Genomic DNA, 108,421 nt, shown 5'->3' with positions numbered 1-108,421 from the left:
TCTTAGGACAAAAGAGAGGGGGTGGTTTCTGTTTGTGGTGCGGCTGCGGAGTTAAAGAAGGAGCCGCTTCGCGGCGCGTTCTTGGGGCGGCGGTCGCCGAACAGCAAGAGGAGCACCAGGTCAGCGGGTGCTCCTCTTGCTTGTCGTGCGGCTGAACACGCGCTGTCAGTGCAGGGAGCCCTGTTGGTGCAGGGGCTCGGGCACGGGGCGGGTCATGGCGATGTAGCGAGCGCTGCGGGTGCGTCCCCAGTCGATGACGACGCCACGGGCGGCGAACGTGGGCTGGAGGCGCTTGAGCCGGTCGGAGAGGACTTTGCCGGTGGTGGGCCAGCCCTTGGGCAGGGGACGGCAGTCCTCGCCACTGTGGAGGCGGCTGAGGCAGTCCAGCCACTCGGAAGAGGTCATGCGCTGCTCTGCACCCGGTTCCAGTCCGGCGGCGTGGTGCAGGACGGTCTGTGCCAACAGGTCGCCCTCGATCACGTCGTCGTTGAGTTCATCAAGGCTGGCCCGGTAGGCGGGCAGGGAGGCAAGGCCGGTCGCCGTGTCGAACTGCGCGCACAGGTGGGCGAAGTCGGCCATGCGCAGGTCGGTGGGCGTGGGGGCGGTTGCGGCGCGGACCTTGACGGTGAGGTCAAGGAGCGAGCCGAGGATGACGGGCAGGGCGGCGGTGAAGTCGGCCCACAGTTCCGCTTCGGTGCGCCGCACCTTCGGGCGCTCCAGACGCAGGGGCAGGAGCCGTTCCGCGAGGTCAGGCCGGATGACGCCCACGTCGATACCGGTCAGGAGCAGGGGGCGGCGGTAGCGGGAACGGTACACGTCGCCGTCGCTGAACAGGGCGCGCTTGATGGACTCGGCTCCGGTGACGATGCAGCACATGAGGTCGGACAGGTCCGGGGCCAGGTGGGAGAGGTTGTCCAGGGCGGTGATCCAGCCTGCCGCCACGGCGGTGATCAGGCTTTCCTCGTCCTTGGGCGCGCGGCGCAGGTCTCCGCTCATGCCCTCGATGATGCGCACCAGCATGCGGCCCGCGGTGGACTTGCCGGCGCCCTGCGGACCGGTGAGGAACGGCGCGGGGACGGGAACGCCCGGTTCCAGGCAGCCGACGAGCCAGGCCAGCGCCAGGCATTCGGTGTCCGGGGTGGCGAAGTTGGTCAGCCTCAGCAGGGCGTCGATGCCCTGCCCGCCCGTGTCCTTGGCGGGTAGGGGCAGTTCGCCGGTGAGCTGGGTGCGGCGCCAGCAGACCTCTGCGGGGTCGGGAATGGCGATGGTCCAGCCGGTGGGGTGGATGCGCACGGACTGGCCGTCGTCGCGGCCGAGGTCGAGCCAGGTGGCCCCGTCCGAGCCGGGTGCCACGCGGATATGGGTGGCCTGCACGTCCTGAGAGAGAGCGAGTGCTTCGATCAAGTCCAGTGCCTCCTTCAAGGCGGTGCCGTTGAATACGCCGATCCCGTCCCGGAAGAGGCCGACCATGAGTTCCTGGCGGTGGCTCCCGGTGGTGCCTTGAGAGCGGATGGGCCGGGCTACGGGGTGGCCGTTGCGCTGGGCGTAGACGGTGCCGTCGACAGTGCGGAAGTAGCGGAAATGGGCCTGCGCGTAGTCGGTGATGACCTCGCGACCCGTCTTCTCGTCCTCGGACACGGTTCACATCCCCAAAGCGGTCAGGGCGTTGGCCCACGCGTCCGTGCAGTGCCGGGCCGTCTCGCCCTTGGCCTGCGCGGCGGTGAACAGTCGGGCAACGTGGGTGTCGGTGAGGCAGCCGCACCGGCCGTGCCGGGACAGCACCGCGAGGAACGTGCGGTACACGGTCGCGTGAACCGCGCTGGACGCCTCGGTGATGCGCTGCTCGGCCATGGCGATGCCACGGTCCAGGTAGGCGGGCGTGCGGTGCGGGCACTCCCCGCCCCCGGCAACCGCAGGCACGATGACGGACGCCGGGCGGAGCGGGGAGGGCTTCTTGACGGCCAGGGCGCAGACGGCGTCGGGCAGGTCTGCCATCGTGCCGGTGCCAGGGCCGAGGTAGCGGGCATAGGCCATGGTCGACTTGATGTCCACGCCGGACCGCACCGCGTTGCGGGAGGTCATTGCGCCCCGGTAGATCCAGTGCTGGCCGCGCGTAGTCGGCACGGTCCGTGTGGCGGGCAGGGCGGTGCGGGCCCACGCGATGGCTTCCGCGTCGTCCAGGTCGACCACGGTCAGGCCGGCGCCGCCGGGGTGGTAGCCGACGCACACCGCCCGGCGCCACGCCGCCGCCCATGCGGGCGAGACGATGACGGCCGGGTCGGTGGTGGCGGCGGCCCACCCGTGGCACGGGGCCGCGCACCGGCACGGGCCGGGTGCCTTCATGTTCGGCCGGCCGCCGCACGCGTTGTTCGCGCACGCGGGGCAGTTGCCGAACGGGACCTTTCCCCGGCGCAGGGGCAGCACGGGCACGCCGGACGCTGCGAGGCTCAGCGCCGTGTGCTGCGGATGGAGCGTGGGTTGCGTCATGCTGGGGTATCTCCAGTTCCTTTGTTGGGTGCTGGTTGGCAAGGGCGGCCCCGCGTTCTTGGCGGAAGGTGGGGGCCGCCCTTTGCTGTGCCCCGGTAAATGGGGCGGCAGGTTGTCAGTGGGCGTGGTTAGGGTCGCGGCATGACGACGACCGTTGATCTTGTGCCGGGCATGGTGACGACGCGTGAGGCCATTGCCGCGGCCTACGGGTGTGGGACGTTCCAGGGCATCGAGCCGGCCGACGATGCGGGCAAGGTGTTCGTGTACTCCGATCCGTCCGTGGGTGAGGAGTACGGCTACACCTTCGATGGCCGCGCGGAAGACGATGAGTACGGGCCGCTGTATCTCTACACCGGCGCCGGCACCAAGGGAGATCAGAAGCCGTCCGGCCGCAATGGGTCATTGCTGACCGCGGCCGAGAAGAACCGTGAGATCCACCTGTTCGTCGAGAACGGCAAGGTGCCCGGCAGCGGCGCGAAGCAGCAGCGCTACATCGGTCAGATGGTGGTCGACCTGGTCAAGCCCTACGAGGTGCGGCGCGCACCGGGCAAGGACAAGGTCATGCGGAATGTGCTGGTGTTCCGCTTCCGGCCGGCCCCGGGAACGACGCCGGCGTGGACTGAGGCAGATCGCCTGCCGGATGCTCTGAAGACGGACGTTGAGATCACCGAACCGGGACAGGCCGCGGGTACCCCTGCGCCTGTCGTCTTGCCGCAGCAGAGCGGAGCGAAGGCCAAGAAGACCGAGCAGCACGGCACCGCCGAAACGGTCGCGGACATTCCCGCCGGGCAGCGCAAGGTCCTGCGCCGCGAGGGTGAACTGGTCACCGCGTTCGTGGCTCACCTGACTGCGGCTGGCCACGAGACCCACAGCTTCCAGATCACCATCAAGGGCGAGCCCGGCGCGCTCACCCCCGACCTGTACGACGCGACGGATCACGTGCTGTACGAGGCGAAGGGCCAGACGACACGCGCCAACGTGCGCATGGCGATCGGGCAGTTGGCCGACTATCGCCGGCACATCCCCAACAAGGAGGGCCTGCGTGTTGCGGTGCTGCTTCCCAAGGAACCCACCGTAGACGTCCAGGACCTCCTTGCCGAGGAAGGCGTGTCGCTGGTCTACCAGACCGAGGATGGCTTTGTTGGTTGGCCGCTCGCCTAGCCTCAGCCGCGGAAGTTGCTCCGCTTGATCACGGCCTTGCGAATGTTCACCGTCGTTCCTGCCCCGCCCTGGTGGCCGCTCGCGCTGAAGAGCTGTACGGCGATCCATCCGCCGAAGATCACGGCTGCGAGGGTGATCAGTTGGGTGATGAACGCGGTGAGCGCGGCGATGAACGAGGTGAGCAGGATCAGCCCGCCGCACACCGCGAGGAACCCGACGCCCCCGAGGGCGACGTTCACCGCCGTCCGGGAGACGGCCGGCTTGGGCGCGACCGGCTCGGGCTGGGCGGGGTTGATGGCGTAGCCGGTGACGACGCGGCCGTCGGGCAGGACGATGCTCGCCACCGCCGGAACGGCGTTCGGCTGCACCGGCACGACCGGCGCCGACACCGGCACAGCGGGCGGGAGCGGGGTCGGGTGGTGGACCTCCACGGCCCGCTGGGCGGGCACGTGCGGTGTGTTCTCGGGGTACATGCGGAATCCCTTCCGAACGTGGGTCAGGGAGGCAGAGACACCCCCTGCCGGGGGCGTTGTGGAGGGGTGATTCAGGGGTCTGACCTGCGTGCCTCCCTGACTCCCTGGACGATCATTTACGCAGGTCAGGGCGAGGGAGGCGGGGTAGGGAGGCGGTCAGGGAGTTCTCCCTGCCTCCCTGCCCCGCCGGCGGTCGGCTCCCTGCCGTCATTCGGCGGAAGCGGAACCCTCAGCGTCGCGGTCGGCAAGGGCGCGGGCGACGCGGTCGCGGGCCACGCACATGACGCCGTCGGACTTGTACGGGCTGGCGCCGGCGTCGTCCAGGACGCGCTTGAGGTCGAGGAACGACCAGCCGCCGTAAGCGGCCGTGTTGAGCGCGGCGAGCCGGGCGAGCACGTCCTTGGTCCGCACGCGCGTCGCGTCGCCGATGACAGCGGCGATGTCGGTCAGCGGGTCGTGCTCCTCTTCATGCTCGATGGCGCGCAGAGTCGTGACGCCGTCGCGCAGTGCCTTGGCCCGGTCGGCGATGGCCTGCGCCGCGTCGTCGTCGATGAAGTGCGTCCGCACGGTGATGGACGCCTGCCCGGCGGGAATGGCGATGCCGTCGGAGGCAACGACCAGCGTGCCCTTGTCCAGGCCCTGCCGGAGCAGGTGCGGGGCGGCGCCGCCGTTGACGGCCTTGTCCCCCAGCGCCATCCGGGACTGCTGCTCGGTGCCCAGCGCGAGGGACGCGCGGGTGTGGGCGCCCTCGCGGACCAGCTTGGGCAGGTTCTGGTCGGTGGGGTCCTGCGTGCCCTGCCACATCAGCACGTCCACGGCACGGCCCTGGTTGTGAATCTTGCGGACCGCCATGAAGTACCGGGACGTGGCCTTGCTGCCGCCATAGGGGCGGCCCTCGTCGTCCTTGGCCGGGCACATGAACGCCACCTGCGCTTCGTCCACCAGGACGATGAGCGGCGGGAACTTCGCGTTCGGGTCCTTCTGCCGGATCTCCAGGCGGCGGTTCATCTCGGTGACCGCGTCCTCTGCCATCTCGGTGGCCTGGATGACGTGGTCATCGGTCGGCCCCTGGATGAGCACGGACGCGATGCCGTCAAACGGCCGCCAGTCGCCGGCACCCTTGAGGTCGGCAAGCCAGAACTGCACCGACCGGTCCAGCGACAACCACAGGGCCAGCGCCCGCAGCGCGGCCGTCTTCCCCTGGTTCGACAACCCCGTGACCAACAGGTGGCGCTGGTAGACGCTCATGCTGGCCGCGTCACCGCGCAAGTCCTGGCCCCACGGCGCCTTTCCCTTGGCGTAGTCGGCGGTCAACGTCTCGTCAGTGACCAGCGGGGACGGACCGATCGGCTCGTCCAGCGCCCCCGAGTCGGCGATCCACAGCCGCACCGTACGCGCGGCCTGCGGGATCGTGATGAACACCTCGTGCTCGTGCCGGGTCAGGTTCTCGGCGAGCTTGCGCCGCTTGTGCTGCACCTCCACCGTCGACACCCCAGAGGGCAGAGTCACGTCCACCTCGACACCGCATCCGGCGATCCGGATCGGCCCGAGCATGGAGGCGCCGGCGTCGCCCATCTCCTTGATGGCGTTGCGCAGGGCGGGCACGCCGAGATCGCGCAGGGCTTTGACCACGATGGACGGGGTGATCAGCTCCCCCTCACCGCCCCGGACGTTCGCGGGCAGGACCCAGGCGGGGGCGGCTTGCTGCTTACGGCCGACCGACCACAGCGCCAGCAACGCCAGGAACGGGCCGATCGTGAGCGCTGGACCCCATACGACCTGCACGATGCGGATGAGCAGGGCGATGAAGTCGATCGTGGCCGACAGCGGGGTGATGACGTCCCCTACCTGGCCAGTGTTGATGGCCATCACGACGCCGAGGGCGACCAGCACGCCGATGCTCATGCCGGCGCCGACGGCCACGCCCTTGGCCGCTTCCACCGGGGAGTGGAGGAGGTCCATGCGGCGGTGGTGGCGGGCGGCGCGGAAGCGCTGCAACCGCTCCTCCCACTCCTCGGCCGCTTCCAGGTTCCCCGCGGCTTCCGCCGCCCGGATCATCCGCTCGTACCGCGAGCCGGTACGGCCGTCCCACGCTCGACGGGCCACGATCCGCCCGCCGTTGAAGGTGTAGAGGCCGTGCCGCGCCGTCGCCCGCACCGTGGCCCGGGTCGTCTCGTGCGTGGCCACGGTCTTCACTGCGCGGCGGGAGCGCACCCACAGCGGCACCGGCCGCGCGGGCGGCGCGTCCGGCACGACGGTGAGCACGGTCGGGGTCGTGTCCGGGGGCGGGGGGTCGGTGGGCTTGTGGAGGTGAACGACGTTCTCAGACATGCTGGGACTGCTCCTGACTGCCCCTTCGGGGCGGGAGTAAGGGAGTGAGCCGGGGTGGCCGGGTCCGTGGAAAGAGCGGCCACCCCGGTACTGAAACGGCTGGTCAGAACCAGCCCGGCGACTTCTTGGCCGCCTTGCTGCGGGCGGCCTCGGTCATGAGGCGCTGCCGTTCGGCGTGCAGGGCGGTCAGCTCTGCGTTCAGCCGCATTTCGGCGCTGTTGCCGGTGGTGTCCATCCGGCGTTCCTCACGGCCGGCGCTACGGCCCCGGGCGACCTTGTAGCCACCGACGGCCAGCGCGCGGGCCATGGCCCGGCGTTCACTGCCGGTCAGCGGCCACCACTCACCCCGGCGGACCGCTTCCAACTTCTTCTCCGTCGTCTGGATCGCACGATCCAACCGGCGGATATCGGCGTTGCGCATGGTCAGACGCTCCTCGGGCCCTGGTTGAAGTCGGCGGCGGCCTGGCGGGCGGTGTCCCTGATGCCGGTCACCAGCTCCTCAAGCCGGTCGAGGGGGACGTAGATCAGCCGACTCTGCCCGCCGCCGCTGATCCGCACGGCTACGGCGGGCTCGGCGCGGTCGGTACCGGCCCGCAGGATGACCGCCTCGGCGGTCAGCGTCGCGAAGTCGCCTCCACGGTTGAAGGTGAAGCGGTTGGCCATCGGTGTCCTCTCAGGTCAGGTGGTGTCGTGGCAGGGCACGCAGGTTCCGAGCGAGGCAGGGATGACGTAGCCCGCATCCCGGTGGCACTGCGGGCAGGTGCGGCGGGCCCGGTTCGCCGCCGCGAGCGCGGCCCACCGGCCCGGCGTCATCGGCCGTACGGGCTTGGCGAGGTCGACGCGGTAGAGGTAGGCGACCAGCGGTTCCCGTCGGCGGCGCGGCCGTTCGAGCTGCGCGGCCACCCCCTGGCCACCGGGCCGCAGCCCGCGGGCGCGGAGTTGGCGGCGGGTGGCGTAGCCGTCGGGGGCCAGGCGCCACCGGAACACCGGCAGCGCCCCCATCACGCGACCTCAGCCGCCGTAGCGGCCCGCTCGGCGAGCAGGGTGTCCCGCAGCATCCGGGCGTTCGCCGGCGACGTGCGCACCTCCCGGCGGATGCCCTCGGCGGTCACCTTCGCGTCGGGCCAGTCGGCCGTCGCCTTGCGTGCTTCGGCGAGCAACTGTTCCGGCGTGCGCTTCGGTCGGGTCGGCTTGGCCGCGTCCGGCACACGGCCGGTGGCGCGGCGCGGTCGGGTCGACTCCGCCGGCGCGGTGCGCGGCTCGATCGAGGCGACCGGCGTGGGGTCGACCGGCGGGAGCGGCTTGAGGAGCGGAGTCGACTTGCCCAGGTCGACTGCGACCGGATCGGGCACGGTCAGCCGGGTCAGCGTCACCACTGGGGCCGGCGTCGATTCCGGCAGGTCAGCCATAGACCGTTTCATATCGGTCTTGGTGGTTTTATCCGCATTCGTGACCGGGGTGGGATCGAGCACGGTGCCGCCGAACATCGAGGCGAGGGCGGTGTCCGCGCCGGCGGTGACGCGGTCGCGCTGCACGTCCAGCAGCCTCGATCCGAGCGCGGTGTCCCCGACTCCGACCTTGCGGGCCAGGCGCCACGACTTCCGCTCGGACCACTTCTTGACGCGGTCGCTGGGGTGCTGGGTGGCGCGGGCACGGTGGTAGGCCAGGGCCTGCACCAGGTCGGCGGTGCGACGCTCGTTCTCCGCGTCGCGGCCGTCGGTGTGCACCACGATCCGCCGGGCGAGGAACGCCATGCCCTCGGCCGAGACGGACATGCCCATCGGGGTCAGGGCGTAGATCACGGTCCGCCCCGGATCGGGGGCGGCCATCGCGCCCATCACGGCGGCGGCGGCCGGCAGCGCCCACAGCCCGAGCCGGACGATGCGCGGGGAGGACTGGCCCAGCATGGTCAGCCCGAGCAGGACCAGGGCGAGCACGGCGGTGGCCCCCTCACCGGCGGCGAGCGCCCCGAGCGCGGTGCCCTTGCCGTAGGCGTGGCCAATGTTGCTGTACGTGCCGATCCCGCCGAACACGCCCGTGGCCAGCATCGGCACGAACGCGGCGGCCAGCACCCCGACCTGTACACGGGTGAGCTTCGCCCCGGTCGTCTCGGTGGCGCTCATGCCGCACCGTCCTTGCGCCGGACGTCCACGGACGCCAGCAGTTCCACGCGATCCATGACCCCGGTGGAGCACTCCTGCCACTCCCACACGGCGCCGTCCGCGAGGACGTAACCGAGCTGGGCCAGAGCATCCACCCGCTCCTGCACCGTGGGGACTGGCCCGGTCCGCCCGAACGAGTGCTCGGGCCAGTCCAGGCTCATCCGGTCGGTGACGACGTACAGCTCCCACTCACCGTGGAAGCTGTTGGACAACCGCGCGCCGTACGTCATGCCGCACCCCCCGCCCGGCCGGCCGCGCGGTTGACCAGCGAAACCCGGGCGGCCAGCGCCCGGCGGCGGGCCCGGCGGATGCGCCGGTCGTCCAGCTCGGTCGGCGTGCGGTCGAGGGTGACGATGTGCGCGTCCAGCAGGTCGACGTCCGCCAGGATGACGGGCATCTCCTGCTCGATCGCGTCCAGCTCGGCGTCCGTCGGCTCCATGAAGTCGGCGAACGCGGTAACAGCGTCCTGAACAGTGACGATGTGGTTCATGGGTCGTGGTCTCCCTAGCAGGTGAAACGGCCCGAACAGCGCCCCCGGTGTTCCAGCACCGGGGGCGCGCGCCGTCTATGGGGTGTGGGGCAGGCGGGATGCCTACATCCGGGTGATCGTGATGGTGCCGGTCGTGGGGTCGTAACCCCTGCTACGCAGGCTGCGCTCGACCGCCTTCTTGGCGGCCTGCTGCGATGACGCGGTCAACGTTCCGTGCGCGTTCCTGACGTACCCGGGGGCCAGGTGGTCTGCGAGCTTTACGGCGGTGAAGTGGTACTTCGGCATGGCGGTCTCCCCTCGGTATGGGGCCGGCCCGTTCCGGCTCCCCTCAGCGCTGCACGTACGAGACGTGCAGCGGAGGCAACCGGCCGCAGTCAGTGCTGCGGCTGGGTGAGGCAGTGCGGTGTCTCCTTCGGGAACACGGGCTCCCGTTTCAGGCGTATGGAGACGTGACCTTTCGGTCTAAGCCCTCCCGAATGACCAGGGTCGGGTGCGCCCTCGGCCCGCTCTGTCCCGGGCCCCTTGGCGTCGCATCTGGAGATTCGACGCCCGTTCATGCAGGTCACGCAGTGATCCACACGACAGCACCTGCACTTATGTACTCATGTGCAGGAGTGACATGTAAGAGAGTGCCCAACTCCTCTACATGAGTCAACCCGCCGCGCGAATATCGTGCGGCGGGTTGGGGGCCTAGGAGGTGGGCGATCAGTCCCCCGCAGGGATGCGGTACTCCAAAACGAACTGGTCAGCGGCCATGAACGTGTCACAGACCTCGATGACTCGACCCGCCTCAGATTCGGCGTTCCGCGTCAGATGAATGATGGGCGATCCCGGGCTCAGGCTCAGCGCACCGATCTCGTGCTTGGTCGCGAGGCGAACGCGAACCGTCTCGGACAGCTCCTTCAGGGTGTGCCCGTGCTCCTCAAGCCGGGCGTAGATTCCACCGCCGCCAGGGTTCTCCTCGAACAGCTCAGGGATGTCCTTTGCGATGTCCCAGGGAAGGTAGGAAGTGGCTTCCTCGGTGGGGATGCCGTCGCTGAAGTACAGGCGACGCCGTGATAGCACCTTCGCGCCGACCGGGACGGACAAGCGCTCCGCAATCTCGTCCGGGGCCTCGGTCGGCCCGACATAGAGCACACTCACGCTGGGCGTGCTGCCCGCCTGCTCTGCCTCTGCCAGGTAGGCCGCCTTGCCCGCCGTCCGGTGGGACCGGCGGAAGCGGTCCGAGGACTTTCGCCGCACAGGAGGGCGCCGCTTCACATACGAGCCCTTGCCGTGACGTGTCTCGATGAGCCCTGTGGCGCGCAGCTCAGCGAACGCCTTGCGGACCGTCCCTTGGGACGCCCCGTACTTCTTCATGAGATCGGACTCGCTGGGCACCTGCTCACCTGGAGCGAGGACCTGTTCCTTGATCTGTTGAACCAGGTCGTCTGCGATCTGTAGGTACTTCGGCTTTCCTGAGTCTCGGGAAGGCGTGGGCATGTCCTACTGTTCCTCCTAGGCTCATGTACATAAGCAACGCTACCCGGAGGGTGCGTCAATGCCGCTTCACTCAGTCTCGGTCGCTGGCGTAGTAGTGCGGGATGACGGGCGCGTCCTGGTCATCCGGCGTGCGGACAACGGCACCTGGGAACCGCCCGGTGGTGTCCTCGAACTGGATGAGCGCCCCGAGGACGGGGCGGTCCGGGAAGTGCTCGAAGAGACTGGCATCCGCGTCTCAGTCGAGCGGCTGACCGGGGTCTACAAGAACATCAGCCGGGGTGTGGTGGCCCTCGTCTTCCTGTGCCGGCCGATCGATGGTGCAGAGCGGACGTCGAGCGAGTCGACCGCTGTGGAGTGGCTGACCGCCGAGGAAGTCGAGAACGTGATGGGGGAGGTCTACGCCGTGCGCGTGCTCGATGCTCTGGATGCCGCGTGCACCCCCCACGTCCGCTCGCACGACGGCTGCCACCTGCTCAAATCCGCCTGAGCTGACATCAGTCCCTCACAACGGCGGAATCACGGGTGTTCACCTGATCAACGGCATGAACCCCTGCGACCATGGAGTCATGCCAACGCCTGGAACGCCTCTCCAAGCTGCCCTCATCCCCGACTGCACTGAGCTGGAAGCCCACCGCGCTGCGTACAAGAAAGCCAAGACCGACGATGCGATCTTTGTGTGCATCGCTCGCCATGGGCAGGGCTGGAAGGTGGAGCTTGACGCCATGGCCAGCCGCAAGCCCTACCTTCCGGACCAGGCGATGACCGTCCTGCAGTCCGCAGCTGAAGCGTTGGTCTTGGATGGCACTGTGGCGCAGGCCAACATTGGATCTGAATACATCTCGATGTGGCCGATCGATACCGAGGAGAGGGCACGCGAAATCGCGGCTGCGTTTCACGCTGCGATGCACGGCCTCCAGCAGCTACACATCGCCGTTCCCCGATCGCGTGAGAAGTCGTAGCCTCCAGGCATTTTGCGGAGTAGACGGCTCATCACGTTTGGTCTTCCGATGTCAGAGGCAGCCAGACACGGACTCAGATCTGATATTGCCCCGACCTGAGTCCGTGCGCAGTCATCCAGCAATTGATCGAGCCCGGGGCCTAAGTCCCGGGCTCATTATCCTTGCTTCGAAATAGAGGGATAACTCCGTCTGTGCTCTCGATTTCTTGAGTCGCAAGAAATAGCTCCTCGCGCACGGGGGCCCTGGCCGTCACTGTTCGGAATAGCCCTGGAGTAACCCGAGATTCCTTGGCCAATGAAAGTTCATCCATTCCTACGCTCGAAAGAATCTCTACCGCCTTTGGGTAAAGTGACGGCTGCTCCACGGCAGGCATCTCGCCTGGTTCTCGGCGACGCCATCCCTTCGATGACAAATAAGCGACTGCATTACGATACGTAACGTCACTCATGACGCCCAGGGCTCGGGATCGGTACAGCAAAGCCTGAAGACTTACGCCGTAAGTCTCCTTTAGTCTTGCCAGGACTCTCCAGTCTGCCTTGCTGGGCAGGAGATCTCCCAACTCGTCTTCTGGGAGCAGGAGTTCTGCTGCGAATCGGTGAGCCTGGTTCTCGACTACCTTGCTTCCCGGTTCGGCGTCCACGTGCATTACGAGGTGTCCAATTTCATGGGCAACATCGAAACGCTGGCGGTAGTAATCCTCCTTGGCCGGGTTGAGTACCACCGTGGGCCTATAGCCATCGTCAAAGGAGTAGGCGTCCACGGCAGCGGTCTGTGCAGGGCTGAAAACCACCACTACCCCATGGTTTTCCGCCAGACGCACCAGGTGACCAACTGGCCCAGAGCCGATGTCCCAGTGCTTCCGGAGGAGGCGGGCCGCCTCCTCCGGAAGGGTGCTGGACTCATCTTCCACATCGACGCTCAGGCGCGGCAGATTAGGTTCTGGAAACTCGACGTGCCGTTCGAGGGCTGCGCCTACGTCTCCAGAAATCACCCCGTAAGCGAAGGCTTGGTCACGCGCCAACTGTGTCGTTGAACGCAAGGAACGGAAGTGAGGTACAGAGTCACTGGCTGCCTGATGTGGGCCGGGAAGGAAGAAACCTGGATCCACCCCAAGCGTCAGGCATAGCTGCGCAACCGTCGCGGGAGCTGGACGTTTCGTGTTATTTTCGTACGCAGCGACAGCGGTGGGGCTTTTGTCGATCTTTGCTGCGAGAGCGTTCTTCCTCAAGCCGATAAGCTGTCGCGCGAGCGTCAAACGTCGTCCGTCGAAAAGGCGAGAGACGTCACCAACCTGCACATCTGTGCGGCGTGAGGAATTCATGACCATCCACTCGTTTCATTACTTGTCGTTCTTTCCCGACGCCTGGTGACGCTCTCCGCTCCCTTCCGACGGCTGCCGGCGAAGGCGAACGGGTGCGTCCTGGACGCCGGGCGCCCCAGGAAGAGGGCCGGGCGAAGTGGGAATCGGCTCGACAGTGGGAGTTCCCGGGTTGGTGGCAAGTAGATCATGCTTCCAGTACCAGGCATCTCCGCCCCCACGATTCAAACGAGAGCGCCCCAAGTAAAGTTCTCGGATGCCGAGCTCTCGTTCAATACTGTGGGCGACGATGAGCGTTGTCGCGTTGAGTTCCGCATCCTCTTCCCTCAGTGCCTCGATGGCAGCGGCGAGAGAATCGGTCTCCTCGTCGAACAGGGTGGGGTAAGGGTCCAGCCACCCGGTCGGCTGCCCCTGCGACGCAACGCGCTGCTTGGTGGGGCTCTTCTGCGGCCAGGGGATGCGGTTGCTCTCTCCGTACGGAAACGAGGTGAGCAGGAAACGCCAATCCCCACAGCGCCAACCCGGCGACTGGTTGAGGTGAGACCAGACGACCACGCCCGGGGTGATGAGCGGCATCTTGCGGTGCTCGCCCGGGGCCAGTCCGGCGGCCACTAGATCCAAGCCGGCGGATGCGGACTCAGGTGAATCCACGCTGTGCCTGCCCGTGGAGAACGCCCGGTGCAGTCGGTCAACGAAGAGCTTGTGGGCGGTAGAGCCAACCCAGCCCTGATCATGCCCCGTGTCGGGGTCGTAGTCCTCCATGGTGCGCCGGTAAGCCGACGCGTTGGCCCATGCCAGGGCCGCGAGAACACCACTGGACTCAAGGTCCTCAAGCGCATCCTGCTGTTCGCTCATGCTGCGTGACTCTACCCCATCTCAGTAAGTCGCGCGTGAAACTGAACCACACACCGACGGTAGTGCACCCAGGTAAACCGAACAGTTGAGCTATTACGGAGAGGAACTTACCGTCCTGCGGGCTGGCTCACCAGTGCATCAGCGCTTCTCGCGCCCGGGAGCCTGATGCAGTCGTACAACGACGCATCACGGCGATGGCCCTAAGGGGCTGATCTCGACCTCGTTGTCCTGGTTGTTGTCCAGTCCGCCGACGGACACCCCTGGCCACCGACGTTCACGCACGCGCTCTGACCTGCCGCGCAAACGTCTATGAACAGCCCCGTACAGCTATGCGCACAGTTGGAAAGCGTGTTGGGGGCAACCCCTCACGAGTTCGAATCTCGTATCCTCCGCCAGTGCCTCACCGGGCACGATGTCGAAGGGCCCCGCAGTTCGCTGCGGGGCCCTTCGGCGTGTGAGGGCGTCGGCCCGGCGGTGGCTGTGCGGCGTTGCTCCATGGAGGGGAATCTCGCGCGCCGTCAGGGTGTACTCACCCGGTTGATCGTCCGGGCGGTCGTTTTTCGGGTATGGAGCGGTTTGGTCTGTTCCATTCCAGTGAAGGAGGGCCGGTGGCCGAACGCATGGTTCATCGACGCGGTTATCGAAAGGGCCTCGGCGGTGAGATGTGTGCCGAGTTCCTGGGGACGTTCGTCCTGATCCTGTTCGGCGTCGGTTCGGTGGCCGTCGCGGTCGCGGGACTGCCGGGTTCGGGACGGCAGACCGCCGACTTCGGGCCCGCCAACTGGCTCATCATCTCGTGGGGATGGGGCCTGGCCGTCGTGTTCGGCGTCTACGTGGCCGGCGGCATCAGCGGGGCGCACCTCAACCCCGCGGTGACCCTGGGCTTCGCGGTCCGGCGGGACTTCCCGTGGCGGAAGGTCCTGCCCTACTGGCTCGCCCAGGTCGTGGGCGCCTTCGTCGCCGCCGCGCTCGTGTACGCCTGCTACCGGTGGGCGATCGACGCGTCCATCGCCAAGGCGGGCGAGACACGGGAGACCTCGCTGAACACGTACTCGATCTTCGCCACGTTCCCCGCCGAGTACTTCGGAGACTCCTGGTGGGGTCCGCTGCTCGACCAGATCGTGGGCACCGGGATCCTGCTCCTGTTGATCTGCGCGCTCATCGACACCCGCAACACGGCTCCGATGTCCAACCTCCACCCGTTCCTCATCGGACTGGTGGTGGTCGCCATCGGCCTCACCTTCGGCACCAACGCCGGGTACGCGATCAATCCGGCCCGCGACTTCGGCCCCCGGCTGTTCACCTTCTTCGAAGGGTGGGGCGACATCGCCCTGCCGGGCACCTTCGAGTGGTTCAGCGGCTACTGGTGGATCCCGATCGTCGGCCCCCTCATCGGCGGGGTGGTCGGGGTCCTCGTGTACGACCTGCTCATCAGCCCCGTACTCAAGGCCAGGCTGAGCGAGGCCGAGGAAGGACCGGCCACCGAGGAGCCGTCCTGACCGAGGAGCCCCGAGGGTGCCGTGCCGGATCCGGCCGGGCGTCAGCGGTCGGCGATGTCCTCACGCAGTCCGTCGGAGAACTCCCACCACGACAGAGGGAGCCAGTCCCCGTTGACGAAGGCGTCGACGGTCGCACCCCGGCCACGGACGGTCACCGTCGTCCCGGGCGGGTAGGTGGTGCCGGACAGGCCCGGCACGGGAACCAGCAGAGTTCCCAGTCGTTGCGCTGACACCCGGTGGCCTCCTTCTCAGTGCACTGCACGGCGTCTCAATCATCCCGAGATTACCGACTTGCCCCATCACATCGACCGGAGAACCATGAGAGATGGGTCACGGGTGATTCGACGGGCAAACGGAGGTCGAGATCATGAAGGCCGTCGTGTACAAGGGGCCGTTCACCGTTGCGGTCGAGGATGTGGAGAAGCCACGCGTCCAGCATCCGAACGACGTGGTCGTGCGCGTCACCTCGACCGCGATCTGCGGGTCCGACCTGCACATGTACGAGGGACGCACCGCCGCCGAGCCCGGCATCGTCTTCGGTCACGAGAACATGGGGATCGTCGACCAGGTCGGTGAGGGCGTCACCGGGCTGAAGAAGGGCGACCGCGTGGTCATGCCCTTCAACGTCGCCTGCGGCTTCTGCACCAACTGCACCGAGGGGTACACGGGTTACTGCACGACCGTCAATCCCGGCTTCGCCGGCGGTGCGTACGGCTATGTGTCCATGGGGCCCTGGCAGGGCGGCCAGGCCGAGTACCTGCGCGTCCCGTACGCCGACTTCAACTGCCTGAAGCTGCCCGAGGGCGACGCGCACGAGACCGACTTCATCCTGCTCGCCGACATCTTCCCCACCGGCTACCACGGTTGCGAACTCGCCGGTGTCCGGCCCGGCGAGAGCGTCGCGGTGTACGGGGCGGGACCGGTCGGGCTCATGGCCGCCTACTCGGCGCTGCTGCGCGGCGCGAAGAAGGTGTTCGTCGTCGACCGCGTCCCGGAGCGGCTGCGGAAGGCCGAGGAGATCGGAGCGGTGCCCATCGACTTCTCCGCGGGGGACCCGGTCGAGCAGATCAAGGAGCAGACCGAGGGCGCCGGTACGGACAAGGGCGTGGACGCCGTCGGCTACCAGGCGACGGCGGGCGGGACGGGCAAGGAGGAACCGGCGACCGTCCTGAACTCGCTGGTCAACACGGTCCGGCCGACCGGAGCCCTGGGTGTGCCCGGGCTCTACGTCCCGGCCGACCCGGGCGGTCCGGACGAGCAGGCCAAGCAGGGCATGCTCCTCGTCGCGATCGGCAAGCTCTTCGAGAAGGGGCTGCGGGTGGGGACGGGGCAGTGCAACGTCAAGCGCTACAACCGCTACCTGCGGGACATGATCATCGAGGGCAGGGCCACGCCCAGCTTCGTCGTCTCCCACGAACTGCCGCTGGACCAGGCGCCGGCCGGCTACGACAAGTTCGACAAGCGGATCGAGGGCTACACGAAGGTGGTCCTTCACCCCTAGTCACGCGACAGCGGGGTGAGTAGTACGCCCGGTCCCGCCCGGACGCGGTGGACGCGGTGACCGGTTTCTAACGTTCCACCCGTATCCGTCGGGTCTCGCTCACCTGGTCGATCTCCGACACGCGGACCGTCGTCTTCATCGTCCAGGTGCCCGGGAGGGGCAGGGTGACGGTGTTGGCGCTCCAGTACCCGCCCCGGTCGACCAGGTCCGCCTCGATGGGGCCGACGTCCTGGTCGGGGAGGGTGAAGGAGAGGCGCAGCTCTGGTACGGCGGCCAGGCTGCCGTCGGGGCCGAAGACGACGGCCTGGACGGCGTTGTCGCCGGTGCGGCCGGGATCCAGGGTGATCTGGACCGTGCCGCGGCCGGCCGTGCCGATCTCGAACGGGATCGTGGTGACGGACGCGGGCAGCACACCGCCCGCCGGTACGGCCGCCCGCGCCGCCTCCTCCGCGGAGCGGCCGGGCGGGGTGGCGGTGAGCACGGTGGTGACCCCCAGCACGACGGCGGCGACGACGGCCTCCACGAGGACGGAGCGGTACAGGCCGCGCCGGAGGGCGGATTCCGTTCCGGTGTTGCCGGTTGCGCTGTCGCCCGTCCCGCTGTCGCCGGTTCCGGTGTCGCCGGTTGCGGTGTCGCCGCGAGGTGGCTGCGGGGCCTCCGGTGGTGGGCCGCCGCCCGCCGGTTGCGGTACCCGCTCGTGCGCGCGGTCCGACTCGCGTACGGCGGCCGGTGCCGTCGGCAGCGCCGCCGTCCACCTCCGGGACACCGCCGCCGCTGCCAGCAGGACGGCCACCAGGACCACCTTCGCCAGCAGCAGCCTGCCGTACGCCGACCCGGTGAGCGCCTCCCAGGAGCCGAGACCGCGCCATGACTGGTAGACGCCGGTGACGACCAGGACGGTCACGGCGGCGAAGGCCGTCCGCGAGAAGCGGGCGACCGTGCCGGCGTCCGGGGCGGGACGCGAGGCGCGCAGGGTGGTGAGCAGGGCGACGAGACCGCCCAGCCAGACCGCGGTGGCCAGCAGATGCAGTACGGAGGACGTCATCGCCACCGGCACCTGTATGCCGGCCGAGGCGTGCTCGGCGGCGGCCCAGGTCAGGGCGAGGCCGACGGCCAGGGCGACGCCCGCAGCGGCGACGAGGGGGCTGTGCGGCGGGTGCCGGTCCCTGCGGGGCTCACTGGACTCGCGGGATACCTGGGGCTCACGGAACACCCGGACGACGAACAGCGCGGCCGGGGCCAGGAGCGCGAGCCTGATCAGCAGCAGCACGCCGGGGCGCGCCGTGAGGGTGTCGGCGAGCGCGTCGGCGTCCAGGGCCGAGGACGGGCCCGTCCCCGCCTCGTACGGGGCGCGCAGCACCAGTAGTGCGACGGTGGCCGCCAGCAGGGTCCACCAGCCCGCCACCAGTGGGCGGCGCAGCGGGGCGGGGTCCGGCGGGCGGCACAGGGCGACGAAGGCGGCGGTGCCGATGAGCAGGGCGGCGGAGAGGTAGGCGAGGTAGCGGGCGAGCTTGTGGAGGGTCGCGGTCAGCGGGTCCTCGGCGGGGCCGGTGTCCACGGGCGCGGTCGTCTGCGACGGCTTGCCCACGGAGAAGGTGAAGGCGCCCGACACGGGATGGCTGTCGGCGGACACCACCCGCCAGGCCACGGTGTACGTACCCTCCCCCAGCCCGGCCGGCAGCGCGACCCTGGCCGTGTCGGACCGGCCTTCCGCGTGCCCGGTCGCCCCGGTACGGACGCGGTGACCGCCCGGGTCCAGGACGCGGAACGAGTCGTCGCGCAGGCCGACGGACTCGCTGAAGGTCAGGGTGACGTGGCCGGGGGCCCGCTGGAGGACGGCTCCGTCCCCGGGGTCGGTGGAGCTGAGGGCGGCGTGGGCCGACGCCGGTCCGGCGCCGCCGAGGAGGAGCAGGACCAGCACGGCTCCCAGCAGCACCAGCCGCCGGATTCCCCGGCGGTGCCGGCGCCCCGGGAGGAGGTCTGGGAGGTCTGGGAGGTCTGGGAGGTTCGGGAGATCCGGGTGGTGTCGGCGCCCCGGGAGGGTCGGGCTGTGCCGGCGTTCGGCTGCTTCTGGCCGATCCCACCGGCCCCGCCGATCCCAGCGATCCCGGCGTCGGGACGAGCCGCCGCAACCTTGATGCCCGGTTGTAGCCCGCGGGCCCCGCCGGTTGCGGTGGCTTCGCCGCTGTTTCCCGTTCCGTCCGACCCCTCGTCCCCGGTATCCAGCGTGCGCACCGTCACCACACCTCACGTCGCATCTCCGTCGTCGGGGCCCACTGCCTCGGGGATACGTACGGACGCGGAGGCCGCCGCGCTCAGTGGCTCGCCCGGCGGCTCCTCACCAGGACGGGCGTGCCGTCACCCCGCCGTCCACCACCAGGTCGTGGCCGGTCACCCAGGACGCCAGCCGCGAGGCGAGGAACACACACGCGTCGCCCACGTCCTCCGGGCGCCCGAGCCGTCCCGTCGGCGCCGCCCGCCGCCATCGCCGTACGCCCTCCGGCCAGGCGTCGGTGAGTCCCTCGCGGTCGATGAGGCCGGGGGACACAGAGTTCACCCGGACGCCCCACGGGCCGTACTCCAGCGCCGCCGACCGGGCGTGCATCACGACCGCCGCCTTGGAGGCGCTGTAGTGCGCGTGCGCGGGGGCGGGGGCGCCCGCCTCGATGGAGGCGATGTGGGTGACCGTGCCGCCGCCGTCCTGGGCCCGCATGACCTCGGCGGCGGCCTGCGTGCAGGCGAAGACGCCGGTGACGTTGGTGTCCACCACCGCCCGCCACTCGGCCGCCGTCATACCGGGCAGTTCCCGCAGCGGCTGCACGCCCGCGTTGTTGACCAGCGCGGTGAGTCGTCCGCCGCCCCAGTCGGCGGCCTCCCCGACCAGGCGACGGCAGGCGTCCTCGTCGGTGAGGTCGGCGCGCAGGACGGTGGCGCGTCCGCCCCGGCCGCGGATGCGTTCCGCCACCTCCCGCGCCGACTCCACCGCCGTACGGCAGTGCACCGCCACCGCGGCGCCCTCCTCGGCGAGGCGCAGCGCGATACCCCGGCCGATGCCGCCGCCCGCGCCGGTGACCAGGGCGACCTGGCCGTCGAGGAGACGTGGGGAGGGGTGCGGGGGCGGGGTCATGGGCGGCACAGTGCCATGATGCGCGCGGCCTCCGTCGGGTAGCGCGCCGTGAGGTCGGCGGCGTCGCCGTGCTCGTAGTCCCCGTAGGTGAACCCCGGCGCCATCGTGCAGCCGAAGAGCGACCACGCGCCGCCCGCCACCACCCGGCCGCCCATCCAGGTACCGGCGGGGACCGTGAACTGGACGTACTGCCCGCCGAGGACGTCCGGCCCCAGCACCGCCGTACGGGCGCTGCCGTCCGGGGCGAGGAGCAGCAGCTCCAGCGGGTCGCCGAGGTAGGAGTGCCAGACCTCGTCGGTGGGCAGGCGGTGCAGCGCCGAGAAGTCGCCCGGGCGGGCGGTGAGCAGGGCGACGATGGCGGTCCCGGCGGGGCGGCCGTCCGGGCGCTCGGGTCCGGCCCAGGTGCGCCGGAACAGGCCGCCCTCGCGGGGGATCGGCTCCAGTCCGTAGTGCGCGATCAGGTCCTCGGCGGTCGGCGCGGAAGTCACCCCGCGAACGCTACCTCCCGGCGGAGGAAAGCCAGTTGCGCCTTCTTCTCCGGCAGGTACACGTCCGGCAGGTCGACCTCGGGCAGCACGACCGCGGGACCGGCGGTGAAGCCCTGCTTGAGGAAACGGGCGATCGCCTTCTCGTTGTCCACGTCCGGGTCGACCACGATCCGCGTCCGGCCCAGGCCCAGCAGGACGTACGCCATGAGGGCGCCGGACAGCGCGGCGGTCCAGCCGGGGCGCGCGCCCTCGGTTCCGGCGGGCGCGAGGAGCAGGTGGACGCCGATGTCGCCCGGCTCGGTGTCGTAGCACTCGCTCACCCGGTCGGCCGCGGGGTCGTAGGTCTGGAGCAGGGCGACCGGGTCGCCGTCCTTGACGACCAGGAAGGCGTGGTGGGTGTCGAGCGTGGCCATGTGCGCGTAGATGGTGGTGACCTGGTCGCGCGTCAGGCCGGTCATGCCCCAGAAGGCGGCCCGCTCCTCGCTCACCCAGCCGTGGACCACCGCGGCGTCCGCGGCCGGGTCCAGGGGGAGGATGCGGACGGTGCCGAAGCCGTCCAGGTGCTGTTCGTGGACGGGGGTGCGGGAGGCGTACGGGTCAGTCATCGGATTCCTTCGTGAGCCGGTCGAAGTCGGTGACCACCGGGGCGAGTTCCCCGTCGAGCCACAGGGGCTGCTGGTCGCGGTGGTGGGGTGACCCCGGGACGCCCGAGGCACCGTGCGGCACCACCCAGCGGCTGTTCTCGCGGTCGGCCAGGTCCCAGACGTACCGGGCGGCCGGGCCACGTGCGGCGCGGTCGGTGAGACCGGGGACGGGGGACGTGCACAGGACGCACTCGTGGTCGCCGGAGAGGCCGGGTTCGTCCCCGTGGGCGGTGGCGGCGGTCGGCAGCGCGCGCCACGGGGCCAGGCGGTGGGTGTCGCCCCACGGACCGGCTGGCGGGCGCCCGGCGATCTCCTCCAGAGCCGCGCGTACGGTCGCCGCGCGGTCGATGCCGTACAGGTCGTCCGCGCGCAGGAGGTGTTCGAGGGCGTACGCGACGCGCGGCACCAGCGCGAGCCACGGTTGCAGCACCTCGGGGTACGCGGGCGCGACGGCGGCGGGCGCCAGGGCCGGGTGCGCCGCCAGCCGCCGTACGACCGCCGAGCGCACTGCCGCGTACGCCGCCGCGTCGGCGCTGTCGGCGTCCATGCGTCGGTCCCAGGCGAGGAGGCGGTCGCGGAGGGCGGCGGCCTCCGGAGTCAGGGCGGTCGGGCCGGTCAGGGCGGCGAGGTGGTCCAGGAGGGGGCCGGCCGAAGCCAGGTGGGTGTCCGTGTGGATCGCCGGCATGTCCGCCGCCGACCAGCGCTCCCTGCCCGCGAGGAGGGCGGCGATGCGGTCGGCGCGGTGCGGTGCGGCGAACTCGACGCCCAGGGGGGTGGACGGGCCGCGCTGGTTGGCCATCACGGCGACGCCCTCGGTGAGTCCGGCGCGGGGCGGGGTGTGCCAGCCGGTCCACTCGTGGCCGGGTTCCCATGCGGGCACCGGACGAAGGCCGTTCGCGGCGGGGCGCACCGGGACGCGGCCCGCGACCCGGTGCAGCAGGCCGCCCTCCGTGTCGGCGGCCTGCACCACGTTGACCGGCTCCGCCCACGCGTCCAGGGCGCGGTCCACGTCGGCGACCCGGCGGGCCCGCAGCAGCGGCAGCAGGGCGCCGAAGCCGAGGTCGGCGGTGACGCGGGGCGGGTAGCGCAGGCTGAGGGCGGCCGGGGTGCCGTCGTCGAGGCCCTCGGGGCCGCCCGCGATCACGGGGCCGCGGTCGGTCTCGATGATCTCGACCTCCACCGTGTCCTCCCCGGCGACGTGGATCGTCTCCGTGTGGCGGGCGGCGCGGTGCCAGGCGCCGTCCGGGCCGAGCGCCTCGACGCCCGCGCCGGTGCGGCGCAGGCGTTCACGGTACAAATCCTGGTAGTCGGCCATCGCGTTGGTGATGGCCCAGGCGACCGTGCCGGTGTGACCGAAGTGGGCGATCCCGGGGACGCCGGGCACGGCGAGGCCGACGACGTCGAACTCCGGGCAGGACAGGTGGATCTGCTGGTAGACGCCGGGGTCCTCGATGAAGCGGTGCGGGTCACCCGCGATCAGTGCGTGTCCGGTCGTGGTCCGCTCGCCGCTCACCAGCCAGCCGTTGCTGCCCGCGGTGCCGGGGCCGTCGGCGGCGAAGAGGGCCACGGCTTCCGGGCCGAGGTGCGTGGCGATGTGCTCCCGCCACAGCTTGGTGGGGAAGCCCGCGAAGAGGATGTGCGTGGCGAGCCAGACGCCGAGCGGGGTCCAGGGTTCCCAGTGGCCCGGGGCGAGGCCGGTGCGGGCGAACTCGGGGGCCGGGTGCGTGGAGGCCGGGTGCGTGGTCTCGGTTAGTCCCTCGTTCACTCCGTCGGCGTACGCCCGCACCCAGGCCGCCGTCTCCGGGTCCTTCTGTTCCAGGGCGGTGAAGCAGCGGCGGGCGGTGTCCGCGAGGCGGGCGCGGCGGGCGAGGCGGTCCCAGGAGAGGGCCTCGGGGCCGAGGAAGGACGCGGAGGTGCCCTGGGCCCGGTGCCGCTCGACCTCCAGTTGCCAGGCGCGGTCACGGGCGGTCACCCGGCCCTGGGCGCGGGCGAGTTCCCGCGGGGTGTCCGCGCGCAGGTGCGGGATTCCCCAGGCGTCGCGGTAGGTCTCGGCGCTCACCCCTGTGCCCCTACTTTCCTTTAGGTTAGGCTCACCTAAGTTTCGAGTGTCGTGGCCGAATAGTACGTGAAGGGTGAAGGAATCATGGGGCAGGGGCGGGGCTGGGAGGGCGCGGTCCTCAAGCTGATGCGCGCGAAGGACTTCGAGTTCACCGTGACGGACGCCGAGGACGTGACCCCGCACTACCGGCGGCTGCGGCTGAGCGACGGCGGCATGCTGGCGGTGACCGGCGTCCACCCCACGATGTGGGTGCGGCTCTGGTTCGACAACGCGGGCAAGCCGCACCAGCGGGGGTACACGCTGGTCGATCCGGACCCGGCGGCCGGCACCTTCGCGATGGAGTTCGCCCTGCACGACGGGTGCGCGAGCGACTGGGCGCGGGCGGCGAAGCCGGGTGACACGATCGAGGCGACGGTCCAGGGCACCGGGTTCGAGGTGCCGCAGCCCCTGCCCTCCCGTGTCTTCGCGGTCGCGGACCCGGCGTCCCTGCCCGCGCTCAACTCCCTCTTGGGCGCGGAGGCGCTGGGGTCGGTGCCCGCGACCGTCTGGTTCGAGGGCGGCACGGATGAGGGGCTGCCCTTCCGGGCCGACCCCGGACGGCACGAGGTCCGCGCGGTTGCGCGCCGGGACGCGGGGGCGCAACTGGTGGCGCGGGTGAAGGAGGAGCTGCCCGAGCTGCTGCGGGACGTCTCGGAGCCGTTCGTGTGGATCGCCTGCGACACGGCGACTACGCGGGCGCTGTCTTCGTACGTCCGCAAGGAGCTGGGGGTGCCGAAGCAGCGGGTGAACGCGCTGGGGTACTGGCGCGCGACCTGAGCCCGTACGCGCGATCATCGGGACCATGGACGTCACACTTCACCTCGCCCAGGACCCCGAGGCCGACGAACTCCTCGGGCGCAGCCCGCTCGCCGCGCTGGTCGGCATGCTGCTGGACCAGCAAGTGCCGATGGAGTGGGCGTTCAAGGGCCCCTCGACCATCGCCCGGCGCATGGGGGCGGAGGATCTGGACGCGCACGACATCGCCGCGTACGACCCCGAGGGGTTCGCCGCGCTGCTGTCCGACAAGCCGGCCGTCCATCGCTACCCCGGCTCGATGGCGGGGCGGGTGCAGCAGCTGTGCCGGTACCTCGTCGAGACGTACGACGGTGACGCCGAGGCCGTCTGGCGGGGGGTGTCCACCGGGAAGGAGCTGCTGAAGCGGCTGCAGGAACTGCCGGGGTTCGGCAAGCAGAAGGCCCAGATCTTCCTCGCGCTGCTCGGCAAGCAGCTCGGCGTCCGTCCCGAGGGGTGGCGCGAGGCTGCGGGGGCGTACGGGGAGCCGGACTCGTTCCGGTCGGTCGCGGACATCAGGGGGCCGGAGTCGCTGACCAAGGTGCGGGCGCACAAGCAGGAGATGAAGGCGGCGGCCAAGGCGGCGAAGGCCTCCGGCAAGTAGTCGAGTGCCTGCGGCGCCGCTGCGGGTTCGGTGGGGGTGCGCGTAGCGCGATACGTCCGGTGGGTGGGTCGGGGCCGCGCCGGGGGGTGTCCGTCCTCGGAACGGCGCGGAATCGGTTGGCTACGGGGGCTCGGGGCGTTGACGCGCCAACCGCTGCGGGCGAACACCCCCCGACACGTCCCCTTCCCGCCGTACCTAGCCGCGGGCCGTCGCCCCGTAGCTGCGGGCAGTCGTGCCGCTGGGGCGGCACGGGTGGGCGCGGCGGCACCCCGGCAGCGCCGGGCCACGCGACCCACCCCCGCGCCCGCGCCGGGTGCCGAGGGCAATGCCGGGCCACGTCAGCCCCGTGGCCCAACCCAGCTGGCACCCGGGTCCCCCCTGCTCGGAGCATGGGGCATGACCGAACCACCCAGTGGCTCCCCCGGCGGGACCCCGTACGACGACCGCGGGGTGCACGCCCGGCACGGGACGCCGCACGGGACCGCCCCCGGACGGCAGGAGCCGGAGCCCGAGCCCGCCTTCGAGGGGCCGCTGCACCTCCTGTCCCGCGCCGCCTGGCAGACCGTGCTGTTCACCGGTGTCGCCTCCCTGATCCTCGGCGTGCTGGTGCTGGTCTGGCCGGGCGCCTCACTGCTCGCCGCCGGTGTCCTCTTCGGCCTGTACCTCGTCATCAGCGGCGTCCTCCAACTGGCCGCCGCCTTCGGTACACACCGGCGGACCTCGCTGCGGGTGCTGGCCTTCATCAGCGGCGCGGTGTCGATCCTGCTGGGCCTGTTCTGCTTCCGCGGCCCCCTGCAGTCGGTGCTGCTGCTCGCGCTCTGGATCGGCATCGGCTGGCTGTTCCGCGGCGTCACGCAGATCGTGGCCGCCGCACACGACCCGGCGATGCCGGCCCGCGGCTGGCAGATCTTCCTCGGCGCCGTCACCGTCGTCGCCGGCATCGTGCTGATCGACTCGCCGGTCGAGTCGGCCACCGTCCTCATGCTGGTCGGAGGGTGGTGGCTGGTCGTCGTCGGCGTCGTGGAGATCGTCACGGCGGTGCGGCTGCGGGGGCGGGCGCGTCAGGTCCCGCACGCCCTGTGAGCGGCCCCGCCTACGCCGAGCGGGCGGTTCTCGTCCCCGGTGCGATGGACGGCGTACGCCGGGCGGGGACACGACTGGGATGAGACCCGCACCGCGCGCCGCCGTACGCCACGACGCCTGGCTGCGGGTCCTGGTGCTGGTGCTCGTCCTGCTCGTGCCCTGCACGCACGCGACGGTCCAGGCCGCACCGGCGACGGTGGCGGCCGCGGCGGGTGAGTACGACCATCTCGACTCCGCACTGCGTGTCGCCCCCCGGAGCGGCCGCCGTGCCGCCGTGGTGCGGCCTGCGCCGCCGTCCTTCGTGGCGGCCCGCCGGGCACCCCTTCGATTCGACGGCCGTACCGGGCGGGCCGCCCCTCTTCCCGGCGGCCCTCGCTCCGTCGTTCTGCGCTGCTGACCGTGCCGGACCGGCCCGACCGCCGGTCCCCCGCGGACAGGAACGACACGCGAGGAACGAGGAACCGTCATGCCCAACGACCCCTACGCCGTCCTGCGCGCCCTCCTGCGCGCCGAGGCCGCCCGCCGAACGCCCAAGCCGGTCACCGCACCGCAGGGAGCCGAGGAACGACGGCTGCCCACGCGGGAACGGAGGCGCGGCTGACGTGAGTGTCCGGGCGGCGGGGGCGGTCACGCACCGTCTCCGCCGTCGGCGGAGGGCCGATTGATCCGGTTTACGGCGTCTTTTCCGGCGCCGTACTCCGCCGCCATGGCTGCGCCCGCAACGTCCGGGCCGGTAGGCTTTCCGTGTGATCTTCAAGCGCATCGGAAACGGCCGGCCGTACCCCGACCACGGCCGGGAAAGCACCCGGCAGTGGGCGGACGTCGCTCCGCGCCCGGTCCGCCTCGATCAGCTCGTGACGACCAAGGGCCAGCTCGACCTGGAAACGCTCCTGGCCGAGGACTCCACCTTCTACGGCGACCTCTTCGCGCACGTCGTGAAGTGGCAGGGCGATCTGTACCTGGAGGACGGTCTGCACCGGGCGGTGCGGGCCGCGCTGCAGCAGCGCCAGGTGCTGCACGCCCGGGTCCTCGAACTCGACTGACGACGCCGGCGGCGCTTTCGGTTGACCCTTTCGGGTTGCCTTGCGCCGAACCTCGGAACGTCGACTGATCATCTAATAGGCATCACCGCCCCGGCGCACTACGCTGCGCCCATGAGCATGCTGACTCCTCCCGGCATGGGTGGCCAGTACAAGATCACGGGGGACAAGTACCCGCGGATGCGCCCGGCCCGGCGACGTGGCCGGCTCGCGTTCGTCGCCGTCGCCTGCGTCACCGTTCTCGGAGTGCTGGGCTGGGGCACGCTGCAGCTCATCGATGTCTTCACCGGCGGCGACAAGGCCTCGGCGGCCGGTGCCGCGGGCTGTGTCACCACCGCGCGGGCGAGCGCCTCGCCGGCTGCCGCGGTGCTGCCGAAGCCCGGTCAGGTCACCGTCAACGTGCTCAACGCCACGACGCGCGGCGGGCTGGCGCAGAAGACCGCCGACGAGCTGAAGAAGCGCGGCTTCCGGGTGGGCGAAGTGAGCAACGCGCCCAAGGAGTACGACAAGAAGGTCGCCGGCACGGGGCTGCTGCTCGGGCCGGCCGCTTCGGCGAAGGGTGCGCTGCCCGTGCTCGGCACGCAGCTTCCCGGCGCAGAGCACCGCACCGACGCGGCCCGCAAGGGCGCCGCCGTCGACCTCATCATCGGCAACGCCTTCAAGGGGCTCGCGAAGCGTGCGGACGCCGACACGGCGCTGGCCAAGCTGACCGCGCCGCGGTCGACGCCCGCCGCGGAGAAGAAGAGCTGCTGATCGGGGGGCGGGGTACTACTCGGCCGCGCCGTACATGCGGTCGCCCGCGTCGCCGAGGCCCGGGACGATGTAGCCCTGCTCGTTGAGCCGCTCGTCGACCGAGGCCGTCACGACCGTCACCGGGGTGCCGGCCAGCTCGCGCTCCATGAGTTCGACGCCCTCGGGGGCGGCCAGCAGCACGACCGCCGTCACGTCGTCGGCGCCGCGCTTGATCAGCTCCCGGATGGACGCGACCAGGGTGCCGCCGGTGGCCAGCATCGGGTCCAGCACGTACACCTGGCGTCCGGACAGGTCGTCCGGCATGCGCGTGGCGTAGGTGGACGCCTGGAGCGTCTCCTCGTTGCGCACCATGCCGAGGAAGCCCACCTCGGCGGTCGGCAGCAGCCGGACCATGCCGTCGAGCATGCCGAGACCGGCGCGCAGGATCGGCACCACCAGCGGGCGCGGGTGGGAGAGCTTGACGCCGGTGGTCCTCGAGACCGGCGTGTGGATGTCGACCTGTTCGGTGCGCACGTCGCGCGTGGCCTCGTAGGCGAGCAGGGTGACCAGCTCGTCGGCGAGACGGCGGAAGGTCGCGGAGTCGGTGCGCTGGTCGCGCAGCGTGGTGAGCTTGTGGGCGACCAGGGGGTGGTCGACGACGTGGAGACGCATGCTCACCACAGTAACCGGGCCCCGTGGGGGCGGCGTCCCCGCGGCGGTGGCAAGGCCCCGGGCGCGGGCTCCACTCGTTCGCGGGCGTCAAACCGCCCGGTCGGGGGAAGGTGGGAGGGACGGACGCTGGGTGGTGAGACTGTGGCTGACCGGGACTTCCACGACACGCCGTCCCCCGGCACGGACCGGGGTGCGGGACGCGGGGCCGCGCCGGGTGCGCAGCCGGAGGGGGAGCTGGAGCGTGAGGCCGAGCGGCGGCGGCGCCGGGCGCAGTTCCTGCGCGATCTGGCGGAGGCCCGGCAGTTGCGGGACCGCGTGCAGCCGCGCCGCGCCAAGACCGCCCGGCTGCGGCACGCGATGCGCATGCGCACCTTCCGCTGGTAGGTCCTCGGTCCCGCCGCCCGGGAGAACTTCCTGACCCGGCCGGGGAAGATCGTGCGCCGCGCCGACGTTGGTGGTGACGGACGTACGCGGGGACGGCGAGAATCCGCGTACGATCCGCACGTGGCGGCGACGAGAGCGCTGCTGGGCGGCTGCCCGGATACGCACCTTCCGGGACGCCGGTCAAAACAGCCGGACACAGGGCGCCGAAGACGTCCCCTGAGTGCCTTGTTTCTGCCACGATTCCGAGTGGGTGGGGCTCGGAGCACCGCTCCCCCGCCCGTAGCCTCCGCCGGGGGGATCCCCAACCGGCACGCCTAGGACCAGTGGGAGAGTCACGGTGTACTTCGCCGCACTGCTCGCGCGCACCGAAGACGGGTGGGAAGCGAGCGACACGGAGCTCGACGATGTGGAAACCCTGTCGGATCTTGCCGACCTGGCCCGGGAGGCATCTCCCGACGAGGACACGGTGCTCGTGCTGATCGAGCAGGAGGACGCGTGGTTCGGAGTCGTCCGGGTGGACGGTGAGGAGGACCCCCGTATCTACGTCTCGGACGCCGCCGCGGCCGCGCGCAGCAGCTACGGCGAGATCCTGCTCACCGACGAACTGCTCGGCCGGGAACCGGGTGACGAGGGCGACGACCTCGACGCCCTCGACCTCGACGGCACGGAGGACGGCGAGTCCGACGACGACGAGGACGGCGGCGACGGCGCCGACGCGGCCGCCGGCTCGGGCGAGGCCGTGCCGCACGGACCCGTCGGCGACGCCGAGGTCCTCGACGACCTCGGCGTGAGCGAGAAGGAACTGCGCTCGATGTCCGGGGACGCGGTCGGCGAGATCGCCGAGGCCCTCGGTGCCCTGGACGTCCTGGAGACGGTCCGCTGACCGCGCCGGCCGGGGAGGATCCCGAGGGGGCACCGCCCGATCCGGTGCGCGACCGGTGGCGGGCCGCGATGCGGCTCGCCCTCGTCGAGGCCGGGCGGGCGGCGGGGGACGTGCCCGTCGGCGCCGTCGTACTGGCGCCGGACGGCCGCACCGTGCTCTCCGCCGGGCACAACGAACGCGAGGCCACCGGGGACCCGACGGCCCACGCGGAGGTCCTCGCGATCCGGCGGGCCGCGGGGGAGTTGGGCGAGTGGCGGCTGTCCGGGTGCACGCTCGTCGTCACCCTGGAGCCCTGCACGATGTGCGCGGGCGCGCTCGTGCAGTCCCGGGTGGACCGCGTGGTCTACGGCGCCCGCGACGACAAGGCGGGCGCGGCCGGGTCGCTGTGGGACGTGGTGCGCGACCGGCGCCTCAACCACCGTCCCGAGGTGATCGAGGGCGTGCTCGCGGACGACTGCGCCCGGCTGCTCACGGACTTCTTCCGCGACCGCTGACCCGGCGTCCGGACGGCTGTTCGTCGGCCGCAATACCGATTTCTGAGCATGCCGCTCCGTGCTGTAAGGTCTTTCTCGGTAGCGTGTCCGAGCGGCCGAAGGAGCTCGCCTCGAAAGCGAGTGTGGCGCAAGTCACCGAGGGTTCAAATCCCTCCGCTACCGCTTTGCAAGGGCCCCGTCGAAAGACGGGGCCCTTCGTGCGATCATGAGCGGTCGAAGGCGTGAGTCGAAAGGGACAGGGGAGGCCGCGGTGGCGGTGAACTCGAAGAAGATCGCCGTCTATGTGCTCGTGGTCTTCGTGCTGTACGTGATCATCACTGATCCGGCCAAGGCAGCCGACTACGTGCAGATAGGTTTCCAGGGCATATCCGACGCGGCGGGCGCCGTGGGCGACTTCATGACCTGGGCCGCCAACGGAGGAGAGTGATGATCCGCCACCTCGTGCTGTTCAAGCTGAACGACGGCGTCGGGCGGGACGACCCGCGCGTCGTGGCCGGTGTCGAGGCATTCCGGGCGCTCGGCGGCCAGATCGACGACCTGCGCTTCTGGGAGTGCGCCTGGAACATCAGCGACCGGCCCATCGCCTACGACTTCGCCATCAACTCGGCGGTGGACGACGCGGACGCGCTCAAGCGCTACCTCGAGCACCCGGCGCACCAGGCGGGCGTCGCGCTGTGGCGGGAGTTCGCCACCTGGGTGATCGCCGACTACGAGTTCTAGGGTCTGTCCGCGCCTTCCGGCTTCCGGGCTTCGCCGCCCTCGGCCCCGCACCTGCCCGGTGCGGGGCCTTTTCGCGTTCACTCAACACGACGTTATGCGGTGCTTGCACACAGTGGACATGTCTTGTGATGCTATGACCGCTTTTGACGGATGAGTTGACGGAAGAGTTGACAGATCACGAGGTGGAGTTGACCGTGCCGGCCAGTACTGCGCCTCAAGCACCGCCCGCGCCGCCCGCCCAGGCCCAGGAGGCTCCCGCGCCGCAGCGCAGCCGGGGCGCCGACACCCGGGCCCTGACCCAGGTGCTGTTCGGCGAGCTGAAGGGCCTCACCCCGGGCACGCCGGAGCACGACCGGGTGCGTGCGGCGCTCATCGAGGCCAACCTCCCGCTGGTGCGCTACGCCGCCGCCCGGTTCCGCTCCCGCAACGAGCCGATGGAGGACGTCGTCCAGGTCGGCACCATCGGGCTCATCAACGCCATCGACCGCTTCGACCCGGAACGGGGCGTGCAGTTCCCGACGTTCGCGATGCCCACGGTGGTCGGCGAGATCAAGCGGTACTTCCGCGACAACGTCCGCACCGTGCACGTACCGCGCCGGCTGCACGAGCTGTGGGTACAGGTCAACAGCGCCACCGAGGACCTCACCACCGCCTTCGGGCGCTCCCCGACCACCGCCGAGATCGCCGAGCGGCTGCGCATCACCGAGGAGGAGGTGCTGTCCTGCATCGAGGCGGGACGGTCGTACCACGCCACCTCGCTGGAGGCCGCCCAGGAGGGCGACGGGCTACCCGGACTGCTCGACCGGCTCGGCTACGAGGACCCGGCGCTGGACGGCGTCGAGCACCGGGACCTGGTGCGCCATCTGCTCGTCCAGCTCCCCGAGCGGGAGCAGCGGATCCTGCTGCTGCGCTACTACAGCAACCTCACGCAGTCCCAGATCAGCGCCGAACTCGGTGTCTCCCAGATGCACGTGTCGCGGCTACTGGCGCGTAGTTTCCAGCGGTTGAGGTCCGCGAACCGGATCGACGCGTAAGCTCGGGCGGGACTCCGGGCGGAGTCGAAAGCGCGAGCGAGGGGTCACCGGGGAGAGCGAATCGCTCACCAGGGCCGTTGCGGCCGGAATCGGGCTGAAAGCCCATCAGACCCCCTGTTTCCAGGGGGTATTCGCATCTCGGATGTCGACATGTCACTACAGCGCGTTGCCGACATGTGACATTCTGCCGGAGACGCGTTTGCCGGGGCTTCGGCTCCGGTATTCAGGTGAAGGCTGCGTTCCCGGCGTGGGAGCGTGTGCCGCGACCGTCCCGCGACCCAAAGGGGGTGGCATGTCCGCAGAACAGGGCAGCTCGAAGGTGCTCGCGCTCGCGGAGAGCGAGACCGCGCCCGACTCGATCGAGGCGTTCGGCCCCGTCGAGCCCGTCGGCCCCATCGACTCCGTCGGCCCGGCCGGCTCCGTCGACGACGCTCGGGCCGGCGACGCCGTGCCCGGCCTCGACGCCGTGCCGGCCCAGACCCTCCCGGCCACGGAGGCCATCGACACCCGCACCCTGTCCCGCTCCCTGTTCCTGCGGCTCGCCGCCCTCGACGAGGACAGCCCCGAGCGTGCCTACGTCCGGGACACCCTGATCGAGCTGAACCTCCCGCTGGTGCGCTACGCCGCCGCGCGCTTCCGCTCCCGCAACGAGCCGATGGAGGACATCGTCCAGGTCGGCACCATCGGCCTGATCAAGGCGATCGACCGCTTCGACTGCGAGCGTGGGGTCGAGTTCCCGACGTTCGCCATGCCGACCGTCGTCGGCGAGATCAAGCGGTTCTTCCGCGACACCTCGTGGTCGGTGCGCGTCCCGCGCCGTCTGCAGGAGCTGCGGCTGGCCCTGACGAAGGCCAGCGACGAGCTGTCCCAGAAGCTGGACCGCTCCCCGACCGTGGGCGAGCTGGCCGCCGTCCTCGGCGTGTCCGAGGAGGACGTCGTCGACGGCCTGGCCGTGGGCAACGCCTACACCGCCTCCTCACTGGACTCCCCGGCCCCGGAGGACGACGGCGGCGAGGGCTCGCTGGCCGACCGCCTGGGCTACGAGGACACGGCGCTGGAGGGCGTGGAGTACCGCGAGTCCCTCAAGCCGCTGCTGGCCAAGCTGCCGCCCCGGGAGCGGCGGATCATCATGCTGCGCTTCTTCGCCAACATGACCCAGTCGCAGATCGGCGAGGAGGTCGGCATCTCGCAGATGCACGTCTCCCGGCTGCTCACCCGGACCCTGTCGCAGCTGCGCGAGGGGCTCATCTCCGACTGAGCCCGCGCCGCGGGAGAGCCCGTACGACAGCACGGCGACCGCCGTGGCACCTCGGGGGTGCCACGGCGGTCGCCTTCGTATGTCCCGGTACCGGCCGCCGCAGCGGACCGGGGCCCGTGCCGGTCCTAGCCGAGCGCCAGCCAGGCCACGGCCGCGACGACGATCACGGCGGCCACGATGCCGACGATCAGGCCGACGCGGGGCCCGGAGGAGGCGGCGGGGGCCGCCTGCCGGCCCTGCGGGGCGTCGTCGACGAACGCGCGGAACATCTGGGTGCTGCCTGCGGGGTCGTTATTGCCCTGGGGGCCCTGGGTGTTAGCCATGGGCCGAGACACTAGCGAATCCGCGAGTGCGGCCCAAGTGCGGGGCCACCGAGTGCTCTTGACCCGGCCCACCCCTTACCACCTGCGCATTTACTTTCGCAATACTTGCCTTTGCCAACTTTTTATGCCGCACCGACCGTTTTTGTTTGCCTGTAGCAACTAACGGATCTTATGGTTGCCCTAAGCAACGAATCGGGAGGTGCGCATGGCCGAGAAGGCGCAGTACGAGGAGCTGATCCGCCAGTTCAGCGCCTTCGGCGCCGTGAAACGGGAGATGGGACGGCTGCTGCCGTCCGACTGTCCCGGCGGATCCGTCGCCGTACTGACTCTGCTCGGCCGCCACGGGGACATGCGCATGAGCAAGCTCGCGGAGCTGCTCGCGGTGGACATGTCGGTCACCAGCCGCCACGTCGCCCACGGCGCCGAGCGGGGCTGGATCGAACGCCTACCCGACCCCGCGGACAAGCGCTCGCGCATCCTGCGCCTGACGCCCGCCGGGCAGGACCAGCTCGACGAGATCGCCGAGCGCACCACCCAGCTGCTCTCCCACCGCCTGAGCGACTGGTCCGACGACGAGGTCGGCCAGCTCTCCCGGCTCATGGCCCGCCTCAGGGCCAGCTTCGACGACTGCCGGGCCCCCGCGGCCCGGCCTCCCGCACTGTCCGGGGACGCACAGTCCACCCGTACACCCGCGATCACCACGTAAGTAAAGGAAGTCCATGGCAACGACCACACCAGCCGGTGTGCGGGCTCATGCCAAGCACGGGGGAGGCTCCTCCGGAGACGCTCCGATGACGCACCGGCAGATCATGGAGGCACTGTCCGGGCTGCTGCTCGGCATGTTCTGCGCGATCCTGTCCTCGACCATCGTCACCAACGCCCTGCCCGAGATCATCGGTGACCTCGGCGGCGGCCAGAGCGCCTACACCTGGGTCGTCACGGCCTCGCTGCTGACGATGACCGCCTCCACCCCCCTGTGGGGCAAGCTCGCGGACCTCTTCAGCAAGAAGGCCCTGGTCCAGATAGCCCTGATCGTCTACGTCGTCGGCTCCGTCGTGGCCGGTCTGGCGCAGAACCCCGCGATGCTGATCACCGCGCGGGCCATCCAGGGCCTGGGCGCCGGCGGTCTGTCCGCCCTGGCGCAGATCATCATGGCCGCGATGATCGCCCCGCGTGAGCGCGGGCGCTACTCCGGCTACCTCGGCGCCACCTTCGCGGTCGCCACCGTCGGCGGTCCGCTGCTCGGCGGCGTCATCACCGACACCAGCTGGCTCGGCTGGCGCTGGTGCCTCTACGTCGGCGTGCCCTTCGCGATCCTCGCGCTGATCGTGCTGCAGAAGACGCTGCACCTGCCGGTGCTCAAGCGGAAGGTCAAGGTCGACTGGGCCGGCGCCTTCTTCGTCACCGCGGCCGTCTGCCTGCTGCTCGTCTGGGTCACCTTCGCGGACGACAAGTACTCCTGGATGTCGTGGCAGACCGGTGCCATGGTCGGCGGCGCGATCGTGCTGACGCTGATCTTCCTCTTCGTCGAGTCGAAGGCCAGCGAGCCGATCATCCCGCTGCGCCTGTTCAAGAACCGCACCATCACCCTGGCCTCGCTGGCCTCGCTGTTCGTCGGTATCGCGATGTTCGCGGGCACCGTCTACTTCAGCCAGTACTTCCAGCTGGCCCGGGACAAGTCCCCGACCATGTCGGGCGTCATGACGATCCCGATGATCGGCGGCCTGTTCATCTCGTCCACGGTCTCCGGTCAGATCATCACCAAGACCGGCAAGTGGAAGGGCTGGTTGCTGGCCGGCGGCGTGCTGCTGACCGCGGGCCTGGGCCTGCTCGGCACCATGCGCTACGACACCCCGTACTGGCACATCGGCATCTTCATGGCGCTGATGGGTCTCGGCGTCGGCATGATGATGCAGAACCTGGTGCTCTGCACGCAGAACCAGGTGGCTCCCAGCGACCTGGGTGCCGCGTCCTCCACGGTCACCTTCTTCCGGTCCCTCGGTGGCGCGGTGGGCGTCTCGGTGCTCGGCTCCGTGATGTCGACCCGGATCAGCCACTACGCCTCGGACACCATCGGCTCGCTCAGCCCGCAGGAGCAGGCGGCGGCGGCCAAGGCCTCCGGCGGCGGCGCCATCCCCGACATGGACATGCTGCCCCCCGGCATCCGCGAGTGGCTGGAGAGCGCCTACGGGCACGGCATCGCGGACATCTTCCTGATCGTCGCGCCGATCGCCCTGCTCGCCTTCCTGGTGACGCTGTTCATCAAGGAGGTCCCGCTGCGCACCAAGGGCGCCCTCGCCCAGGCCGCGGAGTCCTCGGCCGAGGCCGCCCCGCCGGTGGCGGGCACCCCCGCGGAGGCCGTCCGCGTCGCCGACGAGCAGGTTCCGGCCGGTGCGCTGGCGTCCGTGTCGGCCGCGCCGTCCGGTGACCCGGTCACCTCGTCCGTCTCGGACACCGCCGCCTCCCCGGTCGCCGCACCGGCGGCCACGCAGCGGCTGGCCGCCGTCGCCACGACGACCGGCTCAGGTGAACCGCAGGCCCCCGTCTCCGGCGGCATCGCGGTGCGCGGCTTCGTCCGCGGCGCCGAGTCCGCGCCGGTCCCGCAGGCCGCGGTCACGCTGATCTCGCTGGCCGGCCGGCAGCTCGGCCGGTCCGTCGCCCAGGCCGACGGCTCCTACGCCGTCGACGCGCCGAGCGCCGGGTCGTACGTGCTGATCGCCTCCGCCGACGGTTTCCAGCCGCAGGCGTCGACGATCGTCGTGAACGACGAGCCGGTCGCCTACGACATCCTGCTCAGCGGCACCAGCGGGCTCACCGGCCTGGTGCGGGCCGTGGAGAGCGGGCTGCCGGTCAAGGACGCCATGGTGATCGTCACCGACGTGCGCGGCGACCTGCTGGCCAGCGCCGCCACCGGTGAGCAGGGCGAGTTCGCCTTCACCGAGCTGGTGCCGGGCACGGTGACCGTCGCGGTCAACGCCGCCGGCTACCGGCCCCGCGCCCTGCCGCTGGAGGTCGGCGGCACCGGCGTCACCCGCGTCGAGGTCGACCTCCAGGCCGGGGCCCAGGTCCAGGGCGTCGTGCGGGCGCCGCACGGTCCGCTGGCCGACGCCCGGGTCACCCTGGTGGACGCGGCGGGCAACGTGGTCGGCACGGCCACCACCGGCGCGGACGGGGCGTACGCCTTCACCGACCTGGACGCCGGTGAGTACACCGTCATCGCGACCGGCTACCCGCCCGTGGCGACGGCCCTGACGGTCGCCGGCCCCGGTGCCGACGGCCACGACATCGAGCTCGCCCACCCCGGCGAGTAGCAGAACCCCGGCCCGTGGTGGCGTGCGCGCTCTGAGCGGAGGTGCGCCCGCCCACCACGGGCCGGTTTCTTTACGACCACTTTCTGAGCCTTTGCAGGGAGAAAACGGGATGGGACTGACCGCGAGGATCCGAACGCGGGACGGATGGGCCGTGTCGCACGCGGTCGTCACGGTGACCGACATGACCGGCACGCAGGTGCTGCGCGCCGAGGCGGACACCGAGGGCGCCGTGCGGGACACCACCGCGCTGACGCCGGGGGCGTACACCGTCATCGTCACCGCGGTCGGCTACGCGCCGGCCGCCTCCAGCGCGATCGTCACCGCGAGCGGCCGGGCCGAGGTCGGCACCGTGACGCTGGCCCGGCAGGGCGGCACCGAACTGCCGCCGCCGGGACCGTGGACGGTCGACCCGGCGCACTCCAGCGTGGCCGCCGTCGCGCAGCACCTGGGCATCTCCAGCGTGCGCGGTCGCTTCACCGACTTCGCCGCCACCGTCGAGATCGCGCCCGACGACGTCACCAAGTCCCGGGTGGAGGCGGTGATCAAGGCGGCCTCCATCGACACCGGCAACGGCATGCGCGACACCCACCTGCGCTCGGCCGACTTCCTGGACGTCGAGCGCCACCCGGAGATCACCTACCGCTCCACCGGCGTGAGCGAGGCCGGCCCGGACCGCTGGACCGTCCACGGCGAGCTGGCCCTGCACGGGGTGGTCCGCGAGGTCGATCTGGACCTGGCCTACCTCGGCACCGGCGCCGACCCCTGGGGCGGCACCCGGGCGGCGTTCCGCGCGACGGCGGAACTGCACCGCGAGGACTTCGCCATGAACTACAACCAGGTCGTCCAGGCCGGCATCGCCGCCATCGGCACCACGCTCAGGGTCGAGCTGGACGTCCAGGCGGTCCAGGGGGAGTCACTGCCCGCCGTGTGAGGCATCGCCGGACGCCCGGGCCACCACCTGGGCGCACAGGTCCCGGAGCTTGACGTTCCGGTCCTGTGAGGCCCGGCGCAGCCGCTCCAGGGCCCGGTGGGCGTCGATGCGCTCCCGGGCCATGAGCATGCCGACCGCCTGGTCTATGACACTGCGGGAGAGCAGAGCGGTGCGCACGTCGGCCGCCGAGGCCTGCCGCCGTTCGATGCGCAGGGCCTCGTTCACCGCGTCCGCGGCCCGCTCCGCGAAGGCGCGGGCCGCGTCCAGCCCGCGGGCCAGGGAGTCGGGCTCGATGCCGTAGAGGTTGAGCGCGGCGCCCGTCTCCCCCTCGACGGGCAGCGGCAGCGCCAGCACGCAGCGGACCCCGGTGGCCAGCGCGTACTCCGTGTACGCGGGCCAGCGGGTCTCGGCGGCCAGGTCGGGGGAGTACTGCGCGTCCCCCGTCTCGGCGGCGTCCACGCAGGGGCCCGAGCCGTTCTCGTACTGGCGCAGGTCCAGGCCGCTGGGCAGGCCGGTGCTGCCCGCCAGGGTCATCAGCCGGTCGGCGCGGCGCACCGTGACCGAGCAGGCCACGGCGCCGGGCACCTGCACGACCGCCCGGTCGGTCAGGTCGCGCAGCAGGGTGTCGAGGCCCTGGATGCGCGCCATGGCGTGATCAAGCGTGTCCGTGTTCGTGCCCGTCCCCGGGCCGGTCGTCTGCGGGGTCATGACCGTACGGATGTCCCGTCACCGCTCGGTCACGCCTCTGCCGCCCGTACCGGAGTTGGCGTCGACGATGCGGCGGGCCAGGTCGCGCAGCTTCACGTTCTCCCGCTGGGACGCCTTCACCAGGGACTCGAAGGCACCGGCCGCGTCGATGTCCAGGCGCTCCATCAGGATGCCGGTGGCCTGGCCGATCAGGTCCCGGGTGCGCATCGCCTCGGTGAGCTGCTCGCGCACGGTCGCCGAGTCCAGCGCGAGGGAGACGTGCGCGGTGAACAGCCGCCCGATGCGGGTGGCGTCCTCGTCGAATGCCTGCGGCTTGCGGGCGTACGCGGTCAGCACGGTCAGCCGGCGCCGGTCGGCGCGCAGCCGCAGGGACAGCGCGGAACGCAGGCCGAGCCCGGACAGGACGTTGCCGCCGCCGTCGGCCTCGCTGTCGTCCGTCCGCACCACGGGCGTGGTCCACAGGCGCTCCCAGTCCGGGTGCGGGGTGTGGCCGCCGTGGCCGCCCTGCCGGGGTTCGGCGGCGAACCGCACGGTCTCGTCGGTCCAGGCCAGGGAGCGCAGCCGGCCGCCGCGCTGGATCTCCGAGATGTCCGCGTGCTCGGCGTCGGGCAGCAGGCGTACCGCCAGGGTGACGGCGGTGTGCATGGTGTCCTCGGGGGTGGCCGTCCCGTGCAGTTCGCGAGCAGCCGCGGTCAGGGCCTCGGCCAGCTCGAAACCCGTCGGAAAACGCGGCAAATCAGTAAATTCGGACGCAGCCACCACGAACCTCTTCGGCAAGCGCGGCCTCACGGCCGTGCGCAGGAGAGCTCCGCAGCACATTCCCGACTGCGAGCACAGGACGAACAGCACTTTAGCTGCTCGGTTGCGTGCCGGTGACGCTCGGTCGACGGCCGCCCGGCCCGGCGGCCGGGCGAGCGGTGCGCCTTCCGTGCCTCTCCGCCGCGTGGTGGAATGGTGGCCGGGTCAGGAAGCGGCCCGGCCGGAAGCCCGACGGACGTCTGTCAGGTGAGTGCTGTGACCTTCCTCCCCCAGCCCTGCGAGCCGTGCGAGCCGTGTGAACCACCCGGCTGCGCCGTGCTCGCGATGCCCAGCGAGATCGACTTCTGCAACGCCTCGGGGCTGCTGCCTCTGATCACGACCGCCGTGGACCAGCGCTCCGACGGACTGCGCCTGCTCGTGCTCGACCTCTCCACGACCCGTTTCATGGACTCCCAGGGCGTCCGCCTGATCGCCTCCGTGCGCCGTCGGCTGCCCGAGCGCACCCTGCTGCGCGTGGTGGCCGCCCCGCAGGGCGTACCGAGCCGCGTCCTGGAGCTCTCCGGACTGCGCCGCGACGTGCCGGTCCACGACAACCTCGCGGAGGCGCTACGGCCGTAGCGCGGGGCGGCGTCCTAGGCTGACGCCATGGCACCGAACATCGCGACGAACACCCGTGTCTCCCTGGACGAGTTGCTGGACTTCGTACGCCCCCGGCACCGGGCGATCCTGCTGACCCGGCGGTCCGACGGCAGCCCGCAGGGGTCGCCGCTGACCTGCGGGGTCGACGACGCCGGGCGGATCGTCGTCTCGACCTACCCCGAGCGGGCCAAGACCCGCAACGCGCGCCGCGACCCCCGGGTCAGCGTCATCGTGCTCAGCGACGAGTGGAACGGCCCGTGGGTCCAGATCGACGGCACCGCGGAGGTCCTCGACGCGCCCGACTCCGTGGAGCCGCTCGTGGAGTACTTCCGCAACATCTCCGGCGAGCACCCCGACTGGGACGAGTACCGGCAGGCCATGGTGAAGCAGGGCAAGTCCATCATCCGGGTCACGCCGGAGAAATGGGGCCCGGTGGCGACGGGCGGCTTCCCGGCACGGCTGTCGGCGGACGAGTAACGAGTAAGGAGTGTCGTGACGCCCCCTAGGACCGAGGCCCACGGCGGACGACTGGCCGACTTCGGCCGGGCTCTGCGGCCGGGCGCCGTCGACCGGCGCCTCCGGCTGAGCGGCGTCGGCCGGGCGGCGTCGGCCGGGCGGCGTACGGCGGGGGGCCGCACGCCGGGCGTCCGCTGAGCACCGTCGGCGGGGGTACGGCCGAGGGGCCGTCGGCCGGGCGGTACGGCTGAGCGGCGGCAGCCGGAGTCGGCCGAGGGCCGTCCGCCGGGTGCGCTGCCGACAGTCGCCTCTGCCGGGGCGTGCGGCTGAGCGCCGGCCCGGTCGGGCGTATGGCCGAGCCCTCGTCGGCCAGGCGAACGGCTGAGCGCCGCCTCGGCCGGGCATACGGCCGACCGCCTCAGCCGGTCGTGCGGCCGGGCGCCGTCGGACGGGCGTGCGGCCTGGCGCCGTCGGGCGGGTGTGGGTCGGTGTCGGGTCAGGTGGGGTCGACCATCGCGTCGATGCCCGCGATGAGCAGGTCGAGGGCGAACTCGAAGTCCCGGTCCAGCATCTCCGCGACGGTGTCGCCGCCCCGGGCCGCCATGATGTCCTGGGCGTCCTCGATGACGCCCGCCGTGTCCGGCACCTCGGTCACCGCGCTCATCGAGTCCTCGTAGTACTCCTCCGGGCTCAGCCCGGTCTCCGCCACCCGCGCGAGGAAGCGGCCCTCGATGGTTCCGTAGCCGTAGACGAACTGGAAGACGGCGGAGATGGCGCCGATCAGGCGATGCGCGGGCAGCCCGCTGCGGCCCACGACGTTCTGCACGGACCGGGAGAACGCCAGCGAGTGCGGCCCGATGTTGAGGTAGGTGCCGACCAGCCGGGACGACCAGGGGTGGCGCACCAGCAGCGCCCGGTTCTCCCGGGCCAGGGCACGCAGCTCCGCGCGCCAGTCGAGGCCGGCGTCCGGGTCCGGGTGGCGCAGCTCGCCGAAGACGGCGTCCAGGGCGAGTTCGAGCAGTTGGTCCTTGGTGTCGACGTACCAGTACACGGACATCGCCGTGACGTTCAGCTCGGCGGCCAGGCGGCGCATGGAGAACCCCGTCAGGCCCTCCGCGTCCAGCAGCCGGACGGTGGTCCAGGTGATCCGGTCCCGGTCGAGCCCGGACGGCTGCCCCCCGCGGCGCCCACCGCGCCGCGACTCCCCCGACAGCCACACGCTGTCCCGCGGCCCCTCCCGCCCTGCCTTCGCCATGCGCACCTCTCCCTCGCCTCATAAATCGCCGGTCGGCGAAGCGCCCCACAAGGGGCGCGGGGCTCTGTCATTGTGCGGCTTCGCCGCGTGGGCGCGAGCAACCACGACCAGACCCGCAGCCGCGTCGCAAGCAGCCCATCCGAGCCCTCAGGCGCTCACAACCCCCGAGTCTGCCCGCTCCGCCCGCCGCAACAACACCGCAGCCACCACTCCGCCCAGCAACACGGCCACCGCCCCCACCAGCTGACTGCTCTCCACTCCGGAGGAGAACGCGTCCAGCACCCGGCCCCGCTCCCCCTCCCCCCGCGCCGAGGCCAACGCCGCCGGCAACGACGTCGCCGCGACCGGTGCCAGCGCCGCGAACCGGAAGTTCAGCACCGCCCCGAGGACGGCCACGCCCAGCCCGTTGCCGAACTCCGCCAGCGTGCCGTTGACGCCGGCGCCGACCCCCGCCTTGGCCGGCGGGATCGCGCTCATCAGGGCATGGGCCATGGCCGGGTTGCCAAGCGCGCACCCCACACCGATCAGCACCAGCCCCAGCAGCGTCCCGGCGTAGCCGTGCCCGGTCAGCGTGGCGATGGACACCAGGCCCGCCGACATCAGCACCATGCTCAGCAGCACCGCCACCGGTGTGCCCAGCCTGGCCAGCCACTTGGCCGACACCCCGGAGAAGTTCAGCAGCACCACCGTCAGGGCCAGCGGCGCGGTCCGCAGCCCCGCCTCCAGGGGGCCGTACCCGAGGACGAACTGCAGGTGCTGGGTGAGCAGGAACAGCGCACCGCCCATGCCGAAGCTGATCAGCACCAGACCGGCCACCGCGCCGGTGAACCGCTGGTCGCGGAAGAAGCTGAGGTCGAGCATCGGGTACGGGATGCGGCTCTCCCAGTAGGCGAAGAGCGCGAGCACCCCCAGGGCGACGGCCGCGGTGGCCAGGACCCGGCCCGACGTCCAGCCGTGCTCCGGGCCGGAGATGATCGCGTAGACGAGCGCGGCCATGCCGACGGTGGAGAGGACGGCGCCGAGCAGGTCGGGGCGGTCGCCCTGTCGGTTCTTCGACTCCGGGACCAGTGTCACGACCGCGACCAGGCCGAGGGCCACCACCGGCAGGTTGATCAGGAAGATGGCGCCCCACCAGAAGTGGTCCAGCATGAACCCGCCGATCAGCGGCCCGCAGGCGAAGCCGAGCGCGCTGACCGCGCTCCAGATGCCGATGGCCTTGGCGTGCTCGGCGGGCGCGAAGATCTGCATGACCACGGCCAGCGTGGTGGTCAGCAGCAGGGCACCGCCGACGCCCATGCCGGCCCGTGCCGCGATCAGCTGGCCGGTGGTGTCCGCGAGTCCGGCCGCCAGTGACCCGATCCCGAACAGGGCGAGGCCGGTGGCCAGCATCTTCTTGCGGCCGTACCGGTCGGCCGCGCTGCCCGCGGTGAGCAGCAGACCTGACTGGACGAGCGAGTAGGCGTTGATCATCCACTGGATGTCCGAGGTGGCCGCGCCCAGCTCGTCGGTGAGCGAGGGGATGGCCACGTTCAGCACGGTGTTGTCCAGGACCACCGTGAGCTGGGCGAGGCTGATGACACCGAGGATCAGCCAGCGCTGCGGGTGACCCTGGACCGGGGGTGCGGGTTCGCGTTCCCGGTCCTTGGCGGACTCCTGGGGCGACGTCGTCATGTTGTACAGCGTATAGGAGAGTCCTATACGCTGTACAACGATTTCGCGTCCGGGACGACGCCCAGGCCGTCGGCGATGTCAGGTCGTCGGCGCTGTCAGGTCGTAGAAGGTGGCCGAGCCGACCGTGACCTCCTCGAAGTTGCCCTCGACCCACGAGGTGATCCGGGACGCCGTACCGGAGTCGCCGCCCATGCCACCCCCCGCGCCGCCTCCGATGAAGTAGTGGATCCGGCCGTCCGCCACGTACTTCTTGAACTGGGCCAGGGTCGGCGACGGGTCGGTGCCGTTGAAGCCGCCGATCGCCATCACCGGGGCACCGGTGCTCAGCTGATAGCTCGCGGCGTTCTGGGAGCCGATGGCCGCGGCGGCCCAGGTGTATGCGTCGGCGTCGGTCTCCAGCAGTTTCTTCGCCTTCGAACTGACTTCGGCGCCGTTGAGCAGGCCGCCCATGCCGCCGCCGCCCGCACCCATGCGGCCGCCTTCGCCGGACGGGCCACCGGCCGGACCGCCGTTCTGCCCGTTCTGGCCGTTCTGCCCGTTCGGCGTCTGGCCGTTCTGGTTGCTGCCACCGGTGCCCGGGGCGGTGCCGCCGCCGGGGAAGCCGCCGACCCCTGGACCGCCCTGGCCCTGCCCCTGCCCCTGTCCCTGTCCGGGTGCGGTCCCGCCGCCCGGGAAGCCGCCCCCACCGGGGCCACCGCCGCGGCCACCGCCACCGCCGGGGCCGCCGCCCATGCTCGCGCCGGCCGGACCGGCCGTGACGATGGAGCCGCTGTGCCCCTCCCGCACGGTGCTCAGCGTGTACGCCGTGGGCGCCGCCAGCGACGCCACCAGACCGAGCCCCGCCGCCGCGAGGGCGGTCCGCCGCCCCAGCCGGCCCGCGAAGACCAGCCCGAGCGCGGCGACCAGGCCGCCGACCAGGACCGGCACCTTCAGCCAGGGGAGGTAGTCGGGCGTGCGGTTGAGCAGGACGTATCCCCAGGCCGCGCTCGCCGTGACGGCGGCGGCGAGGGCGATCGACGCCCAGGGCCGCGCGCGGCGTTCCCACAGCGTCGCGGCGCCCATGCCGATCACGGCCGCCAGGTACGGCGCGAGGGCCACCGTGTAGTACTGGTGGAAGATGCCGGCCATGTAGCTGAAGACGGCCGCGGTCATCAGCAGCGAGCCGCCCCAGACCAGGAGGGACGCCCGTGCGGTGTCCGTGCGGGCCGCGCGGCGCGTGGCGAGGAGGCCCGCGACGAGGAGGATCAGGGCGGCCGGGAGCAGCCAGGAGATCTGGCCGCCGATCTCGGAGTTGAACATCCGGTCCCAGCCGGTCTCGCCCCACTGCCCGCCGCTCCCGCCGCCGGGGCCGCCCCCGCCGCCGACGCTGCCGGTCTCCTCGCCGTTGAGACGGCCGAGGCCGTTGTAGCCGAAGGTCAGCTCCAGGAAACTGTTGTTCTGCGAGCCGCCGATGTACGGGCGGGACGAGGCCGGCCACAGTTCGACGACCGCGACCCACCAGCCGCCGGAGACGACGATCGCGGCGGTCGCCAGCGCGAGCTGCCCGAGGCGCCTCCTGAGCCGCACCGGTGCGCAGACACCGTAGACGAGGGCGAGGGCGGGCAGGATCAGGAATGCCTGGAGGGTCTTCGCCAGGAACGCGAAGCCGATCGCGACGCCCGCCCACACCAGCCACTTGGTCCGGCCGTCCTCCAGCGCTCGTACGACGAGGTAGCAGGCGACGGACATCAGCAGGGCGAGGAGCGCGTCCGGGTTGTTGAAGCGGAACATCAGCGCGGCGACGGGCGTGAGCGCGAGCACGGCGCCCGCGATCAGCCCGGCCGCGGGACTGAACCGGCGGCACACCGCCGCGTACACGACGGCGACCGTGCCCACCCCCATGAGCACCTCGGGCACCAGGATCGACCAGGAGGAGAGGCCGAAGATCCGCACCGCCAGCGCCATCGGCCACAGCGCGGCCGGGGGCTTGTCGACGGTGATGGCGTTGCCCGCGTCGAGCGAGCCGAAGAAGAACGCCTTCCAGGACTGGCTGCCCGCCTGCACGGCCGCCGAGTAGAAGGAGTTGGCCCAGCCGGAGGCGCTCAGGTTGTAGAGGTAGAGGAGGGCGGTGGCCAGCAGGAGGCCGAGGAAGGCCGGGCGCACCCAGCGCGGGTCCTCGGGGCGGCCGCGCCACACCCGGCCGAGCCGGGACCGCAGCCGGCGCCGGGGCTGGCGGTGGGCGGGCGGCGCGGTGGACGGCGGCCTCCCGTCCGCGCCGACCGGGGTGGGGGCGCCGTCGGCGTGCGTGGCCGGGTCGTAGTGCGTCGTCATCGGGCGTCGCTCCAGGTGCGCTGCGGTTCCGGTCGGTGAGGTTCCGGGGAGGGGGCCGCGGGCGGCGTGTCCGGGAACACCCAGGCGCGGAAGAGCAGGAAGCGCAGCACGGTGGCCGCGAGGTTGGCGGCGATCAGCACCGCCAGCTCCGTGGAGTGGTCGGGGTCGGTCGTCGCCGCGCTCAGGGCGGCCAGCGAACCGCTGGTCAGCGCCAGGCCGATGCCGAAGACGACCAGCCCCTGCGCCTGGTGCCGCACGGCGCCGCCCCGGCCCCGCACCCCGAAGGTCAGCCGCCGGTTGGCGGCGGTGTTGGCGACCGCCGAGACCAGCAGCGCGAGCGCGTTGGCGAGCTGGGAGCCGGCGAAGTGCCGGAAGCCGCTGTAGAGGAGCAGGTAGAAGAGGGTGGACAGGGCGCCGACCACGCAGAAGCCGACGAGTTGCCGGGCCAGCCCCTGCGGTACGCCGGTCAGGTCGCGGTCGCGCGGGTCGTCGCCGAAGGGGCGGGCCAGCCGGTCCAGTGGGAGGGAACCGGTGGCCAGGGCCTTGCCGACCCGCCACACGCCCTTGAGGTCCTCGGTCGCCGTCCGCACGATGTGCACGGTGGAGTCCGGGTCGTCGACCCAGTCGACCGGCACCTCGTGGATCCGGCACCCGGCCCGCTCGGCGAGCACCAGCATCTCGGTGTCGAAGAACCAGCCGGTGTCCTCCACCAGCGGCAGCAAGACCTGGGCCACGTCCCGGCGGATCGCCTTGAAGCCGCACTGGGCGTCGGAGAAGCGGGCCTGGAGGGAGCCGCGCAGGATGAGGTTGTAGGTGCGGGAGATGAACTCCCGCTTGGCGCCGCGCACCACGCGCGAACTGCGGGCCAGCCGGGAGCCGATGGCGAGGTCCGAGTGACCGGAGATCAGCGGTGCCACCAGCGGCAGCAGCGCGTTCAGGTCGGTGGAGAGGTCCACGTCCATGTAGGCGAGGACCGGGGCGTCCGAGGCCGACCAGACGGTCCTGAGGGCCCGGCCGCGCCCCTTCTGCTCCAGCCGGACCGACCTGACCGCCGCGAGGTCGGCCGCCAGCCGGGCCGCGACCTGCGGGGTGCCGTCCGTGGAGGCGTTGTCGGCGACCGTGATGCGGAAGGCGTACGGGAACGTCCGGGAGAGGTGCTCGTGCAGTCTCCGGACGCACGGCCCGAGGTCCTTCTCCTCGTTGTAGACGGGGACCACTACGTCCAGGACAGGCGTACCGGCTCCTGCGGCCGGGAGGTGCTCCCGCGCCGGCAGGGAGCCGGGAGAAGAGTCGGTTCGCATGGGACCGACTCTTCTCAACTCCCCTGTCGCACCCGTGTGGTGAGACTGTGCTGTGCCTGTGAGTGCGCCGGCGCGTCCGGCCGGCCGTGCGCGGCGGGTGCATACCGGTCGTGCGCCATGGGCAGGTGCCGGTCGGGCACGGCGGGCAGATGGACGGTGAAGACCGTCCGGCCCGGCGCGCTGTCGACCGTCACGCCACCGCCGTGCGCGGTCGTCACGGCCTGCACGATGGCGAGTCCGAGGCCCGTCGAGCCGGTCGCACGGGACCGCGCGGAGTCCCCGCGCGCGAAGCGTTCGAAGACACGCGGCAGCAACTCGGCCGGGATGCCGGGTCCGTTGTCCGCCACGTCCACGCACAGCCACGGGCCGTCGCGCCGTACGCGGGCGGTGACGGTCGTGCCCGGCGGGGTGTGGCTGCGGGCGTTGCCCAGCAGGTTGACCAGCACCTGCTGGAGCCGTGCCGGGTCCGCCGACACCGGGGCCGGTTCGTCGGGCAGGTCGAGCCGCCAGGTGTGGTCGAGGCCGGCCGCGCGGGCGTCGCTGACGGTGTCCACGACGAGCGGTACGAGGTCGGTCGGCCCGAACTCCAGCGGGCGTCCGGCGTCCAGGCGGGCGAGCAGCAGCAGGTCCTCGACCAGCAGGGTCATGCGGCCGGCCTCGGACTCGATGCGGCCCAGCGCGTGCCGGGTGTCGGGGCCGACCTGCTCGCGCCCCCTGCGGGTGAGTTCGGCGTAGCCGCGGATGGAGGCGAGGGGGGTGCGCAGTTCGTGGCTGGCGTCGGCGACGAACTGCCGTACCCGCGTCTCGCTCTGCTGGCGGGCGTGCAGGGCGCCGTGGACGTGGTTCAGCATGCGGTTGAGCGCGGAGCCGACCCGGCCGACCTCGGTGTGCGGGTCGCACTCGGACTCCGGGACCCGTTCGTCGAGGTTCACCTCGCCCGCGTGCAGCGGGAGTTCGGAGACCCTGGTCGCGGTGGCGGCGACCCGGCGCAGGGGACGGGTGGCGACGCCGACGATGACGGCTCCGGCGAGGGAGGCGGCGACGAGACCGGCGGCGGTGACGCTGGCCTCCACCAGGATCAGGGTGCTGATGGTGCCGTCGGCCTCGGAGGTGGGCAGGGCGGCGTAGTAGCCGTCGTGGTACTCGACGCGGTAGTCGCCGAGGCCGGGGATCTCGACGGTGTGCGCGTCGCCGTCGCGGGGGACGGAGGCGAGCGCGGTGCGCTGGGCCTGGTCGAGGGAGACCGCCGTCGTCCCGCTGGGGTCCGTGCTCTCGTCGTCCTTCTCGCCGTACTTGGCGTCGACGACGGCACCGTCCCTCGTCTCGGCGACGATCGTGTCACGCGGCTGCGGGCCGCCGTGCGTGACGAAGTCGTCGAGGTCCATCCGCTGCTTCACCCCGCCGCCGGGGCCGGGTTCGCCCGGCGGCCCGAAACCGGACACCCGCATCGCGACCTCGCGCACCTGTCCGTCCAGCTGCTCGTACAGGTGCGAGCGCAGCGCCACCGTCGTCACCGTGCCGATCACCGCGCACACCACCGCGATCAGTGCCACGGACGCGACGACGAGCCGCGTCCGCAGGGTCCGCGGCCGCGGTCGTCGCCGCCGGGTCATGACACCGCGGGCTTGATCAGGTATCCGGCGCCGCGCCGGGTGTGGATCATCGGCTCGCGGCCGGCGTCGATCTTCCGGCGCAGGTAGGAAATGTACAGCTCCACCACGTTGGCCTGGCCGCCGAAGTCGTAGGACCACACGCGGTCCAGGATCTGCGCCTTGCTCAGCACCCGCCGCGGATTGCGCATGAGGAAGCGCAGCAGCTCGAACTCGGTGGCGGTGAGGTGGATGCCGTCGCCGCCCCGGGTGACCTCGTGGCTGTCCTCGTCGAGGGTGAGGTCGCCGACGACGAGGACGGAGTCGGAGCGCCGGTCGGCGGCACCGGAGCGGCGGATCAGTCCGCGCAGCCGGGCCACGACCTCCTCCAGGCTGAACGGCTTGGTGACGTAGTCGTCGCCGCCCGCGGTCAGCCCGGCGATCCGGTCCTCCACGGCGTCCTTGGCGGTCAGGAACAGCACCGGCACGTCCGGCAGGTCGCGGCGCAGCCGGCCCAGCACGCTCAGGCCGTCCATGTCGGGCAGCATCATGTCCAGTACGACGGCGTCGGGCCGGAAGTCGCGCGCGGTCTGGACGGCGCCGTGGCCGTCGCCCGCGCTGCGGATCTGCCAGCCCTCGTAGCGCAGGGCCATGGACAGCAGTTCGGTGATGGACTGCTCGTCGTCCACTACAAGCACCCGGACGGGGCTCCCGTCCGGCCTCAGCAGTTCGGTGCGCCCCTGGGGCGAGGTCGTGGTCATGGCGGACACGATGTCGGGGCGCTCTGAGAAGGCCCTTTCCCCAAGCTGTGATTTCTCTGAGAAACGCGCGGGCACCGTTCGGGCACGCCGTTCGGGCCGTCGTTCGGGCCCGTCGTTCGGCCCCGCTCGGGTCCGCTCCTCAGTTCTCCCCGGTCAGGCCCTCCGCCGTGAGGGTGAGGTGCCGGACCAGCACCTGCACCGCGGTGTCGGCGTCGCGGGCCAGCACCGCCTCCTCCAGCCGGCGGTGCTCCTCGACGCCGTCACGGTCGGGATTGCGGTGCGTCGACCAGCGGCGGGCCAGCTCGCTCGCCGTCCACAGCCGGTCGAAGGTCTCCAGCAGTACGCGGTTGCCGCAGCCCTCCATCAGGGAGCGGTGGAAGAGCCGGTGCGCCTCGGACCACGCCTCGCTGTAGTACTCCCCCTCCTCCGGCGTGTACGCGGGCGTGCGGGACAGCCGGTGGTGGGCGGCGCGCACCCGGGCCTCCCAGTCGACGTCGCCGCGCTCGACGGACATGCGCAGCAGGACCGGCTCGATGGTGCGGCGGGCCTCCGCGATCTCCTGCCAGCGGCGGTCGGAGTAGGCCGGGACGGCGAAGCCGCGGTTGGGCAGCCGGTCGGCGAGCCCGTCGCCGACCACCCGTACGAGGGCCTCGCGCACCACGGCCAGGCTCACCCCCTGCTCCTTGGCGAGGTCCTGGGGCTTGAGGGCGGCACCGGGGGCGTGGTCGCCGCGCATGATCGCGTCGCGCAGGTGTGCGTAGACCTGCTCGGAGAGCATCCGCTTGCCCGTGGGCGGGGGCGGCTGGGGCGACGTGGGGCCGGTCTGAGTCATGAGGGAAGCATAGACGATCCCTTAGATAATCGATTATTAGTGTTATGGTCGATTGCAGTGGTCGGTCCACAGGGGCCGGCCCGCCCGAAAGGAACGACGCGATGAGCGCCAACAACCCGTTCGCCCGCCTCCCCGAGGCGGCCTCCTTCACCGTCACCAGCACCACCGTCACCGACGGCTCCCCCTGGCCGGGCGCGCAGCACGCCTCCGGCGTCCCCGGCGGCAAGGACCTCTCCCCGCAGCTGTCGTGGAGCGGCGCACCGGAAGGCACCAGGAGCTACGCCGTCACCGTCTACGACCCCGACGCCCCCACCGGGTCCGGCTTCTGGCACTGGGCGGTCGCCGACATCCCCGCCACCGTCACCGAGCTGCCCGAGGGCGCCGGCGACGACACCGGCTCGGGCCTGCCCGAAGGCGCCTTCCAGCTCCCCAACGACGCCCGCGCCGCCCGCTACATAGGCGCCGCCCCGCCGGCCGGGCACGGCCCGCACCGGTACTTCGTCGTGGTGCACGCCCTCGACGTCGAGTCGATCGGCGTCCCGGCCGACGCCACCCCGGCCGTCCTCGGCTTCACCATGGCCGGGCACATCCTCGGCCGCGCGGTCCTGACCGCCACCGCCGAGACCCCCGCCTGACGCACCGCGTGTCCAGACTCATCGACACCACGGAGATGTACCTCCGCACCGTCCTGGAGCTGGAGGAGGAGGGCGTGGTCCCGTTGCGCGCCCGTATCGCCGAGCACCTGGACCAGAGCGGCCCCACCGTGAGCCAGACCGTCGCCCGCATGGAACGCGACGGACTGCTGCGGATCGCCGCCGACCGGCACCTGGAGCTGACCGACACGGGCAGACGGCTGGCGACGCGCGTGATGCGCAAGCACCGGCTCGCCGAATGCCTGCTCGTCGACGTGATCGGCCTGGAGTGGGAGCAGGTCCACGCCGAGGCATGCCGCTGGGAGCACGTGATGAGCGAGGCCGTCGAACGCCGTCTGCTGCGCCTGCTGAGGCACCCGACCGAGTCGCCCTACGGTAACCCGATCCCGGGCCTGGAGGAGCTGGGCGAGACGACCACCGCCGTCCCGCGCCGGGCGCCCGCCGGGAGCACGGTCAGCGTCGGTGACCTGCGTCCCGGGCCGGACGGCGCGAGCGCGGTCGTCCGGCGCATCGGGGAACCGGTCCAGGCCGACCTCGGCCTGCTGTCCGCCCTGCGGCGGGCCGGGGTGCGGCCGGGCGCGGTGGTGAGCGTCAGGCCGTGGCCCGGCGGCGTGACGGTCGGCAGCGGCGACCGGACCGCCCCGCTCCCGGCGCGGACCGCCGCGCACGTCTTCGTCGCCCCGCTCTGACCCCGGTGGGCACCGGCCCGTCCCCGGCGGCCGGTGCCCACCGGGGACGCACCTCAGCTCCCCTGACTCTCCCGGCTCCCCGGCAGCCCGAACAGCCGGGCCGCGTTGTCGTGGCACACCCCGCGCAGCCACGCGTCCCCCAACTCCAGCCGCTCCAGGGCGTGCAGCTGGTGCAGGTAGGGATACGGGATGTTGGGGAAGTCGGTGCCGAGCAGCACCCGGTCGCCCAGGTCGGCAAGCCGGGGCAGCGCTCGGCGCGGGAAGGGCGCGAGACGCTCGCTGAAGTCGGTGAACGCCATGGTGGTGTCCAACCGCACCTCCCCGTACCGCTCGGCGAGGTCCAGGAAGTCCTCGTACTCGGGCATGCCCATGTGCGCGACGACCAGCCGCAGCCGGGGGTGGCGCGCCAGCACCCGCGCCATCGGCTCGGGTCCGGTGTGCTTGCCGGGCGCGGGGCCCGAACCGCAGTGGACGACGACCGGGACCCCCGCCTCGGCGAGCACGCCCCAGGCCGGGTCGAGCAACTCGTCGGCCGGGTCGTACGCCCCCACCTGCACATGCGCCTTGAAGACCCGCGCCCCCTCCTCGACGGCCCGGCGGACGTACGCCTCGACGCCCGGCTCGGGGAAGAGGGTGGAGGTGTGCAGGCAGTCGGGCGTGCGGCGGGCGAAGTCCACCGCCCAGTCGTTCAGCCACTGGGCCATGCCCGCCTTGTGCGGGTAGAGCATGGCGGTGAAGGCCCGCACCCCGAACGCGCGCAGCAGCTCCGCGCGTTGGTCCTCCTCCTGCCGGTAGGTGATCGGCCACTCGACGCCGCCGGTCAGCGGCCCGAGGGCGTCGAAGTAGGCCCAGACCTTGCGCAGCACCCGCTCGGGCATGAAGTGCGTGTGCACGTCGATCAGCCCGGGCAGCCCGAGCCCCTCCCAGAACCGGCGGACCTGCCCGGCCTCGTGATCACTCATACGGCCACGATGGCGCCCCGCGCTCCCCCGGACAAGGGGCGGAGGGAGAGGAGGACGGAGTGGAAGGGGAAGGGGAGGGGATGGAGTGGGAGGGGATGGAGAGGGAGGTCAGAACAGCCCCTCCTGCACCCCGGCCGCTCGTCTCAGCTCCCGCACGGGCACCGCGCACGGCTCGCCCTCCGCGGCCAGCAGCTCCCACCCCGTCATCAGCCGGGTGTCGAGCACGACGACCCCGCGCTCCGTCGCCAGATGCAGATCCGGCCCCGCGGCGGCCACCAGCTCACCCCCGATCGCCCCGCCCGCCACCAGCTCGGCCACCTCCGCCACGGCGGCAGGCCCGCGCTCCGCCCCGTCGATCCCGAACACGCCCGCGTGGTCGACGCCCTGGAACGGCTCCGGCGTCAGCGCCTCGGGCCAGCTGCCGAGCGCCACCGCCCGCGCGTGCAGCCCGGCGATCTCGGCCACCCGCTCCGACTCGGACTCGGGCAGGGCGGCCCGGACGGCGCGTTTATGGGCGTATGGGATGCGGTCGGGCACGCCCAGCGCGGCCCGCAGCAGCTCCTCGGTCCGGCGCGCGGCCATCAGCGGACCGTGGCCCAGCCAGCTGAAGCACACCGCGCCCTGCTCGAGGAGCCGGGCGGAGCCCCGTTCGTATGCGGTGATCCCCACCTTGACGAGGCCGGGACCGAACCAGGCCAGATAGACGTGGTACGGCCGCGGATCGTCGGCCATGGTGTCGGCGGCCACGGAGTGGGCCCGGTCCAGGCGTGCGCACTCCTCGCACCGCGCCCCCGTGCTCCGCCCCGTCACACCGGCCCGCACCGGGCACGCGTGTCCCCGCGCTCCCACACACGTCCGCACACCCCCCTCGGCGACCCCGAAGGCCACCCGCTTCCCCCGGGCCAGCTCACTGCGCCGGCCCCCGACCCACGTCAGCACGGGACCGTCCGCCGCCCACCGCAGCCCCACGCACTTCCATGCCTGTGCCATCCCCACCGACAGTAGAGGGCACCACTGACAACGGGCGGGCACTCACTCTTGGTGAGCGCCCGCCCGGACGTACCGTATGACCATGCCAGAAAGTGAAGCGATGTGCCCCGAGCGCCTGCTCATGGAGCACGTCACCAGCCGCTGGGGCACCCTGGCCCTGATCGCGCTGCTCGACCGCCCCTACCGCTTCGGCGAACTGCGCCGGGAGATCGGCTCGGTCAGCGAGAAGATGCTGACCCAGACCCTGCGGACCCTGGAGCGCGACGGCCTGGTGCGCCGGGACGCCAAGCCCGTGATCCCGCCCCGCGTGGACTACTCCCTCACCGAACTCGGCCGCGAGGCCGCCGAACAGGTCCGGGACCTCGCGCGCTGGACGGAGCGCCGGATGACGGCCGTCGAGCGGGCCCGGGGGGCGTACGACGCGGCCAAGGTGTGACGCGCCGCCGCCCCGCCGGCGTCATGACTTCAGGACTTCAGGACCGCCTTCATGACGCTCTTGGCGATGGGCGCACCGAGCCCGCCACCGGAGATGTCCTCGCGGGAGATGTCCATGTCGGTCGGATCGATGAACACGGCCACCGCGACGGAGGAGCCGTCGTCCTTCTTGCCGTAGGACACGAACCAGCCGTACGGCACCTCGTCGTCGACGTTGACACCGCGCTGCGCGGTACCGGTCTTGCCGCCGACCGTGATGCCGTCGATCTGGGCGCGGCGGGCGCTGCCCTCCTTGGCGGTGAACTCCATCATCTCCTGGACCTTCTGCGCGGTCTCGGCGGAGACCGCCTCGCTCATCACCGCCGGCTCGGTCTTCTCCAGGGTGTCGAGGTCGGGGCCCTTGACCTCGTCGACGACGTAGGGCTGCATCACCTTTCCGTCGTTGGCGATCCCGGCGGTGACCAGGGCCATCTGCATCGGCGTACTGGTGAGGCTGCCCTGTCCCATGCCGGTGAGCGCGGTGCCGGGCTTGTCGAGGTCCTCGGGGTAGAGGCTCTTGGTGGCGAGCAGGTCGCCGAAGTCGTCTGAGTAGACGTCCTCGTTGAAGCCGAACTTCTCGGCCGTCTCGCGCATCTTGTCCTGCCCCAGCTTGGAGGCGGCGTCGAGGAAGACGTTGTTGCAGGAGTACTGCATGGCGGTCTTCATCGAGGCCTTGTTGCAGACCGCGTCACCGGCCTCGCTACCGATCTTGTTGGTGGACTGCGGCAGCGGGTACGGGGAGACGGCGTCCGTGCGGGCGTCGACGTCGGTGACGACCTTGTGCTCCAGCGCGGCGGCCGCGGTGAGGATCTTGAAGGTGGAGCCCGGCGGGTAGGTCTCCCGCAGCGCGCGGTTGGCCAGCGGCTTGTTCTTCTTCTTGTCCAGCGCGACGAAGCGGTCGGACTCCTTGAAGGTGCTCCCCGCGAACGTCGACGGGTCGTAGGAGGGCGCCGAGACCATCGCCAGCACCTTGCCGGTCTGCGGGTCGAGCGCGACCACGGCCCCGCGGGCGCCCTTCAGGTCGGTCAGCCCGTCCCAAGCGGCCTTCTGCGCCTTCGGGTCGATGGTGGTGACCACCGAGCCGGGCCGCCGTCCCTCGCCGCTGACGACGTCGGCGAACCGCTGGAAGGCCAGCCGGTCGTCCTTGCCGGTCAGGATGGAGTCGTAGGTCTTCTCCAGCAGCGTCATGCCCTGGGCCTGCGACGCGTACCCGGTCACCGGCGCGTACATCGGACCGTCCGCGTAGGTGCGCTTGTACTTGAGGTCGGTGCTCTCGGTCTCCTTGGACCCGGTGACGGCCCGGCCGCCGACGACGATGTCGCCGCGCGGGGTGGCGAACTGCTCGATTTGCACCCGGCGGTTCTTGGTGTCGGAGGCCAGCTCCGGGGCCCGGACGTACTGCAGCCAGTTCGCGCGGATCAGCAGGCCGAGCACCAGCAGCCCGCAGAAGATCGCCACGGCCCTCAGCGGCTTGTTCACCGTCGGCCTCCGTCGAGGCTCGGCCGGTCGGATATCGTCCGGTCGGATATGAAGACTGGTCCTCTCAACATGCGCACACCCTAGACACAGTTGCGGACCGTACTCACGTCCGGTCGGCCGCCGCACCGGCCGTGTCGCCCGACTCCCGGGGCCCATGACCGTCCGCGACCCTCGGCGACAATCCGTCGGAACCTGTCACTCACGCCACTGGGACACCCGATGTGCCCTGCATAGCGTGCCCGCATGAACCCCGCCGACCTCCTCCCCTACGTCATGCCGATCGGCATCGGCCTCCTCGTCGTCCTGCTGCTGTCCCTCGTCCCGGACCCGCACCGCCGCCCCCTGAACGCCCTCGGCATCGCCGGGGCCGGCGGCGTCTACTTCTCTGGCGGCGGCCTGGGCGTCTGGGAGCTCCCGTTCGGCGCGCTCATGCTGTACGTCGCCTACCGGGGCCTGACGTCCTGGACGTTCATCGGCATCGGCTGGCTGCTGCACACCGCGTGGGACCTCGTCCACCACCTGAAGGGCAACCCGATCCTCCCCTTCGCCCACGACTCGTCCCTGGGCTGCGCGATCTGCGACCCGGTCATAGCCCTGTGGTGCCTGCGCGGCGGCCCGCCCCTGCGCGGACTGCTCCCGGCCCGTCGTGTTGCCCACGAGCGGGTCCTCACGGCTGGTTGCAGTCGCGATACCGAAGGATCGCGGTGATCCTGGCAGTGGAGCGTGGCTGGCGTCGCAGCGTCGTGCGTCGGTGACCGTGCTGCAGTACAGGAAGGTGGCGACCATGGCAGCGATACCGAGCGAGACACGGCGAGGGCATGGCGGGCCTGGCGACAGCGGAGGGCTCAGCGGCGCGTCCGTCTTCGCCGGCGCCGTGATGATGCTCAGCGGGCCGCTCAGCATTCTCATGGGGGCATCCGGCATCGCAAGAGACAACTTGTTCGCCGCCTCCCAGTACGCCTACCGGTTCGACCTGACCGCCTGGGGCTGGATCCACATCGTGGTCGGACTGGCACTCGTCATCGCCGGCATGGGAGTCGTGACGAACAAAAGCTGGGGGCGCGGGGCCGGTGCGGCGGTGGCAGGCATCAGCCTGATCACCCAGTTCATGTTCGTCCCCTATTACCCACTATGGGCCATCCCCGTGATGACACTTGACCTCTTCATCATCTTTGCCCTCACCAGGTTCCAGGTCCGAACCGACGGCGGTGGGTGAAGGCGGAGCGCGTCGCTGTGCCGTACTTAGCTGCTGCACGGCCGTGAAACGACAAAGGCCCCGGATTACTCCGGGGCCTTTGAACTGTGTGCACTCGGCAGGATTCGAACCTGCAACCTTCTGATCCGTAGTCAGATGCTCTATCCGTTAAGCTACGAGTGCTTGTCTTGTTCAGTTTTACCGCCGCTCCCGTTCCTTCCGGCCCGTTCGCGGCGACAGGAAGAACATTACATGACTGCCGCCGTCATGTGAAATCCATTGGCCGCACCCCTTGTGACCTGGGCAAACGCCTGTCTGGGCGGGTCGTCGGCAAACGCAGAAGCCCCGGCCGTGCGGGCCGGGGCTTCCATGATCGTGCGGAGGCGGAGGGATTTGAACCCTCGATGGGGTGTAAGCCCCAAACCGCATTAGCAGTGTGTTGGGGTTCGTCTGACCCCAACGTGCTGCGACTCCCCGAGACGATGGGCTGCAGGTCACCGACGGAATGCCAACTGAAGGCGTTGATCCTCGCCGGAACGCGACCGTGCCTCTTGGTGCCAGCGCCGTGCCATCAGGTCGGCGCATTCACGCACTTCGCCGGTAGTTACTCGGGCTCCGCTGAGGCGCGCGCCGGCCGACCGCCCTTCCGTGCCCGCCGCTCGGCGAGTTCCCGTTCCGCCCGGTCGAGGTCCGCTTGGTCCTCGGCGGTCCCGTGCTCCCGGATGCGCGCCTTCATGTGCTCCAGGACGTCGTTCGTGCGATCGGTGCCGAGCCGGTCACAGACGCGGCCATACGCCTGCCACAGCGGATCCGGGACCCGGATTGGTCTGGGCGTGGTGTGCCTCTTGGATCCCTCGTCGGACTGCTCAGCCATCGCTCTCCCTCTCATGTAGACACACGGATCCTCCCACGGGGGTTGTGTATCTACAAGGTTCCCGGATACTCTGTATCTACAAGGTTCGGTCCTCGGAAACGGGGCGGCCCCGGCTCGGTGCTCCAACACCGGCCGGGGCCTGACGGACCACCTGCTCTCGACAGGAGACCGCTATGTCGCATCCTTCCATTCGCCGCGAACGCCGCGCCAACCGCCGTACCCTTCGCGCCGTCCTCCGCGCCCGGTCCGCCGAGACCCGGCTGGCCGCCTCCTGCCGCCGCCGGCCCCGCTCCCTCGCCACCGTCGCCATCGCCGCGGGCGTTGCGAAGGACGCCGCGGCCGGTGTCGCGAACGGCCTCCGCTCCGTCGCCAAGCGCCTCGGCGTCACCCCCGCCGCGACCGCCCGCACCCGCCGCACCGTCGCCGGAGGCCGCGCCCACCGCACCCACTCCGTGACCCGCTGGACCCTCGCGCAGGTCGCCCGCCTGGTCGCCGCCTACAAGCCGAGGAAGACCGAGTACAAGGCCGCCGTCGTCCTCATCGCCGCGTTCGCCGGCACCACCCGATGACCGGCCGCCAGGCCAAGCAGGCGCCCACCACCACGGTGGGCGCCCTGCCCCCGGCCATCACCGACCTGCTCGCCGCCGTCCTCGAAGCCATCGACCTGCCCCACCCGGCCACCACCGGGGGCGCCGAGGTGCACGACCGGCTGCTGAACAGCCGCGCCGTGCACGCCCGCATCGCCCTCCGGAACCTCCTGGAAGACGGCCCCGACCTCGGCCCGGCCTGGACCGCCCGCTACCTGCGGGAGCGCCTCGCCGAGCACCCGGTCGCGGGGTACGTCACGGTCGACCAGGCCAACGCGGCGCTGGTCGCCGGCAAGACGTGGTCCGAGGCCGTCACCCTTCCTGCTGAGGAGGGCCAGTGACCACGCCCCGTACCGTCACCGTGCGCACGATCGACCACGGCGCCGTCACGGTCACCTGCCCCGACTGGTGCACCACGCAGCACCAGGACGACGGCTACCGGGCCGACGTCTTCCACCAGGGCGAACCCATCACACTCCGCTTCCACGGCCGCCACGTCGGCGACGCCAGCATCGTCCACGCCCCGTTCGCCGAGCGGTCCAGCCGCGAGCCCGAGGCGTCCGTGACGCTGCTCCTGGCGACGCTCGCCCCGGGCGGCCTGTACGACTTCGCCGCCGCCCTCGACACCCACGCCGACCAGCTTCGCGCCCTCGCCGACCACCTGACCGAACTGCGCGGGGGTAGCCAGTGAGCGCCCGCGGCCCCGTCCGCCGGCCGACCGAGAACGCCGCCCTCCGCGCAGTGTCCCGGTCGGAACGGCACCTCCCCCCTGTCCCCGCCCTCATGGCCGCGCTGCTGGACGCCAACCAGCGCCGCGACCGCGAAGGCGTCTGCCTGGCCGCCCACCGCGTCGTGCGCGCCTCCGGGGAGGTGGTGGGCGAATGAGCCTCCGCGACCGCGCCCGCGACGCCCTGTACAGCGCGATGACCACCGCCGACGGCTCGCCCGCGTCGGCCCGCCGCGCCACGCAGGTCGCCTCCGTGACCGCCAACGCCGCCGCCGACCACGGCCACACCAGGACCGCCGCGGTGCTCGCCGTCGCCGGTGCCGCCGCCGTGGCCGCCGAGGGCGCCCTGACCAACTACGTCTACCCGCCCGGCGACTATGCCGGCTTCCGGGAGGAACAGACCTGATGGACCGCGACTACCTCAAGTGGGCCGCCCTCGTGGCCGCCCTCATCGCCACCGCCTCCGCCGAGTACGACCTGGCGCGCGCCGTCGGCTTCAACCAGTGGGTGGCCGCAGCCGTGCCCGGCGCCCTGGACATCTACACCGTCCGCGCCCTGCACGCCCGCCGCGACGTCTTCGCCGCCGTCGTCGCGCTGATCGCCGTGAACGCGGCCGCGCACCTCGTCACGATCGGCCTGCTGCCGGTGACCGTGTGGCTGGTCGTCGCCGTCGCCGCAATCGCCCCGCTCGTCCTGTGGCGCGTGCACCGCCTCGCCGACGCCCCCGAGACGGCGCCCGCCGAGGCGCCCGAGGAGTACGCGCCGGAGCCGGAAGCGGAACCCGTACCCGCTGTACCCGCACCCGCCCGCCCGGTCCCTGCGGCTGTACCCGCCGGGGTCCGGCTGCTGCCGATCGTCGCCCGGCCGGCGCCCGCCGCGGCGGCCCTCGTACCCGCAGCCGAGTACACCCGGGTACGCCCCGAGGTACACGCCGAGTACGTACCCGACACCCGCGTGGGCGCCGTACCCGACTGGACCGTGGACGGCGACTACGCGGCGCCCGCCGAGGAGCCGCTGCCGCTCACCGAGTACGGCCTCGGCCTGGCCGCCGAGGAGTTCAAGGAGCAGCTGTTCGCCGGCGAACTGCCGTCGATTCGGGCCATCAAGGACCGGCTGTCCGTCGGCCAGGCCAAGGCCAAGGAGATCCAGGATGCGTTCCGCACCGCCCTCCAGGCCCGTGCTGCGGGGGTGACGGTATGAGGTGGCTGATCCTCGGCGCCCTGCTCGGGCTGCTGCTCGCCGTCCCCGGTGTCCCGGCCGTGGCCGCCGCCATGCTGGTCGCGCTGTTCACGCAGCCGCTGTTCGTGGCGTTCGTCCTCGGCGCCCTCGCCCGCCCCATCATCGTCAGGAGGTGGACGCGATGAGCGACGCCCTGGAGAAGGCGGAGGCCGCGGTCCGCGAGGCCGCGACCGACACCGCCGCCGTACAGATCGCCATGGCCGCCATCGAGCTGGCCAAGACCGCGCAGCAGCAGGCGCAGGCCACCCCGCAGCACCACCAGTGCGAGCACCAGCACAAGCCGCGCCGCTCGGCTGGCGAGTGGATCGGCATCTCCTGCGCCGTGTGCGTCGGCGGTGTCGGCATCGCGTTCGCGTCGCTGGCGCTGGCCATCCTCGGCGGCACCGCGGCGATCGTCGTCCTGGTCCTGCGCTCGATGTGGACCGACTTCCAGAAGCGGCGCTGACCTGCCCTTCCGTCCTCCGTCAGTTGTGGGCCTACGGCCCACGACTGCGGGGGTGCGGTGGGGCCGGACAGCCCGGCCCGCACGAGGAGGACCCACATGGACCGCGCCCAGCACCTGGCCTTGGCCGATGAGGCCGTCATGCGCGCCGCGAAGCTCGCCGACGACGCCGAGCGCTACGCCAGCAACACCCGGGAGAAGACGCCCGCCTACGCCGCCGCGTCCGAGGCGTGGAGCACCGTGGCCCGCACCCACGCCGCCATCGCCGCCCTGCTCCCCGACACCACCACGGAGGACTGACCATGCCCGCCACGAACCACGATGACCTGACCTGGGGCGAGATCGCCCGCGTCGTAGCCATCGGCGCCAAGATCCAGCGACGCAAGGCCCGCGGCAAGGGCGGCGTCGCACGCCTGGAGAAGCAGGCCGACGCCATCGTCGCCAAGGCGCAGGCCCGCGAGGCCGCCCGCCGCAGCAAGTAGGTACGCCCCGGGGCGGCCGTGCCCGGCCAGGTACACCGGCCTCCCCGGGTGCCCGATCACCCACCAGAGCAACCGGAGAGACCAGCATGACCGACGTCCAGGCACCCGCTCACCCCGGCGCCCCGAGTACACCCGTACTCGGTGTACCCGAGGAGCCGGGTACACCGAGTACGCCCGTACCCGTCGACAACCCGAAGCTGCCCGCCCCGGGCGTCACCACCGAGAAGCGGAAGCCGATTCTCCCCACCTGGCTGAAGGACCGCCGGGACTTCGCCGCCACCGTCAAGCACGCCGCCGGCCGTGCCGGGTACGCCTCGCTGTACCACTCCGTCCGCCTGCCCTGGTACGCCACACAGCTCGCCCTGATGTCCCCGCGCGGCGCCTGCCGCTTCGTCGTTGAGACGAACCGCTGGGTGTGGGACCGCGAGGCCGCGCCGCTGCGCGCGCACGCCGTCCGCGAGGAAGACGCCGCCGAATACCTGACGCTCGCCCGGCTGCGCGGCAACCGGGTGCGCCTCCGCGGCCTGGTCGCCGTCGTCGGCATCGTCTTCGGCACCGGCTTCGCCCTGTGGCTGTACGTCATGGCCCCCGCGTTCCTGTACGTCTTCGCCGCCGGTGCCGTCCTCACCTGCGGCTACTTCGGCCAGCAGCCCGACGCCCCCGTCATCGGCCCCGCGGTGATGCGCACCGAGCTGCAGAAGCTCACCGGCACGATCGTGCTGCGCGCCCTGGAGTCCATCGGCAACCCCCGGATCACCGCCGCCGTCAAGAAGGGCGGCGACATGAACGGCATGCGCTTCACCAGCGAGATCACCCGCGACGGGCCCGGCTACCGCGCCGACATCGACCTGCCCTTCGGCGTCACGCCCGAGGACGTGATGGAGGAGCGGCAGGCCCTCGCCTCCGGCCTGCGCCGCAAGCTCGGCTGCGTCTGGCCGTCCGGCGACCCCGACGAGCACGAGGGCCGCCTGATCCTGTGGGTGGGCGACAAGCCGATGAACGAGACCAGCAAGCCCGCCTGGCCCCTGCTCAAGGACGGCCAGGTCGACCTGTTCCAGCCCGTCGTGTTCGGCAACGACCAGCGGATGCGGGACATGGTCGTCACCCTGATGTTCGCCTCCGTCGTCATCGGCTCCATCCCCCGCATGGGCAAGACGTTCCTGCTCAGGCTGCTGCTGCTCATCGCCGCCCTCGACCCGCGCGCCGAGCTGTACGCGTTCGACTTCAAGGGCACCGGCGACCTGCGGCCCCTGGAGCCGGTCTGCCACCGCTACCGGGCCGGTGAGGACGACGACGACGTCCTGTACGTCCTGCAGTCGATGCGGGAGCTGCGCGAGGAGCTGCGCCGCCGCGCGAAGGTGATCCGCAACCTGCCCAGCCACCGCTGCCCCGAGTCGAAGGTGACCCCGGCCCTGGCCAGCGACAAGAGCCTCGGCCTGCACCCCATCGTCGTCGGCTTCGACGAGTGCCAGGTCCCGTTCGAGCACGAGAAGTACGGCGAGGAGCTGACGTCCATCTGCACCGACGTCGCCAAGCGGGGCCCGGCCCTCGGCATCGTCGGCATGTTCGCCACCCAGCGGCCCGACGCCAAGAGCCTCCCGCCCGGCATCTCGGCGAACGCCATCCTGCGGTTCTGCCTGAAGGTCATAGGCCACACCGCGAACGACATGGTGCTGAGCACCGGCGCCTACAAGGCCGGCATCCGCGCCACGATGTTCACCCGCTCCGACCGGGGCATCTGCTGGATGGCCGGCGAGGGCGACGACCCGGTCATCGTCGCGTCCGCGTTCGTCGACGCCCCCGGTGCCGAGAAGGTCGTCGCCCGTGCCCGCCTGCTGCGCGAGGAGTACGGCAACGTCACCGGCCATGCCCTCGGGCAGGGCCCGTCCGAGACCAGCAGCCTCGACCTGCTCGGCGACATCCTCAAGGTCGTGGCGGCCGACGAGGAGCAGGTGTGGAACGAGCGGATCGCCGCGCGCCTCGCCGAGCTGCGCCCCGACGTCTACGCCGGCTGGGAGGCGGGCAACGTCACAGCCGCGCTGAAGCCGTGGGGTGTCGAGCCCGGCCAGGTGTGGGGCACCACCGACGACGGCACGGGCAAGAACCGGCGGGGGATCAAGCGCGCCGATGTGGCCGCCGCCATCACTCGCCGTGACGCCGACAGGGCCGCCGCCTAGACCGCCGAGGGCCACTAGACCTAGCAGCCCACCCCGCTAGGTCTAGCAGGCCCGCTAGCGGCCCATCGCCCCTGTGATCAGCGATCTAGCGTCTAGCAGGGCGCCCCCGGGAAACGGGAAACACCCACTTCAGCAGGAGGAGACACCCCATGGTGCTCGCTATGACGGCAGCCCTGTTCGTCTGGCTCGGCGGTTACGCAGTGTTGTGCGCGGTCAAGCCGTTCGCGCCCTGCCGGAGGTGCCGCGGGCTCGCCGAGATCCAGCGCTTCGGCCAGCCCCGCCTGTGCCCGCGCTGCCACGGCGACCGACTCCGGCTGCGCCTCGGCCGGCGCGCCCACAATGCGTGGCGCCGCACGCACGCCGCGGGAAACCGCTGACCCCTCCCGGGCGCGACACTCCGAACAACCCTGCAGAGATCTGCTGTCGTAGCCCGCTGCCGTGAACTAGGGGGTGAAGAAACCGATCCCCGGGAGGGACCCATGACCCACACCTACGAGGCGTGCGGATGCGGCGGCACCGTCGTCGTCAGCCCTGCCCGCCCCGGCACCGAGGCGAAGCGCGAGCACCTCGACGCGAACGGCCAGTCGGCCATCTGCCCCGCCGCCCGCTGATCCCAACCCACCCCGCCCCCGCCCGGTCCCCTCGACCTGGCGGGGGCTTTCGCATGTCCGACTGCTCACCGAGAGGTGTGCCGAGCGCGTGCCATCACGCTCCGAAACCGCAGGTCAAACCCAGCCAACCGCATACCTCATGCGGTTGGAGGGATCAGAGTTTATCCGTCGTGAATGTCCGGGGTGCGGTAGCTTGCCTGCCCCCGAGCCGGTCGAGAGGACCCGATCATGAGCATCGTGAAGACGTACCCGGATTCCGTCCGCTGGACGTTCCGCAGCAAGGTGAGCGGCTACGAGAACACGCAGCGGCTCGTCCTCCACTGGGAGCCCAACGGCTCTCCCATGAGCGACGACTACTTGCCCACCGAGGCCAGCGCCTCCGAGCTGTGGGAGAAGTGGGCCAGCGAGTACTGCGACCAGGCGCACCAGCAGCGGCCAGACGTCTACGCCCGCGGGCAGGTCCCGGTCTACTGGTTCGTCACCGCGGCCGAGGGCGGCACCTGGGAGGCCGCGCCCCACCAGAACCTCCCCGCGGACTTCCCCCTGTACGAGGACTTCCTGACGCACTTCACCCACCCGACCCGCGAGGGTCTGGCGGAGCCGATCAACTGGAACCGCGTACCGGTGCGCGACCTCGCCTGGAACGGACGGCAGGCCGACAAGGGCGGCTTCATTCAAGAGGCCACGGGGTGGAAGCCAGCGCCCCTGCAGCCGTTCATGGATGTCCGTCAGGTGGCCAGTGCCGCAGGCGTCTACGTGCCGTAGGCGCCGACCTCGGTCACAAGACAGACACGCCAGCCACACCAGTCCTTCACGCAGCGCATGATGACGCCATCAGCACGCACGACCAGGGGGACACCATGCGCACCCACACCATCGCCACGGCCGCCGCCCTGCTGCTCGCCCTCACGGCCTGCAGCAACGGCGACGACGACAGCCCCAAGGACGACAAGCCCACCTCAAGAGCGGCCGCCACTCCGCAGGACACGCCGGCCCCCACGCCCACCCCCGCCCCGGCCGCTCCCATGGAGATCGGGCAGACGCTCACCTTCACCGACGACGTGGACGGCGTGACCATGGCGGTCACCGTGCTCGGCTACGAACAGGACACCTTCAAGCCTCAGACCTCGGCAGACGAGGAATTCGGCACGACCGGCTACACCTGGGCAGCCGTCGAAATCAAGGCGTGCGTCGTGAGCGGCGGCAACAGCGGCGTCACCCGATACCCGTGGGCCCTGGCCTACGCCGACGGCGCCCGCATCGAGCCGAGCGGGACCACCTACGGGGACTTCCCCAAGCCGGAGTACCCCCACGAGGCCGCCCTGAAGAACGGGGAATGCGTCCGCGGGAAGACCGTGTTCGCCGTGCCCGCCAAGCAGCGACCGGAGCGGGTGCTGTACACGCCGGAGTCGATGGAGATCCCCGCCGAGTGGGCCGTCCCCAAGGCGTAACCGGCCTCGTTGCGCGCAATCCGACCGACCCCTGCCAGCCGCGCAATCTGCTGCAATCCTCGGGCGCGGCCGCGCATTCCTCCGCATGCTGGGAGCCCAACCCCAGTCTGCGGAGGCGTGATGACGCTCAGGTTCCTCGGCACGACCAGCGACGACGGCGACTGCCCCACCCTGTACGAGATCCCGGAGACGGACGAGATCCTCGTACAGGGCGACCGCGAGACCGACCCCGGGCACCTCGTGCAACTGCGGGACGTCAAGCCGTCCGAGACGTTCGTCCGCGTCCCCCGCACGCTGCTCACCCGGTACGCACCCCGCGCCAGCGCCCCGCCCCTGCAGCCCTTCGCCGAGATCGCCCACCTGTTCCGCGACTTCCGGCACACCGCCTGGCGGCTGGAAACCCGCCGCGGCTACGCCTCCGACCGCAAGTCCCCGCTCTGGCCGCGGTTCCTCGCCGGTGAGGACGTCGCCGCCGAGCCGGCCAACGCGTGGCGGCAGAACGTCCGCGAGCAGGTCGACCAGGGCAAGCGGTTCGAACGCGTCCGCCTGGTCGACGCGCCCCTCACCCAAGGACAGGAGTTCCTCCTGGCCCGCGCCCCCAGCAACGTCGCGGCCGGCGAGGACATCCGCTACCTCCCCCGCAGCGAGGCGCACGCCCTCCGCCTGCCCGACCACGATCTCTGGCTGTTCGACTCCAAGACCGTGGCCCGGTTCGAGTTCGACGAGGACGACACCACCCTCGGCGTGTACGTCACCGAGGACCCCGCCGAAGTCCTCGCCGCCTGCCAGGCCCGCGACGCCGCCTGGCATCACGCAGTGCCTGCCGCGGACTTCGCGAAGCGGGTAGCTTCCATCGTGTGACCACGGACTTCCAGACCGCCCGCGAGGCCCTTGGCGCCCGGCTGCGGGAGCTGCGCGCCGAGGCCGGGCTGGACGGCAGGGCCCTGGCCGCCCGGCTCGGCTGGCAGCCGTCCAAGGTGTCGCGCCTGCAGAACGGCAAGCAGACGCCCACCCGCGGCGACCTCACCGCGTGGGCGCACGGCCTCGGCCGGCCCGACGTCGAGGCCGAGCTGCACGGGCTGCTGTCCGCGCTGGACATGAAGCAGCGCCACCGGTCCTGGCGCCGCCAGTTGGCGGGCGGGCACCGCGGGCGGCAGGAGATCGGCGTCCGCCAGACCGACGCCACCAGCCTGATCCGCGGTCTGGAGGTGTCCCGGGTGCCGGGCCTGTTCCAGACCCCGGAGTACGCGCGGATCATCTTCGAGGCGAACGCGGAGTTCCGTGGGATCCCGCCGACGACGGAGGCCGCCGTCGAGGCGCGGATGCGCCGGCAAGAGTCCCTGTACGACCCGGAGAAGACGTTCCGGTTCCTGGTGTGCGAGGCGGCCCTGTACCACCGGTCGTGCCCTGCGGACGTGATGGCCGAGCAACTCGACCGGCTGTACAACCTCGTCGGCCAGCGGCGCATCGAACTCGGTGTCATCCCGTTCGGCGCGGAGCTGCGGCGCACCGCCCCGCACGCGTTCTGGATCTACGATCGGCGGCTGGTCATCGTTGAGACGATCAGCGAGGAGCTGTGGCTCACCGGTGACGACGACGTCGTCCTGTATGAGCGGGCGTGGGACTGGCTCGCCGAGTCGGCCGCCTACGGTGCGCCCGCCCGCCACCTGATCGGCCGGGCCAGGGCCGCCCTGACGGCGCTGGACGCTTCCTGAGCAACCGGCCGCAACTGGCCGAACCGCGCGCGCAATCCCGCGCAATCCGCGCACGGGCCTGCAATTGCAGCCCCTACGTTGCCGGACATGCCCCCTGCGACTTCCCTGGCGGAACGGTACGAGGCGGCCGATACCTGGCTCGCTCGCTGCTCCGGCCGTCCACATGAGACGCACGCTCGGTGGGACGCCGACGAACTGGCGCCCATCGCCTCCGGTGCGCACTGGCTCGTCGCCGAGTCCCGCCTGACCAACGGCATGCCCGCCGCAGCGCGGATCCTCCCCGAGCACCGCGGCCCCGTCCTCGCCGATCCGGACGCCGACCGCACCTGGTGGCTGGTCCCACCGTCCGCCGCCGAGGAACTCGCCGACGTGCGGCAGGTGACCGTGCAGCCTGCCGGCTGGACACTGCGCTGCCCGCCGTGCGGGTGGTCGGTGGCTGGCCGCTGGTGGCTGTGGCGGCCCGACGGCACCGGCCTGCTCACCAACCCGGCCGTCCTCGCCGCAGCGTTCGGCCCGGGTGGTCCGATCCGACCGACCAAGGAGACGGCCGCATGAAGACCGAGGAGATGGAGCCGGCGCCCATCCTGGGCATCCCCCTCGCCGAGCCGTTGGCGGCCGAGGCGTGCGACGTCTGTCAGGCCCTGGCGCGGCAGCGGGCCGCGGCGAGGACGGCGGGGAACCTGTCGCTGGTGTCGGACTGCAACGTGGAGATCCGCAACCACCCGCACCCCCAGCGCCGTCGCCGGAGGCCGCAGTGACTGCCTGGCCGAGCAGCGGGGCCGGTCATCTCCAGCGGATGGCCAACAGCATGGCCTTCGTGCGGACGCAGACGGCGTACCGCGCGTACATCGGGCACACGGCGGACTGCCGGGACTGCGGGCACGAGGACGGCCGCTGTCCCGTCGCGGAGGCCCTGTGGGAGGCGTACAAGGACGCCAACACCTGAGCCTGGCCCCGGCTGCGCCGCCGACAGCGCCGGGACCAGACGGCTGGTCCGCCCGCGGAGTCCCCCGTCACGGGCGGGCCGGCCACCCCCTGAACGCCCGGCCGCCCTCTGTACCCCCGCTCTCGGGCGAGAGGGCGGCCGGGTGGCCGTCGGAGCACGACAGCGCCACGAGGCAGCGAGCGGAGGGGGTGGGCAGCAAGCCAACCCCCTCGCCCGTCACGGTCCGAAGGTCTGCCGCACCCCTCCGCGGGTCACGACCTCCTTACGCATCGGGTCGATGATCTGCCGGGCGACGACTTGCCCGTCCATCTCGATCGTCGCGTGCACGACGATCTGCTGAGCGCCGGCCGGTGCTGCCGCTCCCGCGGCCTGCCCGCCGCCGCGCGGGGTGTTGAGCATCGACGTCCACGCCTGCTGCTGCATGCGGCGGGTGTCCGGCCCCGAGTACACGCGGGACCCGAAAGGCAGGCGCACCAGCTCCGGCTCGTGCTCGCCGACCATCGTCCACGACCCGCGCGCACCGCCCGACGCGGCGCCGATGATCCCGCCGGTGGCCTTCATACCGAGGCCCATTTCGATGTACTTCTCCATCGCGGCGGCCAGCTTGTCCATCTTCGCGCCGAGCGAGGTCACGCTGGACTGCAACGCCTTCACGTACTGCTCCTGGCCCTTGATCTCGGCGCCGTACACAGCATCCGAGGTGATGCTTCCGGCGAGGCCCGCCTGGATTGTGATCTGCTTCTGCATCAGGTTCATCATCGCGATGTCCTTGCGTGACGCCTTCAGCAGCGCGCTGGCGGTCTCCAGGCCGCCGCCTTCGATCCCGGCCTCGGCGATCTGCTGAAGCAGCGCAGGGCTGACCCGCTTGTCCTTGAGCTGCTGCAGCGCGGACGTGAACGCGGTGCTCTTGTCTCGGCTCCCTGCGAGCCCCGACATGATCGACTGGAGAGTGACGGGCCCGTCCTGCCGCCCCTTCGTGATGGCCGAGCTGTTGAGGACCCCGGACTTCACCGACTCCGCCAGCTGCGAAGCGGCCTGCTTCAGACCGTCGAGCTTGTCCCGCGCCTTCTCCAGCGACGCCGACGTCTTCGTAAGCTGCTTCTGCCAGCCCAGCAGCAACTTGCCGGACTGATCGAGGATGTTGAGAAGATCCTTCTCGGTCTTGCCGTGCGTGGCCTTCATGACGGTAGACCGCCACTGGTTCAGCGCCGACACCAGCGCAGAGACGCTGCCCGGGTTGCCGAGCGCGTTCCCGAACTCCGACGTGCGCCAGCCCGCCATGTACCCGAAGCGGCTCAGCGTCAGGTCACCGCGCGCCTCGTTGCGGGCCGCAGCCTCCGCCTTCGCCTGCTTCTGAGCCTTCGTCTGGCCGCCCTTGGCCAGCTTCAACGTGCCCCTGTTCAACGCCTCCAGGACGGGCAGCCCGTACTTCTTCACCGCGGACGACTGCACCACGTACTCGGTGTCCGACACCATCGCCGTCGCACCCGACCCGAACGTCGCCAGGATGCTGTCGGAGCGCGGCCCGCCCGGCCCCTCGACCAGGCCGCCGCTGGGGAAGTGCTGCAGCGCGCCGCCGTCCGCCCGGCGCTGCACCCGCCCGCCGAAGGCGTTGTTGAACGGCTTCGCCATGCCGGAGTCGACCTGCCGCGAGTACACGTTGATGTACGCGTTGGCCACGGTCTGACCAGCGATCCCGCCAATGACGGCGTCGAACGGCGACCGGTTCGCCTTGATGTCGCTCGTCTTGGTCGGCGCCTTCACCGCGCGGATGCCGCCCAGCACGCCCATGAACGGCAGGTTGTTGCCCTTGAAGACGCCCGTCGCCGACTGCCCATCGAACGACTTCAGCGCCGCCTTCGCCTCCCTCAGCGCCTGCTCGGCCTGCTTCTTCTCCGCCTTCAGCTCGGCCTCACGCGTCGCCGTCAGCTCTGGGTCCTTCAGCTTCTCCTTGATGCTCGCGAGGTTCTGCTCCGCCTCCTCGACCTTGAGCTTGAACTGCACTCGGTTGAGGTTCTCACCAGCCGTCGTCGCGAACTCCTGGATGGTGCCGCCAACGCTCGACAGTCCCTCACGCGCGCCCTTCGCCCACTCGTCGTAGTCCTCGTTCCACTGCTTGAACAGTTGACCGAACCCCGGGATCTTCGACAGGGGGCTGTGCGCGAGAGACGACACGATCGTGTCCACCGACGTGATCGCCATCTCGGCGAGAATCCGGAAGCCGCCCCACAGCTTCGGGAGTGCCGCAACACCGGTGGCGACCATGGAGGTGATGGCGCCGGCGATGTCGAAGAACGCGCCCCGGATCTTTCCCTCGTTGGCGTCGACCCAGTCCGAGAGGCCGCGGAAGCCGTTGCCCAGCTTCGACGTGTCGACGCCAGCGACGTCGAGCAGGGCGCCGAGCAGGGCGCCGCCGAGTTCGGTCGCCAGCGAGCCGGCTACCCCTGCGCCGATCCGCATCACGTCGTTCGTCGCGCGGATGCCGTCCGCGATCACGCCGACATACGGTTCGATCGCCTCCATGGCGTACTCGAAGGCCGTGCCCAGGCCGCGGACGCTCTGCCCGGCCGCTTCGAGGAGTTCACCGATCAGCGGGCCGAAGGTCTCGGCGAAGGCGCCCGAGACGTCACCGAGGGCGGGCAGCAGTCCCTCGTTGAGGAACGACGCCAACCCCTTGATCATCTCGGCCGATCCGCCAATGCCCTGCTCCAGGCCCTCGAACATGCCCGGCAGACCGGTGTCGAGGATGCCTCCGAACAGCGTGGTCATGGCGTCCAGCGCGGGCTTGCTCTTGGTGCCGAACTCGAAGAACGACTGAGTGAACTTCCCGACCGACGTGGCGAACTGCTCGACGAACACCACGCCCATCTGCGCGTTCCGCTGGAATGCGGTCTGGAAGGCCGGGCTGTTCGCGAACGCGGAGGCCCGCTCCGTGATGGACCCGAACGTCTCCGCGCCGAGCTGCAGCGTGGGGGTCAGGTCCTTCATCGCCCCCTTCAGGTCCTTCACCGCCCGCTCGGTGTGCGGGGCGATGGCCTTCTCTGCGGCCTTCTTCCAGTCCTCGAAGGGGCCCTTCAGCTCCTTCGCCTTCTTCTTCAGGTCGTCCATGGCGAGGGCCGCGCCACCGCCGACGACGCCGAGGCCGGCGAGCATCGGGGCGAGGGAGCCGATCGCGGGCAGCAGGGACGCGCCGAGCGCTCCGGCCAGGCCGATGGCGGCGCCGCCGAGACCGCCGCCGCTCTTGCCCAGCGCCTGACCCGCGGTGGACGCCGACCCGGCAACGTCGTCGAGTCGACCGCCGACAATCCGCAGCGTGCCGCCGACGGCATTGGCGTGCCGTTGCAGGTCGTTGATGTTCCGGCTGACGGAGTTGAAGCCGGGCCCGGTCAGGTCCCGGACGTGCACGGTGATCGTGACGTCGTCGCTCATCCGGCACCTCCGAGAATCCGCTGCAGCTCCAGGTCGTCGAGGGGTGTCCAAGTGTCACAGGGCACCGCGCCGATCCACCGGAAGAACAGCGCCCGGTACTCGTCCGAGTACGGCCCCGCGTCGAACGAGTCGGTTGCCTCCCAGAACGCCGTGATGAACCGGGTGAGCAGCGGGGACTGGAGACGTCCCGCCCGGGCCATGGCGCACACCTGCGCGTACTGCGTAGGGGTGAAGCCGGGAACCCTGATCCGCGCCCCGTCGAGGGGGCCACCGCGCATATCCAGGAAGACCCGCCCGGCGCTCGCCTGACGGCCTTTTCGCTGCTTCTGGCGGCTCACTCCCCGGCCTCCGCCCGCTCGGCCGCCAGCGCGCCGTCCAGCAGCCTCAGGCGCACCCTGCGGATGTCGGCCCGCATCTCCGGACGCTCACGCCACCGGCGCACCGTCCTGCCCGACACCCCGACCGCGGGGCCTATCTCCTCCGGCCGCCGGCCCAACGCCAGCAGCACCGCCGCCCGCACCCGCGGCGGCAGATCCTCGACCCGCGTCACCGCCGAGACTTCCGTCTGTCCAATCGTGGCCATAACTGTCCACCTCCTACAAAGATCGTAAGGAGGTATGCAAGTAGCTATACGCAAACCCGGCTTCTGTATTGGTGTATTCATACAGAGCGTTACGACTACGCGTGACAGAACAATCCGTCCGACCTACCGTTACGGCTATGGGTGAGAAAACTTGTGCCGTATGCGCGACACCGTTCGCCGACCAGCCCGCGCACCTCGTACAGGGCGCACGATGGATACGGCGCCGCTGGTGGCGCACACCCCTGCAGATCTGCACGGACTGCTACACCGACCAGCGCGGCTACTGGAACAACGACCACAGGACCCTCCCCGTCAAGTGGCTCGGCCTCGTCGGGCGCGGCGCACCGATGCCGCCCACCCCGTGCGTCAGTTGCGGCCAGCCGGTCATCCGCAACAGCGACCCCCTGCTCAAACGGGTCACCTGCTCACAGTCCTGCAGCGTCTCCCTCACGCGCAGCCGTAACGGAGGGAAGGGGAGCGGCCAGCCATGCGAAACCTGCGGCGAGCCCATCACCACCGGCCGCGCCGACTCCCGATACTGCAAACCCGCGTGCCGACAGAAGGCGTACCGACGCCGCGCACGAGACCCTCACGCACAGCCGTAACGCGCGTATCCGCTGGAGCACGCAGAAGCGCCCGGCACCCCCACCAGGGAGCACCGGGCGCCACATCGGCCGGTCAGCGATCCATCAGCGTCGGAGCCGCCCCCACCCTGGGCACCGGCGCCTCCGGCCGCTTCACCCGCTTCGGCGCCGACACCGCCTCCACCACCCGCGGCACCTGCTGCCCGGCCGCCCTCGCCGTCCCCGACAGAGCACCGTTCAGGTGGTGGTACTGCGACACCCGCGCCTCGATCACCCGCAGCACCAGCCACGACATCAACGCCCCCGACGCCACCGGCACGTACTCCCGGCCGTCCGCCTTCAGCCGCGCACCCCCCAGCACGTCCCGCTCCCCACCCGTCTCACCCTCACGGAAGTTCAGGCCCGCCTCCACCAGAACATCCGCGTGCCGGCCGACCGCCGCGGTGTACGCCTCCGCCGCCGACACCACCCCCACCAGCCCCTCCTGCGCCGTCTTCAGCGCGTCGACGAGCTGCTTCTCCAGGGCCGGCATCTCCGACCGGGCCGTCTTCATCTCGGCCGCCGCCGCCTTCTCCAGCTCCGGCCGCGACGCCCGCCGCTGCTCCTCCGTCGCCTGCGCCTCGAACGCCGCCCGGATCTCCCGCGCGTTCGCCCTCAGCTGCGCCGCCAGCCTCGACTCCTCCGTCAGCTGCAGCGCCGCCATCTCGCTGTACGGGTTCGCCTCCAACACCGCCGACGCCTCCGACCGCACCCGCTCCTGCTCCGCCGCAGCCGCCTCCGCCTGCCGCACCTGCACCTCAGTGATCTTCACCATGACCGTTACTCCTTGATCCGACCTACCGGTAACCGAACGGACGGACGTCCGCCCGGCACTGCTGCCAACCGCCCCCGGGCGCCCGGAGCGCTGCACCCCCTGCCACGACAACGCGGCCCCGAAAGCGCCCTACGCGGCGGCCCGGGTCCGGCGCAGCCGCTCGCGCTCCCGCCGCGTCGTCCCGCCCCACACCCCGAACAGCTCGGGCCGCTCCAGCGCGAACGCCTCGCACACGTCGAGGAAGCTGCAGCCCTCACACAGGGCCTCCGCGTCCGACTGCCGCAGGCCCTCGACGAACCAGGCATCCGGGTTCTCCCGGCACTGCACCGGCGCGGTCGCCTCCATGACGAACTCCGGGATGCCCAGCGCCAGCGCGGGCCGCGCACCGGTGGCGTGGTGCCCGCTCACTCGGCGCCCTCGCTCAGTCGCCAGTTCATCCCGAGGACCGCCACCCCGGCCGCGACCAACCCCGCCGTCGTCGACCACGTGAACGCCGCCGCCGACAGCAGGCCGAGCCCCGCCGCGTCCAACAGCACCTCCCGCGCCCCGGCCACCGCCTTGACCATCCGCTGCCGCCTCACCGGCCTGCCCCCTCCGCAACCGGATCCGACCCAACCCCGTACCCGACCAACGGCGCTCTGGTGCGCGCCCGCCTGGTCGCCGTCCGGGAGATGTGCCAGTCGCGCACGGCGGCTGGCGTCCACAGGCCCACGGCCAAGCTGTGGAGACCGAGAGAGATCGTCGTCAGGGTCATGAGAGGTTCCCCTCTGTGGTTGTGGTCGACCGCTCCTGGTTGTGGCCAGCGGACGGGTATCGGTCGGGCCAGAGCTGAGCCAGGTACGCGGCGGCCTCCGGTGTGAGGCCCGGCGACTGCGTACCGTCCGGCCACGCCCCTGGCCGCACCCGAGCCAGGGGCGGGGCCTTCGGAACGGCGCGCTGCTTCGGCGCCCTGATCGCCAGGCCGCTGGACATGAGGACCAGCGCTGCGAGGTCGCCCTGCTCGCGCGCGGCGGCGATGTCGTCCTCGCTGAGGCCGATCACGTCAGCGCCATGTCGACGAAGCGCGAGTAGTGCAGCTGCGCGGCGACCGTGATCGTGGCCGTTGGCCCGGACCGGTGCTTGCCGACGATCAGGTCGGCCTCGCCAGCCCGTGGTGACTCCTTCTCGTAGGCGTCCTCCCGGTGCAGGAGGATCACGATGTCCGCGTCCTGCTCCAGGGAACCGGACTCGCGGAGGTCGGAGACCTGCGGCTTCTTGTCGGTGCGCTGCTCGGGGCCACGGTTGAGCTGCGCAAGGACGATGACCGGCACCTCCAGCTCCTTCGCCATGAGCTTGATCGAGCGGCTCATGTCGGAGACCTCCTGCTGCCGGTTGTCCTGTCGCCGTGAGGTGCCCGAGGTGAGGAGCTGGAGGTAGTCGATGACGACCAGGTCGAGGCCGGTCTGTCGCTTCAGCTGACGGCACCGGGACTTGATCTGCATGACCGTCTGGTTCGGTGTGGCGTCGATCGTGAGTGGCGCCTTCGCGATCCGCGCGGAGTTGTCGGCGAAACGGACCCAGTCGGTGTCGGTCATCGTGCCGCTGCGGATGTGGTGCAGACCGATGCGGGCCTCGGCGGACACGATGCGGTGCTGTACCTCCCGACGGGACATCTCCAGGCTGAAGAACGCCGATGGGCGGCCGTGCCGGATGGAGCAGGACCGCACCATGTCGACCCCGAGCGTCGACTTTCCGAGCGCCGGCCTCCCCGCGATGATGACCACCTGCCCGGGGTGCAGTCCGTTCGTGAGGGCGTCGAGGTCGGCGAAGCCGGTCGGTACGCCGATGGCGCGTCCGTCTCGCTGAAGGGTTTCCAGTTCACTGACCATCTCGGCGAGGTCGTCGCCGATCAGCGCTGAGTCGGGGTTCTCGCGGGTCTGTGCGGCTGCGTTCAGCTCGGCCTGCGCGACATCAAGGGAGGCGACGGCGTCGGCTCCGCCGTAGCCAAGCTGAGCAATCTTCGAGCCCGCCCGGATCATGCGACGGCGCAGGGAGCAGTCGTGCACGATCTCCGCGTGGTGCCGGGCGTGCGCAGCTGTCGGGACCTGGTTGACGAGGTCGTGGACGGCTGCGGGCCCGCCTACCTTTGCGAGAAGGCCCTGCTCGCGAAGGTGGTTCGTGACGGTGATCGGGTCGACGGGGAGGGTTCTCGCGTACAGGGCGAGGATCGCGCTGTACACGAACTCGTGGTGCGGTTCGTGGAAGTCGGCCGCCCCGTCGAGCACCTCGACAACGTCGGCGATCGCGTCGGTGGACAGCAGCATCCCGCCGAGGACGGCCTGTTCTGCGGCCAGGTCGTGCGGCAACGGCCGCGCATAGGGTGCCTCGCTCACGACCGGGCCCCCTTGCGCAGGTCGTCGCCCTTGAGGGAGATCCGCTCGCACATCTCGGTGAGGCGGGAGGCGATCCGCCCGCCGATGGCGGAGGCCAGTTCCTTGGGCGGGATGTTGCTGGTGTAGATCCCGGGCAGGCACTGCTCGTACCGGTGGTTGATCACTCGGTACGTGACTTCTTCAGTCCAGTCCGAGAGCTTCGCGGCGCCGAGGTCGTCGATGAAGAGGACGTCAGCACTGGCTACGTCCCGCAGGGCCTGCTCGTCGTCGCGGCCGTGGGAGGGCCGCAGGTGGGCGAACAGGTCCGGTTCGGTGTATGCCTGCCACGACACCCGGACGCCGGTCTCGGCGATCGCCCGCAGGGCACCGTAGGCGAAGTGGGTCTTGCCGGTGCCGGTCGGCCCGAGCACCAGCAGCGACGGCGCGCTCTCGGGGTCGCACGTCACCGCGGTTGCCCAGTCCCCGGCACGCCCGCTCGGCCGCACGGTGGCGTACCGGCGGGGGATCCGGCGTTCGAAGGCGGCGACGTTCTGGCCACGAACTGTGTCGAGCTGAGCAAGGAAGTAGGCGCGGAGGAACTCCGTCTCTGCTTCGGTGAGATCGGTTACCGAGAGCCGTCCGACGTACAGGGCGTCGAAGCGGTCCGGGGTGTCCGGCCCGAGGTGGAGAGTCTCGCTCGGGGCGGGCAGGGAGTATCCGGCCGCCGGGACCCGGAGGCCGGCGAAGTCGAGGCGGCGGCGGGCGCCGGGCTGGTTGTCGTGCATCAGATGAGTCCCTCGTCGTACACGCTGTCGTCTGTGGGGTTCTGGTAGGGCGCCTTACGGAGTGCACCGAGGGCGATGTCGATCGTGGCGCCAGAGATGGCGCGGCCCTCGCGTGCGATGCGGTCGAGGGCGCGGGCGAGGTCGTCGCGCGGAACGCCGTTGCCGATGGCAGTGCGGACGATGCCGCGGACGGCGATGAAGGACTGTGCCCTGCCCTTGCCGTGGTGCTCCCAAAAGGCGGCGGTGAGGTCGTCGGCGACCTGGTGCTTCCCTGGCTTCCGCTGGCCGCTGGCGGACTTGTTCGCCGGAGTGGTTGAGGAAGAGGTAGTTGGGGGTGAAGGGGTAGGGCGGGTCTTTTTGACCCTCCTACTGGCACTAAAAGACCCGGCTACTCCATCCGTAGGAGGGTCTTTCTCGCCCCCCTCCTCGTTCGGCGCTCCTCCGTAGGGGGGTGATTCTGACCCCCCTACGTCGGCTGTAGCCGGGTCAGAATCACCCGGCATCTCGGGGCCGGACCCTGCGGGAGCGAGATGAAGGAATCGGTACTTCGCTGTACGCCCGTTGTGGCCGCCGCCGACGTGCTCAAGGACCTTCTCTTCCTTCAACTTGGCGACGATCCGGCGCATGGAACGGTCGTCCGGAACCATGGCCTGCCGCATGATCTCCGGGTCCACCACACTGCTGTACGTGAGGCGCGTCTTGTCGTTGGCGTCGTCCGCGAGGACCATCGCCGTCAACTTCTCGCGGTGCGTCAGAGACGTCGGCGCCCACACCTTGACCTCGCGGTACAGCTCGTAACCCATTAGGCGGTGTCGTCCTTGCGTTCGGGCGCGAAGCGGGCGTGGAACTCCCATGCCTGCCAGCCGTGTTCGGCGAGGCGGCGGAGTTCGGCGCGGGCTTCAGCCAAGGTCAGTCCGTAGCGGGCCGCGATCCTGCTTGCCCACCGGTCGCACGAGGGTGCGGGTCGCCCCCGCCCGGCGCTAGTGGCCGGGCGGGAGGAGCCGTTGCTGGTGCGGGTGCTCACGCGAGCCCCGGGATGGCGATGGCCCGTCCGGCCGCCCAGGCCGCCATCGCGTCGGGCAGGGCGGCGATGGCCAGGCGCAGGGTCTTCTGCGGGTCGGCGGTGCGGTTGGCCTCGCGGATGATCCGCTTGGTGAGGCGGTCGAGCGCGGCCGCACCCTCCGGGGTCGGCTCGCCGTCGGTGCCGAAGACCGGGGTGGCCGGATCGATCACGGCGTGCGGGAGCCGGCCGGTCGGCGTGGTGTCCACGGCGGGGATGGCCGGAACGGTGGGCTGCTGAGTGGTCGTCCTGGTCGCTACCATGGCGGTAGCTCCTTTCAACTTCGGAGACGCGGCCCTCGGGATCAGTCGCCTGCCAGCGACCCGGGGGTCTCGTCGTTGGTTGGACGGGGTTGTGCAGGCCCCTGCGCGCTGTCGTCGGAGCTGTCATCTCCGGCGCCCGTGCAGGGGCCGCTTTCAGGCCCCTCGGAGGGGGCGGATCACGGCCGCTTTCTCAGACCTGCAACCGCATTGAGACTGCGATTCAGCGGGCTCGACCTGCGGCAACGGGGCGTGTTGGCACTGTGATGGCACTGCCGGGCGAACCGGCGCGGTGGGCCCCGTCGGCGCCTCGGCGTCGTACAGAACCGCGAGAACGTCGCGCGTCGGGATCTTGATCTTCCGGCCGAGCGGGAGCACACGGGTCGTGGTCCACTCGCCCCGGCGGATCGCCGCGTACACGGTGTCCTTGTTGACGCCGAAGATCGACGCCACGGTGGGCACGTCGGTCGTCGGGCCGAGCGCCTCGATCGCCTCGCGCGACCAGACGGCGGTCACGCGCTGGCCCCCTGCAGCTCCGCAACGCCGAGCGATCGGCGCAGTTCCACGGTCGGAACGCGGTACGCGCTGCCCGCCTTGATAACGCGGCAGGGGTAGCGGCCTTCGCGGGCCAGCTTGTAGCCGAGGCTCCGCCGGATGCCGTAGGCCCGGTTTGCAGTCTCCAGGCTCACGGTCGTGGCTTCGATGGACCGCAGTTCGTCGTGCGTCATCTGAGGGCGGGAGTCGTCCATGACCCTCTCTCCATGTCGAAACGACACGCACGATCGTGCACCGTGCGTCCTAGACACACCGTATCGACAACACATGGACTGTGCAACACGCATGAGCTAGCGTGTCGATATGCACTCCACTCCGAGCGACGTGATCGCCGCGCAGGTCCGCAAGCGCCGTCGACAGCTGGACCTGAACCGTCAGCAGTTGGCCGACAAGTGCGCCAGCATCGGCGCAGCTCAGATCACCACAGCCGCCCTGACGAACATCGAGACCGGCCGACCCGACAAGAGCGGGAAGCGCCGGCGCGAAGTGACGGTGGAAGAACTCCTCGCCCTCTCCCATGCCCTGAGCACCAATCCCGTCGACCTGATGGTCCCGGCCGACGCTGACGACGAAGACCCGTATGAGGTCACGCCCGAACTGACGACGACCTCGGCAACGGCCCGAGACTGGATCAGCGGCACCGCCTTCCTTGTCCCGCCCGAGAGCCCGATGGACTTCGCCATCGCCATCCAGGCCATGCCGACCGAGCGCGCACAGGAAGTGTCGCGAGCCTGGTTCACCCCCGAACGCCAGAGCGCTTGGAACCGCGCTGCTCTCCAGTACGAGCGTGAGCAGGCTGCGTCCAGGGAGGACTCGTGAAGCCGTACAAGGCGTGTTCGTGCCGGGACCCGGAGACGAAGCGCCTGCTGGGCAAGAAGTGCCCGAGCATCAGCAAGAAGGGACACGGCGGCTGGTACGCCCGATACGAGGCGCCGAAGTCGGCGGACGGTAAGCGCCGGCAGCCGCGGGTCGGCCCCTTCGACACCGAGCGCGAGTGCAAGGCCGCGCTCGCCAAGGTGCTCGGCACCGCCGCCAACCCGAAGGCGCACGACGAGCGGAACACCACGTTCGGCCAGTACCTCGAACGCCGCTACGCCTGGCGTACCTCGGAGGCCGAGACCGGCGAGGGCCTGAAGAGGAGCACGCTCGACGCCGAGCGCGAGGCCATCGACCTGTACGGCAAGCCCGGACTCGGGCACATCAAGGTCGTCGACCTCACCGACGAGCACCTCCGCGAGCTGTACGCCGCCATGCGGAAGCTGAACCGTCCGGAGGAGCAAGGCGACCGCTCAGAGATCCTCCGCCGCCTGAAGGACGCGCGCGCCACCCGCCACGGCCGCCGTCTCCACACCCGCCCGATCTCCGAGAGCCGTATCCGCCGGGTGCACGCCGTCCTGCACGGCGCCCTGACCGACGCTACGAAGCTGTCGAAGATCCGCCCGGACAACCCGGCCGACGGGGTCTGGCGGACCAAGGGCGGGAAGCGGAAGCAGGGCCGCGCGAAGCCGCTGCTGTGGACCGCGGAGCGCGTCGAGGCGTGGGAGAAGACGGGATTGATCCCCGCCAAGGTGATGGTGTGGACGTCCGATCAGACTGGCGCGTTCCTCGACTTCGCCGAGGCATCCGAGGAGCGTCAGTACCCCGCCTTCCACTTGGACGCCTACTACGGTCCTCGCCGCGGCGAGCTGGTCGGTGCCGAGGAGAAAGACCTGAGCCTCGAACGCAAGCGGCTGCACGTCCTACAGTCCCAGTCCGATGACGAGCTGGACGACACCAAGACGGAAGCCGGGTACCGCCAGATCCCCCTCGACGACGAGACCATCCGGGTCCTGCGTGCCTGGCACAAGCAGAAGCTAGAGGAGCGGCTGCGGTGGGGCGAGACCTACCAGGACGCCGGCCGCGTCTTTTGCTACGAGGACGGCAGCGCGCTGAAGGCCGACTACCTGTCGAGCCGCTTCCGGATCTTGTTGGAGCGGTACGCCAACATCCGGGCGAAGCAGGCGGAGAGGTGGCCGATGGACCGGATCGCCCGGAAGTTCCGCACCACGGAGGCCGCCGTCGAGGTCGCCGCGCGGATGCCACTCCCCCCGATCCGCTTCCATGATCTGCGTCATGGCGCGGCCACGATGCTGCTCGCCGCAGGCGTGCCGATCAAGTTCGTGAGTGAGATCCTCGGGCACGCTTCGGTGTCGTTCACGATGGACATCTATGCGGTGGTCGCGGAGGAGATGGCGGAGGACGCCACGCGCCGCATCGCCGCCTTCATCCCGCGCCAGAACCGCCTGTCGGCTGTTGGTGCCAGCAACGTGCCATCTCGGGGGTGAACATGGCTCCGAACACGACTCAGGGAGCCCAGCCGTTTCGGGCCGAACTCCCTGGTCAGATGGCGGAGGCGGAGGGATTTGAACCCTCGATGGGGTGTAAGCCCCAAACCGCATTAGCAGTGCGGCGCCATAGACCGGACTAGGCGACGCCTCCAGACAACATCACCACCTCGCGTGCGAGCGCGAGTGGCGCGTGCCGATGATGACACAGTTGAGCGCGCTGTCACCAATCGACCCCTACGGTACTAGGCGCGCGGGCCGCAGAGCAAAGCCCTTACGGCGTAGTCCGCGGCCGGTCGCGCAACGTCCGGGCGGCCGGCGCGTTGGTCAGGTCATGTTCCAGGTCACCCGCACCCCCGCCGCCCGCCTCCTCGGCGCCGCAGCCCTGTCCGCCGCCGCCCTCGCCTCCGTCTGCGCCGCGCCCTCCACCGCGGCCGCCGGTCCCGGCGCCCCGGACGGCGACCACCTCACGGTCACCGTCCGCGACGCCGGGCAGGGCATGGACGGCACCTACGAGCTGTACTGCCACCCCGCCGCCGGCGACCATCCCGACGCGGAGGGCGCCTGCGCCGTCGTCGACGGCGACACCCGGTGGGGCCAGGAGGTCTTCGCGCCGGTGCCCGAGGGCAGCGTCTGCACCATGCAGTACGGCGGCCCCGCCACCGCGCATGTGACCGGTACCTGGGCCGGACGCCCCGTCGACGCGACGTACGACCGCCGCGACGGCTGCGAGATCTCCCGCTGGGACCGCATGGTGCCGCTGCTTCCCGACCTCGCCGGCCAGGCCCGGACCTAGGGGACGGACGACGAAACGGGCTCGGCCCGGCGGTCACCGGTCACACGTTCTACGTCACTTCCGCGTGCGACCTACGTCCCATCCCACCCCGCCCGCCGGGCCCCAACCCTTAGACTCCCTCGGGTGACACGCCGCGGGCCGATTGGCAAGATGGCCCAGGCGGTCGGCAAGTGCGGTAACAGGAGGGAAGCGTCTCGTGAGCAGCAGGCCATCCCGAGGCGCTGCTCGCCTCGCAGCCATACTGGACGCGCTGCCGGACGCGTTGGTCCTGGTCAACGCCAACGGCACCGTGGTCAACGCGAACACCATCGCGCTTGAGGCGTTCGAGACGCCGGGCACCGCGCTGGTCGGGCGGGGGCTGCTGGATCTGCTGCCGCAGTTCGACTCGCGGCTGATCCCCGGCTCCATGCGGCGCCCCGACCACATCGATCCCCGGGCGCGTACCAAGCCGACGCGGATGGTCGCGCGGCGCACCGACGGCTCCGAGTTCCCCGTCGAGGTCACCAGCGCCAACCTGGAGACCGGCCAGCAGGCCTACGACACCTACGGCTACACCGGCGACGAGCTGCTGATGCTGGTCGTCCGCGACCTCTCCGGCACCGTCGACACCGAGGCCGAGCTGGCCCGTTCGCAGCGGCAGACCGAGATGATCCTGCGGGCCGCCTCCGAGGGCGTCGTCGGTACCGACACCGACGGGCGGATCGTCCTCGTCAACCCGGCCGCCGCCCAGATCCTTGGCTATCGCGCCGGTGAACTGGGCGGCCGGGAGCTGCACACCCTCGTCCTGCACTCGCGCGCCGACGGCTCGCCCTTCCCGTACGACGAGTCGCCGCTCGCCGACACCCTGCGCTCCGGGCGCAAGCACCGGGTGCGCGGGCAGGTGGTGTTCGCCAAGAGCGGCGACCAGCTGCCGGTGGACCTGACGACCGCGCCCGTGCGCGACGGCGACCAGCTCGTCGGCGCCGTGATGACCTTCACCGACCGTCGCCCCTACGACGCCCTGGTCAAGGAGCACGAGGAGGCGGAGCAGCGGCACGCCGAGGAACTGGAGCGGCTCGCCGAGGAGCACGCCGCCGAGCTGACCGCGCTGCGGCAGCGACACGTCGCCGAGTTGGAGGAGCTGGAGGAGAAGCACGCGGAGGAGATCGCCGCGGACGCCGACCGCTACGCCGCCCTCGGTGAGCGGGAGAAGGACCGGTACGAGGCGATCGCCGGACGGCACGAGCAGCTGCTCACCCTCCTCGGCGACTCCCTGCGCGGCCCCCTGGACGAACTGCGCCGGGAGCTGGCCGCGCTGGCGTCGGACGACGCCGGTCAGTTGTGGCCCGAGGCCAACCAGGTGCTGCACCACCTGTCGGCGGGCTACTCGCGCATCACCACCCTCATCGACAACGTCCTCGGCTACCAGCGCCTCGACGTCGGCAACGAACAGGTCGCCCGTACGAAGGTGATGCTGGACGCCGTCGTCGCCGCGGGTGTCGACGGGGCCGTGGAGCTGATCGGGCCGGGGCGGGTCCAGTTCGCCGTGCACGCGCCGCCGATCGAGGCCGAGGTCGACGCCCGGCTGCTGGCCACCGCGCTCGCGCACCTCGTCGCGGACGTCGCGGGCGTCGACGCCACCGGCAACTCGCCCGTGTCGGCGACGGGCGGCTACCTGGACAACACCGTCGTGGTCGCGGCGGCGCAGCGCGGCGAGGTCGTGCGCATCGAGGTGCGCGGGCCGTACGCCGGGGGAGACCCGGTGCACGAGCCGATCGTCCGCGGGATCGTGCGGGCGCACGGCGGCGTGCTGCAGACGCACGAGGTGCCGGGCATGAGCGGCAGCGCGTACGTGCTCGAGGTGCCGATCGGGGGCGGGGCGGGTGCCGTCGTGGTCCCGGGCGCCGAGCTCGCCCAGGTCGCTCCCGCCGCCCCGGACGCCGGGACCGACGCGGCCGGTGTCGCGGACGCGGAGAACGCCGTGGCCGTACGCGAGCCGGCTCCCGGGGGCGGGCGGCGGCGGGCGCGCCGAGCCTCCGTCGACGCGTTCCTGGAGAGCGGGGTCCCTGGGGCACCGGGCGAGGGCGGCGGTGCCGGACCCGAGGCGGAGAACGCCGCACCGACCGGGCGGCGCAGGCGCCGTGCGGCCCAGGCCGGGAGCGAGGCCGAGGCCGGGGCCGGGCAGCCCAAGCAGCAGGGACAGGGCGATCCGTCGGCTCCGCTTCCCGTGCCCGCGCAGTCCGGACCCGCGCAGGCGGGACCCGGCGAGGGTGCCGGGGCCGGTGGCACCGGGCGTCGGCGCGGGCGGCCCGCCGAGGGTGCGGGCGCCGAGGTCGCCGGGGTGCCCCAGGGGGCGCCCGCCGGGGTGTCCGAGGGGGCCGTCGTCATGGCGGGCGAGCACGGCGGCGGGGCCGCGGCGTCGAACACCGGACTCGGCGGGACCGTACCGCCGCAGGGCGTGCCCGCGCCCACCGGACGCCGGGGCGGGCAGGACGGCGGTGAGCAGCACGCGCTGCCCCCGGCGCTGCCCGTGCAGGCCGGCGAGTCGGACCCCGCGGACGCGGACCGGCCGACGGGGCGCCGACGCCGTGCCCTGGCCTCGGCCAACGAGCGCGCCGCGGCGCAGGAGGCGGCTCCGCGCCAGGTGTTCGCCCTGCCGCCCGCCGACGTCGACCGTCCGTCCGAGGGGGCGGCCGAGGCGACGCCACTCGGGCACACCCAGGGACAGGTCCAGGGACAGGGACAGGTCCAGGGACAGGGACAGATTCAGGTCCAGGGACAGATCCAGACGCAGGCACAGGCACAGGCACAGGCACAGGCACAGCTACACGGTCAGGCCCAGGGGCAGGGAGAGCCCGGTCGGGTCCAGCTGCCCGGTCCCACAGCTCCCGGTGACGCCCGGCCCGACGAGGGTCGGCACGACGCCGTACCGCACGACCAGGCCGCGGACCACACGCCGCCGCAGCCCCACCCGGCCGAGGCGCCCACGGGACGTCGCCGCCGCGCCGGAGCCGCCCGCCCGGCCGACGAACCGGCGCCGGTTCCGACGCAGAGCGCGCCCGCGCAGAGCATCCCGGTGCAAGGTGCGCCGCCGGTGCACGGAGCCCCCGTGCCCGCCCCGGCCGCCGCCCGCGGCGAGGCGCAGGCACCCCGGCCCGCCGAGCCCGGCGCCGACGCCGCCCGCCCCGACACCGCGGCCCCCGCGGTCGCGGGCCAACCGGCCCCCGCGGCACAGCCTTGGCCCGCCGCCGGGGACACCCAGAGCGCGGGCACCCCCGTACCGCCCGGCACTCCCACGCCTGCCGCCCCTGCCGCCCCTGCCGCCCCGCAGGGCGTTCCCGCCTCCACGCCGAGCCGGGGCACCCCGCTGCCGCCCGAGAACGCGCCCGCTCCGCGTGCGGCGCAGCCGCTGCCCGCCGAGGCGTCGGCGCCCGTCGACCCGAACTCGACGCAGGGACGGGCGATCAGCGTGCGGACCCTGGGCCAGGGACTGCCGTTCAACCGGCAGGCGGTCCAGGTGCAGCAGCCGTCGACCACACCCGCCCCGCACCAGCCGGGCGGCGGCGGTCGGCGCCGCAAGCTGGGCACGCCGCCCGACCCGGCCGCGCCCCGCGCGGAACAGCCGGCCCGCCCGCACCCGCCCGCCGAGCAGCCGCCGGGCACGCAGCCCCGCACCGCGCAGCCACCCGCCGGCCAGCCGAAGCAGCAGGTCCCGCCGCAGTCCCAGGAGCAGCCGTCCCTGGCCGGCGGTCAGGGACGGCTCGCGCCCGTCACCGAGGGCGCCGGACGGTCGTACGCCATAGGGGCGCCGGACCGGAACGCCGCCGAGGGGCCGGAGCCGCTGGACGGGCCCGGCGGGGCCGTCGAGGTGGCCGACCCGCCGCGTCCGCAGCCGATGGACGACGAGCTGCCGCCGGAGCCGCTGGACAATCCTCGTCGGCTCCTGGTGTGGCCCGCGCCGGACGTCTCCACGCAGCAGGCGCTCAGCGACCGCGGCTACCGGCCGGTGATCGTGCACTCGCGCGAGGAGGTCGACGCGCAGATCGCGGCCTTCCCGGCCGCCCTGTTCGTGGACCCGCTGACCGGGCCGATCACGCGTACGGCGCTCCAGTCGCTGCGGCAGGCGGCGGTGGCGGCCGAGGTGCCGGTACTCGTCACGGCCGGACTCGGACAGGCCTCGCGGGACGCCGCCTACGGTGCCGATCCGGCCGTCCTGCTGAAGGCGCTCGCGCCCCGCGACAGCGAGCAGCACCCGCCGCGCGTGCTGTTGATCGAGGAGCACGCGGAGATCGCGCTGGCGCTGACCTCGACGCTGGAGCGGCGCGGGATGCAGGTGGCGCGGGCGGCGAGCGACGCCGACGCGGTGACGCTGGCCGGGCAGTTCCGGCCGAACCTGGTCGTGATGGACCTGATGCGGGTGCAGCGGGGACAGGAGGGGTCCGCCGGGATCGTCGACTGGCTGCGTGCCAACGGGCAGCTCAACCGCACCCCGCTGGTCGTCTACACCGCCGCCGTCGACCAGGACGACCTGCCGCGACTGGCCTCGGGCGAGACGGTGCTGTTCCTGGCGGAGCGTTCCACCAGCGGTGAGGTGCAGTCCAGGATCGTCGAGCTGCTCTCGCGGATCGGGACCAACTGAGGGCGTCCGCGGCGGCACCGGCCGACGGGTCCGTCCGTGTCACCGGTCGACGATGCGGCGGGCCGCCTTCTTGATCGAGTCGCGCAGGCCGTCGGTGTCGGCGTCCCCGCCGCCGACCAGGATGCGTTTCATCTGCGGCACCACGACCGCCCAGTTGGCCATCGCGACCAGCAGGAACAGGAGGTCGGGCGCCGGGATGGCGTCGGTGATCACGCCGCGCTCCTGGCCGTCCCGCACGGCGGCGACCTTGCGGGCGTAGTGCTCCTGGCGTTCGGCCTCGTGCGGCAGCTCGGCGGTGCCGTACTCCATGCCCTCCCAGAAGAGCAGGCGGAGCAGCTCGGGGTGGACGGAGTGGTAGTCGAGGAGGCGGTCGATCCAGCCCTCGATGTCGTCCGGGTCGACGGGGACGGAGATCGCGAGGTCGAGCATCTTCTTCTCGAGGACCGACGCGAACAGCTCACCCTTGTTGCCGTAGTAGGCGTAGATCAGCTGCTTGTTGGCCTTGGCCTCTGCCGCGATGCGGTCGATGCGCGCGCCGGCGATGCCGTGGCGGGCGAACTCCGCCACCGCCGCCTCGAAGATCCGGGCCTTGGTGGCCTCGGGGTCCCTTGCTGCCATGGGGCCAGGGTAGCGGGGCGGGCGAGCTAACCAACTATTTGGTTGACACACTTCGGGAATGCGGGCGAGACTCCCCGGGTTAGTTCCAACCAACCAGTTAGTTGTTAGTGCGCGCTCGAAGGAGTCGCCCCGCCCATGCCGTCATCGCCGTCCTCCACCACATCGCCGTCCTCCACCACTCCCGCCCCCACGTTTACCCCGGCCGCCGGGAGGGTGCCCTCCGGGAAAGGGCCGTCCGGCGCCGCCGCACGCCTCTTCCTCCCCCTGATCGCCCTGTGCACCGCCGTGACGGCCGCCAACATCTATCTCGCGGCGCCGCTGCTCCCCCTGATCGCCCACGACATGGGCTCCACCCCGTCGGCGGTCGCCTGGCTCGCCTCGGTCGCCCAGCTGGGATACGCGGCCGGCCTGCTCTTCTTCGCCCCGCTCGGGGACAGCGTGAACCGGCGCCGACTGGTCGCCGTCCTCTCGCTGGCCGCCACGGCAGCCCTGCTCGCCGCCGCCGCGTCGGCCGGCACCGGCGCGCTCGCGGGCGCCGTCCTGGTCGCCTCGGCCGCCACCGTCGTACCGCAGCTCCTCGTCCCGCTGGTCGCCGAGCGCGCCCCCGCCGACCGCCGGGCCCGGCACGTCGCGGCCGTCATCGCGGGCCTGTTCACCGGCGTCGTCGCGGCCCGGGTGCTCGGCGGTCTCGCCGGCGAGGCATTCGGCTGGCGCGCGGTGTTCGTGGGCGCCGCCGTCCTGACCGCCGTACTGGGGCTGGCGACCGCCTACATCCTGCCCGTGGAGCGGCCGCAGCGGCGGGGCCCGCTGTTCGCGGGGCTCGTCGCGATACCGGGCCTGGTGCGACGCTCGCCCGACCTGTGGCGGGCGTGCGTGCGCCAGGCGGGAATGTACGGCGCCTGGAGCGCCCTGTGGACCTCGCTCGCGCTGCTGCTCACGGAGGACGAGGGGTACGGCATGACCACCGCCGCGGCCGGGCTGTTCGGCCTGTTCGGGCTGGCGGCGAGTGTCGTCGCGCCGCTCGCCGGTGGCCTGGTCGACCGGTTCGGCGCCGCCAAGGTCGTACGGTCCGCGTACGGGCTGGCCGCCCTCTCGGTGCCGCTGTTCTGGCTGGGCGGCCAGGTGATGGCGGCCCTGTGCGCGGCCGCCGTCCTGGTGCACGCCGCCCTGGTCGCCTCCCACGTCGCCAACCAGACGCTGGCCCTCACCACCACCTCGGCGCCGGCCACCGCCAACACGGCGTACGTCGTCGCCGGTTTCGCGGGCGGCGCGCTGGCCTCGGCCCTCGCGGGGCCCGCGTTCGGCCACTGGGGCTGGGGCGGCGTGTGCGCGGTGGCGGGGGCCTGGCTGGTACTGGGGTGGACGGCCACGGCCGTACGCCGGGTGCGGTGAGGACGCGGGGGTGCCGGGCGGGACGCCGTGAAACATGCCGCGGCAGATGGATGCCGGACGGACGCCGTGAAGCCCGCCGCCCGGCATCGTCGGGCGGCGGACTTCATGGGGCCGGCCCCCGGTCAGAGCCGGGTGACGTCGAGACCTCCGTCGGCGTACTGCCGGCGCAGCACCTTCTTGTCGAACTTGCCGACGCTCGTCTTCGGCACCGTCTCGATGACCGTCCAGCGCTCCGGGAGCTGCCACTTGGCGATCTTGCCGTCCTCGGCGAGGAAGGTGCGCAGGGCGGCGAAGTCGACGCCGGCCGCCCCCTCCCTGAGGACGACGGTGGCCAGCGGACGCTCGCCCCACTTGTCGTCCGGGACGGCGACGACGGCGGCCTCGGCGACGTCCGGGTGGGACATGAGCGCGTTCTCCAGCTCGACGGAGGAGATCCACTCGCCGCCGGACTTGATGACGTCCTTGGCCCGGTCGGTGAGGGTGAGGAAGCCGTCCGGGGAGATCGTGCCGACGTCGCCCGTCTTCAGCCAGCCGTCCTCGCTGAACTTGTCGTCGGGACGCAGCGGCTCGGCCCCGGGGCCGTTGTAGTAGGCACCGGCGATCCAGTTGCCGCGCACCTCCAGCTCACCGGCGGACTCGCCGTCCCAGGGCAGGCGCTCGCCGCCGGGACCGGTGAGGCGGGCCTCGACGCCGGCCGGGAAGCGGCCCTGGGTGAGGCGGTAGGCGAACTCCTCCGGCGTCCCGACGGCGTGGGCCGGCGGCCGGGCGACCGTGCCGAGCGGTGAGGTCTCCGTCATGCCCCAGGCGTGGCAGACCCGCATGCCCAGCGCGTCGAACGCCTCCATCAGCGACGGGGGACAGGCCGAGCCGCCGATGGTGACCTGGGTGAGGGAGGAGACGTCGCGGGGCTTGGCGGTCAGCTCGGCGAGCAGGCCCTGCCAGATGGTGGGGACGGCGGCGGCGTGCGTCGGCCGTTCGCCCTCGATCATCGCGGCGAGGGGCGCGGGCTGCAGGAAGCGGTCCGGCATCAGCATGTTCACGCCGGTCATGAAGGTGGCGTGTGGCAGTCCCCAGGCGTTGACGTGGAACTGCGGGACCACGACCAGCGTGGTGTCCTGGTCGGTCAGGCCCATCGACTGGGCCATGTTGACCTGCATGGAGTGCAGATAGACGGAGCGGTGGCTGTAGACCACGCCCTTGGGGTCGCCGGTGGTGCCGGAGGTGTAGCACATGGCGGCCGCGGCCCGCTCGTCCAGCTCGGGCCAGTCGTAGGCCGTCGGCTTCCCGGCGATCAGGTCCTCGTACTCGTGCACCTGGACGGACGCCTCGGCCAGCAGGGAGCGGTCGCCCGGCCCGGTCACGACGACGTGCTCGACCGTCTTGAGGTGCGGCAGCAGCGGGGCGAGCAGCGGCAGCAGCGAACCGTTGGCGATCACGACCCGGTCGGCGGCGTGGTTCACGATCCAGGCCAGCTGCTCGGGCGGGAGGCGGAGATTGAGGGTGTGGAGGACCGCGCCCATGGAGGGGATCGCGAAGTATGCCTCGACGTGCTCGGCGTTGTTCCACATGAGGGTCGCCACGCGTTCGTCGTCGCCGACGGCGAGGTCCTCGCGCAGTGCGTGCGCCAGCTGGGCGGCGCGGGCGCCGACCTCGGCGAAGGAGCGGCGGTGCGGCTCGTCCTCACCGGTCCAGGTGGTCACCTGCGAGCTGCCGTGGATGGTCGACCCGTGGGTCAGGATCCTCGATATCAGCAGCGGTACGTCCTGCATCGTGCTCAGCACGGTGTCCTCCCGGGGCGACATTGCCTACGCGGCGGTAAGGGTTGCGCTGATTCTGCGCACATACCGCGTGGTATGTCACTACTCCCGGGTGATCGATCAGTGGGCGGGGCCGCCCGCGCGATCCCACCGGGGGTTCACGTACCGGCTCATTACCGGACGAACCCCAGCTCAGGGTCCTCGCGGAGCTTGCCGAGGGCCCGGGATACCGCCGACTTCACGGTGCCCACGGAAACTCCGAGCACTTCGGCCGTCTGGGCCTCGCTGAGGTCCTCGTAGTACCTGAGGACGACCATCGCGCGCTGCCGTGCGGGCAGCTTCGTGATCGCCCGCCACATCGCGTCGTGCAGGGCCTGCCGCTCCGCCGGGTCGTCACCGCCGGGCACGGGCTCGGGCTCGGGCAGCTCGTCGCAGGCGAACTCGTCGACCTTGCGCTTGCGCCACTGCGAGGTCCGGGTGTTCAGCAGCGCCCGGCGCACATAGCCGTCCAGGGCGCGGTGGTCCTCGATGCGCTCCCAGGCCACGTACGTCTTGGTCAGCGCGGTCTGCAGCAGGTCCTCCGCGTCGCTCGGGTTCGCGGTGAGCGACCGGGCGGTACGCAGCAGCACCGGCTGGCGCGCCTTCACGTACGACGAGAACGACGGGTACGGAAAGGTCTGCGTCCGTGCGGTGGCCGTGGCCGGCGCGGCGGCCCTCGCCGTGGCCGGCGCCATGGCTGTGGCGGCGTTCGAAGCGCTGGTGCAGACGGGTGTGGTCATGTCTCAACGCTATGAGCGAGGGGGTGCCCGGCGGATCGGCCGCAGGTCCCGAAGGAGAGTCCGCCTCAGGTTGTAGGGGTGGTGTTGGCCCCACCTCCTGTAGGTGGAGTGGGGGAGGAGGGCTACTGCGGGTTGACCCCTGGGGGTTCCCGCGAGACCGGGCCGGAACCACCGTACGAAAACGTCCGGGCGACGGTACCGAAGTACCGTCGCCCGGACGCACTGCGACCCCATGAAGCAATCCCGCACAAGGAACCGAGGGGCCGGCGCGGCAGCGCACCCGCGGCGGCCCCTCAGCTCACCACCACAGCGGGGAGAAGGTGACGGCCACGTTGTCGTTGCCCTGGTTGATCGACGTGAAGGCGGAGCCGTCGACCTGCGCGGTGTTGCTCTGGTTCGAGGCCCCCGAGCCGACCGCCTGCTGCTGCGTGGTGGACGAGTTGCCGTTGTTGTCGTCGCCGACGCCGCTGCCGAGGATCCCCGCGTTGGCACTGGCGGCGGTCGCGTTCGATCCGTCGTCCGCGAAGGCGCCGTTGTCCGCCGTCGCGATCCCGCCGAAGAGGGCGGCGGCGAGCGGAAGGGCGGCGACGGCGGCGACGACACGGGCGGTACGGATGCTTGCCATGTTGTTCCTCCAGAACAAGTGCGCACCGGCTTCCAGCCGACAACGCGAGAAGTACGTGAACTAGGGCTTGTGCCAAGGCAGTTGGCCGACCGCCTCGACGCTGTGCACGACGTCGCGTGATCAGAATTGCCCACCGAATCCCCGGCGAACCACCCCGGAAGCCCTGATTCGCCCTCAAGCGTGAGGACAAGTCGATAAACCCCTTTGCTTCCCTTCCGCCCCACCAGGGGACAGCACGGACGACTCCCCCTCAAGCCCCACAAGAGGTGAAGCGTTCCGCCACTTTTTCTCCCCGCGCCCGCCTCCCCGGCGTGTCGCACCCCTCACCCTTCCCTTTCTCGAACATACGTACGAACATAGACCCATGGCCACCACCGACCGGCAGGCCACGACACTGGCCCTCGCACACGCCCTGTCAGCCGCGGAACGCGGGCTGGCCGTCATCCCGCTGGCCCGGACCAAGCTCCCCGCCCTGCGCTCCCCCCACCGCGACGCCCCGACTCCGGAGCCGTTCACCTGCCACGGCGAGTGCGGCCGCTTCGGCCACGGCGTCCACGACGCCTCCACCGACCCGGCCCGCGTCCGCGCGCTGTTCGCCGCCGCGCCCTGGGCCACCGGCTACGGCATCGCCTGCGGGCTGCCGCCGCACCACCTGATCGGCATCGACCTCGACACGAAGCCGGAGACGGACTCCTCGACCGCCCTGCGCGAACTGGCCCTGCGCCACCTGTTCACGATCCCGCCCACGGTCGTCGTCCTGACCCCCAGCGGTGGCCGCCACCTCTGGCTGACCGGCCCGCCCGACCACGTCGTCCCCAACTCGGCCGGTCGCCTCGCCCCCGGGATCGACGTCCGCGGAGCCGGCGGCTACCTGGTCGGCCCCGGCTCCCGCACCCGGCACGGCGCCTACACGACCGCCCCCGGTACGGCCCACCTCAACCCCGCGCCCTGCCCGCCCGCCCTCCTGCGCCTGTTGCTGCCACCCACCGTGCGGCGCGCCGGGAGCGGGACGACGGGCGGCGACGGCCGCGGCCTGGTCCAGTTCGTCCTCGCCGCGCACCGGGGCCAGCGCAACACCCGCCTCTTCTGGGCGGCCTGCCGCGCCTACGAGAACGGCATCGGCGCGGCCCTGCTCGCCCCCTTGCTGGAGGCCGCGCGGGCCACCGGCCTCACCGAACGCGAGGCCCGCGCGACGATCGCATCGGCGGCCCGCATGACGCCCCGACGCCCCACATGACCGGCCAACGCCCCTGACGCAAGCCGATCGCCTCTGCCTCTGCCCCTCCCCCCACCTCACCCCCACTCGACAGCACTCACCTCTGCCACGCTCCTTCTCTCCCTCCCCCCTTCCCCTCCCCTCCCCTCCCCTCTCCCGGCCACCTGGGTGCCTGCCCCACCCGGCACGAAACCGAAAGACGCCGATGCACGACCGCCCCAGAGTGCCGACACTGTCGCTGACCCGGATCGTCCTGACCTGCGGCCGCAACGTCGACCTGACCGAACTGCGCCTCACCCCGACCTACGACGCGATGTCGGAGAGCTACCCCTGCCGCCCCGTCAACGACCTGCGCATCCGGGCCCTCCTGCACACCGCCGCCCGGATGTCCCCCACCGTGCCGGTCCACCTGATCCCGCCGCCGCGCGAGTACCCGGACCAGTACGCGGGCGCTTTCGGTGCCGTCGAAACCCTCCCACGCGTGGCCTGCGTCGGCCGCTTCTCCTCGATGCCGCTGACCCCGGCCAACGACCCGGTCGCCTACCGCTCCGGCCTGACCGTCATCTGGTTCCAGCCGACGACCCGGATCCCGGACCCGTACGACACGGACCCCGCCCTGCGCGACCTCGACTGGACGACCCTGGCCCTGGACTACGAACTCCGGGACCCGTCGGCCGAACCCCAGAACCCGCCGACCGGACGCTAGGCCCCCGGCCGCCCGGCCCCCGACCCGCTCTCGTCCTTCCGCCACGCCCGGACCCCCAACTCTCCGGTGGTACCGAGATCGAGGTGCGGCGCGACCATCACGGGGTCGGAACCGGCCTCGGCCCGGACCCTGACGTACGGCACGGTCACCGCCTCGCCGAACTCGGTGGTGTTGCGCCACGCCAGCCCCGACACGGCGGCCTCCCCGGGCCGGAGCGTCACGGGCCGGGGCGCCTCGCCGTCCCCGCCCGCCATCGGGATGCCCTCGGTGCCGCGCAGGATCTCGACCCCGTCCACGGGCTGATGCTCCGCGTCGAGCAACTGCAGTACGGGATAGCCCTCGAGGGAGTACGTCCGGTCCCCGCAGTTCTCCAGGTGGAGCCCCACGACGCGCAGCCCCATCGCCGCGTCGCCCTGATCGGCGGTCAGCCGCAGCCCGGACGCCGGGCAGGTACCGGCGGGCACCGGAGCCTCGTCGGAGGGCACCCGCGCCACGTCGAGGATCCGCACCCGCCCGGCGTCGAGTGCCCCGTCGGCCGGATACCCACCGTGGTCCAGAGTCCGCCGCACGGTCTTCCCCGCCCCCACGGACGCGACCGTCTCTTCGACGGAGGACATCGCCCTGCCCTGCTCGTCCATCAGGGAGAAGGTGATGGTGTACGTGAACGGCTCGGACCCCGGGTTGGTCACGTCGTACTGCACCACACACGGCCCGGCCGATGTCCCGACCCCCGGCAGACTGTCCGCGGTGACCGACACCCCGGGCCGCTGACTCACCCGCCCACTGGGCGACGCGCTCTCCCGGGCCCCGGCCCGCTCCACCATCCCGACGACCCGAACCCCGTCCCGCTCGGCACCGGCTCCGGCGGCGCCGCCGGAGCCCCCGTCACCGGCGGCGCCGCCCGCACAGGGCCCCTGTGTCTCCCCGCCGCCTCCTGTCCCCGAGGCGGCGGTCTGAGTACCGCAGCCACCCAACAGAAGACCGGCCACAAGAGCACTGGACACCGCCAACGACAAACGGAACGGGGGAATTCGCATCGCCCCACCCCACCAGCCCAGCCCCACCCCAACCGTGACGGAAGCCACACCTCCGGTCACAGCCCTGTCACAACCGGAACGACGACGGCCCCCGACCGTCAATCCTGGTCAGGGGCCGTCAATCACCGCGGTGGGTGTGGGATTTGAACCCACGGTGGCTTGCGCCACGACGGTTTTCAAGAGCGTCGAGCCTGCCGCGCTAACGCACAGGTCAGCACCCATTTCGCCTGTCGCGAGGGGGCAACCGGCCCACACATGGCCCATGGACCTGGGTTTTGCCCCCAGCGAGGGACACCTGCTCGGGTCACGCCATGTAGCGGCACACGGTATGGCCATGCGGGTGCCCCTACGTCGATGACCAGAGGACTTGGGTGCACCTGCGATCGTTCGACCCCTCGCCTATTGGCCTCGCCTACGCCGGGAACTTTTTCATGAACGCTTCGACGCCATCGATGAAGCGCCGCACTTGGGCGTGGTCGTAGTCGTCGTAATCCCCGTGTGCTGCACTGTTCCGGAGGGCCATCCAGGTGGTCACCTCTTTCTGTTGCAACCCGTCGTACACGTCGGCCTTCTTGAGGTCGGCGTTCATGGTGTCCGCCTTCTTCGGCCTACCCGCCACCGCGGTCGGGACGCTGTTCTTGGCGCACAGAGCACGCACGTGAACTTCCAGCGCTGTCCCAGTGATGACGGCCGCCGCATCCTTATAGCCCTTGGTAAGCAGCCCGTCGGCCATCTCAAGGAAGTCGCTGTATGTGTCAGCGTGCACCAGCTCGACGACCGTCTCTGTCCAGCCTGCCTTTAGGTCGTCCCTCAGAGAGAGCATGACTTGCAGATTGTGAATCAAGCGACGTTCATCAGAAAGCTTGCTACCTCTTTTGAGTTGTTCACGGTAAACCGACCCCGCTACTGACAAGCGTGAGACCGCAGCCTCTAGCCGGTTGGCCAACAATCCTGTTTCCATACTTGCGGCGAACTGAGATGCTGTCTTGCCGTCCACAAACCGATAAGTCTTAGTGAGAAGCTCGTTGAGCTGCTTAATCATGTCTTCTACCGCCATTGCCGCCCCCGCCCTCCCTTCTTGAGTCTACGCCGGGTACTTGAGCATGAAACCGCGAACGCCATCGATCAGCACTCGGACCTCGCTAAGGTTGTACTTCTCATAGTTTCCGTGTGCAGCCTGGTTTCGCAGATCCATCCAAGCCGTTACCTGCTTTTCCTGTAGTGTCGCGTATACATCGGCCTTCTTAAGGTCGGCGTTCATTGTGGTCGCCTTTTTGGGAGAGCCGTTCGAATCTTCGATGCCGACACCGTGCTTCACACATAGCGACCGCACGTGAACCTCAAGGGCAGTTCCCGCAATCACTGCTGCCGCGTCCTTATGCCCCGATGACAGCAAGTTTCCTGCCATTTCGAGGTAGTCGCCGTGCATGTCGGCGTGAACCTGCTCCGTGAAAGATTCAGTCCAGCCTGCTTTTAGGTCATCCCTCAGAGCTTCAGCTACACCTACGAACTCTGCAAGCTTGAAGGAAGTCTCGCGCTCATCCTCGTAGAACTCTAGTTGCTTCCGCTGGATGCTATTGGGCGCGGTAACGCGATTTATTGCCGACCCTACCCGATGCAGGAGGACTCGACTTTCAGAGGGCAAGTCGGAGGCGTCATCCCACTTACTCTTTTTCACAAGCTCCGCATACGCCTCGATCAACTCGTCGAGCTGTTCGACCGATTTACCTATGTCCACCACTATCACTCCACTGCACTTCTCGTGTCAGGCCGGATACTTCAAAAAGAAGTCACGCACCCCCACGATAAACATACGCACCTGCTGCTCGTCGTAACTGGCGTAGTCGCCGTGCGCCGCCTTATTGCGTAGATCCATCCACGCCGTGATTTGTTTCTTTCGTGCCTCGTTATATACACCCGCCTTCTTGAGTTCAGTGTTCATGGCGTCGGCCTTCTTCGGTGCCCCGCTAGGCAGCTCAGTATCGACACCGTGCTTGGTACAGAGCGTTCGAACATGCACTTCAAGCGAGGTACCGGTGATGACCGCCGCTGGATCTTTGTAGCCAGCCGCCAGTAGTGTTTCTGCCATCTCTAGGTAATCGCTGTGCGTGTCAGCGTGAACCAGCTCCATTACTGAAGTGGTCCATCCAGCCTTTAGATCGTCTCTGAGACCGAGGGCGATGCTATAGATCTCGCGGATCTTATATTTGACACGCTTCTCGGTGCGGTAAAGGTCGAGCTGCTGTACGTAACTACTACCGGGCACCGCAAGCCTGTCAATGGCCGACTCAAGTCGACTCGCCAGAAGCTTTGCTCGGTCTGACGCCAACGCCGTGTCCCCGCGTGTAGCGAGCAGTTCCTGGTAATCGGAAATCAGTACGTCGAGCTGCTCCACCATCTTGTCGATTTCCATCAACGCGGGCTCCTCCTCATGAAGTTGATCTCAGTAGAACGGATCAGGGTACGCCCCACCCACGCCAGCGGCCACTGAGTTGCGGGAAGTTGACGTGCAACGGCGCCCTCAAGGAGTCGCCCCTCTACCGTGATCACTTACGGCGGCGCATTTGCTGAGGTGCCGCCACGCACCGGAACCCCGTGTCGTCATCGTGCATTGTGTCGTCGGCATCGTTAGGGACCGCCGGCACGCCTCTGAACAACGGACTTGTGAAGGCACTGCCACGGAGTTCGTACCGGCCTGGCATGGTCGGCGTCGCGAGCCACTCCCACACGTTGCCCACCATGTCGTACACCCCGTAGGGTGAAACACCGCTGTGGTACCGAGAGACCGAAGTCGTAGCCTCCACACCGGTCTCGCGGACGTTGCACTTCGCTGCCGTCTTCTGATCGCCCCACGGGAACGTACGGCCCGAGGTGCCGCGTGCCGCTTTCTCCCACTGTTCAGCCGTTGGCAGCGACTTCCCTGCCCATGTCGCGTACGCGTTCGCGTCGCGCCACGTCACATGCACAACGGGGTGGTCGTACAGTTCTCGGGGACATCGGCCGTTGTCCCAGTGCTCAGGGACCGGGTGCCGGGTGGCCGCGCAGAACCTCGCGTAGTCGGCGTTGGTGGTCGGGAAGGTATCGATGTGGAAGTCATCCACCCATACCGGATCATCTTCCTCTCCTGACAGGAAGATTCCTTCCGGAATATGCGCCATAAGCTTCCCGTCTCCGGGATGCTTGACGTACTCGCCACTGCTCGTCTGATTCTCGCTTGGCTCGATAATGGCCTGGGTGGGAATATCATCCGCCGCGAGAATGCCCACAAAACGGCCCTGAGCATCCTGGTCGGCCTTGGCGAGCAAGGTGTCAAGAGCCGCTTGGTTCACCATGCGTAAGGTGGCTCGTTCGCCGTCTGCTTCCCACCGGGAGACGATGCGATCGGACACCCCGAGCTTTTCGGCGAACTCCATGAGGCTCATGCGTACGGCTTCACGCAGCGCCCTAACTTCACGTCCGGTCCATTTCGTAACGAGTGGCATGGGCTACCTCTGTCGTGGATCGCGCCCCTGGCAGGGCGGCGAGCACGCGTTACAGGCGGTCGCCGGGAATTCCGGCGTACCCCTCACGCAGTGCGGCGAGCACGGGGTGGTCCTGGGAGAACTGCACGTCATCAATAGCGCTCAACGAGCGCACACCAATCGTGGTGTTCGTGGCAAAAGCCGCCGCCATGTTCGGAACGTCGGCAAGCTGCACCGGGGCCGTGACCTGCTTGGGAGCATCAAGGCTCTGGAGCAGGAGCATCGTCGTGCCGGGTAGAACGGGAGCGTCCGGCCAAATGACCGTGCCGTCCTGGTCGACGAATCCGAGATTCCAGGTGCCGCCCTCTGAGACGCGGCCGTCCGGTTCGACGAACACCGCGTCATCGAATCCGGCAAGTTGAGCCTCCCGGCGAATCCGGAGTTGCGAGTGGAGTCCGATGTGCTTCACGGCCGCGCTGTCGCGGGTGAAGGTGAAGGACTTGGCCGCGAGCGGAGGCGGCGGCATAGCGCCCGCCGGCCGCAAGTTCACCAGGACGTGGGGGTCCTTGGCGTCGCTCGGACGGCCCATGTCGATCGCAGGGTCATAGATCGTGACTCGGAGCCCTGCGACGCCCTCAACGCCCTCAACCGCCTTGCGGATGTAGTTCAGGGTTTGCTCGCGGTCCAGTTCGACACCAAAGACGAGTCGGCAGTCTCGCACCAAGCGGTCCATGTGGAGCGACAGACCGCGGATCGTGCCATCCTCCATGCGCATGGACGTGAAGTGCCCGTAGTTCGTGAGGGCGAGAGCTTCGAGTTCGTCCAGGGTGACGGGGTTGCCGTTGAGTTCAGCCATGCGGCCAGTCTCGCAGCCCCCGGCGCCGCGCCAACACCCCGTCGCACGGCCAAAGTTCGGATTAGTTCGGTGCGGGGGCAGCGGGAGTACGTACTCCCGGAGCGTTTGTCGGGACACGCTTAAGGCATGACGACGAACGCACCGCGAGAGACGCTAGGCGCCGGGCTCCTCCTCGGGGGTGCCCACGACGGCCTCAAGCTGCTTGACACGCTCGACAAGGCCGGAAAGCTCGGTCGAGACACGCGCGACCTCGGCTTGCAGCTCGGTCAGGCGCCGGGCAGCCTCGCGGGGCGCCTGCTCGCCAGGGGCAGGGTCACGAACGTAAGTGCCGCTGCCCGTGCGGCCTTCCACCAGCCCCTCTTCCTGGAGCTGCGTGTAGGCGTTCTGCACGGTCATCAGGGCTACGCCGAGCTTCTTGGCGTAGGCCCGAGCACCGGGAAGCCGGTCACCGGGACCGAACGTCCCGGCGGCGATTTCGTCTCTGATCCTCGCTGCGATCTCGCGGGCGTTGAGCTTCCTCTTCGGCTGTGAGTCCACTCCGAAAGCGTACTTGACCTAGGTCGTTTCCATTCAGGTCGAGAGACCACTTGACGACCAAAAGCGACCTAGGTAGCTTTCTTTCCAACGGCAAGCGACCTAGGTCGCTTGGTTCGGACAGCTTGACCTTCGTAAGCAGCGCCCGGACGCACGGCCCGGATCAAGCGCTGTGGACAACTCAACAGAGTGCCGACCCAGCCGCATGAACACGTGCGGTCGATGGGTGCGGGTCACCATCCCGGCGGCCATGTCGGGCCGGGTGACCTGCCCGGATCTGCTCTTTGGGGCGGGTCTGGCGCCTGCGGCTCTTGCCGCATTTCGAACCTCAACCACTCCGCCGCATCCTTCGCGGCGGCCGGTTGCCTCCGCTGCTCGTCTCGTACGAGCAGTGCTGAGGGGAGCCGGATCTACCGACTTCAACGGCGCGCGGCCCCGGGTGGCTAGACCCGGGGCCGCTGTTCGGGCCGTTCCACCTGCTAGGGAGACCACGACCCATGGACCACATCGTCACTGTTCAGGAAGCTGTTACCGCGTTCGCCGACTGGTTGGAGCCGACGGACGCGGAGCTGGACGCGATCGAGCTGGAGATGCCCGCGATCCTCGCGGATGTCGACCTGGTCGACGCGGAGATTGCCGCGCTGGAGACCCGGCCGGCCGAGCTGGACGCCCGCCGTACGCGCCGGGCCCGCCGCAAGGCCCTGGCCACGCGCGTCGTGCTGGCCAACCGCGCCGGCTGCGGGGAGGCGGCGTGATCCGCATCGTCACCGCCGGCCGGTGGACCCGGCTGGAGCAGGAAGCCGACCACGCTCGCAACCGTGCACGAGACGTACGGGCGCAGGCGGACGCTGCGTGGGGAAGCCACGTGCGGGAGCTGTACGCCGTCACCGACCGCGCGGAGCGGGCAGAGGCCACCAACAGCGAGGTGGGTGTCCTGCTGTCCGGCGCGCTGGCGGAGCTGTCCGAAACCCAGCAGGAGCTGCTGCGCAAGGACATCGAGATTCGCCGGCTACGTGAGGTGCTGGACTCCGGGGTGTTGGTGGGGCGGTCGCTGACGGTGCTGATGCACTACGGCGAGCCGCACACCGTCTACGCCACCCGCGAGCACGCACTGGCGGACACGGCCACGCACGGCGTGCCCGCCGGCACCGCGTGGGTGCCCTGCGGTGAACGCCCTGCGTCCGCGTCCACGTGGTGCGTCGCAGCGTTCATCTACGACGCCGACTGCAAGGGCTACCGCCGCGCGTTCATGCCCTCTCCAGAGCCGGTGGGGGGTGCAGCGTGAACAGTGTTCAGACCCGTTCAGCAGAGCGCGCCCTGTCCGGCGGCACCTGGCTGATCGTGTGCGGGGCGATGCTCTACTCCATCCTCACCGTGACCCCGCTCATGGCGGCACACACGGCCGAGCAATGGGACTGGACGGCACCGATCCTGCCCCTCGTGGTGGACGCCGCTGTCGTGATCGTGGTCAAGCTCGACGACGTGCTGGCCCGCCTGGGCGGGCACGGCGGACGCTGGCCCGTGGTGCTGCGCTGGATGACCGGGCTGATGACACTCGCCCTCAACACCGCCGACTCCGCACTGAAGAAAGACCTGGTCGGCGTAGCCGTCCACTCCGTCGCGCCACTGCTGCTCATCGTCACCGCAGAGACTTCCCTGGCCTACAGGCGGGCCATCGCCCGCGCGGTGGCCGCGCTGGAAGCCGAGCAGCAGGCCGAGCGGGAGCGGCGCGAGCAGGCGGCCCGCGAGCGCGCCGCACAGGCCCGCGCGGAAGCCCGCGAGGAGCGCGAGCACAACGCCCAGTTGGCCCGTGAACAACGTGAACACGAAGCCGCGCTCGCCCGCGAGCAGACCGAGCGGGAAGAGCGACAGCGCCGCGAGGAGCGGGAAGCCCGGGAGCGTGCAGAGGCCGCCGAGCGGGCCGAGCGTGAACGCCGTGAACGCGAGCGTGAACAGCGTGAACAGGAGCGTGAACGGGCCGAGCGGGAAGCCACCGCACGCCTGGCCCGCGAGCGCGCCGAACGCGAGGCGCGTGAACGCCGTGAACACCAGGAGCGCGAGGAGCGGGCCGAGCGTGAACGCGCCGCCCTGCTGGCCCGCGGCCCGGCCAACGGCAAGCTCCCCGAGGACGACGCCCGCCAGATCGTGGCCGCCGCATTCAGCGCCGGGCTGTCCGTGCGCTCCGCCGCAGAGCTGTGCGGCTGGTCGGTCGGGTGGGTGTCCACCCGCTACGCCGAACACCGCGACCCGAGCGCAGACGGCGCCTCGCTGGCCATCGCGAGCCAGTGATGAGCACCGTCCCCGTCTACCGGTGGCGCCTCGCCCCGGACGGTCTGGCCACGAAGCGCCAACTGCGCGCGCTCGGACTGCGGCCCGGCGGGCAGGACGTGGCCGCGCAGGTCGAACGCCCGCGCCGCCGTCGTGAACCGCTGGTCGCCTACCTCTACCGCGTCGAGCAGGCCAAGCCCGTCCGGCCGATGACGCCCGCGAAATGGGCGGCCCTGGCCAAGGCCAATGCCGCCCGCCGCGTCTGCCCCGAGTGCCGGCGGGATGCCGGATACGTGATCCCGCCGACGCTCGGCATGTGCACCCCGTGTGCCTTCCCCGAGGAACAGCGCGCCGCCTGAACGCCTCGCCTGACCATGGGAGTTCGAGTGAACGACACACGTCACCGCGCCCTGATGACGGGCGCCGTAGCCGTCAGTACGGCCCTGGCCGTTCTGATCGGCGTGCGACTGTCCGGCTACGGCGTGCCCGTCACGCTGCTGCTGGCCTGCTGCCTGTCCTGCGTGGCCACCTTCTCCAGCCTGCTGTTCCGCCTGGTCAGTGCCTGGTCGACGACCACGCACCGCTGCACGCGGCCCGGCTGCGACTTCCGCGTCAGCCTCACCCGCTCCGATGCCGCCGAGAACAGGCGCTGGCAGGAGATCGCCGCGCGTCACCCGCACCGCAGCCACTGAGCTGCGCCTTTCCCCTGATTCGGCAGGCCCGGCCAGCAACCTCCTACAGCCCTGGCCGGGCCCTACTCCCCAAAGGAGTGCTCTCAGCATGACGGAAGTCAGCACCGAGCCGGTAGCCATCCCGGCCCCCGCACCGCCCGCGCCGCCCGCACCCGCGCCGACCGAGCAGGCCCCGGCCGAGACGGGGTCCGAGCACACGCCCGGCGGTTGGCCGGTCGTCCCGCTCGCCCTGGCCGGGGCGAACAGCACCGTGGGCATGGTCGCCACCGCCGCCCTGGCCGGCGGCCCGATCGCCGCCGCTGTAGCTGCGACCGGCGCCGTCGTCCTCGGCACCGTGGCCAGCACCCGCAGCCGCAAGACCAACCCCCGCAGGGAAGCCCGCCGCACCGCCGCCCGAGCAGCCGGCCGATCTGCTGCCCGCAGCGCGGCCCTGCGTCACGGTGGGGCGGGAGCTCCCGGCAGCAGCAACCGGGGCCGATCCTCCACTGGTGCCGGCCGTTCCGGTGGCAAGTCGGGCAAGGGGCCCGGCCAGCACCGCCGCGGAGCGGGCACGACCGCCCGCAACGGCAGCGCCGGGGCGAGCAGCGCCAGCAAGCCCCGCAGCACGGCAAGCAAGGGCACGGCCAAGCGGGCGGCTGGCGCCGTCGGCAAGGCTGCGGGCAAGGTGGGGCAGGTCAAGGCCCTGCGCCGGTCCGCGCAACAGGCCGCACCCGGCTCCCGAGCCGGACAACGAGCGCAGACGACCGCGGCCCGCCGCGCGGTCGCAGACGCCCGCCGCAACGCCAAAGCCCGCACCGCCAACGGCGGCACCGGGCTCACCCACCGCGCCGGACGGCACGGCGGACTGACCGGCCGGATGCTCGGCAGCGCCGCCCGTAAGGCCCGCGCCGCGCGGGATGCCGCGGTCACCAAGAACCGTGCCCAGCGCGACGCCAAAGCCGCCGGCACGGTCGCAGCCAAGCGGGCTGCGGTGCGTAAGGCGCCTGCCCGGCGGGCGGCGCGGCAGGCGTTGCGCCGGTCCGCGGCCCGGTTCCACGGCCGGCGCCTGCTCGCCGCCCTGCTCGCCCTCCCGCTCGGCCTGCTCGGGCTGGTCACCAGCCCGATCGGCCGCAAGCTCGGACTGCCCTGGCTCATCCACCCCGGACGCCGCCTCTACCGCCGTCTGGCCGGTGTCGCTGCCGAGCAGCGGGCCGGACGGGATGAGGCGATCCGCCACGAGCAGGCCGAGCAGGAAGCCGCCGCCGACGCGGAAGCCACCAAGGACGGCGCCGACGGCATCACCGACAGCGTCGAGCGTCCCCCGTCCACCGTTCCCACCAGCACGAACACCGAGTCGAGTGAGGGAGAGCACGTGTCCGGTTTCCGGTTCGAAGAGGCCGCCGCCGAGATGGAGCAGGCCGCCAACTCCTACGACCCCGAGAACGCCATGGAGATCCTGGCCATGGTCGAGGGACTGCCCGCCGCCCTCACCAGCGTGGCAAACGTGATGAAGATCCTCGCCGAGCGCTCCGACTCCGAGTTCCCGCTGGAGAAGGAAGTCGCGGACGGCTTCAACGACATCTTCGGCGCCGTCATGAGCGCGGTCGCGGTCGCGGAGGACATGGGCCCGCTGTTCCGCCAGGCCCACGAGCAGGACATCGCCCGGCACGAGGACCCCCGCAACGGCACCGAGGCAGAGAAGGGCTGGAACGTCTGAGATGAGCAGCACCGCCACCGCCACCAAGAAGCAGCAGGCGAGCAGTGGCCCGGTGCTGGACTGGGCGGCCGGTCACGGACCCGTGACCGGCGCCCTGTCCGCCACCACCGGAGCCTTCGCCGTCGCCACCACCGGCGCCGCCACCTCCATGCCACCCGGCTGGGCCCTGGCCGTGGGTGCGGCCGGCGCCCTCGGCCACACCGTCGTCGGCCTGCGCGTCCGCAACGCCGGCCGCACCCTCGCCACCCGCGCCGCCTCCTGGCTGGTCGGCGCCGGATGGACCACCTGGGCCATGACCCACGGCCCCCTCACCTGGGCCGCCCTCGGCTCCCTCGCCACCATGGGCGTCGGCATCGGCGCCGCCGCCCGATCCTCCGCCCTCTTCGAAGAGGCCCGCGAGGAGGAAGCCCTCGCCGCCAAGATGCGGCAGGTCGCCGCGGACCTGTCCGCGGACCGGCGGGCGATCGCCGCGGAATGGGTCGACCGCATCCAGCGGGTGTGCTCGATCACCGTGCGCGTGGTCGGCGTCGAGCAGTGGGAGACCGGCGCCGGATACTCCATCGACGCCGAACTCCCCGCCGGCGGCGCCACCTGGAACAAGATCGCCGCCGAGTCCGCACGGCTGTCCGCGGACGCGCGCCTGCCGCACGGTTGCACCGCCACCGCGTCCCCCGGCATCCACCAGGGCCGCGTCATCATCGACGTGACCACGGTCAACGTGCTGGAGCAGGAGCGCACCTACCCGTCCGACTACGGGCCGCTGTCCGTCCACACCGGCATCCCCTGGGGCTACCGCACCAACGCGGAACAGATCCTCGCCTACCTGCGCGAGCAGTGCGCATTGATCGTCGGTCCGACCGGATCGGGCAAGACCAACATGGTCCACTCGATCCTCGCCGGGTTCGCCCGCGCCGACGACATCCTGACCTGGGTCATCGACCTCAACGCCGGATCCGCGGGCCTGCCGTGGGTGCTGCCCGCCCTCAACGGTGAGATCAAGGCGGAGGACGGCAAGGCGGTGCGGCCGGGTATCGACTGGCTGGCCGGGACGTACGACGAGGCCATGACCATGCTGGATGTGGCGGTGCGCGTGGCCAAGCAGCGCAAGATGGGCTACCAGGACGTTCTCTCCCGCGCGAACACGGACCTGCTGCCGATCAGCGCGAAGATTCCGCAGATCATGCTGGTCATCGACGAGGGCGCGGAGATCCTGGCCAGCCCGGACCGCCACGTGCGCAAGCTCGGCGACAAGATCCTGGAAGTGATCCGGATCGCCCGCGCCATGGGCATCCGCACCGTCCTCACCGCCCTCGGAGCAACCGGGAGCGTGCTGAGCAACCTCATGATCCGCCGGGAAGCCAAGGTCCGCGTCGCCCTCACCGGCGGCGAGAAGGAAGGCATGGACCTCTCCAAGATGTTCCCCGGCTCCCGCGGACTGCGCGTCGAGCAGGCCCCCCACAAGGGCGCCGGATTCATGGGCACCCCCGAGTCCCCGGCAGCACTGTTCAAGGCATGGCGGATCCTGCCCAACCAGATCCGGGAGATCATCGCCGCCACCTCCGAGCGGCACCCCACCCTGGACACGGTGTCCGCCAAGGCCGCCGGGCCCGCCTACGCCCGCCGCTGGGACAGCGAGCGCACCGCGTGGATGCGCGACCAGGCCACCACCGACGTCGCCGGCACCACCAGCACGGGCGACACGGGCCTGAAGCTGTCCGCGCTCAACCGCCCGGAGCAGGCACCCGTGTCACCGGAAGACGAGATGCTGCGCAAGTTCCGGGAGCAGATCGACGCCCAGTTCGGCACCGCCCCCGAACCGCAGACCCCCGCGGAGGGCGACGGGCCGCCGGCTGCGGGCGGGTTGAACCTGTCGGCACTGCGAGGCGAGCAGGACAGCCCCGCACAGCAGGCGGCACTGGCGCTGCTGCTCGCCGCAGGCCGGGACGGCACCGGAGCCTCCGCGATCGCCCGCGCGCTCTCCGCAGAGCACGGCACGTCCCGTCAGACGGTCGTCGGCTGGCTGCGGGACTGGGTCAAGGACGGCACCGCCGTCCGCGTCGGAGAAGGCACCAAGGCCCGCTACGTCCACCGCCGGCACGCCCCCGAACAGCCCCCCGAGAGCTGAGCGGAGAAGGGGGTGGGGGCCACGGGCTTGTATGTACGTCCCGAGCTGGATGCCGGGGACCTTTTACACCCACCCCCCATTGCCGCGAGTCCCTCACGATCTCCGTCCGGCCAAGCGACACAGTAGGCCGAGCCACTGACAAGCCCCCGCAGCGTGAGCGCTTGTCGCCTGTCGCCCACCGCGTACGGGAAGGCGCCTGGGCGGCTCTGTGAGGGCCGGATACGGCTTGTGACCTGCGAGGCGACAAGCGACAAGACAAGACAAGCGACAAGCCGCACGACAAGCACGCGACAAGGAAGACGACAAGCCACGCGACAAGCACACCCACCTATCCGAGCGGGCCCGCACCAGCATCTGGTGCGGGCCCGCGGCTCACCCGAGGGAGCCCCGAAATGGACCACCGCACCCCGCCGGGGAACATCGCCCCGCACATACCCGCCGCCGACTGGCAGCGCGCACAGGCCACCGGCCGACCCGTCGTCATCGTCGTCAACGACACCCACCCGACCGGCATCCCCTGGCGCCGGGCCCTGGTCCCGTTCGCGATCGCCGGGGCGGTCGTGGCCGGCGGCTGGGGACTGGTCGCCTGCCTGTGCCTCCTGCTCGACGCCGCGGCCCACACCGCCACCGTCATCGCCGGCGCCGCCGGACCCATCGGCATCGGCGGCATCACCCTCAAGGTCTTTTCGAAGAAGTAGCTACGCCAAGGGCGGCCCCCCACTCTCGCCAAAGAAGCGGGGCCGCCCTTGCCAGCCAGTCACCATCAAGGAACTGGAGACATCCAGAATGACCCAACCCACCGACATTCCGCGAGCGCTCGCCCTGCGGGAACCCCTCTGGGTGTTGGACGGATGCTGCTGCATCGGCGGCGCCACCGAAGGACTGCGCCGTGCGTTCGGCCCGAACGTCCACATCACCGGTGTCGACATCGAACCCCAACCCGACTATCAGGGCGACGCGTTCCACCAGGGCGACGTGGTCGACTTCATCCGCGACTGTGGCCGTGAGTTCGACTTCATCCACGTCTCGCCGCCCTGCCAGGGAGAGGGCGCTCCCACGAAGGGCACCAACCGGACCCGCAACGAGGCGATCGGCCGCACCTACCCCCGACTCATCCGGCCCGTACGGGCCGCGCTGGAAGCGACGGGCCGGCCGTACGTGATGGAGAACGTGGCCGGCTCCGAGGTCCGCAAGGACATCCGCCTGTGCGGCGAACAGTTCGGCCTCGGAGTGCTGATGCACCGCTACTTCGAACTCGGCAACTGGACCACAGCGCAACCGGCCCACCCGCGCCACCGCGGACGGGTGCGCGGCTGGCGCCACGGCGAATACCACGAGGGGCCCTACGTCGCCGCGTACGGCAAGGGCGGCGGCAAGGCCACCGTGGAGGAGATCCGGGCCGCGAAGGGCATCGACTGGTCCACCGATCACCTCCGCCTGAGGGAAGCTCTCCTCCCTGCCTACATGGAGTGGATCGGCCGCGCCTTCCTCGCTTCCCGGACGCTGGAGGTGGCGGCGTGAGCACCCACCTGCGCACCGCCCTCCAGCTCGCGGCCGAGGGACTGCCCGTGCTGCCGCTGCGCAAGGGCAAGGTGCCCTTCGCCAACTGCCCCGCGTGCCTGTACACCTCGTGTGGCGGCCGGCCGCACATGAAGACCCCCGGCCCCTGCATCTGCCCCGCCCCCTGCCACGGCTGGGCCGCCGCCACCACCGACACCAGCGTCATCATCTCGCCCACGTGGGCGAGCGCATGGCAAGGCGCCGCAGCCGTGGCCTACCACCCCGGCGGCGCAGGTCTGACGGTCGTGGACTGCGACAACGCCGACGCCATCGCGTGGGCCCGCCAGACCCTGCCCGCCACCCGGACCGTACCCACGACCCGCGGCGAGCACTGGCTCTACCTCGGGACGATGCCGTCGGCCAACGGCGTGCGGCCCGGCGTGGACATCAAGTCCACGATGGCCTACGCCCGCTGGCTCGGGCCCGGCACCGGCACCCTGGTCGCACTGCCCAACGTCGTGCGCGCGCTCACCGCAGCCAAGCCCGCGACCCCCGTGCCCGTCAGGGTCCCCGCGCCGGCAGGGGGCGGGGAATGCCGCCACCGCAGCCCCGCCTACCTGGAGCGCGGGATCGCCATGGCCGTACAGCGCATCAGCGAGACGTCCAGCGGCGTGCACACGGCCGTGTACCGGACGTTCCTGGCCGTGCTCTCCACGCACGGCCGGTGCGGCTGCCTCACCGAGGACCACATCGCCCGCCTGTTCACCGCCGCTCAGGCCAAGGGCGAAACCGCACGGCACTGCACGGACGCGTGGACCAACGCACGCACCACGTTGGGGCTCTGAGCATGGAAGACGACGACAAGAACCCGGCCCGGAAGGTCATCGCGGACTACGCCCAGGAGCGCTTCCGCTACTTCCGCACCGCCGACGGCACCGTCTACGCACAGCGCAAGGGCCACCCCGTGGCCCGCCCGATCCGCTCCCAGGGCACCACCGGAAGCCACCGCCAAGAACTCATGGTCGGCCTGTTCAAGGACGGACTCGGCACGTTCAACGGCACCGCGATGAAGGAGGCACTCGACTTGATCGAAGCACTCGCCCTCACCGAGCAGGTCCAGCCCGTCCACATCCGCGTCGCCCCCGGCCTGGACGGGGCCACCTGGCTGGACCTGGGCCGCAACGACGGACAGTCCGTCCGCATCCACCCCACCGGCTGGGACATCCGCACCCCCGACCCGAGCGAGGTGTGCTGGCGGCGCACCCAGCTCACCGGCGAACTCCCGCTGCCTGCCAAGGACACCAACGGCAAGGGCATCGACCTGCTGTTCAGGCTCTGCAACTTCGCCAACGCGGAGACCGAGTGCCTGGCCATGGCCTGGCTGATCGGCTGCCTGGAACCCTCCGTGCCCGTCCCCGCCCCCTTCCTCACCGGCCCCCAGGGCGCGGGGAAGTCCACCGGCGGACGGATGCTGATCCGGCTCATCGAGGGCATGACCGGCGACCTGCGTCGCGCCCCGAAGGACGAGGACAACCTGATCGCGGCCGTGGCCGCGGGATGGGTCACAGCGCTGGACAACCTCTCCCACATGACCCCGGACCTGTCCGACGCCATGTGCTGCATCGTCACCGGAGCCGAGAGCGTCAAGCGCGCCCTGTTCACCGACGGAGACGTCTTCCGCGCCCGCTAC

The 108,421-nt window shown here is 71.1% G+C and carries 127 protein-coding genes and 3 tRNA genes (1 of these 130 running past the window's edge); 69 read left to right on the top strand and 61 right to left on the bottom strand.

The features are described from left to right. Nucleotides 1-165: 165 nt before the first annotated feature. On the bottom strand, nt 166-1,638 hold the full coding sequence (locus IE258_RS08415; RefSeq protein ID WP_189740902.1) for an AICE element replication initiation protein: 1,473 nt from the start codon (nt 1,636-1,638) through the stop codon (nt 166-168). Nucleotides 1,639-1,641: 3 nt separating this feature from the next. Continuing rightward, complete coding sequence (locus tag IE258_RS08410; RefSeq protein ID WP_189740899.1) at nt 1,642-2,487, bottom strand: bifunctional DNA primase/polymerase; 846 nt, start codon at nt 2,485-2,487, stop codon at nt 1,642-1,644. A gap of 141 nt (nt 2,488-2,628) precedes the next feature. Between IE258_RS08410 and IE258_RS08405 the strand changes: the two genes are divergently transcribed. Then, the gene (locus IE258_RS08405) at nt 2,629-3,648 is read left to right on the top strand and encodes an SRA domain-containing endonuclease (RefSeq protein ID WP_189740897.1); all 1,020 of its coding nucleotides are present in this window, start codon (nt 2,629-2,631) and stop codon (nt 3,646-3,648) included. A gap of 2 nt (nt 3,649-3,650) precedes the next feature. On the opposite strand, the gene IE258_RS08400 is transcribed toward IE258_RS08405, so the two are convergent. The 10 genes from IE258_RS08400 to IE258_RS08355 all read right to left on the bottom strand — a co-directional run bounded on the left by IE258_RS08400 (nt 3,651) and on the right by IE258_RS08355 (nt 10,586). Continuing rightward, entirely contained in the window at nt 3,651-4,121 is a 471-nt protein-coding gene (locus tag IE258_RS08400) for a hypothetical protein (RefSeq protein ID WP_125537972.1), read from the bottom strand. A 207-nt stretch (nt 4,122-4,328) separates the two neighbouring features. Then, nucleotides 4,329-6,452, bottom strand: coding sequence for an ATP-binding protein (locus IE258_RS08395; RefSeq protein ID WP_189740893.1), 2,124 nt, complete (start codon nt 6,450-6,452; stop codon nt 4,329-4,331). A gap of 103 nt (nt 6,453-6,555) precedes the next feature. After that, entirely contained in the window at nt 6,556-6,873 is a 318-nt protein-coding gene (locus IE258_RS08390; protein WP_189740890.1) for a hypothetical protein, read from the bottom strand. A 2-nt stretch (nt 6,874-6,875) separates the two neighbouring features. After that, nucleotides 6,876-7,115: a hypothetical protein gene (locus IE258_RS08385; protein ID WP_109204570.1), complete on the bottom strand. Its 240-nt coding sequence runs from the start codon at nt 7,113-7,115 to the stop codon at nt 6,876-6,878. 15 nt (nt 7,116-7,130) lie between these two features. After that, a complete protein-coding gene (locus tag IE258_RS08380; protein ID WP_109204571.1) occupies nt 7,131-7,454 on the bottom strand; it encodes an RRQRL motif-containing zinc-binding protein in 324 nt (107 codons plus the stop codon). Further along, on the bottom strand, nt 7,454-8,575 hold the full coding sequence (locus IE258_RS08375; RefSeq protein WP_189740887.1) for a conjugal transfer protein: 1,122 nt from the start codon (nt 8,573-8,575) through the stop codon (nt 7,454-7,456). Before IE258_RS08375 ends, IE258_RS08380 begins: the two co-directional genes overlap by 1 nt. Continuing rightward, nucleotides 8,572-8,844, bottom strand: coding sequence for a DUF6303 family protein (locus IE258_RS08370; RefSeq protein ID WP_189740884.1), 273 nt, complete (start codon nt 8,842-8,844; stop codon nt 8,572-8,574). The genes IE258_RS08375 and IE258_RS08370 overlap by 4 nt, the downstream gene beginning before the upstream one ends. After that, the gene (locus tag IE258_RS08365) at nt 8,841-9,104 is read right to left on the bottom strand and encodes a DUF6284 family protein (protein WP_189740882.1); all 264 of its coding nucleotides are present in this window, start codon (nt 9,102-9,104) and stop codon (nt 8,841-8,843) included. The genes IE258_RS08370 and IE258_RS08365 overlap by 4 nt, the downstream gene beginning before the upstream one ends. A gap of 102 nt (nt 9,105-9,206) precedes the next feature. Then, nucleotides 9,207-9,389: a hypothetical protein gene (locus IE258_RS08360; RefSeq protein ID WP_189740879.1), complete on the bottom strand. Its 183-nt coding sequence runs from the start codon at nt 9,387-9,389 to the stop codon at nt 9,207-9,209. A 420-nt stretch (nt 9,390-9,809) separates the two neighbouring features. Further along, entirely contained in the window at nt 9,810-10,586 is a 777-nt protein-coding gene (locus IE258_RS08355; protein WP_189740876.1) for a GntR family transcriptional regulator, read from the bottom strand. Nucleotides 10,587-10,644: 58 nt separating this feature from the next. On the opposite strand from IE258_RS08355, the gene IE258_RS08350 reads away from it, so the two are divergent. Both IE258_RS08350 and IE258_RS08345 read left to right on the top strand, forming a co-directional pair. Further along, complete coding sequence (locus IE258_RS08350) at nt 10,645-11,073, top strand: NUDIX hydrolase (protein ID WP_189740873.1); 429 nt, start codon at nt 10,645-10,647, stop codon at nt 11,071-11,073. Between the two features lie 79 nt (nt 11,074-11,152). Continuing rightward, the gene (locus tag IE258_RS08345) at nt 11,153-11,545 is read left to right on the top strand and encodes a hypothetical protein (RefSeq protein WP_189740870.1); all 393 of its coding nucleotides are present in this window, start codon (nt 11,153-11,155) and stop codon (nt 11,543-11,545) included. Between the two features lie 139 nt (nt 11,546-11,684). Here IE258_RS08345 and IE258_RS08340 read toward each other — a convergent pair whose 3' ends face one another. Together IE258_RS08340 and IE258_RS08335 are read right to left on the bottom strand one after the other, a co-directional pair. Further along, complete coding sequence (locus IE258_RS08340; protein ID WP_189740867.1) at nt 11,685-12,866, bottom strand: helix-turn-helix domain-containing protein; 1,182 nt, start codon at nt 12,864-12,866, stop codon at nt 11,685-11,687. Nucleotides 12,867-12,884: 18 nt separating this feature from the next. Further along, on the bottom strand, nt 12,885-13,718 hold the full coding sequence (locus IE258_RS08335; protein ID WP_189740864.1) for a hypothetical protein: 834 nt from the start codon (nt 13,716-13,718) through the stop codon (nt 12,885-12,887). Between the two features lie 662 nt (nt 13,719-14,380). On the opposite strand from IE258_RS08335, the gene IE258_RS08330 reads away from it, so the two are divergent. Then, nucleotides 14,381-15,217: an MIP/aquaporin family protein gene (locus IE258_RS08330; protein ID WP_189741198.1), complete on the top strand. Its 837-nt coding sequence runs from the start codon at nt 14,381-14,383 to the stop codon at nt 15,215-15,217. A 41-nt stretch (nt 15,218-15,258) separates the two neighbouring features. Here the strand turns inward: IE258_RS08330 and IE258_RS08325 are convergent, their stop codons facing one another. After that, complete coding sequence (locus tag IE258_RS08325; protein ID WP_030190387.1) at nt 15,259-15,450, bottom strand: hypothetical protein; 192 nt, start codon at nt 15,448-15,450, stop codon at nt 15,259-15,261. 134 nt (nt 15,451-15,584) lie between these two features. On the opposite strand from IE258_RS08325, the gene IE258_RS08320 reads away from it, so the two are divergent. Next, entirely contained in the window at nt 15,585-16,718 is a 1,134-nt protein-coding gene (locus tag IE258_RS08320) for a glutathione-independent formaldehyde dehydrogenase (protein WP_189740861.1), read from the top strand. A gap of 67 nt (nt 16,719-16,785) precedes the next feature. Here IE258_RS08320 and IE258_RS08315 read toward each other — a convergent pair whose 3' ends face one another. From IE258_RS08315 to IE258_RS08295, 5 genes are all read right to left on the bottom strand, one after another. Beyond that, the gene (locus tag IE258_RS08315; protein WP_189740858.1) at nt 16,786-18,654 is read right to left on the bottom strand and encodes a copper resistance CopC/CopD family protein; all 1,869 of its coding nucleotides are present in this window, start codon (nt 18,652-18,654) and stop codon (nt 16,786-16,788) included. 402 nt (nt 18,655-19,056) lie between these two features. Next, nucleotides 19,057-19,845 (bottom strand): SDR family NAD(P)-dependent oxidoreductase, encoded by a 789-nt coding sequence (locus tag IE258_RS08310; protein ID WP_189740855.1) that lies wholly within the window; start codon nt 19,843-19,845, stop codon nt 19,057-19,059. Further along, nucleotides 19,842-20,333 carry a cupin domain-containing protein gene (locus IE258_RS08305; protein ID WP_189740852.1) on the bottom strand — a complete coding sequence of 164 codons (492 nt, stop codon included), beginning with the start codon at nt 20,331-20,333 and terminating at the stop codon, nt 19,842-19,844. The genes IE258_RS08310 and IE258_RS08305 overlap by 4 nt, the downstream gene beginning before the upstream one ends. After that, nucleotides 20,330-20,938, bottom strand: a complete 609-nt coding sequence (locus IE258_RS08300) for a GNAT family N-acetyltransferase (protein WP_189740849.1) — start codon at nt 20,936-20,938, stop codon at nt 20,330-20,332. Before IE258_RS08300 ends, IE258_RS08305 begins: the two co-directional genes overlap by 4 nt. Beyond that, nucleotides 20,931-23,036, bottom strand: coding sequence for a penicillin acylase family protein (locus IE258_RS08295; protein WP_189740846.1), 2,106 nt, complete (start codon nt 23,034-23,036; stop codon nt 20,931-20,933). The genes IE258_RS08300 and IE258_RS08295 overlap by 8 nt, the downstream gene beginning before the upstream one ends. A gap of 84 nt (nt 23,037-23,120) precedes the next feature. Between IE258_RS08295 and IE258_RS08290 the strand changes: the two genes are divergently transcribed. The 7 genes from IE258_RS08290 to IE258_RS08265 all read left to right on the top strand — a co-directional run bounded on the left by IE258_RS08290 (nt 23,121) and on the right by IE258_RS08265 (nt 27,347). Next, a complete protein-coding gene (locus tag IE258_RS08290) occupies nt 23,121-23,852 on the top strand; it encodes a siderophore-interacting protein (RefSeq protein WP_189740843.1) in 732 nt (243 codons plus the stop codon). A gap of 25 nt (nt 23,853-23,877) precedes the next feature. Continuing rightward, entirely contained in the window at nt 23,878-24,471 is a 594-nt protein-coding gene (locus IE258_RS08285) for an HhH-GPD-type base excision DNA repair protein (RefSeq protein ID WP_127893961.1), read from the top strand. 396 nt (nt 24,472-24,867) lie between these two features. Beyond that, the gene (locus IE258_RS08280) at nt 24,868-25,554 is read left to right on the top strand and encodes an HdeD family acid-resistance protein (protein WP_189740840.1); all 687 of its coding nucleotides are present in this window, start codon (nt 24,868-24,870) and stop codon (nt 25,552-25,554) included. Between the two features lie 79 nt (nt 25,555-25,633). After that, the gene (locus IE258_RS08275; RefSeq protein ID WP_189740837.1) at nt 25,634-25,951 is read left to right on the top strand and encodes a hypothetical protein; all 318 of its coding nucleotides are present in this window, start codon (nt 25,634-25,636) and stop codon (nt 25,949-25,951) included. Between the two features lie 69 nt (nt 25,952-26,020). Further along, entirely contained in the window at nt 26,021-26,155 is a 135-nt protein-coding gene (locus IE258_RS41695; protein WP_268256315.1) for a hypothetical protein, read from the top strand. Nucleotides 26,156-26,300: 145 nt separating this feature from the next. Then, a complete protein-coding gene (locus tag IE258_RS08270; protein WP_003999914.1) occupies nt 26,301-26,597 on the top strand; it encodes a type II toxin-antitoxin system VapB family antitoxin in 297 nt (98 codons plus the stop codon). A gap of 135 nt (nt 26,598-26,732) precedes the next feature. Beyond that, on the top strand, nt 26,733-27,347 hold the full coding sequence (locus IE258_RS08265; protein ID WP_189741196.1) for a LytR C-terminal domain-containing protein: 615 nt from the start codon (nt 26,733-26,735) through the stop codon (nt 27,345-27,347). A 15-nt stretch (nt 27,348-27,362) separates the two neighbouring features. Here IE258_RS08265 and upp read toward each other — a convergent pair whose 3' ends face one another. Continuing rightward, on the bottom strand, nt 27,363-27,998 hold the full coding sequence (gene upp / locus IE258_RS08260; RefSeq protein ID WP_003974921.1) for a uracil phosphoribosyltransferase: 636 nt from the start codon (nt 27,996-27,998) through the stop codon (nt 27,363-27,365). Nucleotides 27,999-28,139: 141 nt separating this feature from the next. Between upp and IE258_RS08255 the strand changes: the two genes are divergently transcribed. The 8 genes from IE258_RS08255 (at nt 28,140) to IE258_RS08220 (ending at nt 32,771) form a co-directional block, all read left to right on the top strand. Further along, nucleotides 28,140-28,382, top strand: a complete 243-nt coding sequence (locus IE258_RS08255; RefSeq protein WP_189741219.1) for a hypothetical protein — start codon at nt 28,140-28,142, stop codon at nt 28,380-28,382. 337 nt (nt 28,383-28,719) lie between these two features. Next, a complete protein-coding gene (locus IE258_RS08250) occupies nt 28,720-29,265 on the top strand; it encodes a tRNA adenosine deaminase-associated protein (protein ID WP_159329652.1) in 546 nt (181 codons plus the stop codon). 68 nt (nt 29,266-29,333) lie between these two features. Next, nucleotides 29,334-29,759: a tRNA adenosine(34) deaminase TadA gene (tadA, locus tag IE258_RS08245; RefSeq protein WP_229891991.1), complete on the top strand. Its 426-nt coding sequence runs from the start codon at nt 29,334-29,336 to the stop codon at nt 29,757-29,759. Nucleotides 29,760-29,836: 77 nt separating this feature from the next. Continuing rightward, a tRNA-Ser gene (locus tag IE258_RS08240) sits at nt 29,837-29,921 on the top strand. A gap of 88 nt (nt 29,922-30,009) precedes the next feature. Continuing rightward, the gene (locus IE258_RS08235) at nt 30,010-30,186 is read left to right on the top strand and encodes a hypothetical protein (RefSeq protein WP_052836888.1); all 177 of its coding nucleotides are present in this window, start codon (nt 30,010-30,012) and stop codon (nt 30,184-30,186) included. Continuing rightward, complete coding sequence (locus IE258_RS08230; protein ID WP_087808485.1) at nt 30,186-30,479, top strand: Dabb family protein; 294 nt, start codon at nt 30,186-30,188, stop codon at nt 30,477-30,479. Before IE258_RS08235 ends, IE258_RS08230 begins: the two co-directional genes overlap by 1 nt. A 194-nt stretch (nt 30,480-30,673) precedes the next feature. Beyond that, nucleotides 30,674-31,513, top strand: a complete 840-nt coding sequence (locus tag IE258_RS08225; protein WP_030188868.1) for an RNA polymerase sigma factor SigF — start codon at nt 30,674-30,676, stop codon at nt 31,511-31,513. 292 nt (nt 31,514-31,805) lie between these two features. Beyond that, nucleotides 31,806-32,771, top strand: coding sequence for an RNA polymerase sigma factor SigF (locus IE258_RS08220; protein WP_189740830.1), 966 nt, complete (start codon nt 31,806-31,808; stop codon nt 32,769-32,771). Between the two features lie 125 nt (nt 32,772-32,896). On the opposite strand, the gene IE258_RS08215 is transcribed toward IE258_RS08220, so the two are convergent. Next, nucleotides 32,897-33,094, bottom strand: coding sequence for a hypothetical protein (locus tag IE258_RS08215; RefSeq protein ID WP_127893968.1), 198 nt, complete (start codon nt 33,092-33,094; stop codon nt 32,897-32,899). 205 nt (nt 33,095-33,299) lie between these two features. Between IE258_RS08215 and IE258_RS08210 the strand changes: the two genes are divergently transcribed. The 3 genes from IE258_RS08210 (at nt 33,300) to IE258_RS08200 (ending at nt 37,336) form a co-directional block, all read left to right on the top strand. After that, the gene (locus tag IE258_RS08210) at nt 33,300-33,800 is read left to right on the top strand and encodes a MarR family winged helix-turn-helix transcriptional regulator (RefSeq protein ID WP_087808483.1); all 501 of its coding nucleotides are present in this window, start codon (nt 33,300-33,302) and stop codon (nt 33,798-33,800) included. 85 nt (nt 33,801-33,885) lie between these two features. Further along, complete coding sequence (locus IE258_RS08205) at nt 33,886-36,405, top strand: MFS transporter (RefSeq protein WP_506417432.1); 2,520 nt, start codon at nt 33,886-33,888, stop codon at nt 36,403-36,405. 109 nt (nt 36,406-36,514) lie between these two features. Then, the gene (locus IE258_RS08200) at nt 36,515-37,336 is read left to right on the top strand and encodes a YceI family protein (protein ID WP_189740822.1); all 822 of its coding nucleotides are present in this window, start codon (nt 36,515-36,517) and stop codon (nt 37,334-37,336) included. Here IE258_RS08200 and IE258_RS08195 read toward each other — a convergent pair. Further along, the gene (locus IE258_RS08195) at nt 37,319-38,044 is read right to left on the bottom strand and encodes a GAF and ANTAR domain-containing protein (RefSeq protein ID WP_189740819.1); all 726 of its coding nucleotides are present in this window, start codon (nt 38,042-38,044) and stop codon (nt 37,319-37,321) included. The genes IE258_RS08200 and IE258_RS08195 overlap by 18 nt on opposite strands. Nucleotides 38,045-38,062: 18 nt before the next feature. After that, the gene (locus IE258_RS08190; RefSeq protein ID WP_229891986.1) at nt 38,063-38,779 is read right to left on the bottom strand and encodes an ANTAR domain-containing protein; all 717 of its coding nucleotides are present in this window, start codon (nt 38,777-38,779) and stop codon (nt 38,063-38,065) included. Between the two features lie 219 nt (nt 38,780-38,998). Between IE258_RS08190 and IE258_RS08185 the strand changes: the two genes are divergently transcribed. From IE258_RS08185 to IE258_RS08175, 3 genes are read left to right on the top strand one after another with little or no spacing between them, the layout of a single operon-like run. Continuing rightward, nucleotides 38,999-39,421, top strand: coding sequence for an STAS domain-containing protein (locus tag IE258_RS08185; protein ID WP_373309731.1), 423 nt, complete (start codon nt 38,999-39,001; stop codon nt 39,419-39,421). Nucleotides 39,422-39,448: 27 nt separating this feature from the next. Then, nucleotides 39,449-39,919 carry a PPOX class F420-dependent oxidoreductase gene (locus IE258_RS08180; RefSeq protein ID WP_189740810.1) on the top strand — a complete coding sequence of 157 codons (471 nt, stop codon included), beginning with the start codon at nt 39,449-39,451 and terminating at the stop codon, nt 39,917-39,919. A 15-nt stretch (nt 39,920-39,934) separates the two neighbouring features. Continuing rightward, nucleotides 39,935-40,096: a hypothetical protein gene (locus tag IE258_RS08175; RefSeq protein WP_189740807.1), complete on the top strand. Its 162-nt coding sequence runs from the start codon at nt 39,935-39,937 to the stop codon at nt 40,094-40,096. Between the two features lie 298 nt (nt 40,097-40,394). Here the strand turns inward: IE258_RS08175 and IE258_RS08170 are convergent, their stop codons facing one another. From IE258_RS08170 to IE258_RS08140, 7 genes are all read right to left on the bottom strand, one after another. Further along, a complete protein-coding gene (locus tag IE258_RS08170; protein WP_189740804.1) occupies nt 40,395-41,153 on the bottom strand; it encodes a TetR/AcrR family transcriptional regulator in 759 nt (252 codons plus the stop codon). Between the two features lie 147 nt (nt 41,154-41,300). Further along, a complete protein-coding gene (locus tag IE258_RS08165) occupies nt 41,301-42,740 on the bottom strand; it encodes an MFS transporter (protein WP_373309735.1) in 1,440 nt (479 codons plus the stop codon). A 162-nt stretch (nt 42,741-42,902) separates the two neighbouring features. Continuing rightward, nucleotides 42,903-45,134, bottom strand: coding sequence for an ArnT family glycosyltransferase (locus IE258_RS08160; RefSeq protein WP_189740798.1), 2,232 nt, complete (start codon nt 45,132-45,134; stop codon nt 42,903-42,905). After that, complete coding sequence (locus IE258_RS08155) at nt 45,131-46,435, bottom strand: bifunctional glycosyltransferase family 2/GtrA family protein (RefSeq protein ID WP_189740795.1); 1,305 nt, start codon at nt 46,433-46,435, stop codon at nt 45,131-45,133. Before IE258_RS08155 ends, IE258_RS08160 begins: the two co-directional genes overlap by 4 nt. Nucleotides 46,436-46,449: 14 nt before the next feature. Further along, entirely contained in the window at nt 46,450-48,048 is a 1,599-nt protein-coding gene (locus IE258_RS08150) for a sensor histidine kinase (protein ID WP_189740791.1), read from the bottom strand. Then, nucleotides 48,045-48,785, bottom strand: a complete 741-nt coding sequence (locus tag IE258_RS08145; RefSeq protein ID WP_159329638.1) for a response regulator transcription factor — start codon at nt 48,783-48,785, stop codon at nt 48,045-48,047. Before IE258_RS08145 ends, IE258_RS08150 begins: the two co-directional genes overlap by 4 nt. A gap of 139 nt (nt 48,786-48,924) precedes the next feature. After that, entirely contained in the window at nt 48,925-49,617 is a 693-nt protein-coding gene (locus IE258_RS08140) for a GntR family transcriptional regulator (RefSeq protein ID WP_189740788.1), read from the bottom strand. Nucleotides 49,618-49,718: 101 nt separating this feature from the next. On the opposite strand from IE258_RS08140, the gene IE258_RS08135 reads away from it, so the two are divergent. Together IE258_RS08135 and IE258_RS08130 are read left to right on the top strand one after the other, a co-directional pair. Beyond that, nucleotides 49,719-50,252 carry a YbhB/YbcL family Raf kinase inhibitor-like protein gene (locus tag IE258_RS08135; RefSeq protein WP_189740785.1) on the top strand — a complete coding sequence of 178 codons (534 nt, stop codon included), beginning with the start codon at nt 49,719-49,721 and terminating at the stop codon, nt 50,250-50,252. Between the two features lie 8 nt (nt 50,253-50,260). Beyond that, on the top strand, nt 50,261-50,959 hold the full coding sequence (locus IE258_RS08130) for an iron-dependent transcriptional repressor DtxR (RefSeq protein WP_189740782.1): 699 nt from the start codon (nt 50,261-50,263) through the stop codon (nt 50,957-50,959). Nucleotides 50,960-51,012: 53 nt separating this feature from the next. Here the strand turns inward: IE258_RS08130 and IE258_RS08125 are convergent, their stop codons facing one another. Then, complete coding sequence (locus IE258_RS08125; RefSeq protein WP_189740777.1) at nt 51,013-51,921, bottom strand: amidohydrolase family protein; 909 nt, start codon at nt 51,919-51,921, stop codon at nt 51,013-51,015. Between the two features lie 108 nt (nt 51,922-52,029). Further along, nucleotides 52,030-52,911, bottom strand: coding sequence for a DUF2797 domain-containing protein (locus IE258_RS08120; protein WP_189740774.1), 882 nt, complete (start codon nt 52,909-52,911; stop codon nt 52,030-52,032). Nucleotides 52,912-52,987: 76 nt separating this feature from the next. Here IE258_RS08120 and IE258_RS08115 point away from each other — a divergent pair, with 76 nt between their 5' ends. Continuing rightward, nucleotides 52,988-53,347: a winged helix-turn-helix transcriptional regulator gene (locus tag IE258_RS08115; RefSeq protein WP_189740771.1), complete on the top strand. Its 360-nt coding sequence runs from the start codon at nt 52,988-52,990 to the stop codon at nt 53,345-53,347. Nucleotides 53,348-53,376: 29 nt separating this feature from the next. Here IE258_RS08115 and IE258_RS08110 read toward each other — a convergent pair whose 3' ends face one another. Further along, complete coding sequence (locus IE258_RS08110) at nt 53,377-54,864, bottom strand: peptidoglycan D,D-transpeptidase FtsI family protein (protein ID WP_189740769.1); 1,488 nt, start codon at nt 54,862-54,864, stop codon at nt 53,377-53,379. A gap of 243 nt (nt 54,865-55,107) precedes the next feature. On the opposite strand from IE258_RS08110, the gene IE258_RS08105 reads away from it, so the two are divergent. Both IE258_RS08105 and IE258_RS08100 read left to right on the top strand, forming a co-directional pair. Beyond that, nucleotides 55,108-55,572 (top strand): DUF6010 family protein, encoded by a 465-nt coding sequence (locus tag IE258_RS08105; RefSeq protein WP_189740766.1) that lies wholly within the window; start codon nt 55,108-55,110, stop codon nt 55,570-55,572. A gap of 76 nt (nt 55,573-55,648) precedes the next feature. Then, nucleotides 55,649-56,080 carry a DUF7144 family membrane protein gene (locus IE258_RS08100; RefSeq protein ID WP_229891985.1) on the top strand — a complete coding sequence of 144 codons (432 nt, stop codon included), beginning with the start codon at nt 55,649-55,651 and terminating at the stop codon, nt 56,078-56,080. Nucleotides 56,081-56,169: 89 nt separating this feature from the next. On the opposite strand, the gene IE258_RS08095 is transcribed toward IE258_RS08100, so the two are convergent. Both IE258_RS08095 and IE258_RS08090 read right to left on the bottom strand, forming a co-directional pair. After that, nucleotides 56,170-56,242, bottom strand: a tRNA-Arg gene (locus IE258_RS08095). A 421-nt stretch (nt 56,243-56,663) separates the two neighbouring features. Beyond that, entirely contained in the window at nt 56,664-56,933 is a 270-nt protein-coding gene (locus tag IE258_RS08090; RefSeq protein ID WP_189740763.1) for a hypothetical protein, read from the bottom strand. A gap of 173 nt (nt 56,934-57,106) precedes the next feature. On the opposite strand from IE258_RS08090, the gene IE258_RS08085 reads away from it, so the two are divergent. The 20 genes from IE258_RS08085 (at nt 57,107) to IE258_RS07995 (ending at nt 67,310) form a co-directional block, all read left to right on the top strand. Further along, complete coding sequence (locus tag IE258_RS08085) at nt 57,107-57,502, top strand: hypothetical protein (protein WP_189740761.1); 396 nt, start codon at nt 57,107-57,109, stop codon at nt 57,500-57,502. Further along, nucleotides 57,499-57,861, top strand: a complete 363-nt coding sequence (locus IE258_RS08080) for a hypothetical protein (RefSeq protein ID WP_189740759.1) — start codon at nt 57,499-57,501, stop codon at nt 57,859-57,861. Before IE258_RS08085 ends, IE258_RS08080 begins: the two co-directional genes overlap by 4 nt. After that, complete coding sequence (locus tag IE258_RS08075; RefSeq protein WP_189740756.1) at nt 57,858-58,211, top strand: DUF6907 domain-containing protein; 354 nt, start codon at nt 57,858-57,860, stop codon at nt 58,209-58,211. Before IE258_RS08080 ends, IE258_RS08075 begins: the two co-directional genes overlap by 4 nt. A 50-nt stretch (nt 58,212-58,261) precedes the next feature. Beyond that, nucleotides 58,262-58,405 carry a hypothetical protein gene (locus tag IE258_RS08070; RefSeq protein WP_229891984.1) on the top strand — a complete coding sequence of 48 codons (144 nt, stop codon included), beginning with the start codon at nt 58,262-58,264 and terminating at the stop codon, nt 58,403-58,405. Beyond that, entirely contained in the window at nt 58,402-58,653 is a 252-nt protein-coding gene (locus IE258_RS08065) for a hypothetical protein (RefSeq protein ID WP_189740750.1), read from the top strand. The genes IE258_RS08070 and IE258_RS08065 overlap by 4 nt, the downstream gene beginning before the upstream one ends. Continuing rightward, entirely contained in the window at nt 58,653-59,447 is a 795-nt protein-coding gene (locus IE258_RS08060) for a hypothetical protein (protein ID WP_189740746.1), read from the top strand. The genes IE258_RS08065 and IE258_RS08060 overlap by 1 nt, the downstream gene beginning before the upstream one ends. After that, nucleotides 59,444-59,611, top strand: coding sequence for a hypothetical protein (locus tag IE258_RS08055; RefSeq protein ID WP_189740743.1), 168 nt, complete (start codon nt 59,444-59,446; stop codon nt 59,609-59,611). Before IE258_RS08060 ends, IE258_RS08055 begins: the two co-directional genes overlap by 4 nt. Then, nucleotides 59,608-59,931: a hypothetical protein gene (locus tag IE258_RS08050; RefSeq protein ID WP_189740740.1), complete on the top strand. Its 324-nt coding sequence runs from the start codon at nt 59,608-59,610 to the stop codon at nt 59,929-59,931. The genes IE258_RS08055 and IE258_RS08050 overlap by 4 nt, the downstream gene beginning before the upstream one ends. A 96-nt stretch (nt 59,932-60,027) precedes the next feature. Next, on the top strand, nt 60,028-60,228 hold the full coding sequence (locus tag IE258_RS08045; protein ID WP_189740737.1) for a hypothetical protein: 201 nt from the start codon (nt 60,028-60,030) through the stop codon (nt 60,226-60,228). 2 nt (nt 60,229-60,230) lie between these two features. Continuing rightward, nucleotides 60,231-60,410: a hypothetical protein gene (locus IE258_RS08040; RefSeq protein WP_189740734.1), complete on the top strand. Its 180-nt coding sequence runs from the start codon at nt 60,231-60,233 to the stop codon at nt 60,408-60,410. An 86-nt stretch (nt 60,411-60,496) separates the two neighbouring features. Next, nucleotides 60,497-62,587, top strand: coding sequence for a cell division protein FtsK (locus tag IE258_RS08035; protein WP_189740731.1), 2,091 nt, complete (start codon nt 60,497-60,499; stop codon nt 62,585-62,587). Nucleotides 62,588-62,736: 149 nt separating this feature from the next. Beyond that, entirely contained in the window at nt 62,737-62,964 is a 228-nt protein-coding gene (locus IE258_RS08030) for a hypothetical protein (RefSeq protein WP_189740728.1), read from the top strand. Nucleotides 62,965-63,066: 102 nt separating this feature from the next. Further along, nucleotides 63,067-63,198, top strand: coding sequence for a hypothetical protein (locus tag IE258_RS41690; RefSeq protein WP_268256314.1), 132 nt, complete (start codon nt 63,067-63,069; stop codon nt 63,196-63,198). A gap of 228 nt (nt 63,199-63,426) precedes the next feature. Continuing rightward, entirely contained in the window at nt 63,427-63,963 is a 537-nt protein-coding gene (locus tag IE258_RS08025) for a hypothetical protein (RefSeq protein WP_189741216.1), read from the top strand. Nucleotides 63,964-64,058: 95 nt separating this feature from the next. Further along, nucleotides 64,059-64,649, top strand: coding sequence for a hypothetical protein (locus IE258_RS08020; RefSeq protein ID WP_189740725.1), 591 nt, complete (start codon nt 64,059-64,061; stop codon nt 64,647-64,649). 120 nt (nt 64,650-64,769) lie between these two features. Further along, nucleotides 64,770-65,510 carry a DUF6879 family protein gene (locus IE258_RS08015; protein ID WP_189740723.1) on the top strand — a complete coding sequence of 247 codons (741 nt, stop codon included), beginning with the start codon at nt 64,770-64,772 and terminating at the stop codon, nt 65,508-65,510. Continuing rightward, a complete protein-coding gene (locus IE258_RS08010) occupies nt 65,507-66,364 on the top strand; it encodes a helix-turn-helix domain-containing protein (RefSeq protein ID WP_189740721.1) in 858 nt (285 codons plus the stop codon). The genes IE258_RS08015 and IE258_RS08010 overlap by 4 nt, the downstream gene beginning before the upstream one ends. Nucleotides 66,365-66,451: 87 nt before the next feature. Beyond that, nucleotides 66,452-66,919 carry a hypothetical protein gene (locus IE258_RS08005; protein WP_189740719.1) on the top strand — a complete coding sequence of 156 codons (468 nt, stop codon included), beginning with the start codon at nt 66,452-66,454 and terminating at the stop codon, nt 66,917-66,919. Continuing rightward, nucleotides 66,916-67,122: a hypothetical protein gene (locus tag IE258_RS08000; RefSeq protein ID WP_189740716.1), complete on the top strand. Its 207-nt coding sequence runs from the start codon at nt 66,916-66,918 to the stop codon at nt 67,120-67,122. Before IE258_RS08005 ends, IE258_RS08000 begins: the two co-directional genes overlap by 4 nt. Further along, complete coding sequence (locus IE258_RS07995; RefSeq protein ID WP_189740713.1) at nt 67,119-67,310, top strand: hypothetical protein; 192 nt, start codon at nt 67,119-67,121, stop codon at nt 67,308-67,310. Before IE258_RS08000 ends, IE258_RS07995 begins: the two co-directional genes overlap by 4 nt. A 216-nt stretch (nt 67,311-67,526) precedes the next feature. On the opposite strand, the gene IE258_RS07990 is transcribed toward IE258_RS07995, so the two are convergent. The 13 genes from IE258_RS07990 to IE258_RS07930 form a co-directional block, all read right to left on the bottom strand. Further along, a complete protein-coding gene (locus tag IE258_RS07990) occupies nt 67,527-70,739 on the bottom strand; it encodes a hypothetical protein (RefSeq protein WP_189740711.1) in 3,213 nt (1,070 codons plus the stop codon). Beyond that, nucleotides 70,736-71,077: a hypothetical protein gene (locus tag IE258_RS07985; RefSeq protein WP_189740708.1), complete on the bottom strand. Its 342-nt coding sequence runs from the start codon at nt 71,075-71,077 to the stop codon at nt 70,736-70,738. The genes IE258_RS07990 and IE258_RS07985 overlap by 4 nt, the downstream gene beginning before the upstream one ends. Further along, nucleotides 71,074-71,322, bottom strand: a complete 249-nt coding sequence (locus IE258_RS07980) for a helix-turn-helix domain-containing protein (RefSeq protein ID WP_189741213.1) — start codon at nt 71,320-71,322, stop codon at nt 71,074-71,076. Before IE258_RS07980 ends, IE258_RS07985 begins: the two co-directional genes overlap by 4 nt. Before the next feature lie 678 nt (nt 71,323-72,000). Next, entirely contained in the window at nt 72,001-72,720 is a 720-nt protein-coding gene (locus IE258_RS07975; protein ID WP_189740705.1) for a hypothetical protein, read from the bottom strand. Nucleotides 72,721-72,849: 129 nt separating this feature from the next. Next, on the bottom strand, nt 72,850-73,128 hold the full coding sequence (locus tag IE258_RS07970; RefSeq protein ID WP_189740701.1) for a WhiB family transcriptional regulator: 279 nt from the start codon (nt 73,126-73,128) through the stop codon (nt 72,850-72,852). Next, nucleotides 73,125-73,301 carry a hypothetical protein gene (locus IE258_RS07965; RefSeq protein ID WP_189740698.1) on the bottom strand — a complete coding sequence of 59 codons (177 nt, stop codon included), beginning with the start codon at nt 73,299-73,301 and terminating at the stop codon, nt 73,125-73,127. Before IE258_RS07965 ends, IE258_RS07970 begins: the two co-directional genes overlap by 4 nt. Before the next feature lie 169 nt (nt 73,302-73,470). Then, nucleotides 73,471-73,761 carry a hypothetical protein gene (locus IE258_RS07960; protein WP_189740696.1) on the bottom strand — a complete coding sequence of 97 codons (291 nt, stop codon included), beginning with the start codon at nt 73,759-73,761 and terminating at the stop codon, nt 73,471-73,473. Then, nucleotides 73,758-75,143 (bottom strand): replicative DNA helicase, encoded by a 1,386-nt coding sequence (dnaB, locus tag IE258_RS07955; RefSeq protein ID WP_373309730.1) that lies wholly within the window; start codon nt 75,141-75,143, stop codon nt 73,758-73,760. Before dnaB ends, IE258_RS07960 begins: the two co-directional genes overlap by 4 nt. Further along, nucleotides 75,089-75,856, bottom strand: a complete 768-nt coding sequence (locus tag IE258_RS07950) for an ATP-binding protein (RefSeq protein ID WP_189740693.1) — start codon at nt 75,854-75,856, stop codon at nt 75,089-75,091. Before IE258_RS07950 ends, dnaB begins: the two co-directional genes overlap by 55 nt. After that, on the bottom strand, nt 75,856-76,659 hold the full coding sequence (locus tag IE258_RS07945) for a hypothetical protein (protein ID WP_189740691.1): 804 nt from the start codon (nt 76,657-76,659) through the stop codon (nt 75,856-75,858). The genes IE258_RS07950 and IE258_RS07945 overlap by 1 nt, the downstream gene beginning before the upstream one ends. Nucleotides 76,660-76,876: 217 nt before the next feature. After that, nucleotides 76,877-77,179 carry a hypothetical protein gene (locus IE258_RS07940; RefSeq protein ID WP_189740688.1) on the bottom strand — a complete coding sequence of 101 codons (303 nt, stop codon included), beginning with the start codon at nt 77,177-77,179 and terminating at the stop codon, nt 76,877-76,879. A 153-nt stretch (nt 77,180-77,332) separates the two neighbouring features. Beyond that, a complete protein-coding gene (locus IE258_RS07935) occupies nt 77,333-77,692 on the bottom strand; it encodes a helix-turn-helix domain-containing protein (protein WP_189740685.1) in 360 nt (119 codons plus the stop codon). Continuing rightward, a complete protein-coding gene (locus IE258_RS07930; RefSeq protein ID WP_229891979.1) occupies nt 77,689-77,925 on the bottom strand; it encodes a hypothetical protein in 237 nt (78 codons plus the stop codon). Before IE258_RS07930 ends, IE258_RS07935 begins: the two co-directional genes overlap by 4 nt. A gap of 109 nt (nt 77,926-78,034) precedes the next feature. Between IE258_RS07930 and IE258_RS07925 the strand changes: the two genes are divergently transcribed. Together IE258_RS07925 and IE258_RS07920 are read left to right on the top strand one after the other, a co-directional pair. Then, nucleotides 78,035-78,550, top strand: coding sequence for a helix-turn-helix domain-containing protein (locus tag IE258_RS07925; RefSeq protein WP_189740682.1), 516 nt, complete (start codon nt 78,035-78,037; stop codon nt 78,548-78,550). Then, nucleotides 78,547-80,055, top strand: a complete 1,509-nt coding sequence (locus IE258_RS07920; protein ID WP_189740680.1) for a site-specific integrase — start codon at nt 78,547-78,549, stop codon at nt 80,053-80,055. The genes IE258_RS07925 and IE258_RS07920 overlap by 4 nt, the downstream gene beginning before the upstream one ends. 60 nt (nt 80,056-80,115) lie before the next feature. Here the strand turns inward: IE258_RS07920 and IE258_RS07915 are convergent. Beyond that, nucleotides 80,116-80,209: transfer RNA gene (locus IE258_RS07915), tRNA-Ser, on the bottom strand. A 180-nt stretch (nt 80,210-80,389) separates the two neighbouring features. On the opposite strand from IE258_RS07915, the gene IE258_RS07910 reads away from it, so the two are divergent. After that, complete coding sequence (locus tag IE258_RS07910) at nt 80,390-80,851, top strand: SSI family serine proteinase inhibitor (protein WP_189740678.1); 462 nt, start codon at nt 80,390-80,392, stop codon at nt 80,849-80,851. Nucleotides 80,852-81,047: 196 nt separating this feature from the next. Further along, nucleotides 81,048-85,469 (top strand): PAS domain-containing protein, encoded by a 4,422-nt coding sequence (locus IE258_RS07905; protein WP_189740673.1) that lies wholly within the window; start codon nt 81,048-81,050, stop codon nt 85,467-85,469. A gap of 39 nt (nt 85,470-85,508) precedes the next feature. On the opposite strand, the gene IE258_RS07900 is transcribed toward IE258_RS07905, so the two are convergent. Continuing rightward, nucleotides 85,509-86,087 (bottom strand): TetR/AcrR family transcriptional regulator, encoded by a 579-nt coding sequence (locus IE258_RS07900; protein ID WP_159324867.1) that lies wholly within the window; start codon nt 86,085-86,087, stop codon nt 85,509-85,511. Between the two features lie 135 nt (nt 86,088-86,222). Between IE258_RS07900 and IE258_RS07895 the strand changes: the two genes are divergently transcribed. Continuing rightward, on the top strand, nt 86,223-87,479 hold the full coding sequence (locus IE258_RS07895) for an MFS transporter (protein WP_189740671.1): 1,257 nt from the start codon (nt 86,223-86,225) through the stop codon (nt 87,477-87,479). A gap of 122 nt (nt 87,480-87,601) precedes the next feature. Here the strand turns inward: IE258_RS07895 and IE258_RS07890 are convergent, their stop codons facing one another. The 3 genes from IE258_RS07890 to IE258_RS07880 all read right to left on the bottom strand — a co-directional run bounded on the left by IE258_RS07890 (nt 87,602) and on the right by IE258_RS07880 (nt 90,640). Beyond that, complete coding sequence (locus tag IE258_RS07890; RefSeq protein WP_189740666.1) at nt 87,602-89,281, bottom strand: long-chain fatty acid--CoA ligase; 1,680 nt, start codon at nt 89,279-89,281, stop codon at nt 87,602-87,604. 128 nt (nt 89,282-89,409) lie between these two features. After that, on the bottom strand, nt 89,410-90,015 hold the full coding sequence (locus IE258_RS07885) for a SigE family RNA polymerase sigma factor (protein ID WP_189740663.1): 606 nt from the start codon (nt 90,013-90,015) through the stop codon (nt 89,410-89,412). 298 nt (nt 90,016-90,313) lie between these two features. Beyond that, a complete protein-coding gene (locus IE258_RS07880) occupies nt 90,314-90,640 on the bottom strand; it encodes a hypothetical protein (protein ID WP_159324873.1) in 327 nt (108 codons plus the stop codon). 364 nt (nt 90,641-91,004) lie between these two features. Between IE258_RS07880 and IE258_RS07875 the strand changes: the two genes are divergently transcribed. After that, nucleotides 91,005-91,877 carry a bifunctional DNA primase/polymerase gene (locus IE258_RS07875; RefSeq protein ID WP_189740660.1) on the top strand — a complete coding sequence of 291 codons (873 nt, stop codon included), beginning with the start codon at nt 91,005-91,007 and terminating at the stop codon, nt 91,875-91,877. Between the two features lie 184 nt (nt 91,878-92,061). Beyond that, nucleotides 92,062-92,562 carry a hypothetical protein gene (locus tag IE258_RS07870; RefSeq protein WP_189740657.1) on the top strand — a complete coding sequence of 167 codons (501 nt, stop codon included), beginning with the start codon at nt 92,062-92,064 and terminating at the stop codon, nt 92,560-92,562. On the opposite strand, the gene IE258_RS07865 is transcribed toward IE258_RS07870, so the two are convergent. The 7 genes from IE258_RS07865 to IE258_RS07835 all read right to left on the bottom strand — a co-directional run bounded on the left by IE258_RS07865 (nt 92,559) and on the right by IE258_RS07835 (nt 98,453). Next, nucleotides 92,559-93,599 (bottom strand): DUF4232 domain-containing protein, encoded by a 1,041-nt coding sequence (locus tag IE258_RS07865; protein WP_189740654.1) that lies wholly within the window; start codon nt 93,597-93,599, stop codon nt 92,559-92,561. The genes IE258_RS07870 and IE258_RS07865 overlap by 4 nt on opposite strands. Before the next feature lie 412 nt (nt 93,600-94,011). Beyond that, nucleotides 94,012-94,656: a hypothetical protein gene (locus IE258_RS41120; protein ID WP_229891977.1), complete on the bottom strand. Its 645-nt coding sequence runs from the start codon at nt 94,654-94,656 to the stop codon at nt 94,012-94,014. 27 nt (nt 94,657-94,683) lie between these two features. Further along, nucleotides 94,684-95,346 carry a hypothetical protein gene (locus tag IE258_RS07855; protein ID WP_189740651.1) on the bottom strand — a complete coding sequence of 221 codons (663 nt, stop codon included), beginning with the start codon at nt 95,344-95,346 and terminating at the stop codon, nt 94,684-94,686. Nucleotides 95,347-95,364: 18 nt separating this feature from the next. Further along, on the bottom strand, nt 95,365-96,012 hold the full coding sequence (locus IE258_RS41115) for a hypothetical protein (protein ID WP_229891976.1): 648 nt from the start codon (nt 96,010-96,012) through the stop codon (nt 95,365-95,367). Between the two features lie 133 nt (nt 96,013-96,145). Next, nucleotides 96,146-97,081, bottom strand: a complete 936-nt coding sequence (locus tag IE258_RS07845) for an SUMF1/EgtB/PvdO family nonheme iron enzyme (protein ID WP_189740646.1) — start codon at nt 97,079-97,081, stop codon at nt 96,146-96,148. 49 nt (nt 97,082-97,130) lie between these two features. Then, entirely contained in the window at nt 97,131-97,916 is a 786-nt protein-coding gene (locus IE258_RS07840) for an aminotransferase class IV family protein (RefSeq protein ID WP_189740633.1), read from the bottom strand. Nucleotides 97,917-98,069: 153 nt separating this feature from the next. Next, nucleotides 98,070-98,453, bottom strand: a complete 384-nt coding sequence (locus IE258_RS07835) for a GntR family transcriptional regulator (RefSeq protein WP_189740629.1) — start codon at nt 98,451-98,453, stop codon at nt 98,070-98,072. A gap of 494 nt (nt 98,454-98,947) precedes the next feature. Here IE258_RS07835 and IE258_RS07830 point away from each other — a divergent pair, with 494 nt between their 5' ends. The 11 genes from IE258_RS07830 to IE258_RS07780 form a co-directional block, all read left to right on the top strand. Continuing rightward, nucleotides 98,948-99,205 (top strand): DUF6284 family protein, encoded by a 258-nt coding sequence (locus IE258_RS07830; RefSeq protein WP_189740626.1) that lies wholly within the window; start codon nt 98,948-98,950, stop codon nt 99,203-99,205. Beyond that, complete coding sequence (locus IE258_RS07825; RefSeq protein ID WP_189740622.1) at nt 99,202-99,735, top strand: hypothetical protein; 534 nt, start codon at nt 99,202-99,204, stop codon at nt 99,733-99,735. Before IE258_RS07830 ends, IE258_RS07825 begins: the two co-directional genes overlap by 4 nt. Beyond that, entirely contained in the window at nt 99,732-100,739 is a 1,008-nt protein-coding gene (locus IE258_RS07820; protein ID WP_189740618.1) for a DUF2637 domain-containing protein, read from the top strand. Before IE258_RS07825 ends, IE258_RS07820 begins: the two co-directional genes overlap by 4 nt. Continuing rightward, nucleotides 100,739-101,077, top strand: coding sequence for an RRQRL motif-containing zinc-binding protein (locus IE258_RS07815; protein ID WP_189740616.1), 339 nt, complete (start codon nt 100,739-100,741; stop codon nt 101,075-101,077). The genes IE258_RS07820 and IE258_RS07815 overlap by 1 nt, the downstream gene beginning before the upstream one ends. A 27-nt stretch (nt 101,078-101,104) precedes the next feature. Further along, nucleotides 101,105-101,410: a hypothetical protein gene (locus tag IE258_RS07810; RefSeq protein ID WP_189740613.1), complete on the top strand. Its 306-nt coding sequence runs from the start codon at nt 101,105-101,107 to the stop codon at nt 101,408-101,410. An 88-nt stretch (nt 101,411-101,498) separates the two neighbouring features. Next, entirely contained in the window at nt 101,499-103,106 is a 1,608-nt protein-coding gene (locus IE258_RS07805) for a hypothetical protein (RefSeq protein ID WP_189740610.1), read from the top strand. Nucleotide 103,107: 1 nt separating this feature from the next. Continuing rightward, nucleotides 103,108-105,231, top strand: a complete 2,124-nt coding sequence (locus IE258_RS07800; RefSeq protein WP_189740606.1) for a hypothetical protein — start codon at nt 103,108-103,110, stop codon at nt 105,229-105,231. Nucleotides 105,232-105,623: 392 nt separating this feature from the next. Beyond that, nucleotides 105,624-105,929: a hypothetical protein gene (locus IE258_RS07795; RefSeq protein ID WP_189740603.1), complete on the top strand. Its 306-nt coding sequence runs from the start codon at nt 105,624-105,626 to the stop codon at nt 105,927-105,929. Between the two features lie 88 nt (nt 105,930-106,017). Further along, nucleotides 106,018-106,752 (top strand): DNA cytosine methyltransferase, encoded by a 735-nt coding sequence (locus tag IE258_RS07790; RefSeq protein ID WP_189740600.1) that lies wholly within the window; start codon nt 106,018-106,020, stop codon nt 106,750-106,752. Continuing rightward, nucleotides 106,749-107,576: a bifunctional DNA primase/polymerase gene (locus IE258_RS07785; RefSeq protein WP_189740597.1), complete on the top strand. Its 828-nt coding sequence runs from the start codon at nt 106,749-106,751 to the stop codon at nt 107,574-107,576. Before IE258_RS07790 ends, IE258_RS07785 begins: the two co-directional genes overlap by 4 nt. Nucleotides 107,577-107,578: 2 nt before the next feature. Continuing rightward, nucleotides 107,579-108,421 carry the 5' portion of an AICE element replication initiation protein gene (locus IE258_RS07780; protein WP_189740594.1) on the top strand. It continues 633 nt past the right edge of the window, so 843 of the gene's 1,476 nt are visible here — the first part of the coding sequence; its start codon is at nt 107,579-107,581; its stop codon lies off the right edge, out of view.

The organism is Streptomyces tendae, from assembly GCF_014650435.1.
Classification (GTDB): domain Bacteria; phylum Actinomycetota; class Actinomycetes; order Streptomycetales; family Streptomycetaceae; genus Streptomyces; species Streptomyces tendae.
This window is presented reverse-complemented; position numbering and strand designations above follow the sequence as displayed.

Coding starts and splice junctions, on each gene's coding strand:
- IE258_RS08410 (WP_189740899.1), bottom strand. CDS start 2,487: ATGACGCAACCCACGCTCCATCCGCAGCACACGGCGCTGAGCCTCGCA.
- IE258_RS08405 (WP_189740897.1), top strand. CDS start 2,629: ATGACGACGACCGTTGATCTTGTGCCGGGCATGGTGACGACGCGTGAG.
- IE258_RS08400 (WP_125537972.1), bottom strand. CDS start 4,121: ATGTACCCCGAGAACACACCGCACGTGCCCGCCCAGCGGGCCGTGGAG.
- IE258_RS08395 (WP_189740893.1), bottom strand. CDS start 6,452: ATGTCTGAGAACGTCGTTCACCTCCACAAGCCCACCGACCCCCCGCCC.
- IE258_RS08390 (WP_189740890.1), bottom strand. CDS start 6,873: ATGCGCAACGCCGATATCCGCCGGTTGGATCGTGCGATCCAGACGACG.
- IE258_RS08385 (WP_109204570.1), bottom strand. CDS start 7,115: ATGGCCAACCGCTTCACCTTCAACCGTGGAGGCGACTTCGCGACGCTG.
- IE258_RS08380 (WP_109204571.1), bottom strand. CDS start 7,454: ATGGGGGCGCTGCCGGTGTTCCGGTGGCGCCTGGCCCCCGACGGCTAC.
- IE258_RS08375 (WP_189740887.1), bottom strand. CDS start 8,575: ATGAGCGCCACCGAGACGACCGGGGCGAAGCTCACCCGTGTACAGGTC.
- IE258_RS08370 (WP_189740884.1), bottom strand. CDS start 8,844: ATGACGTACGGCGCGCGGTTGTCCAACAGCTTCCACGGTGAGTGGGAG.
- IE258_RS08365 (WP_189740882.1), bottom strand. CDS start 9,104: ATGAACCACATCGTCACTGTTCAGGACGCTGTTACCGCGTTCGCCGAC.
- IE258_RS08360 (WP_189740879.1), bottom strand. CDS start 9,389: ATGCCGAAGTACCACTTCACCGCCGTAAAGCTCGCAGACCACCTGGCC.
- IE258_RS08355 (WP_189740876.1), bottom strand. CDS start 10,586: ATGCCCACGCCTTCCCGAGACTCAGGAAAGCCGAAGTACCTACAGATC.
- IE258_RS08350 (WP_189740873.1), top strand. CDS start 10,645: ATGCCGCTTCACTCAGTCTCGGTCGCTGGCGTAGTAGTGCGGGATGAC.
- IE258_RS08345 (WP_189740870.1), top strand. CDS start 11,153: ATGCCAACGCCTGGAACGCCTCTCCAAGCTGCCCTCATCCCCGACTGC.
- IE258_RS08340 (WP_189740867.1), bottom strand. CDS start 12,866: ATGAATTCCTCACGCCGCACAGATGTGCAGGTTGGTGACGTCTCTCGC.
- IE258_RS08335 (WP_189740864.1), bottom strand. CDS start 13,718: ATGAGCGAACAGCAGGATGCGCTTGAGGACCTTGAGTCCAGTGGTGTT.
- IE258_RS08330 (WP_189741198.1), top strand. CDS start 14,381: ATGTGTGCCGAGTTCCTGGGGACGTTCGTCCTGATCCTGTTCGGCGTC.
- IE258_RS08320 (WP_189740861.1), top strand. CDS start 15,585: ATGAAGGCCGTCGTGTACAAGGGGCCGTTCACCGTTGCGGTCGAGGAT.
- IE258_RS08310 (WP_189740855.1), bottom strand. CDS start 19,845: ATGACCCCGCCCCCGCACCCCTCCCCACGTCTCCTCGACGGCCAGGTC.
- IE258_RS08300 (WP_189740849.1), bottom strand. CDS start 20,938: ATGACTGACCCGTACGCCTCCCGCACCCCCGTCCACGAACAGCACCTG.
- IE258_RS08290 (WP_189740843.1), top strand. CDS start 23,121: ATGGGGCAGGGGCGGGGCTGGGAGGGCGCGGTCCTCAAGCTGATGCGC.
- IE258_RS08285 (WP_127893961.1), top strand. CDS start 23,878: ATGGACGTCACACTTCACCTCGCCCAGGACCCCGAGGCCGACGAACTC.
- IE258_RS08280 (WP_189740840.1), top strand. CDS start 24,868: ATGACCGAACCACCCAGTGGCTCCCCCGGCGGGACCCCGTACGACGAC.
- IE258_RS08275 (WP_189740837.1), top strand. CDS start 25,634: ATGAGACCCGCACCGCGCGCCGCCGTACGCCACGACGCCTGGCTGCGG.
- IE258_RS41695 (WP_268256315.1), top strand. CDS start 26,021: ATGCCCAACGACCCCTACGCCGTCCTGCGCGCCCTCCTGCGCGCCGAG.
- IE258_RS08265 (WP_189741196.1), top strand. CDS start 26,733: ATGGGTGGCCAGTACAAGATCACGGGGGACAAGTACCCGCGGATGCGC.
- upp (WP_003974921.1), bottom strand. CDS start 27,998: ATGCGTCTCCACGTCGTCGACCACCCCCTGGTCGCCCACAAGCTCACC.
- tadA (WP_229891991.1), top strand. CDS start 29,334: ATGCGGCTCGCCCTCGTCGAGGCCGGGCGGGCGGCGGGGGACGTGCCC.
- IE258_RS08230 (WP_087808485.1), top strand. CDS start 30,186: ATGATCCGCCACCTCGTGCTGTTCAAGCTGAACGACGGCGTCGGGCGG.
- IE258_RS08220 (WP_189740830.1), top strand. CDS start 31,806: ATGTCCGCAGAACAGGGCAGCTCGAAGGTGCTCGCGCTCGCGGAGAGC.
- IE258_RS08215 (WP_127893968.1), bottom strand. CDS start 33,094: ATGGCTAACACCCAGGGCCCCCAGGGCAATAACGACCCCGCAGGCAGC.
- IE258_RS08210 (WP_087808483.1), top strand. CDS start 33,300: ATGGCCGAGAAGGCGCAGTACGAGGAGCTGATCCGCCAGTTCAGCGCC.
- IE258_RS08205 (WP_506417432.1), top strand. CDS start 33,886: ATGACGCACCGGCAGATCATGGAGGCACTGTCCGGGCTGCTGCTCGGC.
- IE258_RS08200 (WP_189740822.1), top strand. CDS start 36,515: ATGGGACTGACCGCGAGGATCCGAACGCGGGACGGATGGGCCGTGTCG.
- IE258_RS08195 (WP_189740819.1), bottom strand. CDS start 38,044: ATGACCCCGCAGACGACCGGCCCGGGGACGGGCACGAACACGGACACG.
- IE258_RS08180 (WP_189740810.1), top strand. CDS start 39,449: ATGGCACCGAACATCGCGACGAACACCCGTGTCTCCCTGGACGAGTTG.
- IE258_RS08170 (WP_189740804.1), bottom strand. CDS start 41,153: ATGGCGAAGGCAGGGCGGGAGGGGCCGCGGGACAGCGTGTGGCTGTCG.
- IE258_RS08160 (WP_189740798.1), bottom strand. CDS start 45,134: ATGACGACGCACTACGACCCGGCCACGCACGCCGACGGCGCCCCCACC.
- IE258_RS08155 (WP_189740795.1), bottom strand. CDS start 46,435: ATGCGAACCGACTCTTCTCCCGGCTCCCTGCCGGCGCGGGAGCACCTC.
- IE258_RS08150 (WP_189740791.1), bottom strand. CDS start 48,048: ATGACCCGGCGGCGACGACCGCGGCCGCGGACCCTGCGGACGCGGCTC.
- IE258_RS08145 (WP_159329638.1), bottom strand. CDS start 48,785: ATGACCACGACCTCGCCCCAGGGGCGCACCGAACTGCTGAGGCCGGAC.
- IE258_RS08140 (WP_189740788.1), bottom strand. CDS start 49,617: ATGACTCAGACCGGCCCCACGTCGCCCCAGCCGCCCCCGCCCACGGGC.
- IE258_RS08135 (WP_189740785.1), top strand. CDS start 49,719: ATGAGCGCCAACAACCCGTTCGCCCGCCTCCCCGAGGCGGCCTCCTTC.
- IE258_RS08125 (WP_189740777.1), bottom strand. CDS start 51,921: ATGAGTGATCACGAGGCCGGGCAGGTCCGCCGGTTCTGGGAGGGGCTC.
- IE258_RS08120 (WP_189740774.1), bottom strand. CDS start 52,911: ATGGCACAGGCATGGAAGTGCGTGGGGCTGCGGTGGGCGGCGGACGGT.
- IE258_RS08115 (WP_189740771.1), top strand. CDS start 52,988: ATGACCATGCCAGAAAGTGAAGCGATGTGCCCCGAGCGCCTGCTCATG.
- IE258_RS08105 (WP_189740766.1), top strand. CDS start 55,108: ATGAACCCCGCCGACCTCCTCCCCTACGTCATGCCGATCGGCATCGGC.
- IE258_RS08100 (WP_229891985.1), top strand. CDS start 55,649: ATGGCAGCGATACCGAGCGAGACACGGCGAGGGCATGGCGGGCCTGGC.
- IE258_RS08090 (WP_189740763.1), bottom strand. CDS start 56,933: ATGGCTGAGCAGTCCGACGAGGGATCCAAGAGGCACACCACGCCCAGA.
- IE258_RS08085 (WP_189740761.1), top strand. CDS start 57,107: ATGTCGCATCCTTCCATTCGCCGCGAACGCCGCGCCAACCGCCGTACC.
- IE258_RS08080 (WP_189740759.1), top strand. CDS start 57,499: ATGACCGGCCGCCAGGCCAAGCAGGCGCCCACCACCACGGTGGGCGCC.
- IE258_RS08065 (WP_189740750.1), top strand. CDS start 58,402: ATGAGCCTCCGCGACCGCGCCCGCGACGCCCTGTACAGCGCGATGACC.
- IE258_RS08060 (WP_189740746.1), top strand. CDS start 58,653: ATGGACCGCGACTACCTCAAGTGGGCCGCCCTCGTGGCCGCCCTCATC.
- IE258_RS08055 (WP_189740743.1), top strand. CDS start 59,444: ATGAGGTGGCTGATCCTCGGCGCCCTGCTCGGGCTGCTGCTCGCCGTC.
- IE258_RS08050 (WP_189740740.1), top strand. CDS start 59,608: ATGAGCGACGCCCTGGAGAAGGCGGAGGCCGCGGTCCGCGAGGCCGCG.
- IE258_RS08045 (WP_189740737.1), top strand. CDS start 60,028: ATGGACCGCGCCCAGCACCTGGCCTTGGCCGATGAGGCCGTCATGCGC.
- IE258_RS08040 (WP_189740734.1), top strand. CDS start 60,231: ATGCCCGCCACGAACCACGATGACCTGACCTGGGGCGAGATCGCCCGC.
- IE258_RS08035 (WP_189740731.1), top strand. CDS start 60,497: ATGACCGACGTCCAGGCACCCGCTCACCCCGGCGCCCCGAGTACACCC.
- IE258_RS08030 (WP_189740728.1), top strand. CDS start 62,737: ATGGTGCTCGCTATGACGGCAGCCCTGTTCGTCTGGCTCGGCGGTTAC.
- IE258_RS41690 (WP_268256314.1), top strand. CDS start 63,067: ATGACCCACACCTACGAGGCGTGCGGATGCGGCGGCACCGTCGTCGTC.
- IE258_RS08025 (WP_189741216.1), top strand. CDS start 63,427: ATGAGCATCGTGAAGACGTACCCGGATTCCGTCCGCTGGACGTTCCGC.
- IE258_RS08020 (WP_189740725.1), top strand. CDS start 64,059: ATGCGCACCCACACCATCGCCACGGCCGCCGCCCTGCTGCTCGCCCTC.
- IE258_RS08015 (WP_189740723.1), top strand. CDS start 64,770: ATGACGCTCAGGTTCCTCGGCACGACCAGCGACGACGGCGACTGCCCC.
- IE258_RS08005 (WP_189740719.1), top strand. CDS start 66,452: ATGCCCCCTGCGACTTCCCTGGCGGAACGGTACGAGGCGGCCGATACC.
- IE258_RS08000 (WP_189740716.1), top strand. CDS start 66,916: ATGAAGACCGAGGAGATGGAGCCGGCGCCCATCCTGGGCATCCCCCTC.
- IE258_RS07990 (WP_189740711.1), bottom strand. CDS start 70,739: ATGAGCGACGACGTCACGATCACCGTGCACGTCCGGGACCTGACCGGG.
- IE258_RS07980 (WP_189741213.1), bottom strand. CDS start 71,322: ATGGCCACGATTGGACAGACGGAAGTCTCGGCGGTGACGCGGGTCGAG.
- IE258_RS07975 (WP_189740705.1), bottom strand. CDS start 72,720: ATGGTGAAGATCACTGAGGTGCAGGTGCGGCAGGCGGAGGCGGCTGCG.
- IE258_RS07950 (WP_189740693.1), bottom strand. CDS start 75,856: ATGCACGACAACCAGCCCGGCGCCCGCCGCCGCCTCGACTTCGCCGGC.
- IE258_RS07945 (WP_189740691.1), bottom strand. CDS start 76,659: ATGGGTTACGAGCTGTACCGCGAGGTCAAGGTGTGGGCGCCGACGTCT.
- IE258_RS07940 (WP_189740688.1), bottom strand. CDS start 77,179: ATGGTAGCGACCAGGACGACCACTCAGCAGCCCACCGTTCCGGCCATC.
- IE258_RS07930 (WP_229891979.1), bottom strand. CDS start 77,925: ATGGACGACTCCCGCCCTCAGATGACGCACGACGAACTGCGGTCCATC.
- IE258_RS07925 (WP_189740682.1), top strand. CDS start 78,035: ATGCACTCCACTCCGAGCGACGTGATCGCCGCGCAGGTCCGCAAGCGC.
- IE258_RS07910 (WP_189740678.1), top strand. CDS start 80,390: ATGTTCCAGGTCACCCGCACCCCCGCCGCCCGCCTCCTCGGCGCCGCA.
- IE258_RS07900 (WP_159324867.1), bottom strand. CDS start 86,087: ATGGCAGCAAGGGACCCCGAGGCCACCAAGGCCCGGATCTTCGAGGCG.
- IE258_RS07895 (WP_189740671.1), top strand. CDS start 86,223: ATGCCGTCATCGCCGTCCTCCACCACATCGCCGTCCTCCACCACTCCC.
- IE258_RS07890 (WP_189740666.1), bottom strand. CDS start 89,281: ATGTCGCCCCGGGAGGACACCGTGCTGAGCACGATGCAGGACGTACCG.
- IE258_RS07885 (WP_189740663.1), bottom strand. CDS start 90,015: ATGACCACACCCGTCTGCACCAGCGCTTCGAACGCCGCCACAGCCATG.
- IE258_RS07880 (WP_159324873.1), bottom strand. CDS start 90,640: ATGGCAAGCATCCGTACCGCCCGTGTCGTCGCCGCCGTCGCCGCCCTT.
- IE258_RS07875 (WP_189740660.1), top strand. CDS start 91,005: ATGGCCACCACCGACCGGCAGGCCACGACACTGGCCCTCGCACACGCC.
- IE258_RS07870 (WP_189740657.1), top strand. CDS start 92,062: ATGCACGACCGCCCCAGAGTGCCGACACTGTCGCTGACCCGGATCGTC.
- IE258_RS07865 (WP_189740654.1), bottom strand. CDS start 93,599: ATGCGAATTCCCCCGTTCCGTTTGTCGTTGGCGGTGTCCAGTGCTCTT.
- IE258_RS41120 (WP_229891977.1), bottom strand. CDS start 94,656: ATGGCGGTAGAAGACATGATTAAGCAGCTCAACGAGCTTCTCACTAAG.
- IE258_RS41115 (WP_229891976.1), bottom strand. CDS start 96,012: ATGGAAATCGACAAGATGGTGGAGCAGCTCGACGTACTGATTTCCGAT.
- IE258_RS07845 (WP_189740646.1), bottom strand. CDS start 97,081: ATGCCACTCGTTACGAAATGGACCGGACGTGAAGTTAGGGCGCTGCGT.
- IE258_RS07840 (WP_189740633.1), bottom strand. CDS start 97,916: ATGGCTGAACTCAACGGCAACCCCGTCACCCTGGACGAACTCGAAGCT.
- IE258_RS07830 (WP_189740626.1), top strand. CDS start 98,948: ATGGACCACATCGTCACTGTTCAGGAAGCTGTTACCGCGTTCGCCGAC.
- IE258_RS07815 (WP_189740616.1), top strand. CDS start 100,739: ATGAGCACCGTCCCCGTCTACCGGTGGCGCCTCGCCCCGGACGGTCTG.
- IE258_RS07805 (WP_189740610.1), top strand. CDS start 101,499: ATGACGGAAGTCAGCACCGAGCCGGTAGCCATCCCGGCCCCCGCACCG.
- IE258_RS07800 (WP_189740606.1), top strand. CDS start 103,108: ATGAGCAGCACCGCCACCGCCACCAAGAAGCAGCAGGCGAGCAGTGGC.
- IE258_RS07795 (WP_189740603.1), top strand. CDS start 105,624: ATGGACCACCGCACCCCGCCGGGGAACATCGCCCCGCACATACCCGCC.
- IE258_RS07790 (WP_189740600.1), top strand. CDS start 106,018: ATGACCCAACCCACCGACATTCCGCGAGCGCTCGCCCTGCGGGAACCC.